General features: G+C 62.3%; 105 protein-coding genes (2 of these 105 cut by a window edge). 57 read left to right on the top strand and 48 right to left on the bottom strand.

The window, feature by feature from the left end:
- From astD to acs, 10 genes are all read right to left on the bottom strand, one after another.
- Window positions 1–148 carry the start of a succinylglutamate-semialdehyde dehydrogenase gene (gene astD / locus ACI2JX_RS09325; RefSeq protein ID WP_404689949.1) on the bottom strand. The gene continues 1316 nt to the left of window position 1, outside the view, so the window shows 148 of its 1464 coding nt (coding positions 1–148); it begins with the start codon at window positions 146–148; the stop codon falls past the left edge of the window.
- On the bottom strand, window positions 148–1176 hold the full coding sequence (gene astA, locus ACI2JX_RS09320) for an arginine N-succinyltransferase (protein ID WP_186557425.1): 1029 nt from the start codon (window positions 1174–1176) through the stop codon (window positions 148–150). Before astA ends, astD begins: the two co-directional genes overlap by 1 nt.
- 80 nt (window positions 1177–1256) lie before the next feature.
- The gene (gene aruF / locus ACI2JX_RS09315; protein WP_404689948.1) at window positions 1257–2276 is read right to left on the bottom strand and encodes an arginine/ornithine succinyltransferase subunit alpha; all 1020 of its coding nucleotides are present in this window, start codon (window positions 2274–2276) and stop codon (window positions 1257–1259) included.
- Between the two features lie 141 nt (window positions 2277–2417).
- On the bottom strand, window positions 2418–3626 hold the full coding sequence (locus tag ACI2JX_RS09310; RefSeq protein ID WP_264235102.1) for an aspartate aminotransferase family protein: 1209 nt from the start codon (window positions 3624–3626) through the stop codon (window positions 2418–2420).
- A 351-nt stretch (window positions 3627–3977) separates the two neighbouring features.
- The gene (gene argR / locus ACI2JX_RS09305) at window positions 3978–4958 is read right to left on the bottom strand and encodes a transcriptional regulator ArgR (RefSeq protein ID WP_264235103.1); all 981 of its coding nucleotides are present in this window, start codon (window positions 4956–4958) and stop codon (window positions 3978–3980) included.
- A gap of 99 nt (window positions 4959–5057) precedes the next feature.
- On the bottom strand, window positions 5058–5822 hold the full coding sequence (locus ACI2JX_RS09300) for an ABC transporter ATP-binding protein (RefSeq protein WP_186557421.1): 765 nt from the start codon (window positions 5820–5822) through the stop codon (window positions 5058–5060).
- Between the two features lie 22 nt (window positions 5823–5844).
- A complete protein-coding gene (locus ACI2JX_RS09295; RefSeq protein WP_264235104.1) occupies window positions 5845–6543 on the bottom strand; it encodes an ABC transporter permease in 699 nt (232 codons plus the stop codon).
- Window positions 6540–7229 carry an ABC transporter permease gene (locus ACI2JX_RS09290; protein ID WP_186557419.1) on the bottom strand — a complete coding sequence of 230 codons (690 nt, stop codon included), beginning with the start codon at window positions 7227–7229 and terminating at the stop codon, window positions 6540–6542. Before ACI2JX_RS09290 ends, ACI2JX_RS09295 begins: the two co-directional genes overlap by 4 nt.
- Window positions 7230–7321: 92 nt before the next feature.
- Window positions 7322–8107 (bottom strand): ABC transporter substrate-binding protein, encoded by a 786-nt coding sequence (locus ACI2JX_RS09285; protein WP_404689947.1) that lies wholly within the window; start codon window positions 8105–8107, stop codon window positions 7322–7324.
- Between the two features lie 483 nt (window positions 8108–8590).
- On the bottom strand, window positions 8591–10552 hold the full coding sequence (acs, locus tag ACI2JX_RS09280; RefSeq protein ID WP_186557417.1) for an acetate--CoA ligase: 1962 nt from the start codon (window positions 10550–10552) through the stop codon (window positions 8591–8593).
- Between the two features lie 409 nt (window positions 10553–10961).
- Here acs and ACI2JX_RS09275 point away from each other — a divergent pair, with 409 nt between their 5' ends.
- A complete protein-coding gene (locus tag ACI2JX_RS09275) occupies window positions 10962–11219 on the top strand; it encodes a DUF2790 domain-containing protein (RefSeq protein ID WP_264235106.1) in 258 nt (85 codons plus the stop codon).
- Between the two features lie 39 nt (window positions 11220–11258).
- Here the strand turns inward: ACI2JX_RS09275 and ACI2JX_RS09270 are convergent, their stop codons facing one another.
- Entirely contained in the window at window positions 11259–12818 is a 1560-nt protein-coding gene (locus tag ACI2JX_RS09270) for a sigma-54-dependent transcriptional regulator (RefSeq protein ID WP_186557415.1), read from the bottom strand.
- A 260-nt stretch (window positions 12819–13078) separates the two neighbouring features.
- Between ACI2JX_RS09270 and phhA the strand changes: the two genes are divergently transcribed.
- The 4 genes from phhA (at window position 13079) to ACI2JX_RS09250 (ending at window position 15932) form a co-directional block, all read left to right on the top strand.
- Window positions 13079–13867: a phenylalanine 4-monooxygenase gene (gene phhA / locus ACI2JX_RS09265; protein ID WP_404689946.1), complete on the top strand. Its 789-nt coding sequence runs from the start codon at window positions 13079–13081 to the stop codon at window positions 13865–13867.
- 38 nt (window positions 13868–13905) lie between these two features.
- Entirely contained in the window at window positions 13906–14262 is a 357-nt protein-coding gene (locus ACI2JX_RS09260; protein WP_019472967.1) for a 4a-hydroxytetrahydrobiopterin dehydratase, read from the top strand.
- Window positions 14263–14522: 260 nt separating this feature from the next.
- Window positions 14523–14651, top strand: coding sequence for a hypothetical protein (locus ACI2JX_RS09255; protein WP_264082843.1), 129 nt, complete (start codon window positions 14523–14525; stop codon window positions 14649–14651).
- Between the two features lie 93 nt (window positions 14652–14744).
- Complete coding sequence (locus tag ACI2JX_RS09250) at window positions 14745–15932, top strand: MFS transporter (protein WP_404689945.1); 1188 nt, start codon at window positions 14745–14747, stop codon at window positions 15930–15932.
- A gap of 71 nt (window positions 15933–16003) precedes the next feature.
- Here the strand turns inward: ACI2JX_RS09250 and ACI2JX_RS09245 are convergent, their stop codons facing one another.
- On the bottom strand, window positions 16004–19024 hold the full coding sequence (locus tag ACI2JX_RS09245) for an FAD-binding and (Fe-S)-binding domain-containing protein (protein ID WP_404689944.1): 3021 nt from the start codon (window positions 19022–19024) through the stop codon (window positions 16004–16006).
- 151 nt (window positions 19025–19175) lie between these two features.
- On the opposite strand from ACI2JX_RS09245, the gene ACI2JX_RS09240 reads away from it, so the two are divergent.
- Window positions 19176–20060 carry a LysR substrate-binding domain-containing protein gene (locus ACI2JX_RS09240; protein WP_404689943.1) on the top strand — a complete coding sequence of 295 codons (885 nt, stop codon included), beginning with the start codon at window positions 19176–19178 and terminating at the stop codon, window positions 20058–20060.
- Window positions 20061–20268: 208 nt separating this feature from the next.
- Here the strand turns inward: ACI2JX_RS09240 and ACI2JX_RS09235 are convergent, their stop codons facing one another.
- The 6 genes from ACI2JX_RS09235 to ACI2JX_RS09210 form a co-directional block, all read right to left on the bottom strand.
- Complete coding sequence (locus ACI2JX_RS09235) at window positions 20269–21687, bottom strand: amino acid permease (RefSeq protein ID WP_368972913.1); 1419 nt, start codon at window positions 21685–21687, stop codon at window positions 20269–20271.
- A gap of 772 nt (window positions 21688–22459) precedes the next feature.
- Window positions 22460–23542, bottom strand: a complete 1083-nt coding sequence (rluB, locus tag ACI2JX_RS09230) for a 23S rRNA pseudouridine(2605) synthase RluB (protein ID WP_404689942.1) — start codon at window positions 23540–23542, stop codon at window positions 22460–22462.
- 279 nt (window positions 23543–23821) lie between these two features.
- Window positions 23822–24610, bottom strand: a complete 789-nt coding sequence (gene scpB / locus ACI2JX_RS09225) for an SMC-Scp complex subunit ScpB (protein ID WP_404689941.1) — start codon at window positions 24608–24610, stop codon at window positions 23822–23824.
- 21 nt (window positions 24611–24631) lie between these two features.
- Entirely contained in the window at window positions 24632–25330 is a 699-nt protein-coding gene (locus tag ACI2JX_RS09220; protein WP_186557432.1) for a ScpA family protein, read from the bottom strand.
- 125 nt (window positions 25331–25455) lie between these two features.
- Window positions 25456–26085, bottom strand: coding sequence for an L-threonylcarbamoyladenylate synthase (locus ACI2JX_RS09215; RefSeq protein WP_264235114.1), 630 nt, complete (start codon window positions 26083–26085; stop codon window positions 25456–25458).
- A gap of 13 nt (window positions 26086–26098) precedes the next feature.
- Window positions 26099–26959: a PHP domain-containing protein gene (locus ACI2JX_RS09210; protein ID WP_264235115.1), complete on the bottom strand. Its 861-nt coding sequence runs from the start codon at window positions 26957–26959 to the stop codon at window positions 26099–26101.
- A 67-nt stretch (window positions 26960–27026) separates the two neighbouring features.
- Between ACI2JX_RS09210 and ACI2JX_RS09205 the strand changes: the two genes are divergently transcribed.
- The 6 genes from ACI2JX_RS09205 (at window position 27027) to ACI2JX_RS09180 (ending at window position 31214) form a co-directional block, all read left to right on the top strand.
- A complete protein-coding gene (locus ACI2JX_RS09205; RefSeq protein WP_186557404.1) occupies window positions 27027–27623 on the top strand; it encodes a septation protein A in 597 nt (198 codons plus the stop codon).
- Between the two features lies 1 nt (window position 27624).
- Window positions 27625–27924 carry a YciI family protein gene (locus ACI2JX_RS09200; RefSeq protein WP_186522506.1) on the top strand — a complete coding sequence of 100 codons (300 nt, stop codon included), beginning with the start codon at window positions 27625–27627 and terminating at the stop codon, window positions 27922–27924.
- Between the two features lie 221 nt (window positions 27925–28145).
- A complete protein-coding gene (locus tag ACI2JX_RS09195) occupies window positions 28146–28532 on the top strand; it encodes a translation initiation factor 2 (protein WP_404689940.1) in 387 nt (128 codons plus the stop codon).
- Between the two features lie 7 nt (window positions 28533–28539).
- Window positions 28540–29217, top strand: coding sequence for a response regulator transcription factor (locus ACI2JX_RS09190; protein WP_264235117.1), 678 nt, complete (start codon window positions 28540–28542; stop codon window positions 29215–29217).
- A 176-nt stretch (window positions 29218–29393) separates the two neighbouring features.
- Window positions 29394–29810: a Spy/CpxP family protein refolding chaperone gene (locus ACI2JX_RS09185; RefSeq protein ID WP_312155649.1), complete on the top strand. Its 417-nt coding sequence runs from the start codon at window positions 29394–29396 to the stop codon at window positions 29808–29810.
- 69 nt (window positions 29811–29879) lie between these two features.
- On the top strand, window positions 29880–31214 hold the full coding sequence (locus ACI2JX_RS09180; protein ID WP_404689939.1) for a sensor histidine kinase: 1335 nt from the start codon (window positions 29880–29882) through the stop codon (window positions 31212–31214).
- Between the two features lie 31 nt (window positions 31215–31245).
- Here ACI2JX_RS09180 and ACI2JX_RS09175 read toward each other — a convergent pair whose 3' ends face one another.
- A complete protein-coding gene (locus ACI2JX_RS09175) occupies window positions 31246–31800 on the bottom strand; it encodes a nitroreductase family protein (protein WP_264235121.1) in 555 nt (184 codons plus the stop codon).
- Window positions 31801–31984: 184 nt separating this feature from the next.
- On the opposite strand from ACI2JX_RS09175, the gene ACI2JX_RS09170 reads away from it, so the two are divergent.
- Window positions 31985–33439 carry a TrkH family potassium uptake protein gene (locus tag ACI2JX_RS09170; RefSeq protein ID WP_264235122.1) on the top strand — a complete coding sequence of 485 codons (1455 nt, stop codon included), beginning with the start codon at window positions 31985–31987 and terminating at the stop codon, window positions 33437–33439.
- Here ACI2JX_RS09170 and ACI2JX_RS09165 read toward each other — a convergent pair.
- Window positions 33396–34451, bottom strand: a complete 1056-nt coding sequence (locus ACI2JX_RS09165) for an AraC family transcriptional regulator (RefSeq protein WP_264235123.1) — start codon at window positions 34449–34451, stop codon at window positions 33396–33398. The two genes, ACI2JX_RS09170 and ACI2JX_RS09165, sit on opposite strands and share 44 nt — an antisense overlap.
- 156 nt (window positions 34452–34607) lie before the next feature.
- Between ACI2JX_RS09165 and ACI2JX_RS09160 the strand changes: the two genes are divergently transcribed.
- A complete protein-coding gene (locus ACI2JX_RS09160) occupies window positions 34608–34919 on the top strand; it encodes a DUF962 domain-containing protein (RefSeq protein WP_186557396.1) in 312 nt (103 codons plus the stop codon).
- Between the two features lie 56 nt (window positions 34920–34975).
- On the opposite strand, the gene ACI2JX_RS09155 is transcribed toward ACI2JX_RS09160, so the two are convergent.
- Window positions 34976–35776, bottom strand: coding sequence for a UDP-2,3-diacylglucosamine diphosphatase (locus ACI2JX_RS09155; protein ID WP_404689938.1), 801 nt, complete (start codon window positions 35774–35776; stop codon window positions 34976–34978).
- Between the two features lie 150 nt (window positions 35777–35926).
- Between ACI2JX_RS09155 and ACI2JX_RS09150 the strand changes: the two genes are divergently transcribed.
- Window positions 35927–36691 (top strand): AraC family transcriptional regulator, encoded by a 765-nt coding sequence (locus tag ACI2JX_RS09150; RefSeq protein WP_404689937.1) that lies wholly within the window; start codon window positions 35927–35929, stop codon window positions 36689–36691.
- Window positions 36692–36924: 233 nt separating this feature from the next.
- A complete protein-coding gene (locus ACI2JX_RS09145; protein WP_404689936.1) occupies window positions 36925–37815 on the top strand; it encodes a DMT family transporter in 891 nt (296 codons plus the stop codon).
- Here ACI2JX_RS09145 and ACI2JX_RS09140 read toward each other — a convergent pair whose 3' ends face one another.
- Entirely contained in the window at window positions 37816–38097 is a 282-nt protein-coding gene (locus ACI2JX_RS09140) for a SelT/SelW/SelH family protein (protein WP_264235128.1), read from the bottom strand. It abuts the gene before it with no gap.
- Between the two features lie 67 nt (window positions 38098–38164).
- Between ACI2JX_RS09140 and ACI2JX_RS09135 the strand changes: the two genes are divergently transcribed.
- The gene (locus tag ACI2JX_RS09135) at window positions 38165–40351 is read left to right on the top strand and encodes a patatin-like phospholipase family protein (protein WP_404689935.1); all 2187 of its coding nucleotides are present in this window, start codon (window positions 38165–38167) and stop codon (window positions 40349–40351) included.
- Between the two features lie 1021 nt (window positions 40352–41372).
- Here the strand turns inward: ACI2JX_RS09135 and ACI2JX_RS09130 are convergent.
- On the bottom strand, window positions 41373–41810 hold the full coding sequence (locus tag ACI2JX_RS09130; protein ID WP_264237100.1) for a MarR family transcriptional regulator: 438 nt from the start codon (window positions 41808–41810) through the stop codon (window positions 41373–41375).
- A gap of 128 nt (window positions 41811–41938) precedes the next feature.
- Window positions 41939–44080: a DNA helicase RecQ gene (recQ, locus tag ACI2JX_RS09125; RefSeq protein WP_264237099.1), complete on the bottom strand. Its 2142-nt coding sequence runs from the start codon at window positions 44078–44080 to the stop codon at window positions 41939–41941.
- A gap of 246 nt (window positions 44081–44326) precedes the next feature.
- Here recQ and ACI2JX_RS09120 point away from each other — a divergent pair, with 246 nt between their 5' ends.
- Together ACI2JX_RS09120 and ACI2JX_RS09115 are read left to right on the top strand one after the other, a co-directional pair.
- The gene (locus ACI2JX_RS09120; RefSeq protein ID WP_186557503.1) at window positions 44327–44914 is read left to right on the top strand and encodes a YecA family protein; all 588 of its coding nucleotides are present in this window, start codon (window positions 44327–44329) and stop codon (window positions 44912–44914) included.
- 7 nt (window positions 44915–44921) lie between these two features.
- Window positions 44922–45284, top strand: coding sequence for a YbaN family protein (locus tag ACI2JX_RS09115; RefSeq protein WP_186557502.1), 363 nt, complete (start codon window positions 44922–44924; stop codon window positions 45282–45284).
- Between the two features lie 72 nt (window positions 45285–45356).
- Here the strand turns inward: ACI2JX_RS09115 and ACI2JX_RS09110 are convergent, their stop codons facing one another.
- Window positions 45357–52478, bottom strand: a complete 7122-nt coding sequence (locus ACI2JX_RS09110) for a retention module-containing protein (RefSeq protein ID WP_404689934.1) — start codon at window positions 52476–52478, stop codon at window positions 45357–45359.
- 484 nt (window positions 52479–52962) lie between these two features.
- Between ACI2JX_RS09110 and ACI2JX_RS09105 the strand changes: the two genes are divergently transcribed.
- From ACI2JX_RS09105 to ACI2JX_RS09095, 3 genes are all read left to right on the top strand, one after another.
- Window positions 52963–54336 carry a TolC family outer membrane protein gene (locus tag ACI2JX_RS09105; RefSeq protein ID WP_264237096.1) on the top strand — a complete coding sequence of 458 codons (1374 nt, stop codon included), beginning with the start codon at window positions 52963–52965 and terminating at the stop codon, window positions 54334–54336.
- 73 nt (window positions 54337–54409) lie between these two features.
- The gene (locus tag ACI2JX_RS09100) at window positions 54410–56545 is read left to right on the top strand and encodes a type I secretion system permease/ATPase (RefSeq protein WP_404690012.1); all 2136 of its coding nucleotides are present in this window, start codon (window positions 54410–54412) and stop codon (window positions 56543–56545) included.
- A gap of 21 nt (window positions 56546–56566) precedes the next feature.
- Window positions 56567–57913 (top strand): HlyD family type I secretion periplasmic adaptor subunit, encoded by a 1347-nt coding sequence (locus tag ACI2JX_RS09095; protein ID WP_404689933.1) that lies wholly within the window; start codon window positions 56567–56569, stop codon window positions 57911–57913.
- Window positions 57914–58406: 493 nt separating this feature from the next.
- On the opposite strand, the gene ACI2JX_RS09090 is transcribed toward ACI2JX_RS09095, so the two are convergent.
- From ACI2JX_RS09090 to ACI2JX_RS09080, 3 genes are all read right to left on the bottom strand, one after another.
- Window positions 58407–59009, bottom strand: coding sequence for a tRNA-uridine aminocarboxypropyltransferase (locus ACI2JX_RS09090; RefSeq protein WP_404689932.1), 603 nt, complete (start codon window positions 59007–59009; stop codon window positions 58407–58409).
- 79 nt (window positions 59010–59088) lie between these two features.
- Window positions 59089–60654, bottom strand: coding sequence for a methyl-accepting chemotaxis protein (locus ACI2JX_RS09085; RefSeq protein WP_404689931.1), 1566 nt, complete (start codon window positions 60652–60654; stop codon window positions 59089–59091).
- Window positions 60655–60793: 139 nt separating this feature from the next.
- Window positions 60794–61687 carry a LysR family transcriptional regulator gene (locus tag ACI2JX_RS09080; protein WP_186557496.1) on the bottom strand — a complete coding sequence of 298 codons (894 nt, stop codon included), beginning with the start codon at window positions 61685–61687 and terminating at the stop codon, window positions 60794–60796.
- Between the two features lie 226 nt (window positions 61688–61913).
- On the opposite strand from ACI2JX_RS09080, the gene speB reads away from it, so the two are divergent.
- Both speB and ACI2JX_RS09070 read left to right on the top strand, forming a co-directional pair.
- On the top strand, window positions 61914–62864 hold the full coding sequence (gene speB, locus ACI2JX_RS09075; RefSeq protein ID WP_186557495.1) for an agmatinase: 951 nt from the start codon (window positions 61914–61916) through the stop codon (window positions 62862–62864).
- Between the two features lie 212 nt (window positions 62865–63076).
- Window positions 63077–64456: a sodium:solute symporter gene (locus ACI2JX_RS09070; protein ID WP_264237090.1), complete on the top strand. Its 1380-nt coding sequence runs from the start codon at window positions 63077–63079 to the stop codon at window positions 64454–64456.
- An 81-nt stretch (window positions 64457–64537) separates the two neighbouring features.
- Here ACI2JX_RS09070 and ACI2JX_RS09065 read toward each other — a convergent pair whose 3' ends face one another.
- Both ACI2JX_RS09065 and ACI2JX_RS09060 read right to left on the bottom strand, forming a co-directional pair.
- Window positions 64538–64666 (bottom strand): PA1414 family protein, encoded by a 129-nt coding sequence (locus ACI2JX_RS09065; RefSeq protein ID WP_256214945.1) that lies wholly within the window; start codon window positions 64664–64666, stop codon window positions 64538–64540.
- Window positions 64667–64791: 125 nt separating this feature from the next.
- Complete coding sequence (locus ACI2JX_RS09060; RefSeq protein WP_264237089.1) at window positions 64792–65685, bottom strand: putrescine utilization regulator PtrR; 894 nt, start codon at window positions 65683–65685, stop codon at window positions 64792–64794.
- Window positions 65686–65791: 106 nt separating this feature from the next.
- Between ACI2JX_RS09060 and ACI2JX_RS09055 the strand changes: the two genes are divergently transcribed.
- Window positions 65792–66952: an MFS transporter gene (locus ACI2JX_RS09055; protein WP_404689930.1), complete on the top strand. Its 1161-nt coding sequence runs from the start codon at window positions 65792–65794 to the stop codon at window positions 66950–66952.
- 114 nt (window positions 66953–67066) lie between these two features.
- Here ACI2JX_RS09055 and ACI2JX_RS09050 read toward each other — a convergent pair whose 3' ends face one another.
- The 3 genes from ACI2JX_RS09050 to ACI2JX_RS09040 form a co-directional block, all read right to left on the bottom strand.
- Window positions 67067–67993, bottom strand: coding sequence for a DMT family transporter (locus tag ACI2JX_RS09050; protein WP_368972419.1), 927 nt, complete (start codon window positions 67991–67993; stop codon window positions 67067–67069).
- Between the two features lie 97 nt (window positions 67994–68090).
- Complete coding sequence (locus tag ACI2JX_RS09045; RefSeq protein WP_186557490.1) at window positions 68091–68495, bottom strand: transcriptional regulator; 405 nt, start codon at window positions 68493–68495, stop codon at window positions 68091–68093.
- Between the two features lie 78 nt (window positions 68496–68573).
- Entirely contained in the window at window positions 68574–68798 is a 225-nt protein-coding gene (locus ACI2JX_RS09040; protein ID WP_404689929.1) for a BrnA antitoxin family protein, read from the bottom strand.
- Between the two features lie 188 nt (window positions 68799–68986).
- Between ACI2JX_RS09040 and ACI2JX_RS09035 the strand changes: the two genes are divergently transcribed.
- Window positions 68987–69259 carry a hypothetical protein gene (locus ACI2JX_RS09035; protein WP_404689928.1) on the top strand — a complete coding sequence of 91 codons (273 nt, stop codon included), beginning with the start codon at window positions 68987–68989 and terminating at the stop codon, window positions 69257–69259.
- 78 nt (window positions 69260–69337) lie between these two features.
- Here ACI2JX_RS09035 and ACI2JX_RS09030 read toward each other — a convergent pair whose 3' ends face one another.
- Window positions 69338–70660 carry a DEAD/DEAH box helicase gene (locus tag ACI2JX_RS09030; RefSeq protein ID WP_186557487.1) on the bottom strand — a complete coding sequence of 441 codons (1323 nt, stop codon included), beginning with the start codon at window positions 70658–70660 and terminating at the stop codon, window positions 69338–69340.
- Window positions 70661–70803: 143 nt separating this feature from the next.
- Between ACI2JX_RS09030 and ACI2JX_RS09025 the strand changes: the two genes are divergently transcribed.
- On the top strand, window positions 70804–72105 hold the full coding sequence (locus tag ACI2JX_RS09025) for a mechanosensitive ion channel family protein (protein WP_404689927.1): 1302 nt from the start codon (window positions 70804–70806) through the stop codon (window positions 72103–72105).
- A 48-nt stretch (window positions 72106–72153) separates the two neighbouring features.
- Here ACI2JX_RS09025 and ACI2JX_RS09020 read toward each other — a convergent pair whose 3' ends face one another.
- From ACI2JX_RS09020 to ACI2JX_RS09010, 3 genes are all read right to left on the bottom strand, one after another.
- The gene (locus ACI2JX_RS09020) at window positions 72154–73032 is read right to left on the bottom strand and encodes a carboxylate/amino acid/amine transporter (RefSeq protein ID WP_264237084.1); all 879 of its coding nucleotides are present in this window, start codon (window positions 73030–73032) and stop codon (window positions 72154–72156) included.
- A gap of 259 nt (window positions 73033–73291) precedes the next feature.
- Window positions 73292–73891, bottom strand: a complete 600-nt coding sequence (locus ACI2JX_RS09015; protein WP_368972424.1) for an FMN-dependent NADH-azoreductase — start codon at window positions 73889–73891, stop codon at window positions 73292–73294.
- A gap of 108 nt (window positions 73892–73999) precedes the next feature.
- Window positions 74000–74314 carry a 3-phosphoglycerate kinase gene (locus tag ACI2JX_RS09010; protein WP_264237082.1) on the bottom strand — a complete coding sequence of 105 codons (315 nt, stop codon included), beginning with the start codon at window positions 74312–74314 and terminating at the stop codon, window positions 74000–74002.
- Between the two features lie 48 nt (window positions 74315–74362).
- Here ACI2JX_RS09010 and ACI2JX_RS09005 point away from each other — a divergent pair, with 48 nt between their 5' ends.
- From ACI2JX_RS09005 to ACI2JX_RS08990, 4 genes are all read left to right on the top strand, one after another.
- Window positions 74363–75286: a LysR family transcriptional regulator gene (locus ACI2JX_RS09005; protein WP_186557482.1), complete on the top strand. Its 924-nt coding sequence runs from the start codon at window positions 74363–74365 to the stop codon at window positions 75284–75286.
- An 11-nt stretch (window positions 75287–75297) separates the two neighbouring features.
- Window positions 75298–76110, top strand: coding sequence for an alpha/beta fold hydrolase (locus tag ACI2JX_RS09000; RefSeq protein WP_404689926.1), 813 nt, complete (start codon window positions 75298–75300; stop codon window positions 76108–76110).
- Complete coding sequence (locus ACI2JX_RS08995; RefSeq protein ID WP_404689925.1) at window positions 76104–76661, top strand: peptidylprolyl isomerase; 558 nt, start codon at window positions 76104–76106, stop codon at window positions 76659–76661. The genes ACI2JX_RS09000 and ACI2JX_RS08995 overlap by 7 nt, the downstream gene beginning before the upstream one ends.
- Before the next feature lie 62 nt (window positions 76662–76723).
- Window positions 76724–78556 (top strand): ABC transporter ATP-binding protein, encoded by a 1833-nt coding sequence (locus ACI2JX_RS08990; RefSeq protein WP_186557479.1) that lies wholly within the window; start codon window positions 76724–76726, stop codon window positions 78554–78556.
- A gap of 128 nt (window positions 78557–78684) precedes the next feature.
- Here the strand turns inward: ACI2JX_RS08990 and ACI2JX_RS08985 are convergent, their stop codons facing one another.
- Window positions 78685–79812 carry a GNAT family N-acetyltransferase gene (locus ACI2JX_RS08985; RefSeq protein WP_404689924.1) on the bottom strand — a complete coding sequence of 376 codons (1128 nt, stop codon included), beginning with the start codon at window positions 79810–79812 and terminating at the stop codon, window positions 78685–78687.
- A 253-nt stretch (window positions 79813–80065) separates the two neighbouring features.
- On the opposite strand from ACI2JX_RS08985, the gene ACI2JX_RS08980 reads away from it, so the two are divergent.
- From ACI2JX_RS08980 to ACI2JX_RS08970, 3 genes are all read left to right on the top strand, one after another.
- Window positions 80066–81310 (top strand): putative porin, encoded by a 1245-nt coding sequence (locus tag ACI2JX_RS08980; RefSeq protein WP_186557477.1) that lies wholly within the window; start codon window positions 80066–80068, stop codon window positions 81308–81310.
- 704 nt (window positions 81311–82014) lie between these two features.
- The gene (locus tag ACI2JX_RS08975) at window positions 82015–82329 is read left to right on the top strand and encodes a hypothetical protein (RefSeq protein ID WP_404689923.1); all 315 of its coding nucleotides are present in this window, start codon (window positions 82015–82017) and stop codon (window positions 82327–82329) included.
- A 355-nt stretch (window positions 82330–82684) separates the two neighbouring features.
- Window positions 82685–83476 (top strand): helix-turn-helix domain-containing protein, encoded by a 792-nt coding sequence (locus ACI2JX_RS08970; protein ID WP_404689922.1) that lies wholly within the window; start codon window positions 82685–82687, stop codon window positions 83474–83476.
- On the opposite strand, the gene ACI2JX_RS08965 is transcribed toward ACI2JX_RS08970, so the two are convergent.
- Together ACI2JX_RS08965 and ACI2JX_RS08960 are read right to left on the bottom strand one after the other, a co-directional pair.
- The gene (locus ACI2JX_RS08965) at window positions 83446–84084 is read right to left on the bottom strand and encodes a LysE family translocator (RefSeq protein WP_404689921.1); all 639 of its coding nucleotides are present in this window, start codon (window positions 84082–84084) and stop codon (window positions 83446–83448) included. The genes ACI2JX_RS08970 and ACI2JX_RS08965 overlap by 31 nt on opposite strands.
- A 119-nt stretch (window positions 84085–84203) precedes the next feature.
- On the bottom strand, window positions 84204–85157 hold the full coding sequence (locus ACI2JX_RS08960) for a threonine dehydratase (RefSeq protein ID WP_404689920.1): 954 nt from the start codon (window positions 85155–85157) through the stop codon (window positions 84204–84206).
- A gap of 77 nt (window positions 85158–85234) precedes the next feature.
- Between ACI2JX_RS08960 and ACI2JX_RS08955 the strand changes: the two genes are divergently transcribed.
- Window positions 85235–86596, top strand: a complete 1362-nt coding sequence (locus ACI2JX_RS08955; RefSeq protein WP_404689919.1) for a PLP-dependent aminotransferase family protein — start codon at window positions 85235–85237, stop codon at window positions 86594–86596.
- Here the strand turns inward: ACI2JX_RS08955 and ACI2JX_RS08950 are convergent, their stop codons facing one another.
- Window positions 86597–86854: a DUF2790 domain-containing protein gene (locus tag ACI2JX_RS08950; RefSeq protein ID WP_186557437.1), complete on the bottom strand. Its 258-nt coding sequence runs from the start codon at window positions 86852–86854 to the stop codon at window positions 86597–86599.
- A gap of 399 nt (window positions 86855–87253) precedes the next feature.
- On the opposite strand from ACI2JX_RS08950, the gene ACI2JX_RS08945 reads away from it, so the two are divergent.
- Window positions 87254–87622, top strand: a complete 369-nt coding sequence (locus ACI2JX_RS08945) for a GNAT family N-acetyltransferase (RefSeq protein WP_404690011.1) — start codon at window positions 87254–87256, stop codon at window positions 87620–87622.
- Here the strand turns inward: ACI2JX_RS08945 and def are convergent.
- From def to ACI2JX_RS08930, 3 genes are all read right to left on the bottom strand, one after another.
- Window positions 87577–88113 carry a peptide deformylase gene (def, locus tag ACI2JX_RS08940; protein WP_264237271.1) on the bottom strand — a complete coding sequence of 179 codons (537 nt, stop codon included), beginning with the start codon at window positions 88111–88113 and terminating at the stop codon, window positions 87577–87579. The genes ACI2JX_RS08945 and def overlap by 46 nt on opposite strands.
- On the bottom strand, window positions 88113–89069 hold the full coding sequence (locus ACI2JX_RS08935; protein WP_404689918.1) for a YihY/virulence factor BrkB family protein: 957 nt from the start codon (window positions 89067–89069) through the stop codon (window positions 88113–88115). The genes def and ACI2JX_RS08935 overlap by 1 nt, the downstream gene beginning before the upstream one ends.
- Before the next feature lie 165 nt (window positions 89070–89234).
- Complete coding sequence (locus tag ACI2JX_RS08930) at window positions 89235–89414, bottom strand: CsbD family protein (protein ID WP_264237268.1); 180 nt, start codon at window positions 89412–89414, stop codon at window positions 89235–89237.
- Between the two features lie 242 nt (window positions 89415–89656).
- On the opposite strand from ACI2JX_RS08930, the gene ACI2JX_RS08925 reads away from it, so the two are divergent.
- Entirely contained in the window at window positions 89657–91129 is a 1473-nt protein-coding gene (locus tag ACI2JX_RS08925) for a nitrous oxide reductase family maturation protein NosD (RefSeq protein WP_404689917.1), read from the top strand.
- Window positions 91130–91315: 186 nt separating this feature from the next.
- Window positions 91316–91696, top strand: coding sequence for a hypothetical protein (locus ACI2JX_RS08920; protein ID WP_186557442.1), 381 nt, complete (start codon window positions 91316–91318; stop codon window positions 91694–91696).
- On the opposite strand, the gene ACI2JX_RS08915 is transcribed toward ACI2JX_RS08920, so the two are convergent.
- The 3 genes from ACI2JX_RS08915 to ACI2JX_RS08905 all read right to left on the bottom strand — a co-directional run bounded on the left by ACI2JX_RS08915 (window position 91697) and on the right by ACI2JX_RS08905 (window position 93951).
- Window positions 91697–92533 carry a S1 RNA-binding domain-containing protein gene (locus ACI2JX_RS08915; RefSeq protein ID WP_186557443.1) on the bottom strand — a complete coding sequence of 279 codons (837 nt, stop codon included), beginning with the start codon at window positions 92531–92533 and terminating at the stop codon, window positions 91697–91699. It abuts the gene before it with no gap.
- 126 nt (window positions 92534–92659) lie between these two features.
- On the bottom strand, window positions 92660–93694 hold the full coding sequence (locus ACI2JX_RS08910) for a hypothetical protein (RefSeq protein WP_404689916.1): 1035 nt from the start codon (window positions 93692–93694) through the stop codon (window positions 92660–92662).
- A 107-nt stretch (window positions 93695–93801) separates the two neighbouring features.
- Window positions 93802–93951 carry a hypothetical protein gene (locus tag ACI2JX_RS08905; protein ID WP_264236226.1) on the bottom strand — a complete coding sequence of 50 codons (150 nt, stop codon included), beginning with the start codon at window positions 93949–93951 and terminating at the stop codon, window positions 93802–93804.
- On the opposite strand from ACI2JX_RS08905, the gene ACI2JX_RS08900 reads away from it, so the two are divergent.
- Complete coding sequence (locus ACI2JX_RS08900) at window positions 93950–94819, top strand: DUF6279 family lipoprotein (RefSeq protein ID WP_404689915.1); 870 nt, start codon at window positions 93950–93952, stop codon at window positions 94817–94819. The genes ACI2JX_RS08905 and ACI2JX_RS08900 overlap by 2 nt on opposite strands.
- A gap of 15 nt (window positions 94820–94834) precedes the next feature.
- Here the strand turns inward: ACI2JX_RS08900 and aceK are convergent, their stop codons facing one another.
- The gene (gene aceK, locus ACI2JX_RS08895; protein WP_404689914.1) at window positions 94835–96553 is read right to left on the bottom strand and encodes a bifunctional isocitrate dehydrogenase kinase/phosphatase; all 1719 of its coding nucleotides are present in this window, start codon (window positions 96551–96553) and stop codon (window positions 94835–94837) included.
- A gap of 291 nt (window positions 96554–96844) precedes the next feature.
- Here aceK and ACI2JX_RS08890 point away from each other — a divergent pair, with 291 nt between their 5' ends.
- The 18 genes from ACI2JX_RS08890 to ACI2JX_RS08805 all read left to right on the top strand — a co-directional run.
- The gene (locus ACI2JX_RS08890) at window positions 96845–97729 is read left to right on the top strand and encodes a DMT family transporter (protein ID WP_368973127.1); all 885 of its coding nucleotides are present in this window, start codon (window positions 96845–96847) and stop codon (window positions 97727–97729) included.
- 395 nt (window positions 97730–98124) lie between these two features.
- Entirely contained in the window at window positions 98125–98961 is an 837-nt protein-coding gene (locus ACI2JX_RS08885) for an ABC transporter ATP-binding protein (protein WP_264236233.1), read from the top strand.
- 31 nt (window positions 98962–98992) lie between these two features.
- Window positions 98993–99994, top strand: a complete 1002-nt coding sequence (locus ACI2JX_RS08880) for an ABC transporter substrate-binding protein (RefSeq protein ID WP_368973126.1) — start codon at window positions 98993–98995, stop codon at window positions 99992–99994.
- 30 nt (window positions 99995–100024) lie between these two features.
- Complete coding sequence (locus tag ACI2JX_RS08875) at window positions 100025–100801, top strand: ABC transporter permease (protein ID WP_404689913.1); 777 nt, start codon at window positions 100025–100027, stop codon at window positions 100799–100801.
- The gene (locus ACI2JX_RS08870) at window positions 100798–101565 is read left to right on the top strand and encodes an SDR family oxidoreductase (protein ID WP_264236220.1); all 768 of its coding nucleotides are present in this window, start codon (window positions 100798–100800) and stop codon (window positions 101563–101565) included. The genes ACI2JX_RS08875 and ACI2JX_RS08870 overlap by 4 nt, the downstream gene beginning before the upstream one ends.
- A 15-nt stretch (window positions 101566–101580) precedes the next feature.
- Complete coding sequence (locus ACI2JX_RS08865) at window positions 101581–102120, top strand: cupin domain-containing protein (protein WP_264236219.1); 540 nt, start codon at window positions 101581–101583, stop codon at window positions 102118–102120.
- A 4-nt stretch (window positions 102121–102124) separates the two neighbouring features.
- Complete coding sequence (locus tag ACI2JX_RS08860) at window positions 102125–103096, top strand: alpha/beta fold hydrolase (protein ID WP_404689912.1); 972 nt, start codon at window positions 102125–102127, stop codon at window positions 103094–103096.
- Window positions 103093–103920: an IclR family transcriptional regulator gene (locus ACI2JX_RS08855; RefSeq protein ID WP_264236217.1), complete on the top strand. Its 828-nt coding sequence runs from the start codon at window positions 103093–103095 to the stop codon at window positions 103918–103920. Before ACI2JX_RS08860 ends, ACI2JX_RS08855 begins: the two co-directional genes overlap by 4 nt.
- Before the next feature lies 1 nt (window position 103921).
- On the top strand, window positions 103922–104719 hold the full coding sequence (locus tag ACI2JX_RS08850) for an SDR family oxidoreductase (RefSeq protein WP_404689911.1): 798 nt from the start codon (window positions 103922–103924) through the stop codon (window positions 104717–104719).
- Window positions 104712–106394: a thiamine pyrophosphate-binding protein gene (locus ACI2JX_RS08845; protein WP_404689910.1), complete on the top strand. Its 1683-nt coding sequence runs from the start codon at window positions 104712–104714 to the stop codon at window positions 106392–106394. Before ACI2JX_RS08850 ends, ACI2JX_RS08845 begins: the two co-directional genes overlap by 8 nt.
- A gap of 10 nt (window positions 106395–106404) precedes the next feature.
- Window positions 106405–107208, top strand: coding sequence for an aspartate dehydrogenase (locus ACI2JX_RS08840; RefSeq protein ID WP_264236214.1), 804 nt, complete (start codon window positions 106405–106407; stop codon window positions 107206–107208).
- A gap of 10 nt (window positions 107209–107218) precedes the next feature.
- Window positions 107219–108709, top strand: a complete 1491-nt coding sequence (locus ACI2JX_RS08835; protein WP_404689909.1) for an aldehyde dehydrogenase — start codon at window positions 107219–107221, stop codon at window positions 108707–108709.
- Entirely contained in the window at window positions 108706–109674 is a 969-nt protein-coding gene (locus ACI2JX_RS08830) for a VOC family protein (protein ID WP_186557460.1), read from the top strand. Before ACI2JX_RS08835 ends, ACI2JX_RS08830 begins: the two co-directional genes overlap by 4 nt.
- Window positions 109675–109684: 10 nt before the next feature.
- The gene (locus ACI2JX_RS08825) at window positions 109685–109912 is read left to right on the top strand and encodes a recombinase-like helix-turn-helix domain-containing protein (protein ID WP_404689908.1); all 228 of its coding nucleotides are present in this window, start codon (window positions 109685–109687) and stop codon (window positions 109910–109912) included.
- Between the two features lie 20 nt (window positions 109913–109932).
- Window positions 109933–110967: a Rieske 2Fe-2S domain-containing protein gene (locus ACI2JX_RS08820; RefSeq protein ID WP_404689907.1), complete on the top strand. Its 1035-nt coding sequence runs from the start codon at window positions 109933–109935 to the stop codon at window positions 110965–110967.
- A gap of 22 nt (window positions 110968–110989) precedes the next feature.
- Window positions 110990–111949 (top strand): PDR/VanB family oxidoreductase, encoded by a 960-nt coding sequence (locus ACI2JX_RS08815; protein WP_404689906.1) that lies wholly within the window; start codon window positions 110990–110992, stop codon window positions 111947–111949.
- Between the two features lie 467 nt (window positions 111950–112416).
- Window positions 112417–113646 (top strand): hypothetical protein, encoded by a 1230-nt coding sequence (locus tag ACI2JX_RS08810; RefSeq protein ID WP_368973597.1) that lies wholly within the window; start codon window positions 112417–112419, stop codon window positions 113644–113646.
- A gap of 144 nt (window positions 113647–113790) precedes the next feature.
- Window positions 113791–113837, top strand: the 5' end (the start) of a protein-coding gene (locus ACI2JX_RS08805; protein ID WP_368973208.1) for a DUF4265 domain-containing protein. It continues 424 nt past the right edge of the window; only the first 47 of its 471 coding nucleotides appear in the window; it begins with the start codon at window positions 113791–113793; its stop codon lies beyond the right edge, outside the window.

Here is a 113837-nt window from a genome sequence, read left to right as displayed (position 1 = left end):
CCTGCCGCGCGGCTGTCACCGCCGCCTGGACTTGAGCGGCAGTGGCGCCCTGACCTTGCCAAACGACTGCCTGAGTGACCGGATTGAGCGATTGCAGTGGCTCGCCCTGCCCCGCTTGCCAGTGTCCCGCGATGAAATGAGTCGTCATTACTGAGCCTCCCGCGCGGCCGACAGCGGCACCGCCCGCACATGATCGCCCGCGCCCAAGCGCAGGCGCTTGGCGGTCTGCGGATCGACCACCAAGGTGCCCGCCGCCAGGCGAGCGGGCGCGGCGGTGATGCGGCAGTCTTCGCGCTTGCGGTTGTGAATCAGATAAGGCGTAGCGTCGTCGCCTGGCGTACCCACCGCCAACACCAGGTTCTGGCTCTCGCGCACGGCACGGATCTTGGCGGTCTCGCACTCGATCGCCGGGCCTGCGTCGAAGATGTCGACATAGCCTTGATAGTTGAAGCCTTCGCGCTCGAGCATGGCCAGTGCAGGCTCGGTGTCGGTATGCACCCGGCCAATGACCTCGCGCGCCGCTTCAGACAGGAAGCAGGTATACAACGGGAACTTGGGCATCAGTTCGGCGATGAACGACTTGTTGCCCACGCCAGTGAGATAGTCCGCCTGGCTGAACTCCATCTTGAAGAAATGCCGCCCCAGGCATTCCCAGAACGGCGAGCGACCGGCCGCGTCGGAGATACCGCGCATTTCAGCGATCACCTTCTTGCCGAACAGCTCGGGGAACTCAGCAATGAACAGCATCCGCGCCTTGGACAACAGGCGGCCATTGAGGCCATTGCGATAGTCGCTACGCAAGAACAGCGAGCACAGCTCGGAATTGCCGGTCAGGTCGTTGGCCAAAAACAGCGTGGGGATTTCACGATAGATGTTCAGCTCCTGCGAGGCGCTGACCGTCAGCCCGACACGGTAGTTGTACCAAGGCTCACGCAAGCCGACCGCACCGGCGATGGCACTGATACCCACGACCAGGCCTTCGTCGTTCTCCAGCACGAACAGGTAATCGGTGTCACCGCGCCCGGCTTCGCCGTTAAAGCTCTTCTCGGCCCAGCGCACCCGCTGGCCAAGGCGCTCCTCGTTGGCCGGCAAGGTGGTGAGCCCGGTCGTGCCGGTGCTGCGGGCCAATTCGATCAGCGCGGGTAAATCGCTGCTGCGTACAGGACGAACGATCATGCTATCTCCTTGTGCGGCGGTCTGTGCCTGCCGCGAAACTCTGCTGCCGGTCGCGCCCCGTGGCTATCCGGCCACGGCCATCAAACGGCGACCAGACGCACGCTTGCCCCTTCACCGACACCCAGGGCCTCGGCGGCGTCGCTACTGAGGCTGACCGGCTTGCCCGGCACCCAATCGAGCTCCAGCAACACAGCGCGGTAATCCTGCAACTGGCCGTTGCACACCAGGTACGGGCGACCACCCTTGGCCGGCACCGGCTCAAGCTTGACTGGCACCACGCGGCTTTGCGCGATGGTGCGGATCCCCGAAGCCCGCGCATGCAGGGTGGGGCCGCCGTCGAAGATGTCGATGTAGTGCTCGGTCTCGAAGCCTTCGCGCATGAGGATGTCGAAGGTGATCTGCGCGCGCGGGTGCACTTGGCCCATGGCCTCTTGGGCCAGGTCCGGCAGCAACGGCACGTAGATTGGGTAGTGCGGCATCAGCTCGGCGAGGAAGGTGCGGCTCTTCAGCCCGCACAGGCGTTCGGCATCGGAATAATTGAGGTCGAAGAAGTTGCGCCCAATCGCATCCCAGAACGGCGACTCGCCGTGCTCGTCGCTGTAGCCGACGATCTCGGTGACCACCGAATCGGCAAAACGCTCGGGGTGAGCGGCCATGAACAGCAAGCGACCCCGCGAATTGAGCTCGGCCAAGCCAGTGCCGACCAACTCGGGCAGCACATAGAAGCTGGTCAGCAGGCTGTTGCCCGTGAGGTCATGGCACAGCGACAGCACGTGGATCTTGTTATGGATCTTCAGCTCGCGCGACGCATGCACGAATGTCTCGTTGCGAAAGCTGTAGAACGGTTCGGAGTAGCCTGCCGAAGCGACGATCGCCGAGCAGCCGGCCAACTTGCCGGTTTCGCTGTCTTCGAGGACGAAGAAATAGCTTTCCTCACCGTTGAAGCTGACTTCAGCGGCGAACGATGTCTCGGACGCGGCGATCTTGTCGCCCAGGCGACCGGCATCATCCGGCAGCGAAGTGACACCAACGGGGCTGTCCGCAGCCATGCGCTGCACTTCATTGAGGTCAGCCATTTGCGCGGGGCGCATTACCAGCATGGTGTCACTCCTTTGGAATACGGGCCGAGTGGCTCGGCACGGAAAAACGGCGGGCGCCGTGATTATTGGCTTGGCAGGCACCCGCACTGGAATTCAGCGATCGCCGGCCCGCGTTACGGACCGGGCCGGCGACAAGGGCGGTCAGCCCTGGGTCAGCTTGGCGATGGCGCGCTCGAAGCGATCCAGGCCTTCATCGATGTCGGCATCTTCGACCACCAGGCTTGGCGCGAAACGCACCACGTCCGGGCCTGCCTGCAGGACCATCAGGCCTTCCTTCTCGGCCGCGTTGAGCACATCCTTGGCCTTGCCTTTCCAGGCATCGACCAGTACGCAGCCGATCAGCAGGCCAACGCCGCGCACCTGGCTGAACAGCTCGATTTTCTCCAAGCGCGCCTTGAAGCGCGCGTGCTTGGCGGTGATAGCCGCCAAGGTCTCGGGAGTATTGACCACATCCAGCACCGCGCAGGCGACGGCGCAGGCCAGCGGGTTGCCGCCGTAGGTGGTGCCGTGGGTGCCAACGGCAAGGTGCTTGGCCAGGTCTTCGGTGGTCAGCATGGCGCCAATCGGGAAACCGCCGCCCAGGCTCTTGGCGCTGGTGAGGATATCTGGGGTGACGCCGTAGTGCTGGTAAGCGTACAGCGAGCCAGTACGGCCAACACCGGTTTGCACTTCATCGAAGATCAGCAAGGCATTGTGCTCGTCGCACAGTTTGCGTGCGCCTTCCAGGTAGGCCTTATCGGCCGGCACTACGCCGCTTTCACCCTGGATCGGCTCGATCACTACCGCGCAGGTCTTGTCGGAAATTTGCGCTTTGAGCGCTTCCAGGTCGTTGTACGGCACGTGGCTGATGCCGGTGATCTTCGGACCGAATCCGTCGGAGTACTTCGGCTGGCCACCGACGCTGACGGTGAACAGGGTGCGCCCGTGGAAGCTGTTGACGGTGGCGATGATCTCGTGCTTTTCAGGGCCGAAACGGTCGTGGGCGACGCGACGGGCCAGCTTGAAAGCCGCCTCGTTGGATTCGGCGCCAGAGTTGCAGAAGAACGCTTTGTCGGCAAAGGTCGCATCCACCAGTTTATGCGCCAGGCGCAGGGCCGGCTCGTTGGTGAACACGTTGGAGACGTGCCAGAGGGTATTGGCCTGTTCAGTCAGGGCCTTGACCAGTGCCGGATGGCAATGACCCAAGGCATTTACCGCGATGCCGCCCGCGAAGTCGATCAGCTCGCGACCCGACTGGTCCCAGACTCGGGAACCCTCGCCTCGCACAGGAATGAAGGCCGCCGGGGCGTAGTTGGGAACCATGACCTGGTCAAAATCGGCACGTTGCACCGGGGCTTGCTCAACGGACATCTGAGTCTCCTGAAGAGGAACGCTGGCCTGAAAGTGGCGAGCGATGGGGGGATTGTAAGGACTGATCAGCGCCTGTCCTTGCGGCCAAGCGACAACTTGTTACAGCGCAAAACCCTGTTTTAGCCAGGCTTTCGGCAATGCGACAAACAGTGTCGCAATCGCGCAGTGTAAAGGAGGCAGGGTGTGTCGGGGAGATGTCAGCCGCAAATGGGTGAACGGTTGTTCACAGCCAATTGCGACAGCTTGGCAGCGAGCGTGACAAGCGAGCGTTTCTCAGTTGGGAGCGGTGTAGGCTCTGCTGACGCAATCGCGGGGCAAGCCCACTCCCACGCAATCTACCCGGGGCAGATTTCAGCCGCGTTCAGCAGGGGCCGAGCTGAGCTCGAACGGGCTGTTGCTACGGCGCTGGTTGCGATCTTCGCGCGGGGTGGCGCCAAAGAAGTTGCGATAGGCGCTGGAGAAATGCGGCCCGGAGGAGAACCCGCACGACAAGCCAATCTGGATGATCGACTTGCTGGTCTGCATCAACATCTGCCGCGCCTTGTTCAAGCGCAACTCCAGGTAATACTGGCTCGGCACCCGATTGAGGTACTGCTTGAAGATCCGCTCCAGCTGTCGGCGAGACACGCACACATGCTGGGCGATCTCGTCAGTGGTCAGCGGCTCTTCGATGTTGGCCTCCATCAGCAGCACTGCCTGGGTCAGCTTCGGATGGCTGGAACCCAAGCGGTTTTGCAATGGAATCCGCTGACGCTCGCCACCCTCTCGGATGCGCTCGACCACCAACTCCTCCGACACCGCTCCGGCAAGTTCGGCACCATGATCACGGGCCAGCACCGCCAGCAGCAGGTCAGCCACGGCCATGCCGCCACAGGCGGTCAGGCGGTCGCGATCCCAGTCGAACAGATGGCTGGTGGCGATCACCTTGGGGAAGCGCTCACCGAAATCGTCCTGCCAACGCCAATGCACCGCAGCCCGATAGCCGTCGAGCAAACCTAACAGCGCCAGCGGATACACGCCTGCGGAAAGCCCACCGATCATGCAACCACTGCGCGCCAGCTGCTTGAGTGCGGTAGACAACGCGGCATTGACCGCCGTGGGCGGCTCATCGGCCAGCAGCAACAGCTTGTGCAAACCTTCCAGACGCCCATTCCACGGCTCACCGGGCAGACGCCAGCCCTGTTGCTCGGACGGCTCGGCCTGGAGGAACACCAGCTCATAGACGACATCTGGATGCACCCGCTGGGCCACCAGCAATGCCTCCTCGGCCAACGCCAAGGTCAACGGCTTGGTGCTGGGCCAGATGAGAAAACCGATTCGCTGGGTGGTCATAGGGCGTGGTCCGAAACCTTGGGAAGTTCGAGTCAGTGGCGCCGGGTCAGGCTGCGCTCGCTGCGCAGCATGCCCTATTATGGTGCAAAGGTGCAGCCTTTACTTCAGGCTGCCAGAGAGAAACTGCTTGAGCCGCTCCGATTGCGGATTGACCAGCACCTCGCGCGGATTCCCCGCCTCCTCCACTACACCCTTGTGCAGGAACACCAGCTGATTGGACACCTCGCGAGCAAAGCCCATCTCGTGGGTGACCACCACCATGGTCCGGCCTTCCTGGGCCAGCGACTGCATGACCTTGAGCACATCGCCCACCAGCTCTGGGTCCAGCGCCGAGGTCGGCTCATCGAACAGCATCACTTCCGGCTCCATCGCCAGCGCCCGGGCAATCGCCACACGCTGCTGCTCGCCACCGGACATATGCCCGGGGTAGGCGTCCTTGCGGTGCGATACGCCAACCTTGGCCAGGTAATGCTCAGCTTTTTCCAGCGCGTCTTTCTTACTCATGCCCAGCACATGCACCGGTGCTTCGATGATGTTTTCCAGCGCCGTCATGTGCGCCCACAAGTTGAAGTGCTGGAACACCATCGACAGGCGCGAGCGCATGCGCTGCAGCTGCTTGGGGTCGGCAGCCTTGAGTGCGCCATCCTTGCCAGCGACCAGCTTGAGTTCTTCGTTGTTGAGCAGGATCTTGCCGGCATGCGGCTGCTCGAGCAGGTTGATGCAGCGCAGGAAGGTCGACTTGCCCGAACCGCTGGAGCCGATGATGCTGATCACATCGCCTGCCTTGGCGGCCAGGGACACGCCCTTGAGCACTTCATGGCTGCCATAGCGCTTGTGCAGGTCTTGGACTTCGAGTTTGTACATGCTGTCGGTTCTCACAGAGCGTTCAGTGCTTGCGCGGCGCCAGGTAGCCGAGCCAGCGGCGTTCGGCCATCTTGAACAGGCGCACCAGAATGAAGGTCAGGCACAGGTAGAACACGCCCGCCGTGATATAGGCCTCGAAAGGCAGGTAGTACTGGGCATTGACGGTGCGCGCCGCGCCGGTGATGTCGATCAGGGTGACGATCGAGGCCAGGCTGGTGGTCTGCAACATCATGATCACTTCGTTGCTGTACTGCGGCAGCGCCCGGCGCATGGCCGACGGCAGCAGGATGCGCCGGTACATCTTGAAGCGTGACATGCCCATGGCCTTGGCCGCTTCGATCTCACCATGCGGGGTGGCCTTGAGGCTGCCGGCGATGATTTCTGCAGTGTAGGCACTGGTGTTGACGGCGAAGGCCAGGCAGGCACAGAACGTCGCGCTCGACAGCCACGGCCAGAAGATGCTCTCGCGCACCGCCTCGAACTGGGCCAGCCCATAGTAGATCAGGAACAGCTGCACCAGCATCGGCGTGCCGCGGATCACATAGGTGTACAGCCAGGCGGTCATGTTCACCAGCGGCTGCTTGGAAACGCGCATCAGGCCCAGCGGTACCGCCGCCAGCAGACCGAACAACAGCGACAGCGCCAGCAGCTTGAGGGTGGTCAGCAGGCCGCCAAGATAAAGCGGCAGCGCCTCCCAGATGACGTTGTAGTCGAAGATCATAGTTCTGCCGCCTTAACGCCCACCGAGTAGCGCCTCTCGAGGTACTTCAGCGCCAGCAGCGAGACACTGGTGATCACCAGGTACAGGGCTGCCACCGCCAGGAAGAAGGTGAAGGGTTCGCGGGTGGCATCAGCCGCCTGCTTGGCCTTGAACATCATGTCCTGCAGACCCACCACCGAGATCAGCGCGGTAGCCTTGGTCAATACCAGCCAGTTGTTGGTAAAGCCTGGGATCGCCAGGCGAATCATCTGCGGCACCATGATGCGGAAGAACACCTGGCGACTGCTCATGCCATACGCCACGCCTGCCTCGGCCTGCCCCTTGGGAATGCCCAGGAAGGCACCGCGGAAGGTTTCCGACAAATAAGCACCAAAGATGAAACCCAGGGTGCCGATACCGGCCACCAGCGGGTTGAGATCGATATAGTCTTCGTAGCCGAGCAGCGGCGCCACCCGGTTGAGAATGTCCTGGCCGCCATAGAAGATCAGCAGGATCAGCACCAGATCCGGAATGCCGCGAATGACCGTGGCATACATATCGCCCAGCCAGGCCAGCCAGCGCACTGGCGACAACCTTAGCGCCACGCCGATCAGGCCAAGCACGATGGCCAGGGCCATCGACGACAGGGCGAGCTGCAGCGTCAGCCACGCCCCGTCGAGGATGACTGCCCCGTAGCCTTTCAACATGATTGGGATTCCTCTAGACCCAGGGAATGAAAAATGGTGCAAACCTCAGAGTCTCTGCTGTTTGCACCATTGCACAGGTGAAACTCGATGTCTTACTGAGCGTCAGGCCCGTAGATGTCGAAGTTGAAGTACTTGTCCTGGATCGCCTTGTACTTGCCGTTGGCGCGAATGGCGTCGATGGCGGCGTTGATCCGCTCAGCGTTGGCCTTGTCGCCTTTGCGCACGGCAATGCCGATGCCGTCGCCGAAGTACTTGGCGTCGGTGAAGGCCGGGCCTACGAAGGCAAAACCCTTGCCGGCGTCGGTCTTGAGGAAACCATCTTCGAGCAGGGTAGCGTCAGCCACGGTGCCGTCGAGGCGACCGGCAGCCACGTCCAGGTAGATTTCGTTCTGGGTGCCGTAAGGCACGACGGTTGCACCTTTAGGCGCCAGGACTTCCTTGGCGAAACGGTCGTGGATCGAGCCGCGCTGCACGCCGATCTTCTTGCCACTGAGCTCAGCCAGGCTGTCACTGACGGTGACGCTCTGCTTCATGACCAGGCGGGCCGGGGTCAGGTAGTAGCGCTTGGTGAAATCGACTGACTTCTTGCGATCGTCAGTGATCGACATCGACGACAGGATGGCGTCGATCTTGCGCACTTTCAGTGCTGGGATCAGGCCGTCGAACTCTTGCTCGACCCAGGTGCATTTGGCCTTCATCTCTTCGCACAGGGCGTTGCCGATGTCGTAGTCGAAGCCGGCGATGCTGCCATCGGGCTGTTTGAAGGCGAAGGGTGGGTAGGCGGCCTCGATACCGATCTTCAACGGTTTCTCATCGGCGTGCGATACCAGGGACAACACGGACAGCGCCAGGGCGCCAAGCAGTGCGAGCTTCTTCATCAGGTAACTCCATCGGTACGGGGCAATACAAGGCAGGGGTAACAGCTGCCCGAATGCGAATGGGTACAACGCGAGCCGCGAGGGGTATCGACCAAGGTCGCAGACCACGAGCGAGTGAGTGGCATTTTAACGACAGCCCGGTAGTCGATATTTCTTCAAAGCGACAACTAGTTACAGAAGCGCTTGAAACCGCGGCGGGCGATATTGACAGCTCTCACTCATTATGCAAGAGCAAAAAGAAAACAACCTGTAAACGAAGCAATAAGTGCGCCTATTATTGGCAAACCCTTGTATTCCGGCAAGTGTAGCGTGCAAACCTGCACGAAATGTCTGCAGGATTGCCCCACAATGGCACAGGAATGTTTCTGACGGCCCCGTTATCGTGCGACCAAGGTGACAGAAAACGGTTACCGATGAATGTCGAGGTAACAGAATGCAAAAACCCCGCCGTTGCTGGCGGGGTTCTGTGCAGACTGGCCGCTATCAAGCCGAAGCGCGGCTCATTTCCTTGTGGGTATCGATCAGGTGCTGCACCACACCCGGGTCGGCCAAGGTCGAGATATCACCCAGCGCGTCGTATTCGGCCGTGGCGATCTTGCGCAGGATCCGCCGCATGATCTTGCCCGAGCGAGTCTTGGGCAGGCCTGGCGCCCACTGGATGACATCCGGCGAAGCAATCGGACCAATCTCCTTGCGCACCCAGTTTTTCAGTTCCAGGCGCAATTGCTCGCTCGACTCGACCCCGGCATTGAGGGTCACATACACATAGATGCCCTGCCCTTTGATGTCATGCGGCACGCCGACCACCGCCGCCTCAGCGACTTTCGGGTGGGCAACCATCGCACTCTCGATCTCGGCGGTACCCATCCGGTGACCGGAAACGTTGAGCACGTCATCCACGCGACCGGTGATCCAGTAGTAGCCATCCTCGTCACGGCGCGCACCGTCACCGGTGAAGTACATGCCGCGGAAGGTCTTGAAGTAGGTGTCGACGAAGCGGTCATGATCGCCATACAGCGAACGCGACTGACCCGGCCAGGAGTCGAGGATCACCAGGTTACCCTCGGCGGCGCCTTCGATCAGGTTACCCAGGTTATCCACCAGGGCCGGCACCACGCCAAAGAACGGACGGGTTGCCGAACCCGGTTTCAAGCCAGTCGCCCCTGGCAGCGGGCTGATCAGGATGCCGCCGGTTTCGGTCTGCCACCAGGTGTCGACGATCGGGCAACGCTCCTTGCCGACAGTCTGGTAGTACCAGTTCCAGGCCTCAGGGTTGATCGGCTCACCCACCGAACCGAGCAAGCGTAGGCTGGAGCCATCTGCGCCGGCAACGGCGGCCTGACCTTCGGCCATCATCGCGCGAATCGCGGTCGGTGCGGTGTAGAGGATATTGACCTTGTGCTTGTCGATGATCTTCGACACGCGGGTGATGTCCGGGTAGTTCGGCACACCTTCGAACAGCACGGTGGTGGCGCCATTGGCCAGCGGGCCATAGACGATGTAGCTGTGACCGGTGACCCAGCCAACGTCGGCGGTGCACCAGTAGACTTCGCCCGGGCGGTAGTCGAACACCCGCTCATGGGTCAGCGAGGCGTAGACCATGTAGCCACCAGTGGTGTGCAGGACACCCTTGGGCTTGCCAGTCGAGCCAGAGGTATAAAGGATGAACAGCGCTTCTTCGGCGCCCATCTCTTTCGGTGCGCAGTGGCTGGAGGCGACCTTCATCAGGTCTTCGTACCAGATATCGCGGTGCTGGTGCCAGGCGATGTCGCCACCGGTGCGCTTGCACACGATGATCTTCTGCACGCTGCTGGTTTCAGGGTTGGTCAGGGCCAGGTCGACGTTGCCCTTGAGCGGCGTATGCCGACCGCCACGCACGCCTTCGTCGGCAGTGATGACGATCTTCGATTTGCAGTCGATGATTCGACCGGCCAGGGCCTCAGGCGAGAAGCCACCGAACACCACCGAATGGATCGCGCCAATTCGGGCGCAAGCCAGCATGGCTACCACCGCCTCGGGGATCATCGGCATATAGATGGTCACCACATCGCCCCGGTGCACATCCTGGCCACGCAGGGCGTTGGCAAATTTGCACACCTGCTCGTGCAGCTCGCGGTAGGTAATGTTGCGGCTTTCGGAAGGATCGTCGCCTTCCCAGATGATCGCTACCTGGTCGCCGCGCTCTTCGAGATGACGGTCCAGGCAGTTGTAGGAAACGTTCAGAGTGCCGTCAGCAAACCATTTGATATCGACATGGTGATCGTCGAACGAGGTCTGCTTGACCTTGGTGAACGGCTTGATCCAGTCCAGGCGCTGGGCCTGTTCGCGCCAGAAACCGTCGGGGTTGATCACCGACTGCTGGTACATGGCCTTGTAGGTGGCCTCGTCGGTCAGGGTAGTAGCCGCAACCTCGGGACGAACGGGATACAGTGGAGCCGCACTCATCTGTGTTACCTCGGTGTAATAGTTGTTTTTGTATGGAACCGTTTGTAACTGTACCAGAGCGGCAAAGGCCATTCGACGTTGGTAGTAGCACGCCCCTCCTTCGCCGCAGAGATTTCGCACAACCGCTCTAGCCCGCACAACACCGGCATTCGACCAGTAATCAAAAGCTGTTTTCCGGGCGATTGTTACAGATTCTGTCAACAGTCTTTATCAAAACCCCCACTGTTTCAGCTGTAGGCCGGGCCATAAAATTCACCTCGCCAGCAACGGCAAGGCGATTAACTTCTGGTAACAGCCCCCACGAAGGCAACGTTAATCCCCTCTTCATCCCGATAGTTAAACACTCGTTGTACTCGCGGCGTCACAAGCGCCGCGTGCCCCCTCACGACCTTAGACAGGTAAATTGAAAATGAAAGCGTTACTGGTATTGGCACTTGGCGGTCTTTGCAGCGCGGCGATGGCCGACGAAGTTGCAAACGATGTCGAGCAGATTCCGGTTGAACAGTACAGTTACTCGCAGCACTTGGACATTGCCCGTGTTCTGTCCATGAGCGAAGTCCCTAACGTCTGTGAAGTAGTGCCCGCCCGCATGACCTACGAGGACTCCAAGGGCCAGAAGCACATTCTCGAATACCGCGTGATGGGTAACGGTTGCTCCAACGGTTGATCCCTGTGAATGGGGCCGCCTAGCGGCCCCTTCAACTGTTTACTCGGACGATTTGCCCAGGGCGTATTCACGCAACTTGTTGGCAATGGTTGTATGCGAAACCCCTAGTCTTTTGCCTAATGCCCGACTACTTGGGTATTCACCAAGCAAACTTTCCAGTACCGCTTTTTCAAAGCGTCCGACAATCTGCGAAAGTTCCCCTTCCAAGGAAAACTCCCCCAACGGTTGGCGCACGCCATAATCCGGCAGACGGATATGTTCGCTCTTCACCAGTCCGCCCTCACATAATGAAACGGCCTGGAATAAAACGTTTTCCAATTGCCGCACATTGCCCGGCCAATGGTAGTGGCTGAGTTTTTCCATGGCGGCGGGCGCCAGCCGCGGCATCGGGCAGCCAATCTGCCGGCTGGCTTGATCGAGAAAGTGCTGCACCAGGCCTTCGAGACCATCCATGCACTCTCGTAGCGGCGGGATGTGTAGCGACAGCACATTCAAGCGGTGGTACAGGTCCTGGCGGAATTCGCCCCGCGCGCAGAGCTCGGACAGGTCGACCTGGGTGGCGCAAATGACCCGCACATCCAGATACACCTCCTCATCGCTGCCCACCCGGCGAAAGCAACCATCCTGCAAGAAACGCAGCAACTTGACCTGTAGGCGCGGGCTCATTTCGGCCACCCCATCAAGAAACAGCGTGCCTCCTGCGGTCAGTTCCAGCAGACCCAGCTTGCCCTCCGCGCGTGCGCCCTCGAAAGCGCCCGGACCATAGCCAAACAGCTCGGTTTCGGCCATCGACTCCGGCAACCCCGCGCAGTTGAGCGCCATCAGCGGCGCCTGCCCACGCGGGCTGGCCAAGTGGCAGGCACGCGCCAGCAATTCCTTGCCAGTACCTGTTTCGCCCTCGATCAACAACGGCGCATCCAACGGCGCCATGCGCCGCGCTTCGCGCACCACGGCGGCCATCACCCGCGAGCTCTGGAAAATACTGTCGAATCCGCGCAGCTCCTGCTTGCGCACGTTATAGATGCGCTCGCCAATGCGGTCGGCGCGATGCAAGGTCAGCACTGCCCCGGCCAACGCCTCGCTTTCGTCATGCTCGGACTGCAACGGGGCGATGTCGGCGAGAAACACATCTCCCTTGACCTTGATGCGCAGGCCATTGATGCGCGACTTGTTCGCCCGCACCAGCTCGGGCAGGTCGAAGTCCTCGACGTAGCGCGCCAGCGGCAGGCCTGGTACCTCATCGACCCGCACCCCAAGCAACTGCGCCGCCGCACGGTTGGCCGCCACGATACTGCCGCCCATGTCGATCGACAGCACCGGGAACTCTAACGCGCCCAATAACGCATTGAGCTCCATATGCCGACGCTCGCTGGGCATCAGGCCGACGCGCTTGACGCCGAACACCCCGGCGATCGCTTCGAATTTCGGCCGCAAGGCTTGGAACTGCAGGTTCACCAGGTTCGGACAATGCAGGTAGATGGCATTGCCGTGGTCGCCGCCAACCTCGCCGCGCAGCACGTTGATGCCGTACTCGACCAACAGGTTGAGGATGTCTCGCAAAATGCCGATGCGGTTCTGGCAATGCACTTTGATACGCATGGAAATGTCCCGAAGCCGCCGATTTTTTCATCGGCACGCGTAAAAGTCGTAAAGATAAGCTGACAAATTTACATAATAGGTCAGCCGGATCTCCGTGATTTTCCGGGATAAGCGGTTTTTTGTAAAATTTACGTTACGAAATCACCCGCTTCACCTGATCAGCAAACACCCCACACCCGGTGCAAAGGCTGCGCTGAAGGGCTATTCCTAGGGCATGTCGCATCCATAACAAGAAAGACCGCCCTCACCAGGAGAGCCACATGAAACAGACGCAGTACGTGGCACGCGAGCCCGACGCGCACGGCTTTATCGACTACCCGCAGCAAGAGCATGCGGTATGGAACACCCTGATCACCCGTCAATTGAAGGTGATCGAAGGCCGGGCCTGCCAGGAATACCTGGACGGCATCGAGCAGCTCAAGCTGCCCCATGACCGCATCCCGCAGCTGGGCGAAATCAACAAGGTGCTGGGCGCCACCACGGGCTGGCAGGTCGCCCGGGTGCCAGCGCTGATCCCGTTCCAGACCTTCTTCGAACTGCTCGCCAGCAAGCGCTTCCCGGTGGCTACCTTCATCCGCACCCCGGAAGAGCTCGACTACCTGCAAGAGCCGGACATCTTCCATGAGATCTTTGGCCACTGCCCGCTGCTGACCAACCCTTGGTTCGCCGAATTCACCCACACTTATGGCAAGCTCGGCCTGGCCGCGACCAAGGAAGAGCGGGTGTACCTGGCGCGTCTGTACTGGATGACCATCGAGTTCGGCCTGATGGACACCCCGCAAGGTCGCAAGATCTATGGCGGTGGCATCCTCTCCTCGCCCAAGGAGACCGTCTACAGCCTGTCGAACGAGCCGGAACACCAGGCGTTCGACCCGATCGAAGCCATGCGTACGCCGTATCGGATCGACATCCTGCAGCCGCTGTATTTCGTTCTGCCGAACCTCAAGCGTCTGTTCGACCTGGCCCACGAAGACATCATGGGCATGGTCCACAAGGGCATGCAGCTGGGCCTGCACGCGCCGAAGTTTCCACCCAAGGTCGCTGCCTGAGCCGCCTTGACGATAACAACTCAAACCGGAATGAACCCATGAATGCCTTGAACCAAGCCCACTGCGAAGCCTGCCGCGCCGATGCGCCGAAAGTCAGCGATGAAGAACTGGCGGAGCTGATCCGCGAGATCCCGGACTGGAACATCGAAGTGCGTGACGGCCACATGGAGCTTGAGCGGGTTTTCCTGTTCAAGAACTTCAAGCACGCGCTGGCGTTCACCAATGCCGTTGGCGAAATTGCCGAAGCCGAAGGTCACCACCCAGGCCTGCTGACCGAGTGGGGCAAAGTCACCGTGACCTGGTGGAGCCACTCGATCAAGGGCCTGCATCGCAACGACTTCATCATGTGCGCGCGCACTGACAAAGTTGCCGAGACGGCTGAAGGCCGCAAGTAACTCGCTACAGCTCTGATCGCGGGGCAAGCCCGCTCCTACGCCCTCTGCAATGAAGCAAGCGCGTGGGAGCGGGCGTGCCCCGCGATTGCATTTAGAAGGGCCAAACGGCCTGTTGCCGTCCGGTATCCGCCCGCAAAACCGACAACTGACAGGCAAAAAGTTCAAACTGTCATGCAGACTGCTGTATCCTGCCCCAGCTTTCCAAAGCCATAAACGCGCCTGGCGCAGCCTTTTCACTCACACTTGCGAGGAACGTCGAGATGCATGAAATCCCGAATCTTCCCTTCCCAAGCCTGAACCCCGAAGAGCAAACCGTTGCCGCCCACTCCGAGCCGACGCCTGCCGTCGAGCAGGATGGCGACGATACATCCAGCGCTGATCAGGAATAACCGCGCACGACAGTGTGAAAACGGCTGACCTTCGGGAACTCCCACGTCATCACGTTTTCACACCGTCCAGATCCCCTGCCACGAAGACCCTCCATGCCCGATTCACCGCGCCCCCTTGCGGTCACCCTGCAAGTCGTCTCGATCGTCATCTTCACCTTCATCGGCTACCTGAATATCGGCATCCCCTTGGCCGTACTGCCAGGCTACGTGCATAACCAACTGGGCTTTAGCGCAGTAGTCGCGGGCCTGGTGATCAGCGTGCAGTACCTCGCCACCTTGCTCAGCCGCCCCACGGCCAGCCGCATCATCGACAACCTGGGCAGCAAAAAAGCGGTCATGTATGGCCTGTTCGGCTGCGGCCTGAGTGGCGTGTTCATGCTCGCCTGCAGTTTTCTCAACCACATGCCATGGCTCAGCCTGACCTGCCTGTTGATTGGCCGACTGGTATTGGGCAGCGCAGAAAGCCTGGTCGGCTCCGGCTCGATCGGCTGGGGGATCGGCCGAGTGGGCGCGCAGAATACCGCCAAGGTAATCTCCTGGAACGGTATCGCCAGCTACGGCGCGCTGGCCGTCGGCGCCCCGCTGGGAGTGCTGATGGTCAAGCAGTGGGGGCTGTGGAGCATGGGCGTGAGCATCATCCTGCTGGCAGTGACGGGCCTGCTGCTGGCATGGCCCAAGCGCGCCGCGCCCATTGTCAGCGGTGTGCGCCTGCCGTTTTTGCAAGTGCTGGGCAAGGTGTTCCCGCACGGCTCGGGGCTGGCCCTGGGCTCGATCGGTTTCGGCACCATCGCCACCTTCATCACCCTGTACTACGCCAGCCGCGACTGGCCCAATGCCGCATTGACCCTGAGCCTGTTTGGCGCCAGCTTCATCAGTGCTCGACTGTTGTTCGGCAACCTGATCAACCGCATCGGCGGCTTCCGGGTGGCAATTGCCTGCCTGTCGGTGGAAACCCTGGGGTTGCTGATGCTGTGGCAGGCGCCGAGTGCCGAGATTGCCTTGGCGGGCGCGGCGTTGAGTGGGTTTGGCTTCTCGCTGGTCTTCCCAGCACTGGGGGTCGAGGCGGTGAATCAGGTATCAGCAGCCAACCGCGGCGCCGCGGTGGGGGCGTATTCGCTGTTCATCGATCTGTCGCTGGGCATTACCGGGCCGCTGGTGGGCGCAGTGGCATCTGGGTTTGGCTTTGCCTCGATGTTTCTGTTTGCCGCAGCGGCGTCGGCTTGCGGACTGGTGCTGAGCCTGTATCTGTATCGCCAGGCGCGGCGGTTGCGCCAAGCCTGAATGACCATCGCGGGGCAAGCCCGCTCCCACAGATCTGTGGGAGTGTGCTTGCCCCGCTCTGCGCTTGAGGGTCAGCGCAGGGCGTACTGCAACACCACCTCCAGCGGATGGCGCATCTGCTTGTCGGCCATGCGCTTGACCTGGCTACGGCACGAATAGCCAGTCGCCAACGGCTCCCCTTGTTTATCCAGCTTGGTCGCCCACGACTGCTCGAAGATGGTCCGCGACGTCTGCTGATTACGCGCCTCATGCCCATAAGTGCCGGACATCCCGCAGCAGCCGGTCGCCTCGGTCACCAGCTTCAGCCCCATGCGGGCAAACACCTGCTCCCACTGCTTGGTACTGGCCGGCACGTTGGTCTTCTCGGTGCAATGAGCCATCAAGCGGAAGTGGCCAGCCTCCGCCACCGCCTGTTCAGGCAGCACATCGATCAACCACTCCTGCGGTAGCAACACCTTCGGGCAATCTTCCAGGCCAGGCACCTTCTGATACTCCTGGCGATAGACCAGCGTCATCGCCGGATCCAGGCCCACCAAAGGCACGCCGCAGTCGGCCAGCGCCTTCAACTGGCTACCATTGCGGATCGCCGCCTTGGCGAACGCACCGAGAAAGCCCTGCACGTGCAGCGGCTTGCCGTTGGCGCTGTAGGGCGCCAGGAACACACGATGCCCCAGACGATGGGCAAGCTCGATGAACGCGGCCAGCAGCGGCGTCTCGAAGTAACGGGTAAAGGCATCCTGGACCAGCACGATGCTGCGCTCACGCTGGGCCGGGGTCAGCTCGCGCAGCGCCGGCACGCTGGCAACACCGACCCGGCAACGGCTCAGGGTGGCCTGGAAGTTGAAACGGCTGATCAGTGGGCTGTCGACCATGCCGATCTTGTCCGCCAGCAGTTTGCTCACCCACGTCGAGCCCATCACCGCGTTGTACAGGCCCGGCGCATGGGCAAGATAGGGAATGCTGAACTCCAGCGAGCCGATCAGGTAATCGCGCAGCGGGCGCTGGTAGCGGCCGTGGTACAGCTCAAGGAAGCGCGAACGGAAATCCGGGACATTGACCTTGATCGGGCATTGCCCTGCGCACGACTTACAGGCCAAGCAACCGGCCATGGCCTCGTACACCTCGTGGGAAAAGTCCGCTTGGCCCTGCTGCTGCGCACGGTTATTGCGCAGGCGGGTCGGCAGCCCTTTGAGCCAGGACACTTTGCTGCGCGCCGCCGCCAACACATCGATATCCGCCGCACCTTGCAGGCGCAGCCACTCTCGGATCAGCGAAGCGCGACCTTTGGGCGAATGTTGCCGTTCACGGGTGGCCTTCCACGACGGGCACATGGCGTCGTTGGGGTCGTAGTTGTAGCAGGCGCCATTACCGTTGCAGTGCACAGCACTGCCGAAACTCTGCCAGACGCGCTCATCGATGGTTCGATCAAGATCACCGCGCAGGGTCACGCCATCGACCTTGGTCAGGCCCTCCGAGCTGTTCGGTGGCGTGCAGATCTTGCCCGGGTTGAGCTGGTTATACGGGTCGAACGCGCCCTTCAGGCGTTGCAGCGACGGGTACAGCTCGCCGAAGTAATCCGGCACGTATTCCGAACGCAGGCCCTTGCCATGCTCGCCCCACAGCAGACCGCCGTAACGCTGGGTCAGCGCCGCCACCGCATCCGAGATTGGCTTGACCAGCGCCGCCTGGGCCGGGTCCTTCATGTCCAGGGCCGGACGCACGTGCAACACCCCGGCATCGACGTGGCCAAACATGCCATAGGCCAGGCCGTAGCTGTCGAGCAGCGCGCGGAAGTCAGCGATATAGTCAGCCAGCTGCTCGGGCGGCACTGCGGTGTCTTCGACAAACGGCTGCGGCCGCACCTCGCCCTCGACGTTGCCCAGCAAGCCCACCGAGCGTTTGCGCATGGTGTAGACCCGCGTCACGGCCTCGGCCCCCTCGGCCAGGGTATGACCCAAGCGCTCGACCCCCTTGTCGCTCTGCAGATGCGCGATGAACGCCTGCACCCGCGCGTTGACCTCGCCCGGCTCGTCGCCGCAGAACTCGATCAGGTTGATACCCAGGGTCGGCCGCTCAGGGTCAGCCGGGAAGTACTCGGCAACGCTGTGCCAGACGATATCTTTCATCGCCAGCATGAGCACCTTGGAGTCGACGGTTTCGATCGACAGTGGCTTGTGCGCCATCAGCGCATTGGCGTCTCGCAGGGCATCCATGAAGCTGGTGTAGCGCACATTGACCAGCACTGCGTACTTGGGGATCGGCAGCACATTGAGCTTGGCCTCGACCACGTAGCCCAGCGAGCCCTCGGCGCCGCACAGTACGCTATTGAGGTTGAAGCGGCCCTGCTCGTCGCGCAGGTGCGCCAGGTCGTAGCCGGTCAGGCAGCGATTGAGCTTGGGGAAGGTGCTTTCGATCAGCTCGGCCTGGTTCTGCTGGATGTCGCGGGCAACCCGATAGACCTCGCCAGCACGGCCCGGCGCGGCGCAAGCCTGCTCCAGCGCCGCATCGTCGATCGGCAGGCTATGCAGGCGCTCGCCACCGAGCAACACGCTGTGCAGTTCAAGCACGTGGTCGCGGGTCTTGCCGTAGGTGCAACTGCCCTGGCCGCTGGCGTCGGTATTGATCATGCCGCCCACGGTAGCGCGGTTGGAGGTGGACAGCTCCGGGGCAAAGAACAAGCCGTGTGGCTTGAGCGCCGCATTGAGCTGATCCTTGACCACCCCGGCCTGGACGCGCACCCAGCGCTGCTCGACGTTGATCTCCAGGATCTGGTTCATATGCCGCGACAGGTCGACGACGATGCCGTCAGTCAGCGACTGGCCGTTGGTGCCGGTACCACCGCCACGCGGGGTCAGCTTGATCTGCTGGAAACGCGACTCGCCCATCAGTGCGGCCACCTTGGCCACATCGTCGGCATCCAGGGGGAACACCGCCGCCTGCGGCAGGCGCTGATAGATCGAGTTATCGGTGGCAAGCACCGTACGGGTGGCGTAGTCGGCACTGATCTGGCCGCGGAAACCGCTGCTGCGCAGGGCTTCGAGAAATTCCGGGTAGTTGACGGCAGGGGCGCTGGTCGACAGCTGGGCGATCATCGTTGGATGGCCTCTTGATATGGGCTGATTCACGGTAAACCTGTCTTCCCGGCATAGGTTACACAGCCAGGGATGACGAATATGCCAATGTTCCTGTACTTTCCGGCCAGGGGCAAACGGATATTCCTGCCGCTATTGATGAGCTTTATGAATGAATTACCGCCACCTGACCCCATCGATGTCGCTGCTGCTGGCGTTCGAGGCCGCCGCTCGGCATGAAAGCTATACCCGCGCCGCTGCCGAACTGTCGCTGACCCAGAGCGCGGTTAGCCGCCAGGTGCAGGCACTGGAGCAGCAGTTAGGCCTGACCTTGTTCCGCCGCGAAGGGCGCCAGGTGCAGTTGACCGACGTCGGGCGCCTGTACCAGCGCGAGCTCAGCGAAGCCCTCGGGCGGATCCGCAGTGCCACCTTGCAGGCACTGGCCTACCAGACAGGCGTCGGCACTTTGCGCCTGGCCACCCTGCCGACGTTCGGCTCGAAATGGCTACTGCCGCGCCTGCACGCTTTCTACGCAGCCCATCCTGGGATGCTGGTACATATTCATTCACGCATTGAAGCGATCAACTTCGACACCAGCGAGATCGACGCCGCCATCGGCGTGGCCAGCCATGACCTGCCAGGGCTGATCTGCCACCGCCTGCATGCCGAAGAGCTGGTGGTGATTCTGCCGCAGGAGGCCGCCAGTGAGGCGCAGGGTTGGAGCCCGGCGCGAATCAGCGAACAGGTACTGCTGAATGTGGCCAACAACCCGCACGCCTGGGGCGAGTGGTTCTCCCACCATGACCTGCCACACCGAGCGATGCGCCTGGGGCCGAGCTTCGAGTTGACCTCGCACCTGATCCAGGCTGTACGAGCAGGCATTGGCATTGGCCTGGTGCCGCGGGTTCTGGTCGAGGGAGAACTGGCCAAGGGCGAGCTGTTCAGCCCGGGCGTCGCGTTCGCCAGTCAGCGCAGTTACTACCTGATTTATCCGCCGCGTAATGAGGCATTGCCGTCGTTGCGGGCATTTCGTGGCTGGCTGCTGGAGCAGATTTAAAGCCCAGTGGGCGCTATCGCGGGGCAAGCCCGCTCCCACTCAGTCATGCCTGCCGTCATGCCTAGCCGTCATGCCTGGCCGTCATGCCTGGCACGCATGCTTGGCGGCCTGCGTGGGAGCGGGCTTGCCCCGCGATAGCGCCCGTACAGACAACAAAAAACCCGATGCCAGTCACCGGTCATCGGGTTTCAAGTAAAACGCTCAGCGCTTACTTGGCTACAGAGCTTGCCGCCCGGTTAGCCTGCGTCCCACGTCTGCCCTTGAGCATGTAGGCCACGAACATCGCGAACAACCATACCGGGATCGCATACACCGATACCTGAATCCCCGGGATCATGAGCATGATGCCCAGGATCAGCACCACGAAGGCCAGTACCACATAGTTGCCATAGGGGTACCACAGTGCCTTGAACAATGGCTTCTGCCCGGTACGGTCAAGGTGCTGACGGAATTTCAGGTGCGAGTAGCTGATCATCGCCCAGTTGATCACCAGCGCCGCTACCACCAGCGACATCAGCAGCTCCAGGGCATGCTGCGGCATGAAGTAGTTGAGCAGCACGGCAACCAGGGTGACCACTGCCGAAGCCAGAATCGAACGCACCGGCACGCCGCGCTTGTCGATCTTGGCCAGCGCAGCCGGGGCATCGCCCTGCTCGGCCATGCCATAGAGCATCCGCGCATTGCAGTAGGTACCGCTGTTGTACACCGACAGCGCCGCAGTCAACACCACGAAGTTCAGCAAGTGCGCAGCCACGTCGCTACCGAGCAGCGAGAACACCTGCACGAACGGGCTGCTGCCATAGCTGCCACCGGAGGCATCGATGCTGGCGACCAGGCTGTCCCATGGGGTCAACGACAGCAGAATCACCAGGGCGCCGATGTAGAAAATCAGGATCCGGTAGATGACCTGGTTGATCGCCTTGGGAATCACGGTCTTTGGCTTGTCGGCCTCGGCTGCGGTGAAACCGAGCATTTCCAGGCCACCGAAAGAGAACATGATGATCGCCAGCGCCATGACCAGGCCGCTCACGCCATTAGGGAAGAAGCCGCCATGCGCCCACAGGTTGGTCACCGAGGCTTCAGGGCCACCGCTACCGCTGGTCAGCAGGTAGGCGCCCAGGCCGATCATGCCGACGATTGCTGCGACCTTGATGATCGCGAACCAGAATTCGGCCTCGCCGAAGACTTTCACGTTCATCAGGTTGATGGCGTTGATCAGCAGGAAGAACGCCGCGGCGGTGACCCAGGTGGGGATCTCCGGCCACCAGTAATGGACGTACTTGCCGACTGCCGAAAGCTCCGACATGCCGACCAGGATATACAGCACCCAGCAGTTCCAGCCCGACAGGAAGCCGGCGAAACCGCCCCAATATTTGTGCGCGAAATGGCTGAAGGAGCCGGCAACCGGCTCTTCGACGATCATCTCGCCGAGCTGGCGCATGATCATGAAAGCGATGAAGCCGCAGATGGCATAGCCAAGGATCATCGACGGACCGGCAGACTTCATCACACCGGCCGAGCCCAGGAACAATCCGGTACCGATCGCGCCACCCAGGGCGATCAGCTGGATATGGCGGTTTTTCAGGCCCCGCTTGAGCTCGCCTGACTGCATGTTTTGTCCACTCATGAACGAAGTCACCTGCTTGTTTTTATCTGTGACGGAATCGGACCCACCGCGCTCGTGGCGCAGCGGAATGGGCAAGGTGATTACCTTGGATTTTTCTTGGACTCGGGCGACACGATAGGCACTGGGCCAGGACGGTCAACCGGGAGTCAGCAAGAGTGCGCGGTACGCAAAGGGGTCACAGGTAAAACGCGGCGCATTGTATACCCCTGCAAACGCGCAGGCGTCAACGCGTTGCGTCATTTCCTGATGAAAAAACGCAGCGGTCCTGGGGCGAAGGCCTGAAAAGGCGCAGTGATCGGCGTACATGGCGCCTCCATTTGTTGTTTTGATGCCCGGCGCTGTGGCCAGGCTGTGCACACGGCATGGCGCTATATCAGCGTGCTGCGGGGGGTTGGGCAAGAGGGGGTGGGGCTGAGGGGCAGGCTCAAGCGCGTAGGACTTGGCAAGTTTTATTTACAACGAAGAGAAAGGGCAGTTGAAACGGGTAATGTCGTAAACCTTTCTTTACGAAGCGGTTCAAAATATTGCCATTTGGTGAAAATTTCTGATGAATCAGTACGTTGGAACGTACACATAGTTTGAGGGGGTGTCTAACGGACACAAAAAAGCCAGCCGGAAGGCTTAACTCTGTTCACTTAGGGCCCTTGTCGCCTGCTTTGGGGCCGCTTTGCGCCCCTTCGCGGGCAAGCCCGCGAAGGGGCGCAAAGCGGCCCCAAAATCTCAAGTGAACAGCATTAAGCCCGAGGGCTGGCTTTCTGAGCTACAGACTTGATCAGCCGCGAGGCTTACCGCGACCGGTGCCGGCAGGCTTGCCACCCGCAGGCTTACCGCCTTCTGGCTTGCTGGTGCGCTTGCGCATATCGCTCGGACGCTCGGCAACGGTACTGCTGCTACGGCCACCCTTGCGCGCAGCACCGTCTTCACGGGCCGCCCGCGCCGGGCGCTCAGCTTGACCTTCCTGCGCCGGACGCAAGGTACGCACGCGCTCGCCACGGCCCAGCGGACGGGTCGATTTGCGCTGCATACGCTCCATCTTGTCCTTGGCCTTGAGGTTCATGGTCGGCAGCGCTACCGGCTGCAGGCCCACTTCAGCGGCAAGGATATCGATCTCGCCCTGGCTCATTTCGCGCCAGCGGCCCATCGGCAGGTCGGAGTTGAGGAACACCGGGCCGAAACGCACGCGTTTCAGACGGCTGACGATCATACCCTGGGACTCCCACAGGCGACGAACCTCACGGTTACGCCCTTCCATCACCACGCAGTGATACCAGTGGTTGAAGCCTTCGCCACCAGGCGCTTTCTGGATGTCGGTGAACTTCGCCGGGCCATCTTCGAGGACCACGCCAGCCTTGAGCCGGTCGACCATCTCGTCGTCGACTTCGCCACGCACACGCACGGCGTACTCGCGGTCCATCTCGTAGGACGGGTGCATCAGGCGATTGGCCAGTTCACCATCGGTGGTGAACAGCAGCAGGCCCGTGGTGTTGATGTCCAGACGGCCGATGTTGATCCAGCGGCCTTCTTTCGGACGCGGCAGGCGGTCGAACACAGTCGGGCGCCCTTCTGGGTCGTCACGGGTGCAGATCTCGCCATCAGGCTTGTTGTACATGATCACCCGGCGGGTGGCCTCGGCAGCCTCCACGCGCTTGATCAGCTTGCCATCGACGGCAATTGCGTCGTGCAGGTCGACGCGCTGACCGAGGGTGGCGGCGACGCCGTTGACCTTGATCCTGCCTTGGCTGATCCAGGCCTCGACGTCACGCCGCGAGCCCACGCCAATGCGCGCGAGAACTTTTTGCAGTTTCTCGCCGGATGGGGGGATGGCTTGGGTTTCTTGCAGGTCTTGCTCACTCATCTGGGCACCTCCCGGTGTAGGAATGAAATTGGCTATTGGCGACGAATGCGCCAAAGGGGCGCGCATCATACGCGGTTCGCAGGGCGAACGCACTGCAGAGTAGCGGGTTTTGTGCAGGGGGCTGGGGTTTGCGCTGAACGGTCAGCCTGTGCTGTGTCAATTATGGCCTCATCGCGGGGCAAGCCCGCTCCCACGCAGCCCGAGCCACCCAGCCAAATGAGCCGCATCAACGTGGGAGCGGGCTTGCCCCGCGATGAGGCCAGCACTGACACTGCTAAATCAGGACTTCACCCCAGGCTCATCTTCAACCGAGGACTCTGCTTGATCGTCCGGCGTCTCATCGCGCAGATCATCGAAATCAGTCTTCAACCCCTCTTCCATGGCATCCAGCTCCACCAGCAAGGTGCGGAAGCTGGTCTCTTCCCGTGGCTCCCCCCCTTCGCCCAGCTCTTCATCGCCAAGACTGGCATCGGCCAGCGCCTGCAAATGCGCCGGCACTGGAGCGTCATCGGGGTCAACCAGCGGCTCCGGCTCCATCTCGCGCAGCTCGGCCAACGCCGGCAATTGATCGAGACTGTGCAAGTTGAAGTGATCGAGAAACGCCTTGGTGGTGGCAAACATCGCCGGCCGCCCGGGTACTTCGCGGTAGCCGACGATGCGAATCCACTCGCGCTCCATCAAGGTCTTGATGATATTGGTGTTGACCGCCACGCCACGCACATCTTCGATCTCGCCGCGGGTGATCGGTTGGCGATAGGCGATCAATGCCATGGTCTCGAGCAGTGCCCGCGAGTAGCGCTGTGGCCGCTCCTCCCACAGCCGCCCGACCCACGGCGCGAAGTTTTCGCGGATTTGCAGGCGGTAGCCGCTGGCCACTTCCTTGAGTTCGAAAGCCCGGCCATTACACGACTTGGCCAGCACCTCGAGGGCTTTCTTGAACACGGCAGGCGCCGGCCGCTCGGCTTCTTCGAGCAGCTCATACAGGCGTTCAAGCGATTGCGGTTTGCCCGAGGCCAGCAGAAATGCCTCGATCAGCGACGCCAGGTCGCGCGGTTCATTCAGGTTCATGGGTCTTCAGGTCTGCTTGTTTCACTCGGTCCGGGCGCGGACATGGATCGGGGCGAACGGCTCATTCTGCACCAGTTCGATGAGCGATTCCTTCACCAGTTCGAGAATCGCCATGAAGGTGACCACCACACCCAGCTTGCCTTCCTCGGCGCTGAACAGCTCGACGAAGGGCACGAAGGCACCACCCTTGAGGCGTTCGAGCACTTCGCTCATGCGCTCGCGGGTCGACAGGGTCTCGCGGGTGATCTGGTGACTTTCGAACAAGTCATTGCGGCGCATGACTTCGGCCATCGACAGCAGGATCTCCTCCAGGCTGACCTGCGGCAACAGCTTGCGTACCTTGGCCTGCGGGGCTTCCAGGCGCGGGATAAGCACATCGCGGCCAACTCGCGGCAGTTCGTCGATGCCCTCGGCGGCAGCCTTGAAGCGCTCGTACTCCTGCAAGCGGCGGATCAACTCGGCACGCGGGTCGCCCTCTTCTTCCTCGACCTCGGTGGAGCGCGGCAGCAGCATGCGCGACTTGATCTCGGCAAGCATCGCGGCCATCACCAGGTATTCCGCCGCCAGCTCCAGGCGCACCGACTTCATCAGCTCGACGTAGGACATGTACTGGCGAGTGATCTCCGCCACCGGGATGTCGAGGATGTCGATGTTCTGTTTGCGGATCAGGTACAGCAGCAGGTCAAGCGGCCCCTCGAAGGCTTCGAGGATCACTTCCAAAGCGTCTGGAGGGATGTACAAGTCAAGCGGCAGCTCGGTAACTGCCTCGCCATACACCAGCGCCAGTTGCAACTGCAGGGGGACGTCGCTGTCGCTCGGCGGCGCTGCTACTTCGATCACCTGATTCACGCAGGGGCCAGGAATGGCGCGGGATCACCACAACCGACGCGGATCACTTCCGGCTCGTCGCCGGCCAGGTTGATCACTGTCGAAGCTTTGAGGTCGCCAAAACCGCCATCGATGATCAGGTCGACGTGGTGCTCCAACGCCTGGCGGATCTCGTAGGGGTCGGTCATCGGTTGTTCTTCGCCAGGCATGATCAGACTGACGCTCATCAGCGGCTCGCCCAGCTCTTCCAGCAAGGCCAGCACGATGGGGTTGGAAGGCACTCGCAGGCCGATGGTGCGGCGTTTTTCATGCAGCAGCAGGCGCGGCACTTCGCGGGTGGCGTTGAGGATGAAGGTATACGGCCCTGGGATATGCGCCTTGAGCAAGCGGAAGGTGGCGGTGTCGATCTTGGCGAACAGCCCCATCTGCGACAGGTCGCAGCACAGCAGGGTGAAGTTGTGATGCTTGTCCAGTTGACGCAGCCGGCGCACCCGCTCGACTGCGTTCTTGTCGCCGATCTGGCAGCCCATCGCGTAGGCCGAATCGGTCGGGTACACCACCACCCCGCCCTTGCGGATGATTTCGACGGCCTGTTTTATCAGGCGCGCCTGCGGGTTTTCCGCATGAATCTGGAAAAATTGGCTCACGAAGTCGTCCTGTTCATATCGCCATAGGCTGTTCATGCTTGAATCGGCGCCACAGAGGTGGCAGGTCCTCGGGCAATGGCCGGTAAGCACCGATTTCGCCCCAGGTGCCAGGGCCGTGGAAATCACTGCCAGCGCTTGCCAGCAGGCCGAACTCACGGGTGAGGATGGACATAGTGCCCACCTGCTCGGCCGGCATCATCCCATTGACCACTTCAAGTGCCTGCCCGCCTGCCTGAATATAGTCGGCAATCAGCCGTCTGCGCTTGCTGCGGGTCAGTTCGTAGTGCATGGGATGGGCCAGGCTCACCCAGGCATTCGACCGGCGCAGGGTCGCGACAGTTTCCTCAAGGGTTGGCCAATGCAGCTTGACGTCGCCCAGCTTGCCCGCCCCCAGCCACTTGCGAAAGGCTTCGCCACGGTCCTTGACGTGCCCGGCGCGCACCAGGTAGTCGGCAAAGTGCGGCCGCGCCGGGGCGTTGCCGCTATCGCCCAGCGCTTGTTGCAGCGCACGGGCGCCGTCAAGCGTGCCCGGCATGCCCTTGGCCGCCAGACGGCGGTCGATTTCCTCGGCGCGCAACCAGCGCCCCCGGTGCAGGGCCTCGATAGCCTCCAGTAGCGGCGGTGCATCGAGGGGAAAATCGTAACCCAATATGTGAATGGTCGCGCCGCCCCAGGTGCACGAAAGCTCCACCCCGCTGACCCAATGCATACCCTTGGCAAGGCAGGCCTGGCGGGCTTCGGCCAGCCCTTCAAGGGTGTCGTGGTCGGTCAGGGCCAATGTCTGCACACCGTGCTCGTGGGCGCGGGCGACCAGGACCGAGGGCGACAGGGCGCCATCGGAGGCCGTGCTGTGACAGTGCAGATCAACATTCATGGAGGAGCGCTACCGCTGGAATCGATGTTTGATATTATGCCGTCACATCCCGCTTCTGGCTGCCATTGTGAAACAATTCATCGATTTCATCCCGCTGCTGCTGTTCTTCATCGTCTACAAGCTCGACCCGCGCCCCCTGGAATTCGCTGGCCACAGCTTCGAACTGGGCGGTATCTACAGTGCCACGGCGGTATTGATCGCAAGCTCGCTGGTGGTCTACGGCGCGCTATTCATCCGTCAACGCAAGCTGGAAAAAGGCCAGTGGCTGACCCTGGTCGCGTGCCTGGTGTTTGGCGGCCTGACCCTGGCATTCCATAGCGAGACTTTCCTCAAATGGAAGGCGCCGGTGGTCAACTGGCTGTTCGCCCTGGCCTTCGCCGGTAGCCATATCATCGGCGACCGGGTGTTGATCAAGCGCATCATGGGCCACGCGCTGAGCTTGCCCGATGCCATCTGGACGCGGTTGAATCTGGCCTGGATCGGCTTCTTCCTGATCTGCGGCGCGGCCAACCTGTTCGTCGCCTTCACCTTCCAGGACTTCTGGGTCGACTTCAAAGTGTTCGGCAGCCTTGGCATGACAGTGTTGTTCCTGGTCGCCCAAGGTGTTTACCTGTCGCGCCACCTGCACGACAGCGACCCTACCACCCCCAAGACCGAGGATTGACATGCTCTACGCCATCATCGCCAGCGACGTCGCCAACTCCCTGGAAAAACGCCTGGCCGCCCGCCCTGCGCACATCGAGCGCCTGCAGCAACTCAAGGCTGAAGGCCGCGTGGTGCTGGCCGGCCCACACCCGGCCATCGACAGCAACGACCCGGGCGAAGCAGGTTTCAGCGGCAGCCTGATCGTTGCCGAGTTCGACTCGCTGGGCGCCGCGCAAGCCTGGGCCGATGCTGACCCGTACATTGCCGCGGGCGTGTACGACAAAGTGGTTGTGAAGCCGTTCAAGCAAGTCCTGCCTTGATCTGACACCGCGTTGCACTTTTCGCGGGCAAGCCCGCTCCCACAGGTTTGTGCATACTTCGTTCGTGGGGTTGACCCAGCGCTTTGTGGGAGCCTGCGATTGGGCTGCCAAGCAGCCCCAATTACAGGCCCTGGGTCTTACTGAATGGCATTGGCCCCCACCCTCATTAATTCCGACCAGCGGCCGACAACCTCCTGAATCGATATCAATCAGGAGTTCCAATGCGCCAAGGTCCGTTGTTCCTGCTGCTTTGCCTACTGTTGCTGAGCCCGTTGGCCTGTGCCGAACAAGCGCTGTCGCTGGAAGCCGGCGCCCGGATCACCGAGCTGCAACAGCGCCTTGAAGAGAGTGAAAAGCAGCGTGCAGCCCTCACCGAGCAATTGCACAACGCCGACAGCGAGCGAGAAAGCGCCCAGCTCACGCGCCTGCGCCAGGATAACCAGCGCCTGAAGCTGTCGATCAAGCAAATGCAGGCCGATACCGCGCAATCGCCACTGAGCGATCAACAATTATGGTTCCTGATTGGCTCAGGCGTTGCACTGTTCTCGGTACTCTGCGGTATCTTTGCCAGTGGCGGACACAGAAGACGCCGTCAATGGTTGAATTGAGTGAGTCATGAGCGAGCTGTTACTGATTGATGATGACCAGGAACTCTGCGAGCTGCTCGGCAGCTGGCTGACCCAGGAAGGTTTTGCAGTGCGCGCCTGCCACGATGGCCTGAGCGCGCGCCAAGCCCTGGCTGCCCACGCCCCGGCAGCCGTGGTGCTGGATGTAATGCTGCCCGACGGCAGCGGTCTGGAGCTGCTCAAGCAATTGCGCAGCGAACATGCTGAACTGCCGGTGCTGATGCTCTCAGCGCGCGGCGAGCCGCTGGACCGGATTCTTGGCCTTGAACTGGGCGCCGACGATTACCTGGCCAAACCGTGCGACCCGCGTGAGCTGACCGCCCGCCTGCGCGCGGTGCTGCGCCGCAGCCATCCGGCTGCGACCACCACCCAAGTCGAAATTGGCGACCTGGCGTTCAGCCCGGCCCGCGGCGTGGTCAGCATCGAGGGCCGCGAGATGACCCTGACCCTTTCGGAAAGCCGCATCCTTGAAGCCCTGCTGCGCCAACCTGGCGAGCCGCTGGATAAACAGGAACTGGCGCAGATCGCCCTGGGCCGCAAGCTGACCCTGTACGACCGCAGCCTGGACATGCATGTCAGCAACCTGCGCAAGAAGGTTGGGCCACACCCCGATGGCCGCCCGCGCATCGTCGCCCTGCGCAGCCGCGGCTATTACTACAGCCTCTGAGCAGCGACCAGCCGCAAGCGACAAGAGCATGCAATCGGTGTGTTCTTGACGCTTGAAGCTTACAACTTGCAGCCAAGGTCTTTACCCAGCCTTTACCCTCACCTGACCGCGCTTGACCTTGATCTCCCTAAACTGGGCTCATCCGGTAAACACCGGCCCATGAAAGGAGAAACACCATGCGCAAGACCCTTATCGCCCTGATGTTCGCCGCCGCCCTGCCGACCGTTGCCATGGCCATGCCTGAAGGCGGCCCGCGCCACGACGGCCCGCATCACCGCGGTGACGCGCCTTTCGCCCAACTGGATTTGTCCCGCGACCAGCGCCAGCAGATCGGCAAGCTGATGGGCGAGCAGATGAAACAACGCCGCGATATCACCGAGCGCTACATCGCCAAGCTGCCGGCCGCCGAGCAAAAGGCCATGAAGGACGAGATCAAGGCCAGCCGCGACAAGGCCGATGGCCAAGTGCGCGCCCTGCTCAAGCCTGAGCAGCAGAAGAAGTTCGACGAACTGAAGAAGGAGCGCGAAGCGCGCAAGGCTGAATGGAAGGAGTTCCAAGCCTGGAAAGCTGAAAAAGCCGGCAAGGCCCAGTAAGCTGACCGCCCCATGCCCGGCCCGCTCTTGAGCGGGCCGGGCTTTTCCCGCTTGTAGGAGGTGCGTGTCTTGCGTTCACTGTTCTGGCGCATCCTGGCTAGTTTCTGGCTCGCCATCACCCTGGTCGCCGGCCTGTCGATCCTGCTCGGCCATATGCTCAACCAGGACAACTGGATACTCAGCCGCCACCCGGGCCTGAACACCCTGGCCAGCCGCTGGGCCCAGCATTACGAGCAAGAGGGCATTGGCTCGGCCCAGCGCTTCCTGGAACGACGCAAGCAACGCTTCAAGGTCGATGTGCAGGTGCTCAACGATGCCGGCGATGCCGTGGTGCCAGGCACCTTCCCGCGTCGCGCGGCCGACTTCGAAGCCCGCCAGCACAATGACCAACGCCGCCTGCCATGGCGCCGGCTGACCGAGGAATACACCAGCCCGACCACCGGCGAGACCTACTTGCTGATCTATCGCATTCCCCATCCCGAGCTCGACGCCTGGCACCGCGAGAGCCTGCTCTGGCCACTCAGTGCGCTGGGGATTGCCCTGGTCGTGCTGACCCTGTTCAGCCTGTTGGTAACGCTGTCGATCACTCGCCCGCTCAGCCGTTTGCGCGGCGCGGTGCACGACCTCGGCCAGACCAGCTACCAGCAGAACAGCCTGGCCCGCCTGGCGGCCCGGCGTGACGAATTTGGCGTGCTGGCCAACGACTTCAACAAGATGGGCGCGCGCCTGCAAAGCCTGATCGGCAGTCAGCGCCAACTGTTGCGCGATGTCTCCCACGAACTGCGCTCGCCGCTGGCACGCCTGCGTATCGCCCTGGCCCTGGCCGAACGTGCCGAGCCCGAGCAGCGCCAGGCGCTGTGGCCGCGCTTGACCCGTGAGTGCGATCGGCTAGAGGACTTGATCAGTGAAATCCTCGCCCTGGCGCGCGTCGACGCCGAGCAGGCGCTGGCCGAACCGGTCGACCTCAATGCGCTACTGGGCAGTGTGCGCAAGGATGCCCAGCTCAGTGCCCCGGATCAGGAGATTCGCCTGGAGGCGGCGCCAGGGCTGACCTTGCAAGGCTGGCCGACGCTGGTCGAGCGTGCCGTCGACAACCTGGTACGCAATGCACTGCGCTTTAATCCGGCTGGGCAACCCATCGAGATCAGTGCCAGCGTTGATCAGGACCGAGTGCTGGTGACTGTGCGCGATCATGGCAAGGGCGTGGCGCCGGAGTACCTGGGCCAGCTGGGCGAGCCGTTCTTCCGCGCACCGGGGCAGGAAGCAGCGGGGCATGGCCTGGGCCTGGCGATCGCCCGGCGGGCGGCGGAGCGCCATGGCGGCAGCTTGAGCCTGGGCAATCATCCGCAGGGGGGATTTGTTGCGCGCTTGGCGTTTCCGGTGACGGCGGTGGTGGGCAGTTGATCTTGGGGGCCGCGTTGCGGCCCCACAGCACTTATTCCCAGGCGCTAACGAACTCGGCAGTGGCCAAAATCGGCGCCGTACGCGGCTCATTTACCGGCGTCCCCACATACAGATAGCCAATCAACTCCTCATTGGCCTGCAACCCCAAGCCCTGATGCACATGGGCATCGAATGCCATGTCCCCGGTCCGCCACACCGCGCCAATGCCCTGGGCATGGGCAGCAATCAAAATCCCGTGGGCGGCACACCCCGCCGCCAGTCGCTGCTCGGACTTGGGCACCTTGAAGTGATCCTGCAACCGGGCAATCACCACGATCAGCAGCGGCGCACGCAGCGGCATGGCGCGGGCTTTGTCCAGTGCCGCCTGGCTTGCGTCGCCTTTTTTCGCTACAGCGCTTGCAAACAGCTCACCGAGCTTTTCCCGCGCCTGACCCTCGATGGTCAGGAAGCGCCAGGGGCGCAGCTGACCGTGATCCGGGGCGCGCAACGCCGCCTGGAACAGCGCCTCGCGTTGAGCTGCATTGGGCGCAGGGTCAGTCAGGCGAGGAACGGATACACGGTTGAGCAATGCGTCGAGAGCCTCCATCGGCTACCCTCCTGGCAGATAAAATGTGTGCCCATTCTCAAGTTGCCGGCCGCAAGCTGCAAGCGCCAAGAAATCTCGGACGCATGCCGAGCCCCTGTTTCTTGCAGCTAGGCGCTAGAAGCTTGCAGCTCGCCGACCCACAGGTAGAATGGCGCCCTTTCCGTTGCGAGTCAGAGCAGATCACATGGCGTTGCCGACCTTAAGGATCATTGGTTTCATCATCGGCATCTTCCTGATCACCCTGGCGGTCAGCATGGTCGTTCCCATGACCACCCTGGTGATCTTCGAACGCACCGGCGACATGCCGTCGTTCCTCTGGTCGAGCCTGATCACCTTTATCGCGGGCCTGGCCTTGGTCGTTCCCGGCCGCCCCGAACATGTGCACCTACGCCCGCGCGACATGTACCTGCTGACGGTCAGCAGCTGGCTGGTAGTGTGTGTGTTCGCCGCCCTGCCGTTCCTGCTGACCCAGCACATCAGCTACACCGATGCCTTCTTCGAAAGCATGTCGGGCATCACCGCCACCGGCGCCACGGTGCTCAGCGGGCTGGATAACATGTCTCCGGGGATCCTGATGTGGCGCTCGATGCTGCACTGGCTCGGCGGCATCGGCTTCATCGCCATGGCGGTGGCGATCCTGCCGCTGCTGCGCATCGGTGGCATGCGCCTGTTCCAGACCGAATCCTCGGACCGCTCCGAGAAGGTCATGCCGCGCTCGCACATGGTCGCCAAATCGATCGTGCTGGTGTACATCGGCATCACGTTCATCGGCAGCCTGGCCTTCTGGTGGGCGGGAATGAAGCCGTTCGATGCGGTCAACCATGCCATGTCGGCGATTTCCACCGGCGGCTTCTCCACCTCCGACCAATCGCTGGCCAAGTGGGACATCCCCGCCGTGCACTGGGTCGCGGTGGTGGTGATGATCCTCGGCAGTGTGCCATTCACCCTGTACGTGGCCACCCTGCGCGGCAATCGCCGTGCCCTGATCAAGGATCAACAGGTGCAAGGCCTGCTCGGCCTGTTGGTGGCCACGTGGCTGGTGCTGGGCACCTGGTACTGGGCCACCACCGATCTGCACTGGTTGGATGCCCTGCGCCACGTCGCACTGAACGTGACCTCGGTAGTCACCACCACCGGCTTCGCCCTGGGTGACTACAGCCTGTGGGGCAACTTCTCGCTGATGCTGTTCTTCTACCTCGGGTTCATTGGGGGTTGCTCGGGCTCCACCGCAGGCGGGATCAAGATCTTCCGCTTCCAGGTCGCCTACATCCTGCTCAAGGCCAGCCTTAACCAGTTGATCCACCCACGCGCGGTGATCAAGCAGAAGTACAACGGTCACCGCCTCGACGAAGAGATCGTGCGCTCGATTCTGACCTTCTCGTTCTTCTTCGCCATCACCATCTGCGTCATCGCCCTGCTGCTGTCGCTGCTCGGCGTGGACTGGATGACAGCACTGACCGGCGCCGCCGGTACTGTCTCGGGGGTCGGCCCAGGCCTGGGCGAGGTGATCGGCCCGGCGGGTAACTACGCGACCCTGCCGGATGCCGCCAAGTGGATCCTGGCCGGCGGCATGCTGCTCGGCCGGCTGGAGATCATTACGGTGCTGGTGCTGTGTATGCCGGCGTTCTGGCGTCACTGACCGGCTCGCCACCCAGTCGCGCGCGATATTCGCTGGGCGTAGCATCGAACCAGCGGCGAAACGCCCGGTAGAAGTTGCTGGGGTCGGCGAAGCCCAGCAGGTAGGCGGTTTCCAGCAAGGTCATGCCCGGCTGGGCCAAGTACTGCTCGGCGAGCTCCCGACGGGTATCGTCGAGCAGGGTCTGAAAGCTGGTGCCCTCCTCCTGTAGCCGGCGCTGCAAGGTACGCTGCGACAAGTGCAGGGCCTGGGCCACGGTTTCCCGCTTGGGCTCGCCCTGCGGCAGGATGCGGCACAGCACCTGGCGCACCCGATGGGTTACCCGGCTTTCGGAGAAACGCGCCAGGTATTCACCGGCAAATCGGTCATGCAGAATCGCCATCGCCTCGTTGGCGGTGGGTAGCGGCGCCTCCATGTCGGCGCGTTCGAACACCAGCGCGTCATGCGGTGCGTCAAACACCAGGGGCGAATGGAAGGCCACTTTATAAGGTTCGACGTTTTTCGGCTGTGGCCCCTGGATTAGCACCCGGCGCGGCTGGATCGGCCGCCCGCTGAGCCAGGTACACAACGACAACGCGCATGCCAGCGACGCCTCGGCGCTATGCCGGGTCGGCGGTAAGTGGTCGCCATGCACGGTCAGCACCAACGCGTAGCCTTCAGGCCCGAGACGAAAACTCAGGTCGGAGCTCTCGGCGATGATCCGTTGATAACGCACCAGGCGCTCGAAACCCTCAGCCAAGGTGCGGCTGGACATCAGCGCATAGCCCACGACATGAAACGACGCCGGGCGCACCACCCTGGCCATGTTCAGACCGATCGCTTCGTTGCCCGACAGCTCGACTGCCAGCTGCCACAGCCGGGTCATCGAGTCCTGCGGGAAGCGCGCATCGGGGTCATCGAGGGCAGCGAAGTCCAGCCCTAGCTGTTTGAACATGGCACGGCAATCGAGCCCTTCCAGCTCGAGTGCCTTGACGATCCCTGATGCCCAGCTCGCTGACGTGGTTCTTTCGCTCATGACAGGCTTCTTGTGCTGACCGCTCCTGCGGTGAATGCCAAGGATACTCAAATGGCGCTTATTGTCACTGGCCCGCTGTGCTAATCACTCTAGACTCGATTCAGGCTCCACGCCGTGTATCCTTCATAAATGACAGGCAGCTCCGGGAGCACAGCCATGAACCGCACAGCGCAGTTTCGCAGTTTTGCCGAGTTCTATCCCTACTATCTCGGGGAGCACAGCAACCCCACCTGCCGGCGCTTGCACTTCGTTGGCACCAGCCTGGTGATTGCGCTGTTGGCTTATACCATTGCCAGTGGCAAGTGGCTGTTGCTGTTGGTCGTGCCATTTGCCGGCTATGGGTTTGCCTGGGTTGGGCACTTTTTCTTCGAGAAAAACCGGCCGGCTACGTTCAAGCACCCTTGGTATAGCCTGATCGGGGATTTTGCGATGTTTCGGGATATCTTGCGGGGCAAGGTCAGCCTTTAGGGTTTGCGGCATCTGGTCGGTCTTGGGGCCGCACAGCGGCCCCAAGATCCCCCGTCCTAGGCGGCCGCTAAACGCTCACTTTCCCGCGCCTGGGCCTCTGCCAGCCGATACAACTCGATGCTGCCATCCCAGTGCTCGATCAACGCGCTGCATGATTCCACCCAATCCCCACAGTTAAGGTACTCAACCTCGCCCACCTGACGAATCTCGGCATGGTGGATGTGCCCGCATACCACCCCATGAAACCCGCGACGGGTGCATTCGTGGGCAATGGCATCCTCGAAGTCGCTGATGAAGTTCACCGCCCCTTTGACCTTGTGCTTGAGATAGGCCGACAACGACCAATAGCCGTACCCATAGCGGGCACGCCAGTGGTTGAGCCAGCGATTGAGCACCAGGGTGAACTCATAGGCGCGGTCCCCGAGAAACGCCAGCCAGCGGTGATAGCGGGTAATCACGTCGAACTGGTCGCCATGGATCACCAGCAAGCGCCGACCATCGGCGGTCAGGTGCTCGGCCTCGTCGACCAACTGGATATTGCCCAGGATCAGCTTGGAATAGCGGCGCAGGAACTCGTCGTGATTGCCGGTGACATAAATCACCTCGGTGCCGCGCTTGCTCATGGTCAGCAGGCGGCGAATGACGTTGGTGTGTGCCTGCGACCAATAGATGCCACCGCGTAGCTTCCAGCCATCGATGATGTCGCCAACCAGGTAGATGCGGTCAGCCTGAAAGCCCTTGAGAAACTGCGACAAGTGCTCAGCCTGGCAATCACGCGTGCCCAGGTGCACGTCGGAAATCCACAGGGTGCGCACGCGCTGCTTGCGTGACGGGCGGGCGAGTTCGGCGTGGGTCATGGCAGGCTCCGGCGCTGTTTGCTGGAGACTGGCAGTTGCAAGTGACAGGTTGGTGGCAGCGCCGTGACGACTGATCGCAGGGCGATGGAGCGCACAACCGCAGCGAGCAACGATGTGTACAATGCCCCTCTGCCCCGCGAGGAAGCCCCTATGAGCGCCGGCCCAGTCCTTTCTCTGCGCCACTACCGCGATGACCTGATCGCCCACAGTCACGACCACCCTCAGTTGGTGTTCGGCCTGCATGGGCGCCTGGATTTTGAAGTGCAAGGCCACGGTGCGCGGGTCGACCGCCAGCAACTGATGGTGGTTCCGGCCGGCGCTCATCACACCTGTGGCAGCGCAGCCGGTAGCCACTGCCTGGTGCTGGACGTCCCCGGCGAGCATTGGCTGCGCGAGCAGCTGGGTGAACACGCCGAGGCCAGCCGCCGCCTGCTCGATCGTCCCGGGGCCGTGGGCCTGGACAGTCGCCAGCAGCAACTGGTCGTTTGGCTGGCGGCAAGCCCGGTGGATGATCCGCTGATTGCCCGCCAGGGCGCGAGCCTGTTGCTTGCCAGCCTCAATGCTCAAGCCACACCCCACCAGGTTGACAGGCGCCTGCCCTATTCGGCCTTCGATGCGCACATCGAGCGCTACGCCGCCTACCCGCTGCAGGTGGCTGATCTGGCGCGGCTGGCCGGGTTATCCAGTGCTCGCCTGCATGCACGCTTTGCTGACGAGTGTGGCGTAACGCCGATGGACTATATCCGCCAGCGCCGCTTGCTCAAGGCTCGACAACTGCTCAAGCAGACCTGCTTGCCGATTGGCGAAGTTGCCGCGCAGGTCGGCTACAGTTCGCAGAGCGCTTTTGCGGCCGCGGTGCTGCGCGCCTTCGGGCGCTCACCGATGGCGCTGCGACGCGAGTCTGGCGACAACTGACGCGAGTTCGGCGACAGACAGCCGCGGCGCTAGGCCGTACAGTTGCCGTATCGCGCTTTTGGGTCCGCTGCGCGGCCCTTCGCGGGCAAGCCCGCTCCCACAGGGTATGCGTCGTTCACAAATGGTGTGGTGAGCACAATTCATGTGGGAGCGGGCTTGTCGGAGCGCCGAACCGCCGCGAAGCGCCGCGCAGCGGACCCAAAGCAGGCAACAGAATTTATCAAGGGACACCCATGAACCACCGCACCGCCCTCGGCGCCCTGCACATCGGCGCGCTGTTCTTCGGCCTGACCGGCGTGTTCGGCAAACTCGCCGCCAGCGCCAGCCCCACCATCATCGTATTCGGCCGCGCCGCCTTCGCCGTGCTTGCCCTGGGCCTGTTCGCCAGCCTCGCCCGCCAAGCCTGGCAGCCGCTCAAAGCAGCAGACCTACGCCGCCTGCTACTGGGCGGGGTACTGCTGGCAGGGCACTGGGTGAGCTTTTTCGTCGCAGTGAAAGTGGGTGGCGTGGCCATCGCCACCTTGGGCTTTGCCAGTTTCCCAGCGTTCACGGTAATCCTCGAAGGCCTGTTGTTCCGCGAACGCATCCGTCGTAACGAGGCAATCTTGGTGGTGCTGGTCAGCATTGGCCTGATCCTGGTCACCCCCGAATTCGACCTGGCCAGCGAAGCCACCACCGGGCTGCTCTGGGCACTGCTTTCAGGCCTGCTGTTCTCGCTGCTGTCGCTGATCAACCGCGCCGGCTCCGGGCGCCTGCCCGCGGTACAGGCAGCGCTGTGGCAGAACCTGGTGGTTGGCCTGTGCCTGTTGCCATTTGCTGCGCCAGGCCTTAGCGGCGTGACACCGATGGATTGGCTATGGATTGCCCTGCTCGGCATTTTCTGCACCGGCATCGCACACAGCCTGTTCGTCGCCGCCCTGGCAGTGATCAAGGCGCGCACGGCTGCGGTCGTGTTCGGCATGGAGCCGGTATATGGCATCGCCGTGGCCTGGGTGGTGTTCGCCGAAACGCCCACCTTGCGCATGCTCGCCGGCGGCGCACTGATCATCTTTGCCATCGTCTTGTCCAGCCGTTTGGCCGCCGAGCAGCCAGCCAAGCAACGGCCTGTGGCAGAGGGCGCCTGATCAGCGATCGTTGTGGCCCAGGTCGCGCTGCGGGTCGATCTGGTCGCGCAGGCGCTGCTTGAGCACCTTGGCCTCGGGGAAGCCACCATCAGCCTTGCGTTCCCAGATCTGCACGCCATCGCAGGTGATGCGAAAGATCCCGCCGGTGCCCGGTTCCAGGGCGACGCGGCCAAGATCGTCGGAGAAGGTGCTGAGCAGCTCCTGGGCCAGCCAGGCTGCGCGCAGCAGCCACTGACATTGCGTGCAATAGGTGATGACAATTTCCGGCTTGGCGTTGGACATGATCAAGCAACTCCTGGTAGGTGGCCGCTTATACTAGCGGCCTTTCTTCCTGGTTTTGAGACTCACGATGCGCCGTTTGCTGTTCTGCTTGTTGCTGACGCTTACCACCTTTGGCGCGCTTGCCACCGAACACGCTCGGCCCAAAGTCGGCCTGGTACTGTCCGGCGGTGCTGCCCGTGGCCTAGCGCACATTGGCGTGCTCAAGGCGCTTGAAGAACAAGGCGTGCGCATCGACGCCATTGCGGGCACCAGTATGGGCGCGGTGGTCGGCGGCCTGTATGCCTCAGGCTACAGCGTCGAAGAGCTGGAAAAGCTCGCCACCACCCTCGACTGGCAGCAGGCGCTGTCCGATGCCCCGCCACGCAAGGACGTGCCGTTTCGGCGCAAGCAGGATGACCGCGATTTCCTGGTCAAGCAGAAGCTCAGTTTTCGCGACGACGGCAGCCTCGGCTTGCCACTGGGTGTGATCCAAGGGCAGAACCTCGCCTTGCTTTTGGAAAGCAAACTGGCCCACACCGCCGACACCCGCGACTTCGACAAGCTGCCAATCCCCTTCCGCGCCGTGGCCACCGACATCGCCAGCGGTGAAAAAGTGGTGTTCCGCCGCGGCCACCTGCCCCAGGTGATCCGCGCCAGTATGTCGATCCCGGCGGTGTTCGCCCCGGTCGAAGTCGACGGCCGATTACTGGTGGACGGTGGCATGGTTGACAACATTCCGCTGGATGTCGCCCGCGAAATGGGCGTAGACCTGGCCATCGTGGTCGATATCGGCACCCCGTTGCGCGACCGCAAGCAACTGAACACGGTGGTCGATGTGCTCAATCAGTCGATCACCCTGATGACCCGGCGCAACTCCGAAGAACAGCTGGCCAGCCTGCGCAGCGAAGACGTGCTCATCCAACCGCCGCTGGCCGCCTTTGGCGTCACCGATTTTGGCCGTACCAGAGAGATGATTGAAGCCGGCTACCGCGCCACCCGCGCCCTCGATGCGCGCCTTGCCGTCCTGCGCCAGAGCGAAGGTGATGCGGTGCTGGCGGTAGCCCGCTCACCGCGCCAGCGTACCCCGGTGATCACTGCAATCAAGGTCGAGAACGACTCCAAGGTCAGCGACGACGTGATCCGCTATTACATCCGCCAGCCAATCGGCGAGCCGCTGGAGCTGGAGCGGCTGCAAACCGACATGGGCACGTTGTATGGCCTGGACTACTTCGACGGCGTGCAATACCGCGTGGTGCACAAGGGAGACAACAACACCCTGGTGATCAACGCCCGCGGCAAGCGTGGCGGCACCGACTACCTGCGCTTGGGCCTGAACCTGTCGGACGACATGCGCGGCGACAGCGCTTTCAACCTGGGCGCCAGCTACCGAGTCAATGGCATCAACCGCCTGGGTGCGGAGTGGCTGACTCGCGCCCAGATCGGCGATCAGCAGGAGCTGTACAGCGAGTTCTACCAACCCCTGGACGTCGGCTCGCGCTACTTCATCGCGCCCTACCTGGACCTGGGGTCGCAGAACATCGAAGCCACCCTGGACAATGACCCGATCGCCGAGTATCGCCTGGAGCGCTATGGCTTCGGTCTTAACCTGGGGCGCCAGATCGGCACCTACGGTGAAGTTCGCGCGGGGGTGGGCAAGGCCTGGGGGGAGGCCGAGGTACGCATCGGCGACCAGGACCTGCCCAAGGTCAGTTTCAACGAGGGTTTCTATGAGCTGAAGTACTCGTTCGACACCTTGGACAACGTCTACTTCCCCCACAGCGGAGAGGATATCGGCCTGACCTTGCGCAAGTACGACGCTTCGCTGGACTCCGACACCGATTACCGGCAATGGGAAGTGAATGTCGACAAGGCGTTCAGCAGCGGGCCGAATACCTGGGTACTGGGGGGGCGTTACGGGCGCACCCTGGATGAGACGGAGGTGGTGACGTCGAGCTTCGTACTGGGTGGGGCGCGGCAGTTGTCAGGGTTCCGCCAGGATTCGGTGTCGGGGCAGAACGTGAGCCTGATGCGGATGGTGTATTACCGGCGCTTGACGCCGCGGGCGTACTTGCCATTGGACTTCCCGCTGTACATCGGTGGGTCGTTGGAGCGTGGGCGGGCTTGGAACAACGATAACGAATTCGACAGTGGCTATATCAATGCGGCGAGTGTCTTCCTGGGGCTGGAGACGCCGTTGGGGCCTTTGAATTTGAGTTATGGGGCCAATAGTGAGCATCAGAAGGCGGTGTATCTGAATTTGGGGCACACGTTCTGAATTTTGGGGTTGGGGTTGGGGTTGGGGTTGGGGTTGGGGTTGGGGTTGGGCTTGGGCTTGGGCTTGGGCTTTTAGAGGTTTGAGCATATCCATTGGCGTGGGTGGCGCTGAATCACCTTTCCGCCCTTACGGCGGGTCACTTTTTGGCAAACGCCCCAAAAAGTAACCAAAAAAGGCTGCGCTCCACCATCCGGCCCTACGCTGCGCTCCGGGTCCCCTCGCTTCGGTGCCTTCCGGGCCCGCGCGGCCTACGATTTGCTGCGCAAATCTACATCTCGCGCCTTCGGCTACGCCGAAGGGTGCTGCGCACCTGGCCCTACAGTCACCTACGCTCGGCCTCCTGAAGTCGCGAAGTTAGTGGCGGCGACTGGTCTGGCGTTATCTGGCGATAGTGGCAGATGTGGTGGATATACCGGCCTCTTCGCGGGCAAGCCCGCTCCCACAGGTACCGCGTAGTTTAAGTCCAGCGTTGAACCAGCACTGACACCACGCAGATACTGTGAGTCCCACAAACCCTGTGGGAGCGGGCTTGCCCGCGAAGAGGCCGGAACAAACAACACAAAAGAAAAATTCAAACCTTGCCTTTGCCTTTGCCTTTGCCTTTGCCTTTGCCTTTGCCTTTGCCTTTGCCTTTGGCGAGAGCGTAGCGATTCGCTGCTCTTGATCTTCGTGCGCGCAAGTCCAGGCGACGCAGATTCGCGACTTCAGGAGGCTGAGCAGAGGTGCCTGGAGGGCCAGGTGCGCCAGCACCCTTCGGCGTAGCCGAAGGCGCGAGATGTAGATTTGCGCAGCAAATCGTAGGCCGCGCGGGCCCGGAAGGCGCCGGCGCGAAGGGACCCGTAGCGCAGCGCAGGGCCGGATGGTGGAGCGACAGACCTTTTGGTTACTTTTGGGGCGTTTGCCAAAAGTGACCCGCCGTAAGGGCGGAAGGGTGAATCAGCGTCTCCATCGCAAATGGATATACACGCCAATCCCAAAACCATCCCAAAACCACCCCAGAGCCGCAAAAAACTAAGCGCCCTCAGGACTTCTCAAGATTACCCAGAATCCGCGCATGTACCCGCATGCAAATCTCCAGATCCGTCTCATCAACCCCACTAAACAACTCAATCCGCAGCTGGTTGGCAATGGTCTCGATCTGATCGATCAACGGCTTGGCCGGCGGACAGAGCACAATCTTCTTCGCCCGCCGATCCTCCATCACCGCCTGGCGCCGCACCAATCCCTGGCTCTCCAGGCTATCGAGCAAGCGCGCCAGGGTAGGCCCTTCAACGCCGACACTCTGCGCCAGCTCACGCTGGGTCGGAGCCTCTTCGAAACGGGCCAGGTGCAACAGCACCAACCAGCGTGCCTGGGATAGATTGAGCCCGGCCAGGCGCCGGTCCAGCTCGGCGCGCCAGCCGCGGGACATCTGGGCCAGCTGCATGCCGAAGCGATGTTGGTTGTCAGTCAGGGGCATAAACAACTCTATGGATAGAACTAATTATTAGTCAGCTAACCATGCTCCAGCCCTCCAGGCAAGGCTGGCTGAGCCATAAGCGTCCGATAAACGTCAAAAAGCATGACAAAGGTCATCAGTACGGCCCGTTACAGCTCAAACTCCGCAGCCAGCGCCGCACGGATGCAATACAGCACCCCTTCCGGCACCCGCTGGCCGAATTGCGGGGCGATAGCCGACACCGGCGGCAGCTCGCCCTCGCCATCGAGGAAGGCATCCTGCACTTCCATCAGCAAATCCTCAGGCAGGTCCAGGGCCTGATCCAGGCTCAGTTCCTGGCGGCCAATGGCTTCGGCCAGCAGGCTGTAGACGTTCTTTTCACTGCAGTTGAGCTGGCCGGCAATCTGCGCAGGCGTCATACCGGCGCGGGCCAGGCTGACCAACTCGTGACGCAAGTCGAGCACCACCTTCGGTGCCTCGGCGCTCTCGCCGCCGTTGAGCACTTCTAGGAACGCCTGGCCATAACGCTCCAGCTTGCGGGCGCCGACGCCGCTGACCTGGGCCATGTCGCTGAGGCTGGTGGGTTGGCTGCGCAGCATTTCCAGCAGGGTCGAATCGGGGAAGATAACGTACGGCGGTACGCTGTGCTCTTCGGCCAACTTGCGCCGCAGGGTGCGCAAGGCCTCCCACAGCTCGCGCTCTTCGGCACGCACCAGCTGGCTGGCTGGGCTACCGCCGCTGCTGGAGGATTTGGCCGTAGTCTGCGGCTTGAGGTCGCGGCGCAACTGCAGGTTCACTTCGCCTCGCAGCAGCGGCCGGCAACTGTCGGATAAGCGCAGACCGCCATAGCCCTCCAGGTCGATGTCGACCAGGCCACGGGCAACCAGTTGGCGGAACAACGAGCGCCATTCGTTTTCACCGACGGATTTGCCGACACCGAATACCGAAAGCTTTTCGTGGCCAAAATTACGCACCTTCTCGGTGTCCTTGCCCACCAGTACATCGACCAGATGACCCACGCCGTAGCGCTGGCCGGTGCGGAACACCGCCGACAGGGCCTGACGCGCAGGCTCGGTGGCATCCCAGGTCTGCACCTGGTCGACGCAGTTGTCGCAGTGCCCGCAAGGTTGCTCGAGCACCTCGTCGAAATAGGCCAGCAGCGACTGCCGACGGCAGCGGGTTTCTTCGCAAAGCGCCAGCATGGCATCGAGCTTGTGCTGTTCGATGCGCTTGTGGCGCTCATCGCCTTCGGAGTTCTGCAGCATCTGCTTGAGCATCACCATGTCCTGCAGACCGTAGGCCATCCAGGCATCCGAAGGCAGGCCATCACGGCCGGCACGACCGGTTTCCTGGTAGTAGGCCTCAAGCGACTTGGGCAGATCCAGGTGGGCGACGAAGCGCACGTTGGGCTTATCGATGCCCATGCCGAAAGCAATGGTGGCGACCATGATGAGGCCTTCCTCGTTGAGGAAGCGATGCTGGTTGCTCGAACGGGTCTCGGCAGGCAGGCCGGCGTGATAGGGCAAGGCCGGGAAGCCCTGCTCGCAGAGGAAGGCGGCGGTCTCGTCGACCTTCTTGCGCGACAGGCAGTACACGATACCGGCGTTTCCCCGGCGCTCGCCGAGAAACGCCATCAGCTGCTTGCGGGGCGACTCCTTGGGCACGATGCGGTAGAAAATGTTCGGCCGATCGAAGCTCGACAGGAAGCGCTCGGCACCTTGCAGGTGCAGGCGCTGGACGATCTCCTCGCGGGTGCGCATGTCGGCCGTGGCGGTCAGGGCAATACGCGGTACATGCGGGAACAGCTCGGCCAGTTGGCCCAGTTGCAGATACTCAGGACGAAAATCGTGGCCCCATTGCGAGACGCAGTGGGCCTCATCGATGGCGAACAAGGAGATATCCAGGTCGCGCAAGAAATCCAGCATGCGCGGCTGCACCAGGCGCTCGGGGGCAAGGTAAAGCATCTTCACTTCGCCCCGGCGCAAGCGCCCGGCCAGCTCGCGTTGCTGCTCGGCGCTGAGCGTCGAGTTCAAGGCAGCCGCTGCCACGCCCAGCTCGTCGAGCGTGGCAACCTGGTCGTCCATCAGAGCGATCAGCGGCGAGACCACCACGGTAAGACCTGGTCGCAGCAGCCCGGGGACCTGGAAACACAGCGACTTGCCGCCACCAGTGGGCATCAGTACCAGCGCATCGCCGCCGTTGGCTACGCATTCGATGATCGCTGCCTGGCGCCCGCGGAAACTGTCGTAGCCGAAGATGTCCTTGAGGACGCGCTGAGCCTGTTCGAGCATTGCTAACTCCGAAATCGCCGTACCATCCTGGACACAGGCTGGACGATAAACCCGCCCTGCACACGTGCGAATGCGTAAGCAGCTTTTGCCAAAGGCCCCGCAAAAGGCTGCTCTGGCTGAAAAATCGCGGATTATACCCCACTGGCTGCTGCGAAAGGACGCTGTGCTGACAGACGTTCCCTTTGCCCCGTCGCGCCAGCAAGGTGCTAGAATTCCATATCGATTATTCCCCAAGGTAGCCCCGTAATGTCCTTCGCCGAGCAACTGACCCGCCTGCAAGCCTTCCTCGACGCCGACGAGCTGCACGAAGAAGCGCTGGACTACGTCGCCGCCCACGGCTACCTGACCGCGCTGTCGATCACTGCCGAAGACGTCCCAGAGCGTGAATGGATCGATGCGCTGTTCGCCGAGGAACCTCATTACACCAGCGATGCCCAGCGCGTCGAAATCGAAGCCACCCTGGTCGCCCTGAAAGCCCATATCGGCCGTCAGCTGGCCAGCGACGATGAATTCGAGCTGCCATGCGATCTGGACCTGACCGAAGAGCCGGACGATTCCGACCTGCGCGGCTGGTGCATCGGCTTCATGGAAGGGGTGTTCCTGCGCGAAGAAGCCTGGTTCGAGAACGCCGAGGAAGAAGTCAGCGAGATGCTGCTGCCGATCATGGTCGGTTCCGGTCTGTTCGACGAGCAGCCAGAGTTTGCCGACATTGCCAGCGATGCCAACCTGCAGGACGACATGATCGTGCAGATTCCCGAAGCACTGACTGCGCTGTTCCTGCTGCTGCACGCTCCGGACGAGAAGCCAGCCCTGCTAAAACCGCGTCATCACTGATACAGCCGTGCGCTACCTGCTGCTGGCCATCGGCTGGCTCAGCGTCGCGCTGGGAGTGCTGGGGATCTTCCTGCCGGTGTTGCCCACCACTCCCTTTCTGTTGCTGGCAGCGGCCTGTTTCGCCCGCAGCTCGCCGCGTTTTCATGATTGGTTGATCAACCATCCCACGCTCGGTCCATGGATCCGCGACTACCTCAGCGGTGAAGGGATCCCACTCAAGGGCAAGGTCTACGCCATCGGCCTGATGTGGGCCAGCATAGGCCTGTCGTGCTACCTGGTGCCGCTGTTCTGGGCCAGGGCCTTCATGCTCAGCAGTGCGGTGCTGGTGAGCCTGTACATCCTCAAGCAGAAGACCTTGCGCCGGTCCTGATACTCATCCGTTTCAGTACCGGCCTCATCGCTGCGCGTTTGTCCTGCGATGAGGCCAGCCCTGCCAATCCGCCTACACGTTATCCACCTTCAACGAGTGATCATTGAGCATGCCGTGGATGATGGTCGCGGTGTCATGCCCCGAGGCGATCAACCCACCCGCCCCCGCCGAGACGCCATAGTGCTGGGCCAGATCGACCCCGGCCAGGTCAATGGTCTGGGTAGGCGTAGCCCCCGCCACACTGCTGACCTCGATGGTCGAGACCACGTTGCTGCCGGTACCACTGACCTTGAAGTGCAGGTAATCATCCAGCGATGCCGCCGTGGCGTTCTCGCCTTGCAGCAACTGCGACAGGTCGAGGTGATCGCTGCCTGGGGTAAAGTCGGTGACCCGATCATGGCCGCTGTCGCCCTTCTGCCAGACGAACGTGTCGTTGCCGCTGCCGCCAGTGAGGGTGTCGTCGCCCGGGCCACCAATCAGGATGTCATTGCCCGCCCCACCCTTGAGCACATCATTGCCCAGCCCAGCGCTGAGCAGGTTGTCCGCACCATTGCCGATCAGCGTATCGTGGTAGTCCGAACCGATCAGGTTTTCGATACTGACCAAGCTATCCAGGCCGCCCCCTCCGGTGCTCTGCTGACCCGCAACGGTCAGATCGACAGTCACCGCACTTGGCGCCGAGGCATAACTGGCCGTGTCGTTACCCGCCCCCCCATTGAGCAGGTCATTGCCTGCCCCGCCAATCAACAGGTCGTCGCCATCACCGCCGTATAGGCTGTCGTTGCCCGCCCCCCCTACTAGCACATCGTGTCCATCACCACCGTTAAGGGTGTCGTCGCCGGCGCCCGCCAACAGCACATCATCGCCTGCGGTGCCGTTGACGACACTGCCCGCCTGGTAGGTGATATCCAGCGCAGCCGCGGTCGTGCCCCCGTGGTTGTCGCTGGCCGTGTAGCTGCCGTGATAGACCTCATTCTGGGCATTGGCGTAGTCGATCACCATGCTCAGTTTGTACAGCTCGGCCGCCTTGCTATTGCCATAGGCGTTCTCGGTATTGACCACGTGGATGCTGTACAGCCCATCGTGGTCGGCGGTGAAGCTACTGCCATTGGCGACGGCCTGATAACTGCCGCCGGCTTCTTTCCACTCCAGCAGCAGGTTGCCTTGCGGCCGATCGTGATCGAGCTTGAGCGTCTCGCCTTTGCGCAGGCTAACGCTGATCACATCCTCATCGTTGGCGTTGCCGTTACTGATCGAGCCGAGGTAGCCAGCAATCACCAGCGCAGCGGTCATCGAAGCCGAGTTGGCGACGAAGGCGCTGCGCTCGAGCGTCTTGAGCTGATTGGCAGACTTGTTGTCGCTTCCGTCGAACTTGATCGGCTGGCCGCTACCACTGGCAGCGAAACCTGCCCCCTTGTCGGCGAAGCCTGTGTTGAAGGTGATCGGCGCGGCGCTCAAGCGGTCATGATCAGGGTCGCTGTCATTGGCCAGCAGGGCCTCGGCTGGAACGCTGAGGCTAGCACCGGCGATATTGGTGATGATGTGATCATCGCCCGCCACGGGGGCATGGTTGCTATTGATCTTGACCACCAGGTTGGCGCTGCTGGTATCGCCATCGTTGTCGCTGACGGTGAAGCCGAACTTCTCGACCTGGCTGCTACCGCTGTCCTTGGGCGGCTTGTAGGTGAACTCGCCAGTGTCCATGTCGACCATTAGCACGCCACCCAGGGCGGTCTTGATACCGAGGGTATGGGTGGCAGGATCGAACGCCGCCTTGTCCACGCCGCCCACGGCGCTATAACCGCCCTGCCCGGCATTGGCTTTCGGGTCGAAGGTGTAGGTCACGCCATCGACCAACAGCGCCTTGATGAAGCCCCCATCGGCACCGAAATGACCGCCACTGAGCAAGCTGCCGGTGATCGGCGAGCCCTGCACTGTACCCGTAAGCACTGCACCGAGCTGACTGAGGTCGGTAACCACCACCGAGTTGGTGTCGGTGTGGCTGGTGCCATCGTAGGCCAGTGGGTTGAGGTTGGTTTCATTGACTCCCGTGCCCATGCCAATGGCGTAGGACTTGATGCCATTGCTATCGAGGAAGTTTTCCCAGCTGGTTTCCCGTACCGGGGTCATCGCATGCCCTGTGGTGGGCTCGCCATCGGAGAAGAAGTAGCTGATGTTCTGCGCACCCAGCAACTTGCCCTCTTTGCCGAACGCCGTCTGCGCGCTGCTGGCGGCGGAGTCGTAATAGGTCGAGCCGTCCGCCTTGAGACCGGCGACGATGGCCTTGGCCTGGTCGATCGAGACCCAGACATCGGACTTGACCGAAGCACCGGTAGCGAAGGTGACGATCTGCACCTTGATATCGCCCATGTCATCGTACTTGTCGAGCAAGGCGTTGATCGCTTCCTTGGCCAGATCCAGACGGCTCAGGCCTGGTACACCGGATCTTAAGGTCATGCTGCCGGATACATCGATCACCAGCAGGATGTTGGAGTCCACCTGGCCTGGTGTGATCGAGCGTTCGGCGCAGACGGCCTTGGGCACGTCATCGACGATGTTGATGGCAATGGTGCTGGTGATGCTGTTGCCCAAAGCGTCGGTGGCTTTGTAGGTGAAGGTTTCGCTGATCCGGTTGGCGCCGTCGTCGGCCCCTCCCGGTGTCTTCGGTGCCGAGGTCAGGGTATAGGTGTAGGAGCCATCGGCCTTGAGCAACAATTGCCCGAATTGGCCGGCAGCGTCGCCGACCAGGCTGTAGGTCAGCGGGCCGACACCGCCGCCGACCGAACCGACCAATGTGCCCGATGCCGTCTCGGCGGTGGAGCCTGGATTACTGCCGGTGACGTTGCCGGCCGCCAGGTCGTTGCCGTCCTTGTTCAGGTCCAGGGCTTTCTCGTACACCGTGACGTCGTTGTCGGCACACGCGACCAGTTTGCTGTCATGCACCTTGATGCTGATGGTGGTGGTGCTCTGGTCTCCATCGGCATCACGAATGGTGTAGACGAAGGTGTCGGTGGCCCCCGCAGGTGCCACGCTATTGGGGTTGGCGTGATAGACCGCATTGCCCTTGGCATCCAGGGTCAGGTAGCCATAGTCGCCCTGCACCTGGGTGGCCAGCTGGCCGACCGCCGAGGTCGAAGTGTCGGAGCCGGCACGCACGCCGACCACGTACTTGCCATCCGCCGCAACGTCCGCCCCAATCACATCGTTGTCCAGCACGTTGCCAGTGACCGTACCGCCCTCGATCACGGTTGCCGTGTCGCAATGGGCCTTGGGCACATCGTCGACGATGCTGATGACGATGGTGCTGGTGGTGCTGTTGCCGGCCGCGTCTTTCACCTGATAGGTGAAGGTCTCGGTGGTGACATTCGCCCCGTCGTTGGCCGGTACCGGCGACTTGGGCGCCGACGTCAGGGTGTAGGTGTAGGAACCATCGGCGTTGAGCTTGATCTGGCCATACTGGCCTTCGGCATTACCGACCAGGCTATAGGTCAAGGCACCCACGCCCCCGGTGACGGCGCCGAGCAATGTGCCAGAGGCTGTTTCGCCGGTCGACCCTGGCTGGCTGCCGACGACTGTGCCGGGCGCCAGGTCTTGGCCGCCCTGCTTGAGATCGAGGGCTTTTTCGTAGACCTTCACGTCAGTGTCTTCACAGGCAACCAGCTGGCTGTCGTGGACCTTGATGGTGAGGGTGGTGGTGCTTTCATCACCGTCGGCATCACGGATGGTGTAGACGAAGGTGTCGGTGGCACCGGCCGGCGCCACGCTGTTGGGGTTGGCGTGATAGACCGCATTGCCCTTGGCATCCAGGGTCAGGTAGCCATAGTCGCCCTGCACCTGGGTCGCCAGTTGGCCGACTGCCGAGGTCGAGGTATCGGAGCCGGCGCGTACGCCGACCACGTATTTGCCATCGCTCGGTACATCGGCGCCGATCTTGTCGTTGACCAGCACATTGCCTTCGACCACGCCACCCTCGTAGACACTGACGAAATCGCTGTAGGCCTTGGGCACGTCATCGACGATGCTGACGACAATGGTGCTGGTGGTGGTGTTGCCCAGCGAGTCTTTCACCTGGTAGGTAAAGGATTCGCTCAGGGTATTGGGGCCATCGTTGACATGATTGGGCGAGTTGGGCGCCGATGTCAGGGTATAGGTGTACGAGCCATCGCCATTGAGCTTGATCTGGCCATACTGGCCGACCGCGCTGCCCACCAAGGTATAGGTCAGGGCGCCAACGCCTCCAGTGACCAGGCCCGCCACCGTGCCAGAGGCGGTTTCCGCCGTGGAGGTGGGGTTGCTGCCTTGGACGTTGCCCGCCGCCAGGTCATTACCATCCTTGCTCAGGTCCAGCGCATTTTCGTACACCGTGACCCCACCCTCACCGCCCACCACCCACGAACAGTCGTGCACCTTGATGGTGACAGTGGTGGTGCTTACGTCACCGTCCGCATCGCGAATGGTGTAGACGAAGGTGTCGGTCGCACCGGCTGGCGCCACGCTGTTGGGGTTGGCGTGGTAGACCGCATTGCCCTTGGCATCCAAAGTCAGGTAGCCATAGTCGCCCTGCACCTTGGTTTCCAGCTGGCCAATCGCCGAGGTCGAGGTATCGGAACCGGCGCGCACGCCCACCACATACTTGCCCTCGCCTGGCACGTCGGCACCGATCTTGTCGTTGATCAGCACATTGCCTTCGACCGTACCGCCTTCGTAGACACTGGCAAAATCACTTTGGGCCTTAGGGATGTCATCGACGATGTTCACATCCAGGCTGCCCGTTGCGGTGCTGCCGTCGCTGTCCTTGGCGATCACCGTGAAGCTTTCCTGCAGGCTGTTGGTGCCATCGCCAGGGGCATGGGTCTCGTTGTCGAGCAGGGTGTAGCTGTAGCTCACCACCCCGGTGCTGGGGTTGTAGCCGGTAATGGTCAGGGTGTTGCCAAGGGGGGTGGTGAGCGACTGTGGGAAGCTCACCGGCACACCGCCGCTGACCAAGGTGATGCCGCCAACGCTCAACGTCTGCAGACCGTCCGGCGCGCTCACGGTGAAGCTGCCGCTTTGGGTCAGCGCACCCTGGTTCGGCGCGCTACCGTCGGCCAGGTTCTTCTCGAACACGGTCAGTTCGCCGCCATTGACCTGCAGCCCACCCAAGGTCACCGGGTCGTTGAAGTTGCTCACGTTCAGGGTCAGGGTGGCGCTGCTGGTATCGCCATCGGCGTCTTTGATGGTGTAGGTGAAAGTCTCCACCCCACTGGCGCCACCTTTGAGGCCTTTGAAGTCCGGATCGTTAGTGTTGAGCGTGTAGGTATAGCTGCCGTCTGCCGCCAGCACCAGGGTGCCGTAGGTGCCGGTGAAGGTGCCGCCGATGATCGGACCACCCGCCACCCGATCAGCGCCTTGCTGGTCATTGACCAGCACATTACCAGTCAGCTCGGTGTGCTGCTCGGTCGCGGTAACGGCGTTGGTGTCGTGCTCGGCCTTGGGCACGTCATCGACGATGTTCACGTCCAGCTTGCCGGTGGCGCTGCTGCCGTCGCTGTCCTGGGCGGTGACCGTGAAGCGCTCATGCAGGCTGTTGTTGCCCTGGCCGTTGGCGTGGGCCTCGTTGTCGAGCAAGGTGTAGCTGTAGCTGACGACCCCAGTGCTGGGGTTGTAGCCAGTGATGGTCAGGGTGTTGCCCAGCGCCGTGGTGACTGACTGCGGGAAGCCCACTGCGACCCCACCGCTGACCACCGTGATGCCGCCGACACTCAGGTTCTGCAGGCCATCGGGCGCGGTCACGGTGAAGCTGCCGCTCTGGGTCAAGGCGCTCTGATTCGGCGCGCTGCCATCGCCGAGGTTTTTCTCGAAGACGGTCAGTTCAGCGCCCTGCACATCCAGCCCAGCCAAGGTCACTGGATCGTTGAGGTTGCTGACGTTCAACGTCAGCGTGGCGCTGCTGGTGTCGCCGTCTGCATCCTTGATGGTGTAGGTGAAGGTTTCCTGGCCATTGCCACCGCCCTTTAGACCTTTGAAGTCCGGGTCGTTGGTGTTGAGCGTGTAGGTGTAGCTGCCATCTGCTGCCAGCACCAGGGTGCCGTAGGTGCCGGTGAAGGTGCCAGCGATTACCGGACCACCGGCGACACGGTCGGCGCCCTGCTGGTCGTTGGTCAGGACATTGCCGGTCAGCTCAACATGCTGCTCGGTGGCCGTCACCGCATTGCCGTCGTTGACAGCCTTGGGTACATCGTCACGAATCACCACATCCAGGCTGCCGCTGGCGACGTCACCATCGGTGTCGCTGACCAGCACCGGGAAGTGCTCACCGAGACTGTTGTTGCCAGCGCCGTTGGCGTGTTGCTCGGCACCGCTGAGGGTGTAGCTGTAGCTCACGACGCCGGTTGCCGGGTTGTAGCCGGTGATAGTCAGGGTATTGCCCAGAGGCGTAGTTATCGACTGACCGACACCCGTGACCGCCCCTGCCGTGACCACGTTGATCCCGCCGACGCTGAGATTGAACACACCGTCAGGCGCCACCACGGTAAAGGTGCCCTGCTGAGTCAGCGCTGCCGGATCGCTGTGCGAGCCCTGGGGCAAGTTGGCTTCATCCAGGATCAGTTCACCGGGGCTGAGGTCCAGCCCTCCCAGGCTGACCGGATGATCTGGCTGGTCGACTGGCGGTGTGGGCGGCAGCGGGCGAGCGATCGAGGTATCGATGTCCAGGTCCCCCAGCTCACGGCTGGCCAACTCCGGAATGCCATTGAAGCCTGCGGTGGGGAAGCCGATCTGGGGGTCGACCTGCCCAGCCACTTCACTGAGCATGACGAAACTGTGCCCGCCCCCCAACGCGCCCGGAGCGCCGCCGGGGTTCTGACCCGCCGCTGGCGCCTCGCCTTCTTCGGTTGGGTCGGCACCCGCTGCGATGGCTTGTTGCAAGCGCTCGACATCAGTCAGCTGTGCCTGGCTCGGTGCTGCATCCTGGCTATGCACTTGAGGCGCGTGGTTGGCCAGCAAATCTGCGCTCATCGTAAGGCTGCTGCCACGGCCCAGGGTCAGCTCTGCACCGTTGTGCAAACGCACGGCGACGGCACCGGCACTGCCGGTCTCCAGCTGCTCACCGGCGAACAAGCGATCGCCCTCCACCAGCAGGCGACGGCTGCCATCACCGTCGACCGCGAATACCTGACCGACCACCTTGCTGACCACACCGATTAATTTAGCCATGCGCGCACGCCTCCCCTGCTGATCGGATTTCGCAGCCAACTGGCGTACCGCAGATCAGGAGAAGCGATGGATGCCGAGCACCCCGTTCGCGTCTGTCTCAACCATGAGATTGGAGCTCTCAGGTGACACGCGAGGCGATAGCAATGATGAACCTTTGCCATCATTGCGCGACAATTTTTTGTCGCCAAATACCGCCTTGATCCCCTTTTCCATTTCGCTTAGCTGCAAAAATTCTGGAACCTTTCACGATGGCCCAAATCTGCTGTTTTCAGCGCGTATTCCGGACCATCTGATAAGAACAATGTCCCGTAATCCTTAGACCGCATAAGTTTTTTTTCGCATATCCATTATGAAAAAATCTTCTTAGCTCGCCCGCTAAATGTTCTTAGCTCTGTTGTAACAAACCTGAGACGGTTTGCTCACTATATTTCGTCATTTTATTGACGAACGCAGGACACATTTAGAGACCAGGGAGATGTACCCCATGCGCGTTCTTACCCCCATCACCAGTGCAATCCTGTTGGCTGCGGCGTGCGCCAACGTTCAGGCGATGTCGCTTAACGAAGCTGTTCAGAACGCCGTGGACCATCACCCGGAAATCAGCTCTTATCGCAACAGTCGCCTGTCTGCCGATGAAGATGTGAAATTTGCCCGTGGGGGGTTTTACCCAAGCGTTGACCTGGTCGCCGGCTACGGCCGCCAGCGCTCCGACAACCTCAACACCCGCGGGCTCAATCCTGACGGTACGCGTAACCACAACAAGGAGACGCTGAACTACACCCAGTCGGAGCTGCGCCTGCGCCAGATGATCTTCGACGGCTTCAACACCGCCAACGAAGTTGGACGCACTGAGGCGGTGGCCAATTCGCGCGCCTACTACACCCAGGCAGTCGCCCAGGACATCGCCTTGCGCACCATCGAGGTGTACCTGGAAGTGCTCAAGCGTCGCGAGCTGGTGACGCTGGCCAAGAACAACCTGCAAGCCCACCTGCGCGTCAACGACCAGATCGGTCTGCGCAGCGAGCGTGGCGTCGGCAGCACCGCTGACCTCGATCAGTCCCGCGCCCGTCGTGCCCTGGCAGAAAACAACCTGGATACCGCCGAAGTCGATCTGGCCGACGCCGAGGCCAACTTCTACAGCGTGGTCGGCCGCGTTCCCGACGAGCTGGAAACGCCCTCCACGATCAAGGTGGAAATGCCTGCCAACCTGGAGGACGCACGCCGCGGCATGCAAGAGAACAACCCCTACCTGCGTTCTGCCCAGGCCGACGTGAATGCTGCCGAGCAACAGTACGAAGTGGCCAAGTCCCCCTTCTATCCACGCCTGGACGCAGTGCTGGCCACCGGCGCCAACAACAACCTGGGCGGTGAGCGCGGCCACAGCAACAATGACTGGCAGGCTGGCGTCGAGCTGAGCTACAACCTGTTCCGTGGCGGCAGCGACAAGGCTCGCCTGCAGTCCGACGCGCACAAGATCAACCAGGCCCTGGACATCCGCAACAATGCCCTGCGCGAGCTGAACGAAAACCTCAGCCTGTCGTGGAACGCCATGAACAATGCGCGCAAGCAAACCCCTACCGCCCGCGAATACGCCGAGACCACCCAGCGCGTGCGGGCGGCCTACCAGGACCAATTCGGCCTGGGCCAACGCACCCTGCTCGATGTGCTGGACAGCGAGAACGAGCTGTACAACGCCAACCGGCGCTACACCGAAGTGCGCTACACCGAGGAGTATTCGATGTACCGGGTGCTGGCGACCATGGGTGAACTGCTGAGCAAGCAGCGCATCTCGCTGCCCCCCGAAGCCATTGCCAAGAGCGAAGTACGCAGTGAGGCCAGGTTGCCCGAGATGCGTTAGGCGTACAGGGAGCTACGTTCGGACGGAGCCGTACCCCCTCCAAATGCGGCAGGAGTAGGCCATCGTGACCAGTATGCAAACACCCCAGCCGCGTCTGGACGTTGATGATCCGCTGCTCGATGGCCTGCTGATCCTGTGCAAACTGCATGGCTGCCCGGCCAGCCGCGCCAGCCTGTGCAGCGGCCTGCCCCTGGCCGAGCAGCGCCTGGGCCAGGAGCTGCTACCACGGGCCGCCGCCCGCGCCGGCTTGCAGGCGCGCGTGCTGACGCGCGAACTGTCGGCGATCTCGGCGCTGAACTTGCCCGTCCTGCTGTTGCTCAACGATGGCCGCAGCGCTGTGCTGCAGCGCTGGGGCGAGGATGGCCGAGCGCTGATCCTGCCCTGTGAAGCTGAAGGCGGCGAGCAATGGGTCGAGCGCCAGGTGCTGGAGCAGGTCTACTGCGGCCAGGCCCTGTTTGCCCGGCCGCGGCATACCTTGGAAAACCTACGCACGCCGCTGATGCCACGAGTCGATGCCTGGTTCCGCGACACCTTGCGCCATTCACGCTGGTTGTACAGTGATGCGTTGCTAGCCAGCCTGCTGATCAACCTGCTGGGCCTGATGGTACCGCTGTTCGTCATGCAGACGTACGATCGGGTGGTACCCAACCAGGCTATCTCGACCCTCTGGGTGCTGGTCGCCGGCTTGTTCATCGGCACTGCATTTGAAATGGTCCTGCGCATGGTCCGCGCCCACCTGCTCGACCAGGCCGGCAAGAAGACCGACCTAATCCTCTCCGCCACTCTGTTCGAACGCATCACCGGCATGTCGATGAAAGCCCGCCCAGCGACCATCGGCGGCTTTGCCCAGAGCATTCACGACTTCCAGGGCCTGCGTGAATTCCTCACGGCGGTGACCCTGACCAGCATCATCGACCTGCCGTTCGTGGCGCTGATGCTAGTGGTGATCGGCCTGCTCGGTGGCTGGCTGGTAGTGATTCCGTTGGTGGCGTTTCCGCTGGCAGTGGGCTTTGCCCTGTTCATCCAGATCCGCCTGCGCGACACGGTGGAGAAAAGCCTGAGCCTGGGCGCGGTACGCCAGGCCCTGCTGATCGAGACCCTCGGCGGCCTGGAAACCCTCAAGGCCTGCGGCGCCGAGAGCGAGCGCCAGTACCACTGGGAGCACACCAACGGCGCCATCGCCCGGCTCGATGCACACGCGCGCAACCTGTCTTCGCTGGCCAGTAACGGCACCCTGTTCATCCAGCAGTTCTGCGGCATGGCGACCATCGTTGCGGGGGTCTACAGCATCATTGCCGGCAATCTCAGCGTCGGCGCCCTGGTCGCCAGCTATATGCTCGGCAGCCGGGTGTTGGCGCCGCTGGGGCAGATCGCCGGGCTGATCACTCGCTATCAGCAAGCCCAGCTGACCATGCGCAGCACCGACGCGCTGATGGCCCTGCCGCAGGAACGCCAGCTGGACCAGCAGGCGTTGGAACACACCACGCTCCAGGGCGGCATCGCCGTCAGCCATGTGACCTTCCGCTACCCCGGGCAAACCGCCGCCGCCCTCAACGACGTCAACCTGACCGTGCAACCGGGCGAGCGCATCGGCATCATCGGCCGCAGCGGCTCGGGCAAGAGCACCCTGGGGCGATTGTTGATGGGCTTTCATCACCCGGACGAAGGCCAGGTATTACTGGACAACCTCGACCTGCGTCAGCTGGACATCGCCGACCTGCGCAGCCAGATTGGCTATGTCGCCCACGACCTGCCGCTGCTGGCTGGCAGCCTGCGCGATAACCTGACCCTCGGCGCGCGGCATGTCAGCGACGCGCGCATGCTGGAAGTCGCCGAGCTGACGGGCGTCAGCGAACTGGCCCGGCAACATCCGCAAGGGTTCGACCGGCCAGTGGGTGAGCGCGGCCAACTGCTCTCTGGCGGCCAACGCCAGGCGGTACTGCTGGCCAGGGCTCTGCTGCTGGAGCCGCCGATCCTGATCCTCGACGAGCCGACCAGCCACATGGACAACAGCGGCGAAGAGCAACTGCGCCAGCGCCTGCTGCAATGGGTGCCGGGCAAAACCGTGCTGCTGGTCACCCACCGCACCTCGATGCTCAGCCTGGTGGACCGGCTACTGGTGTTGGACAACGGCAAGATCGTCGCCGACGGACCGAAGGATGCGGTCATCGACGCCCTGCGCAAAGGTCGCATCGGCGCGGCCCTGTAGACGTCTTCGAGGAGTAGGTCCATGTCCATCATGCGCAGCTATTTGCAGGGCACCGGCAAGAGCGCCGAGCGCGACTACATGCCGGAGCTTGCCGGCGCCACCTTGCAGGACGCGCCGCGCCTGTCACGCCTGACCGTATGGCTGGCCGCCGCGCTGCTATTGGTGGCGCTGACCTGGGCCAGCTTCGCCGTGCTCGATGAGGTCACAGTCGGCGAAGGCAAGGCCATTCCCTCGAGCAAGGTGCAGGTGATCCAGAACCTGGAAGGCGGCATCGTCACCGAGATCTTCGTCCGCGAGGGCCAGATGGTCGATAAAGGCGCGACGCTGCTGCGCCTGGACGACACCCGTTTTCGCTCCAACAAGGGTGAAAGCGAGGCCGATCGCTATGCATTGACGGCGCAGGTCGAGCGCTTGTCGGCGGAGGCTGAAGGCCGCCCGTTCGGGCTGTCGGACGAAGTGCGCGCCAAAGCGCCACAAGTCGCCGAGGATGAAACCGCCTTGTATCAATCGCGCCAGCGGCGCCTGGCCAGCGAGAAGCAGACGCTCAATGAGCAACTGCGGCAGAAGACCCAGGAGCTTGCCGAGTTCCGCTCCAAGGTCGACCAGTACCGCTCTGCCCTGGGCTTGCTCCAGCAGGAGCTGAACATGTCCTCGCCGCTGGTGGGCACTGGGGCGATTTCCCCGGTGGAAATCCTGCGCCTTAAACAGCGCACAGTCGAAGCCCGCGGCCAGCTCAATGCCACCAGCTTGGCCATCCCACGTGCCGAGGCAGCGGTGGCGGAGATCAAGAGCAAGATCCAGGAGGCGGATGCGACCTTCCGCTCCGAGGCGGCCAAGGAGCTCAATGATAAACGCACGGAGCTGTCGAAGATTGCTGCGACCAGCATCGCCATCGATGACCGGGTCAACCGCACAACGGTGGTGTCGCCGGTACGCGGGATCGTCAAGCTCCTGAAGGTCAATACCATAGGTGGCGTGGTGCAGCCGGGCAGCGATCTGGTGGAGGTCGTGCCGATCGAGGATAACCTGCTGATCGAAGCCAAGGTGCGCCCGCAGGATGTCGCGTTCCTGCATCCGGGGCAGACGGCGATGGTCAAATTCAGTGCCTATGACTACACCATCTATGGCGGGCTGAAGGCCAAGCTTGAGCTGATTGGCGCGGACACGGTTACCGATGACAAGGGCAATGCGTTTTATCTGATCCAGGTGCGTACGGACAAGAATCATCTGGGCGGGGACAACAAGCCGTTGCTGATCATCCCCGGGATGGTGGCGACGGTGGACATCATCACTGGGCAGAAGAGTGTGTTGGATTATCTGTTGAAGCCGGTGCTCAAGGCGCGGACTGAGGCTATGAGGGAGCGTTGAAGGGTTCTGAAGTCGCGAAGTGGGTGTGAGTGGCGGCGCCTGGGTTGGCTTTATCGGCCGATAGTGGTGTGTTGGATAGTCGGACGCCATCGCGGGGCAAGCCCGCTCCCACGGAGTCAGCGCCAGCCGCAAGAGCGGTGCGGTGTCTTTGGCAGGTGTGGTGGATATTCCGGCCTCTTCGCGGGCAAGCCCGCTTCTACAGGCTCACCGCCAGCAGGAAGAACGACGCGGTACCTGTGGGAGCGGGCTTGCCCGCGAAGAGGCCGGAACAAACAATACAAAAGGACAATTCAAACCTTGGCCTTGGCTTCGGCGAGAGCGCAGCGATTAGCCTGCTCTTGATCTTGATCTTGATGCGCGCAGGGTCAGGCGACGTAGATTCGCGACTTCAGGAGGCTGAGCTGAGGTGCCTAAAGGGCCAGGTGCGCAGCACCCTTCGGCGAAGCCGAAGGCGCGAGATGCGCAAAACTCAGAAATCAAGAAATCCAGAACCTCACCGCCCTCCATGATTACGCTCGAACGTCTCCCGCCCCATAGCCCTGATCTGCCCCTCGATCAACGCCTCAAACGGCCGCAACACCTGATCAAAACACAGTGGCGCCTCCAACACATTCAGCCCCTGCACCACCGCCTCCAACGTAGACAGAGCCCCTGCCTCGGGCGCCTTGCGCAAACGATACCGCGAAGGCAAAACCTGCCCCAGCGTCACCCGCGGCAATTCCCCTAACAACGGATTGAGGTACAAAAGCTTACGCGCCTTACGCCACGTCCCATCCGGCACAATCAGCATAAAGGGCAATTCACATCCCTCCTGCGCATACCCCACCAAGGCCTGTGCCTGCTCCCCCGGAAACAACAGCACCGGCCGATACCCGGGCGTCGCCAATAACTGATCAAGATCGGCAAACACTTCGCCCACCCGCAACTCGGCATTGACTAACCCCAGGGTTGCCAAACGGGCGGTATTGAGGGCATGCAAACGCTCACTCGGGTGCTGCAACACCACCACGCGAGTACGGCTCTGAAGATGGGGAATCAACGGGCAAAGACAATGATCTTGCGCACGCAGGCAGCGTTCGCAGCGGGGTCTGGACATCGGGTTCTCCTGGCTCAGGCAATTTTGCCACAGCCACCCGAAAAAAAGCCCACATCCCTGTGGGAGAGACGATCACGCGCTATCGGTTGAAACGTTCAGCCAGGCTGTGCAGATATTCGGCCATGCGCTCAAGGTCCTGGCTGATTTCAGCCCCCTGCTTGGCCTGCCCCGCACTCTGGTCGCACAAGTGCGCGATGCGGGTTATCTGCTGATTGATGTCCTCGGCCACATGGCTTTGCTGCTCCGAAGCTGTCGCCATCTGCTGGCTCATGCCGGTGATACGGCTGACCGCCTGGGCAATGCCCGACAATGCCTCACGCACCGCCTCGACACTGTGCACGCTGTCGCGCGAGATCTGCTCGCCGCGATTGGCAGTGGACACCGCGCGCTCAGCCCCCGCGCGCAGGCTGGCAATGATGTGGTGGATCTCATCGGTGGAGGCCCGGGTGCGCTGCGCCAACGAGCGCACCTCATCGGCGACCACGGCAAACCCGCGACCCTGCTCGCCCGCCCGCGCCGCCTCGATCGCGGCATTGAGCGCCAGCAGGTTGGTCTGCTCGGCAATCGAGGTGATCACATCGACCACGCTGCCAATCGACTGGGTCTGCTCGGCCAAGGCATTCACGGCCTGGCCGATGTCGTTGACCGCCTCGCTCATGCTGCCCATCGCCTGCAAGCTCTGCTGCGCCAGGTCGCTGCCTTGCTGAGCCAGCTGATCGGCGTCGCTGGCCGCATGGGCGGTGCTTTGCACGTTGTGAGTGACTTGCTGGATGGTCGCGGCCATTTGCGCAATGGCGGTGGCCGACTGATCGGTCTCGCTGCGCTGGCGATCGAGCATCTGCGCCTGGGCATCCGACAGGTCCGCCGACTGCGCAGCGCGCGACTTGACCCCGACGCCGGCATCGACCAGGCGAGTCAGCGCTGTCTGCAAACGCGCTTCTTCGCTGATGATGGCCAGGTCCAACTGGCCATGCAAACCGGGATTATCACTGTAGGTCAAGGCCACGAGAGGGCTGGTGAAGGCCTTGGAATGCTCATCGAGGGTGCGCTGGATGGCCCGATTGTGCCGATGCTCGATCAAATACCAAGCGCACAATTGGCTGGCCATCAGCACCGCCAGCGCGGCATAGGGCTGCAGCCACAGGTAGCCGGCCGCCGACACCAGCCCCGCGCCGATCAGCGGCCAGCCCTGGCCCAACCCATGGCCTAATCGCGCCGCCCAGGAAACTGCACTGCGACCGTTACGCAGGCGTGCATAAAGCGCCTCGGCACGGTGGATCTGCTCACGACTAGGCACCGAGCGCACCGATTCGTAGCCGCTGATCCGGCCGTTTTCATAGATCGCCGTGACATAGGCGCTAACCCAATAGAAGTCGCCGTTCTTGGAGCGGTTCTTGACCACTCCCATCCACGGTTTGCCCTGTTTGATGGTTTCCCACATATGACCGAAAACTGACGGCGGCATGTCCGGGTGACGCACCAGGTTGTGGGTCTGCCCGACCAATTCGTCGTAGGTGAAACCGCTGATCGCCACGAATGCGTCATTGCAATAGGTAATGCGGCTGTTGAGGTCGGTGGTGGAAATCAGCCGCTGCTCGCTGGAGAAGGTTCTTTCATGCTCGGTGACGGGCAAATTCATGCGCATCGGGGCAGTCCTTGCTTGTGTAGATGATGGGAATTTTCATCAAAGCAAGTAGAGGTTTAGCAGAGCGCCAGCATGGAAGCGGTCAACTTTTTGTAGGAAATTATCCCTGTCAGACGGAATGTCCTAAATGCGGTATTGTCTAGCCAACATTGAGCTGGCTTTTGAGCAGGTCACGGAAGGTCTGGATCAATGGCTCACGGCTGCGCCCCCGGCGGATGATCAGCGAGAAGGGTGCCTGATAACCGAAGGTAGCCGGCGATAGTACCCGGAGATCCCCTTTATCGACCCAGGCCTGGGCGTAATGCTCAGGTAAATAGCCGATGTAGGCGCCGGAGAGAATCAGGATCAGCTGCGCTTCCATGCTTTCAACGGTTGCCGCGCTGTGCTTGAAGCCATGCCGGGCCAGCTCGGCCTGGCTCCAGTAACCCCGGCCGACCATGCGCTGTTGGGTCACCACCGGTTCGGGAATGCGCCGTTCAACGAACAATGGGTGCCGGCTACTGCAATACAGCCAGTGCTGTTCGCGATACAACGGCTGATAGACCAGGCCACTCATGCGCGAAGAGAAGGCACCGATGGCCAGGTCCAGACGGTTGTCCTGCACGCCCAGTTGCAGTTCGTAGGGGCTGGAGACCGACAAGTGCAGATGCACCGCCGGATGCTCCTGGCTATAGGCGCCAATGGCCTCGGCCAGGGGCAAGGCGCGATCGCCGACAGTTGAGTCGATCACCCCCAGGTTGAGGGTCCCGCGCAGCTCGCCTTTGAGCGCTGCCGCGTATTGCTCGAAACCGTCCATTTCCGCGAGCAGACGCAAGGTCTCCTGATGAAACAGCTCACCCTTGCTGGTCAGGCTGAAGCCTCCGCGCCCGCGGTGGCAAAGGACGATGCCCAAGGAACTCTCGAGCTGGCTCATGTAGGTGCTGATCGCCGAGGTCGACAGGTTCAGCTCGCGCTGGGCATTGGCGAACCCCTGGTGGCGTACCACGCTGACGAAGATGCGTAGCAGTTTCAGATCGGGCAGGGTCGAGGCCATGGTGCAGCGGTTCCGCAGGCTGGAAATGGCCAAAGTCTAACCCGAGCCAGGGTTATTAGTTCAGAAATTCCTGAACTAAGTATTTGCCGGTAGCGATTCTTTCCGCGCACTACCTTGCGCAGACTTGGCCGAAATGTCCCTGCCCGCCGGCACGCTCGCGCCAGCCAGGCGCGCCGCGGAACAGGTTCGAACAAACATAACAATCGACCGACTGATGAGGCCCACCGTGGACAAGACTCTTCACCAACCACTGGGCGGCAACGAAATGCCGCGTTTCGGCGGCATCGCCACCATGCTTCGCCTGCCCCACCTGCAAAGCGCCGAAGGCCTGGATGCCGCGTTCGTCGGCGTGCCCCTGGATATCGGCACCTCGCTGCGCTCGGGCACCCGCTTCGGCCCCCGGCAGATCCGCGCCGAGTCGGTCATGATCCGCCCCTACAACATGGCCACCGGTGCCGCGCCCTTCGACTCGCTGTCGATCGCCGATATTGGCGATGTGGCGATCAATACCTTCAACCTGCTCGACGCCGTGCGCATCATCGAAGAAGCCTACGACAACATTGTCGAGCATAATGTCATCCCGCTGACCCTCGGTGGCGACCACACCATCACCCTGCCGATCCTGCGCGCCCTGCATAAAAAGCACGGCAAGATCGGCCTGGTGCACATCGATGCCCACGCTGACGTCAACGATCACATGTTCGGCGAGAAGATCGCCCACGGCACCACCTTCCGCCGCGCAGTGGAAGAAGGCCTGCTCGATTGCGATCGCGTGGTGCAGATCGGCCTGCGCGCCCAGGGCTATACCGCCGACGACTTCAACTGGAGCCGTCGCCAGGGTTTCCGTGTGGTTCAGGCCGAAGAGTGCTGGCACAAGTCGCTGGAGCCATTGATGGCTGAAGTGCGCGAGAAAGTAGGTGGTGGCCCGGTGTACCTGTCGTTCGACATCGACGGCATCGACCCGGCCTGGGCCCCTGGCACTGGCACCCCGGAAATCGGTGGCCTGACCACCATCCAGGCGATGGAGATCATCCGTGGCTGCCATGGCCTGGACCTGATTGGCTGCGACCTGGTCGAGGTTTCGCCGCCATATGACACCACCGGCAACACCTCGTTGCTCGGCGCCAACCTGCTGTTCGAGATGCTCTGCGTACTGCCAGGTGTCGTACGTCGCTGACGTGTCAGCGACTGGAGCAAGATGAGCGGTTTACCCGGGAGCGGGCTTGCCCCGCGATCGCTATCGCGAAACAAGCCCGCTTGCGCGTGACCCAGGCAGGAGCCATGAAGAGGGGCCGGTGAGGCCCGCCAATACAAGACAAGACCGCCGGGCGCCGTGCACCTGCCCGGACGGTCGATCTCGCCATAATAAAGATAATCGGGAGACCCCCAATGGCCTTGGACATCATCGTAGTACTGATCTATGCCGCCGGCATGCTCGCGCTTGGCTGGTACGGCATGCGGCGGGCAAAAACCCACGAAGACTACCTGGTAGCCGGACGCAATCTCGGCCCGACCCTGTACATGGGCACCATGGCCACCACGGTGCTGGGTGGTGCTTCGACCGTCGGCACCGTGCGCCTGGGCTATGTCCATGGTATCTCCGGTTTCTGGCTGTGCGCGGCACTGGGCCTGGGAATCATCGCGCTGAACCTATTCCTCGCCAAACCCTTGCTGCGCCTGCGTATCTTCACCGTCACCCAGGTGCTTGAGCGGCGCTACAACCCCATGGCGCGCCAAGCCAGTGCGGTCATCATGCTGGCCTACGCGCTGATGATCGGCGTCACCTCGACCCTGGCCATGGGCACGGTATTGCAGGTCCTGCTCGACCTGCCGTTCTGGCTGTCGCTGCTGCTCGGTGGCGGCGTGGTGGTGGTGTACTCGACCATTGGCGGCATGTGGTCGCTGACCCTCACCGATATCGTCCAGTTCGTGATCAAGACCGTCGGCCTGATGTTCATCCTGCTGCCGGTGTGCCTGTACAAGGTCGGTGGCTGGGATCAACTGGTGGCACAGCTGCCGGCGGCCAGCTTCAGCTGGACCACCATCGGCTGGGACACCATCATCACCTACTTCCTGATCTACTTCTTCGGCATCCTCATCGGCCAGGACATCTGGCAGCGGGTGTTCACCGCCCGTGACGAAAAGGTCTGCCAGCGCGCCGGTACCACCGCCGGTATCTACTGCGTGCTGTACGGTTTGGCCTGCGCCCTGATCGGCATGGCCGCCCACGTGCTGATGCCGGACCTGGCCAACCCGAACAACGCCTTCGCGGCGATGATCAAGACCACCCTGCCCGATGGCATCCGTGGCCTGCTGATGGCGGCCGCCCTGGCGGCGATGATGTCGACGGCCAGCGCCGGCTTGCTGGCGGCCTCCACCACCATCACCGAAGACCTGCTGCCCAAGTTGCGTGGCGGCAAGCAGTCGAGCCTGGGGGTCAGCCGCCTGTTCACCTTGCTCACCGGCCTGGTAGTGCTGGGCATCGCCTTGGCAGTGAACGATGTGATCAGCGCGCTGACCCTGGCTTACAACCTGCTGGTCGGCGGTATGCTGGTGCCGCTGATCGGGGCGATCTTCTGGAAGCGTGCGACCACCGCAGGGGCGATCGCCAGCATGTCGCTGGGCTTTGCCACCGCGCTGCTGTTCATGTTCAAGGATGGTTTGGATGCCAATACGCCGATCTACTACAGCCTGGCGATTGGTCTGCTGAGCTTTGTGCTGGTCAGCCTGCTGTCGCGTCGCCCGATGGCCGCGGTGAACCTAGCCTGATCATTATTGGGCTGCCCGGCAGCCCAATCGGCTGAAACGAAAAGGCCGCTGCATCTGATCGATGCCGCGGCCTTTGTCATGTCAACGGCGACGAGGTTGGCGCTTGCGCTGCTCTTCGTCGGTGGGAATCGGCACCGGCTGCAGCGGTGGCGGAATCAGGCCCAAGGCGACAGCCAGGTCGTGGAGCCAGTTGAACAGTGGTTTTTTCATAGAGCCCCCTTCACGGGTCAGCCTCACGGCAAAATCGATTCTGCGATGTTTCATACAGATCATAGTCCGATGTCCTGCATTACGCATTCGCCTAATCGTATAGATAGGGACGATTTTGACCCGGATCAAGCGGTCGCGGGGCGTTCCGACGGTCGGTCAACTGTTTCGCCTTGTTGCAGATCGATCCACGCCTGCAAATTTGCCCCACACATACCCTGGCGCCACATCAACCAGGTTACGGCCTGATCGAAGGGTGCTTGCAGCCGGTGGACGCGAATCTGCTCACGTCCTGGCAGGCTGTCGAGCATCGATTGCGCCATCAACGCCACCCCTGCCCCGGCAATGACACAGGCCAGCATGCTCTGGTAGGACTCGATTTCCATGACCCGGCCCATCGGCGTGTGGGCGTGGGCGTACCAGGCTTCCAGGCGCATCCGGTAGGAGCAGCCCTGGCGGAAGGTGAACACCGCCCGTCCCGCCACATCCCGGGCGCTGTGCACCGGGGGGTGCTCTGGGCTGGTGATCAGTACCAAGACTTCTTCGCACAGTGGCACGCCATCAAGCCCTGCCAGGTTGGGCGGCCCATCGACCAAGGCGGCATCCAAGCGGTGGCTCATCAGCCCTTCCAGCAGATCGCCGCTAGGGGCGGCCTGTACCTGCAGGTTTACCGCTGGGTAAGTCTGGTGATAGCGGGCCAGCAACGGCGGCAGATGCGTCGCCGCCGTGCTGTACATCGTGCCCAGGACGAAGTCCCCTGCGGGTTGACCGCCCTGCACTGCCGCCACCGCTTGGTCGTGCAGGGTCGACAAACGGTTGGCGTAGTCGAGCAGCACCTTTCCGGCTGGCGACAACTGCAAGCGCTGGCGCTCACGCAAGAACAGCTCGACACCCAACTGCTCCTCCAGCTGTCGCAGCCGCGTCGACAGGTTCGACGGCACGCGGTGCAAGCGCTCGGCGGCACGAGTAAGCGAACCTTCTTCGGCCACAGCCTGGAAGATGCGCAGTTGACTGAACTCCATGACATTCTCCATAACAGAACAACTTCATCATCATTATTCAATTTTATTGAAAGTCAATCGGCCTTACCCTGCCACTCATCGACTCACACCTGGCAGGAGCATCCTCATGTCGCCGCTCGTACAACTACTGGCCAGTGCCGTGGCCCTGATGATGGCCATGGGCATCGGCCGCTTCGCCCTGACCCCACAACTGCCCAGCCTGATCGCTGAAGGGCAATTCGACCTGACTGCCGCTGGCCTTGTCGCCGCCGCCAACTACCTGGGCTATTTCCTCGGCGCGGTGGACGCCATGTTCGCTCGCCAGCCTGGCCAAGTACGCCTACGGCTGCATGCTGGCCTGTGGCTGTGCGTGGTGTTGACCCTCGCCTCGTGGATAGCCAATGGTTTCTGGAGCCATCTGCTGCTGCGCTTTGGCACTGGCGTTGCCAGCGCCTGGGTGCTGGTGATGATTACCAGCCTCACGCAACAGCTGGCAGCCGCTCATGGCACACCGCGACTGGGCGCCCTGGTGTTCGCGGGGCCTGGTGTGGGCATTGCGCTGACCGGGCTGCTGGCGCTGGGGGCACACCTGCTGGGGATGGACTCGGCAGGCTTGTGGCTGGTCTATGCAGTGGCCGCGCTGGTCATGTTGCTTACAGTGCGGCCGTGGTTGCCAAGGGCGCTGGCGCCTGCACCAGCAGCGGTCGCACGTTCGGTGCCGAGCCCTGGCATCGCCCGCCTGGGGCTGGTGTATGGGCTTTATGGGGTGGGGTATATCTTGCCGGCCACATTTCTCTCGCAGATGGCCAACCAGCGTTTTCACGGGCATTGGCTGGCCGACCTGTTCTGGCCAGCGTTTGGCCTGGCTGCCGCGTTGGGCGTGGTACTGGTGAGTGTGCGCCGACCTGGGCGGACTACCGGCTGGCTGGCCGCAACCCTTTGGCTGCAAGGCCTAGGCGTGCTGGCCTGCCTGCTGGGTGATGGGTTTGGCCTGGCCCTGGGGGTGGTGCTGTGTGGAGGGCCGTTCCTGGCCTGCATGCAATTGGTCATGCAGCGCTCGCGGGAGCTGGCCCCGCATGCCACGCAGCGCAATGCCGGACTATTGACCGCGTGCTTCGCGCTGGGCCAATTGAGTGGGCCGCTGCTGGCAGCGCTGAGCAATCACTACAGTGGTAGCCTGCAACCTGCGCTGGTGTTGGCCGCCAGCGGACTTGGACTGGCCGGCGCCCTGGTAGTGACCAGCCGCAGCGCACCGCGGGTTTGTCAGACGAGCACTAGCACGGCCTGAACGTGCCTGGGCGTTTTTGCCGGCCTCGTCGCGGGGCAAGCCCGCTCCCACGCAACCCGGTGTTGGCCAACGTGGGAGCGGGCTTGCCCCGCGATCAGCAGCTCAGATGACTACTTAGCCAACCACCTTGCGCAACTGCTTACGCACCCAGGGCTCAGCACTGACCAGGATCACCCCGCACAACACCATCACCGCCCCGAGGACAAAGTTCACACTCAGCGGCTCCCCCAACAGCAGCACGCCAAAGGTCACCCCAAACAACGGCGTGATGAAGGAGAACACCGCCAGGTTCGAAGCCAGATACTTGCGTAGCAACCAGAACCAGGTCAGGTAGCTGACGAACGAGACCACAATCCCCTGGAACAACACGCTGCCCATCGCCAGTGGGGTCAACGTGACCCTACCGATCTGCCCGCTCACCAGCGCAATCAGCAACAGCCCGACAAAGCCCACCATCAGCTGATAAAACAGGGTCAAGGTCGCCGGCGCTTCCGACAGCCGCGAGCCGCGCACCACCACCGTAGTCGCGCCCCAGGCCAAACCCGCCAGCACCCCAAAGGCATCGCCTAGAAGCGTGCGACCATCGATTTGATCGAGCTGCAAGCCGCCAGCGAAGGCTGTAGCGATCCCGGCAAACGACAGCAAGATACCCAACCACTGCAAAAGCCGCAGCCGCTCGCTGGGCAGCATGAAATGCAGGCCGAGTGCGGTGAACACCGGGGCGGTGTAGAGAAACACCGACATGTGCGCAGCCGAGGTCAACTTCAGCCCCTCGGCAATGAATAGAAATTCCAGGCCAAACAGTGCGCCAGCCAGCAACCCCGCCCGCCAGGTACTGCCCACCTGGCCCCAGCCACCACGCCAGCAGATCAAGATACCGACCAACAGCGCAGCGATACCGGAACGGAAAGCCGCCTGCATCACCGGGGCGATATCAACGGCGGCCCATTTGATCATCACCTGCTGGCTGCCCCAGATCAGGCACAGACCAAGCATCAGTTGCAGGGCGAAAGCGTCGGGGTTCTTGCGGGCCGCACTCATGGGCGGGCCCCTTGTACATTCGATGGCATGGGCAAGGCTCGGCAGAGAAAATGGATCCAGTGCCGATTATCGGGTTCGCCACGCAGCCGTTACCAGCCTAAATTGCGCCGCCAGCAATCTGCGCCTTGGCCGAGACGTGCTCGAAGGTGTTTTCGTCCAGCGGATCTTCCTGCTCATCCAGCACCTGACGCGGGTGCTCGAAGCCAGGAATGCTGCTGTCGATCAAACTGAGCAAGCGCGAGCCACGCTCGGTGAGCACGAAGTTCTCGCCATTGCCGCCATCCTCTGCCGGTCGAGATTCAATGAAGCCGCGCTCGAAGAGGATCTTCTCGTACTCGCACGCGCGGGTCTTCAGATGATCCAGATCGCCCACCGGCTGGCCTTGGGCGGCCAGCGCCGCGGCGTGTTGCTCGGCGTAGGGGCGTGGCGTAAAGCTGTGATCAGCGCCATTTTGCACTTCGTGCAGCAAGCGTTGGATCAGGTCCCAGTCGTAGCTGCTCATGGAGGTTGGCTCCTGCTGTGAACGGATGGGGTACACAGCTTGGGACCGGCATGGGGCTGCAAGCGTTCCGATCGAAATTCAACGATGGCGCTGCTGAGCCTGCATATACTGGCGCAACAACTGATTTATACGCGTCTGGTAGCCCGTGCCCTGCTCCTTGAACCAGGCCAATACATCGGCATCAAGACGGATCGTCACGGCCTGTTTGGCTGGAACCCGCAGCTCAGCCTGGCGAAAAAAATCATCACCTAGCTCGGCAATGTCTGAAGTGTCGATCTGCTGATCGTCCTTACTTTTATACATACACAATACTCCCTATAAGCCAGCGAGCCTAGAAGAAGCATCAGCAGATCAACAGAGGTTAAGTGCAGCAAACAGGGCATTTAGGAAGCGGATTACAAGCAAAAGAGATTCGACCAGGCACTTTCCCCAGGTGAACTTTCCTCCCCGTCATAGCCTCAACCGATTACTTGCTGACCGAGGCTCATCTTATGAAGACCCTGCACCGAGTCACCCTGCTTGCCAGCCTGTGCTTCGCCCTGCCCAGCTGGGCCTGCACACTGGAGGAGGCAACCGCAAAACGCGAAGAACTGGCCAAGTTGGTGTCGCAACTGACCGAGCAGAACCCGCAAAAGGCCAAGGAGATCAACGACGAGCTTCAGGGCATGGACATGGCGACAGAAAGCAAAGATCTACCTGACAAGTGCCAGTTGATCGACCGCAGGCTACAGGAGCTCAAGGTCGCGGAGAAAAAAGCGGAGTGAGGTGATCGCGGCGAGGGGCAAGGCGCCGGTCCATCCTAGGCAAAGCCAGGGCAGACCGGTAGTTGCCTGGAGAACGCCTTACTCAGCCTTCGGCGCGCGCTTTTTCAGCGGCGCCATGCCATCGGAGCTGGTCAGCGGTGCGTTTGGCCGTGGCTTGGCGGTGGGCTTGCGCTTGGCAGCGGCCTTCTTGTCGCCGGTTTTCTTGTCGACTTTCTTTTTCTTGACGCCGGCAGCCTTGCCGGAAGCCTTGACCTTCTTCGGCCCGCTGTAGGTGCCTTTGACCTCCTTGATCACTCGGCGCTCGAACTGCTGCTTGAGGTAGCGTTCGATGCTCGACATCAAGTTCCAGTCGTTGTGGGTGATCAGCGAGATCGCCAGACCTTCGCCACCAGCCCGGCCAGTACGGCCAATGCGGTGCACATATTCGTCGCCACTACGCGGCATGTCGAAGTTGATCACCAGGTCCAGGCCGTCGATGTCCAGGCCACGTGCCGCCACGTCAGTGGCGACCAGCACCTTGGAGCCACCCTGCTTGAAGCGCTCGATGGCCAGCTTGCGGTCTTTCTGGTCCTTCTCGCCGTGCAGCACGAAGGCTTTGACGTCCTTGGCCACCAGGTGACCATAGACGCGGTCAGCCAGGGCGCGGGTATTGGTGAAAATGATCGCCTTCTGGAAGGTCTCGTTGTCCAGCAGCCACTGGACGATCTTCTCTTTGTGCTGGTCGTGGTCGGCGGTGATGATCTGCTGACGAGTGCCTTCGGCCAACTGCGAGACGCTGTTGAGCATCAGGTGCTCAGGGTTTTTCAGCACTTTGCCAATGATGTCGCGCAGCGCTGCGCCGCCGGTGGTGGCGGAGAACAGCAGGGTCTGCTCGCGGTTCTCGCACTCTTTGCACAGGCGCTCCATGTCTTCGGCAAAGCCCATGTCGAGCATGCGGTCAGCCTCATCCAGCACCATGACCTGAACGTGGGAGAGGTCGAGGTTGCCCGCGTTCAGATGCTCGAGCAGGCGGCCTGGGGTGCCAATCAGCACGTCCGGCACCTTGCGCAGCAGCGCAGCCTGTTCCTTGAAGTCTTCGCCGCCAGTGACCAGGCCCGACTTGATGTAGGTGAACTGGGAGAACAGCTGCACCTGTTTCAAGGTCTGCTGGGCCAGTTCGCGGGTCGGCAGCAGGATCAACGCACGGATTTCAACGCGCGGGCCACCCAGGTCAGCCAGGCGGTTGAGCATCGGCAGGACGAAAGCTGCGGTCTTGCCGCTGCCGGTCTGCGCCGTCACCCGCAGGTCACGCCCTTGCAACGCCAGGGGGATGGCCGCCGCCTGCACCGGAGTCGGCTCGACAAAGTTCAGCTCGGCCACGGCTTTGAGCAGGCGTTCATGCAGGGCGAATTGGGAAAACACGGGGACAACCTCGGGCAAGTACGTAAATTCAGTTGCATAGGGTAACGTTTTCCGCCGCCATAACCGAATTTTCTTTTAGCAACTTTTGGCCGATCCGCGCTCTAATCGTGCCTCGTTCCGCAACATAGACCGCTGTAACGCTCATGGACATTCAACGACTCTGGCACGACACCCTCGACCTCTGGGGCACCCTAGACCAACATCCGCTGCTGCATTCTGCCCTGGGCCTGGCGGTACTGCTGCTGATCTCCCTAGTACTCGGTCGCCTGGCGCGCTTCCTGGTGCTGCACACCAGCCGTCTGCTGGCCCGTCAACAAGCGCTGAAGTGGCTCGACGACCTGCGCCACAACAAGGTGTTTCATCGCCTGGCGCAGACCACCCCTTCGCTGATCATCCAGTTCGGCCTGAAGCTGGTCCCGGAACTTGGCAACACCGCCCAGCACTTTCTCGGCAATGTTGCCCTGGCGTTCACCCTGCTGTTCATGACCCTGGCGGTTTCATGCCTGCTCGATGCCCTGCTGGACATCTACGCCCGCACCGAGCATGCCCGCACCCGCTCGATCAAGGGCTACGTGCAGTTGGCCAAGATGGTCCTGTGGGTGCTCAGCGTCATCGTCATCATCGCCACTCTGATCGACCGCTCGCCGCTGTTACTGCTATCGGGCCTGGGCGCCATGTCGGCGGTGCTGCTGTTGGTGTACAAGGACACCTTGCTGTCATTCGTGGCCAGCGTACAGCTGACCAGCAATGACATGCTCCACGTCGGCGACTGGATCGAAATGCCTCAAGTCGGCGCTGACGGCGATGTGGTGGACATCACCCTGCACACGGTCAAGGTGCAGAACTTCGACAAGACCATCGTTTCCATCCCGACCTGGCGCCTGATGAGCGAGTCGTTCCGCAACTGGCGCGGCATGCAGCAGTCTGGTGGGCGACGGATCAAGCGCAGCCTGTTCATCGATGCTGCCGGTGTCCGCTTCTTGACCCGCGAGGAAGAACAGCGCCTGACCCAGGTACGCTTGCTCGGTGATTACCTGGCCAGCAAGCGCCAGGAACTGCAGAACTGGAACGAAGCGCTGGGACCCGTAGCCGAGTTGTCGGCTAACCGGCGGCGGCTGACCAACATCGGTACTTTCCGTGCGTTTGCCCTGGCCTATTTGCAGAACCATCCTGACGTGCAGCAAAGCATGACCTGCATGGTGCGGCAGATGCAGACCACCGCTGAGGGCGTGCCCTTGGAGATCTACTGCTTCACCCGCACCACGGCCTGGGCTGATTACGAGCGCATCCAGGGTGATATCTTCGATTATCTGCTGGCCGTGCTGCCGGAGTTTGGCCTGAGTCTGTACCAGCAGCCGAGCGGCAATGACATGCGTGCAGGGCTCGCCGCCCGAGCGCCAGTTGAAACGCAGGCGCAGCGCCTTACAGAAACAGCAGAGGCCTGAAGAACCAAAGGCGCCGAACAGGCGCCTTTTTTACAGGCAGTGTCTTAATCAGGTGGAGGTCTGCTGCGAGCGAGCAGTCCGATTGCCGCCCAAGCGACTGAGCCACACCGAGGCCAGAATTACCGCGCCGCCAATGAACAATCGCCCCAGCGGCTCGTGCTGATTCCAGATCAGCAAATTGAGCAGCAGCCCGACCGGCACATGCAGGTTGTTCATCACCGCCAAAGTCGCGCCAGAAACCAGGCAGGCGCCCTTGTTCCACCAGTACAAGCCCAGCGCAGTCGGACACAGGCCCAGGAACAGCAACACCAGCCACTGCACATCGGTGCTCGGCAGGTGCTGGGCATTGCCAAACAGCAGGAACGCCGGCAACACCACGATCAACGCGCCCAGGTAGAAATAGCCAAACCGCTTGTAATGCGGCAGATCGCTTGGGTGACGGGCAACCAGGTGACGGTACAGCACCTGGCCGGCGGCATAGGTGAAGTTGGCCAATTGCAGCAACAGGAAGCCGATGAAGAAGTCGCCGCTGATGCTGTCCATACGGATCACCGCGGCACCCGCGACCGCGACCAGTGCAGCGAGCAGCGCCCAAGGGTTGAAGCGGCGGTTCAGCGCATCTTCGATAAGGGTCACGTGCAGCGGCGTGAGAATGGTGAACAGCAGCACTTCCGGCACGGTCAGCACGCGGAAACTCAAGTACAGGCAGACGTAGGTGATGCCGTACTGCAATGCGCCGATCAGCAACATCGAGCGCATGAAGCGCGGTTCGACCTGACGCCAGCGGGTGAGCGGCAGGAACACCAGGCCGGCCAACACCACCCGCGCCAAGACCGCGAAATAGCTGTCGACATGCCCGGCCAGGTATTCGCCGATCAGGCTGAAGGAAAACGCCTGGATCAGCGCGACGATAATCAGGTAGCCCATGGTGCTCTCTCGTAAATCAAGGCGGCGACCTTAGCCGGTTGGCAAAAACCGATCAACTTGGCGTAGCGCCCTGATCGCGGGGCAAGCCCGCTCCCACGGGTATGGCTGACGGCGCAATACACGTGGGAGCGGGCTTGCCCCGCGATCAGGCCGGACCAGGCGCTAGAAAAACTTCAGGCATAAAAAAGCCCGGCCATCATATGGCCGGGCAGGCACACCCAAGGAGCAACAGGTGTCAGGGTTGGGAATTGGTCGGTACTCAGGCCACCGCAGCCAGCTTGGCCTTGGCCTGATTCAGCCCTTTCTCGTGGAAGTCGCCGCTCATGTTCAGGCCTTCGGCATGAATGAAAGTCACGTCATGGATACCAATGAAGGCCATGACCTGGCGCAGGTACGGTTCCTGATGGTCGCTGGTGGCGCCGGCATGGATACCACCGCGGGCAGTCAGGACAATGGCACGCTTGCCCGTCAGCAGCCCCTGTGGACCGGTCGGGGTGTACTTGAAGGTGATACCGGCGCGCAGTACATGATCGAGCCAAGCCTTGAGCGTGCTCGGGATGGTGAAGTTGTACATCGGGGCAGCCATCACCAGTACATCGGCGGCCAGCAGTTCATCGGTCAATTCGTTGGAACGCTCCAGGGCTTCGCGCTCGATCTGTGAGCGTTGATCCTCAGGCTTCATCCAGCCACCCAGCAGGTTGGCGTCCAGGTGCGGCACTGGAGTCACCGCCAAGTCACGCACATTGATGTCGTCGGCCGGATGCGCCGCTTGCCATTGGGCAATGAAATCTCGGGTCAATTGACGCGAAACGGAGTCCTGCTGGCGGGCGCTGCTTTCGATGATCAATACGCGGGACATGGGTGCCTCCATCGGCAAATAGGGTGCGATTCGATGGAGGAAAGATTAAGGGTTGACCTATCGATAAAAAAGCGTAAAAAGTGGGTTCAATCTATCGACTAATCCGTTTTATTCCGGTTTACAGCTCAAACCGATCCGCAGCTTGATGATCTGCCGGTTGAACTTGGCGGTAACGTCCACGCTTTGCTTGGCCGGCACATTGACCCGACGCACCCGTGGCGCTTCCGGGCCATTGCGGAAAGTGACCTTGCACGACGCCGCAACCTCTCCATAGTTGTTCAGCGAGATGCTGCCGATGTCGTAGGCCGTGTCGTAGGCGGTGTAGTCGACCTTGACCCCGGTCACCTGCTTGTCGACATCGATGGGATATGCCATGGCGGTAAGGGGCAGGCACAGCAGTAATGCCACACAACTTTTCTTCATAGAGCGCTCTCCTTGAAAGAGCGCAGCTTAGGACAACAGGAGCTGAAGATGAAAGCGCCGCGCGTAACCCTGGATCAGTGGCGAACCCTGCAGGCAGTGGTCGATCACGGAGGGTTTGCCCAGGCCGCCGAGGCCCTGCACCGCTCACAATCGTCGGTCAGCTACACAGTGGCACGCATGCAGGAGCAACTTGGCGTGCCGTTGCTGCGCATCGACGGGCGCAAAGCCGTGCTGACCGAAGCTGGAAACGTGCTGCTGCGCCGCTCGCGCCACCTGGTCAAGCAGGCCAGCCAGCTCGAAGACCTGGCCCATCACATGGAACAAGGCTGGGAGGCCGAGGTGCGCGTGGTGGTCGATGCCGCCTACCCCAGCGCCCGCCTGGTGCGCGCCCTGAGCGCGTTCATGCCGCAGAGCCGAGGCTGCCGCGTGCGGCTGCGCGAAGAGGTGCTGTCTGGGGTCGAGGAAGTCCTGCATGAAGGCATCGCCGACCTTGCGATCAGCAGCTTCAGCATCGGTGGCTACCTGGGCACCGAACTGAGCTCGGTGGAGTTCGTCGCCGTCGCCCACCCCGAACACAGCCTGCACCGCCTGGGCCGGGAGATTACCTTCCAGGACCTGGAGAGCCAGTTGCAGGTGGTAATCCGTGACTCTGGCCGCGCGCAACCCAAGGATGTCGGCTGGCTGGGCGCCGAACAACGCTGGACGGTAGGTAGCCTGGGCACTGCGGCCACCTTCGTCAGCAGCGGCCTGGGCTTTGCCTGGCTGCCCCGGCACATGATCGAGCGCGAGCTGCGCGACGGCGTGCTCAAGCCATTGCCGCTGGATCAGGGTGGCAGTCGCCATCCACTGTTCTACCTTTACTCCAGCAAGGAAAAGACCCTGGGCCCGGCCACGCAGATCCTCATCGACCTGCTGCGCAATTTCGACACTGCGCCCCTGGACGTGCCCTTCGCAGCCCCGCCGCAAGCCTGAGGACCGCGCCCATGGCCTATTTCGAACACGAAGAATGCACGCTGCATTACGAGGAATACGGCCAGGGCGAGCCCCTGGTGCTGTTGCATGGGTTGGGCTCCAGTTGCCAGGACTGGGAGCTGCAGGTGCCCGAACTAAGCCGGCACTACCGGGTGATCCTGATGGATATCCGCGGCCACGGCCGCTCTGACAAACCCCGCGACGGCTATCAAATCGCCACCTTCAGCGAAGACCTGCTGGCCCTGCTCGAACACCTGCGCACCGGTCCGGTGCACTTCGTTGGCCTGTCGATGGGCGGCATGATCGGCTTTCAGTTCGCCGTCGACCACCCGCAGTGGCTACGCAGCCTGTGCATCGTCAACAGCGCCCCCGAGGTCAAGCGACGCACCCGCAGCGACTGGATCTGGTGGGCGAAACGCTGGGGCCTGGCGCGTCTGCTCAGCGTCGAAACCGTCGGCAAGGGCCTGGCCGAGCGGCTGTTCCCCAAACCCGAACAAGCCGATCTTCGCCAGAAGATGGCCCAGCGCTGGGCACGCAACGACAAGCGCGCGTACCTGAAGAGCTTCGACGCCATCGTCGATTGGGGCGTGGCGGAACGCATCGGCCAGATCGGCTGTCCCACCCTGGTAATCGCCGCCGACCACGATTACACCCCGATACAACTGAAACAGCGCTACGTCGCCTTGATACCCCAGGCTAGACTGGCAGTCATAGAAGATTCCCGGCACGCTACACCCCTCGATCAACCCGAGGTCTTCAACCAGACCCTGCTGCACTTTCTAGCAGCCGCCTCCACCTCTCAAGGATCTTTGAGCCCATGCTGAAAAAACTCCTGCTCGCCGCCTGCTCGGTTGCCTTCGCCACCAGCGTCATGGCCTCGGACAAGACCCCGCACGTTCTGCTCGACACCAGCTTCGGCCAGGTCGAAATCGAGCTGAACGCGGAAAAAGCGCCGATCAGTACCAAGAACTTCCTTGAGTACGTCGACAGTGGCTTCTACAACAACACCATCTTCCACCGTGTGATCCCAGGCTTCATGGTCCAGGGCGGCGGCTTCACCGAGCAGATGGTGCAGAAGAAAACCAACGACCCGATCCGCAACGAAGCCAGCAATGGCCTGCACAACGCCCGCGGCACCCTGTCCATGGCCCGCACCTCCAACCCGAACTCGGCCACCAGCCAGTTCTTCATCAACGTTGCCGACAACGCCTTCCTCGACCCAGGTCGCGATGCCGGATATGCCGTGTTCGGCAAGGTCACCAAAGGCATGGACGTGGTTGACCAGATCGTCAATTCGCCGACCACTATCAAAAAAGGCATGCGTGATGTACCGGCCGATCCGGTGTTCATCAAGTCTGCCAAACGCATCGACTGAGTGCAGGCCTCACAGGGATGTGAACCGCCTGCAGGTCGGGTAGAACAGGAGTTGTAACCCCCATGCTGTACCGCCGTTTCGAGCAATTGATCGACATCTTCCGCGAAGCGCCGAGCGAGGCGCCTCCGAGTACGGTGTGGCCGTTCTACCTCTACTACCTGCGTCAGGTGTGGCCGAGCTTCTTGGCCCTGCTGATCGTTGGCCTGGTCGCCTCGTTGATCGAGGTGGCCATGTTCAGCTACCTGAGCCGGATCATCGATCTGGCCCAAGGCACGCCCAACGCCAACTTCTTCAGCGAGCACAGCGGCGAGCTGATCTGGATGCTGGTGGTGGTCCTGCTGCTGCGTCCGGTGTTTTTCGGCCTGCACGACCTGCTGGTGCACCAGACCATCAACCCGGGGATGACCAGCCTGATCCGCTGGCAGAACCACACCTATGTGCTCAAGCAGAGCCTGAACTTCTTCCAGAGCGACTTCGCCGGGCGCATTGCCCAGCGCATCATGCAAACCGGCAACTCCCTGCGCGACTCAGCGGTACAAGCGGTTGACGCGCTGTGGCACGTGTTGATCTATGCGATCAGCTCGCTGGTGCTGTTCGCCGAGGCTGACTGGCGGCTGATGCTGCCGCTGCTGGTGTGGATTGCCTGCTACATCGCCGCGTTGCTGTACTTCGTGCCGCGGGTCAAGGAGCGCTCGGTAATTTCCTCCGATGCGCGCTCCAAGCTGATGGGGCGCATTGTCGATGGCTACACCAACATCGCCACCCTCAAGCTGTTCGCCCACACCGACTACGAGCAGCAATACGCTCGCGAGGCGATCCGCGAGCAGACTGAGAAAACCCAGCTGGCCGCTCGCGTGGTGACCAGCATGGACGTGGTGATCACCACCCTCAACGGCTTGCTGGTCGTCACCACCACAGGGCTTGCGCTGTGGCTGTGGACCCAGTCACTGATCACGGTAGGCGCCATCGCCTTAGCCACCGGATTGGTGATTCGTATCGTCAACATGTCCGGCTGGATCATGTGGGTGGTCAACGGCATCTTCGAGAACATCGGCATGGTCCAGGATGGCCTGCAAACCATCGCCCAGCCGGTGACGGTCACCGACAGCCCCAACGCCCCGGTGCTCAAGGTCACCCGCGGCGCAGTGCGCTTCGACAACGTGGGTTTCCATTACGGCAAAGGTGGCAAGGTCATCGACGGCCTCAACCTGGACATTCGCCCTGGTGAGAAGATCGGCCTGATCGGCCCTTCTGGGGCAGGCAAATCGACCTTGGTCAATCTGCTGCTACGCCTGTACGACCTGGAAAGCGGGCGCATCCTGATCGATGGACAGGACATCGCCGAAGTGAACCAGGCCAGCCTGCGCGCGCAAATCGGCATGATCACCCAGGACACCTCGCTGTTGCACCGCTCGATCCGCGACAACCTGCTGTACGGCCGCCCCGATGCCAGCGAACAGGCGTTGTGGGAAGCCGTGCGCGGGGCCAGGGCCGACGAGTTCATCCCGCAGCTGTCCGATGCCCAGGGGCGCACTGGCTTCGATGCGCATGTGGGTGAGCGCGGGGTCAAGCTGTCTGGCGGACAGCGTCAGCGTATCGCCATTGCCCGGGTGCTGTTGAAGAACGCACCGATCCTGATCATGGATGAGGCCACCTCGGCGCTGGATTCAGAGGTGGAAGCGGCGATTCAGGAAAGCCTGGAGACCCTGATGCAGGGCAAGACGGTGATCGCCATTGCCCACCGGCTGTCGACCATCGCCCGGATGGACCGGCTGGTGGTGCTGGACAAAGGGCATATCGTCGAAAGCGGAACCCATGCCGAACTGCTGGCGCACCAAGGGCTGTATGCGCGCTTGTGGCATCACCAGACCGGCGGTTTTGTCGGCGTCGATTGAGTTTCAGGCTGGCGCGCCCCCATCGCGGGGCAAGCCCGCTCCCACGCTAACCAGATGCAGCTATGCAGCTATGCAGCCATTGCGTGGGAGCGGGCTTGCCCCGCGATGAGGCTGCAACAGTCCACCCATCAATCCCGCCGATAAGGCAGCATCCCCCGCGCCTCTTCGGCATAAGCCCTGACCCCCTCGCGCTCCTGCCCAAGAAAATCCTCCACCGCCCGCCTCAACCCCGGATGCAACAGGTAGTGCCACGACCGCGTAATCACCGGCTCAAATCCGCGAATCAGCTTGTGTTCGCCCTGCGCCCCCGCATCGAAGCGCTGCAAGCCTTGGGCAATGGCAAAGTCCATGCCTTGGTAGAAGCACGTCTCGAAGTGCAACCGATCGAACTCGGCCAGGCACCCCCAATAGCGCCCATACAAGCTATCGCCGCCCATCAGGCTCAGCGCCATGGCCACATCCCGCCCCGCCTGGCGCGCCACCACGACGCGGATCGCCTCGGGCATGCGCTCGGCCAGCAGGCTGAAAAACGCCCGCGTGAGGTACGGCGTTCGCCTACGTACGGCATAGGTGTTGGCGTAACACAGATAAACGAAATCCCACTGCGCTTGGCTCAGCTCATCGCCGCGATACCACTGGAAGTCGATACCCTGCCCCAGCACCTGCTCACGCTCCTTGCGCATCTGCTTGCGCTTGCGCGAGCTGAGGGTATCGAGAAAATCCTGGAAATCGCGATAGCCCTGATTGCGCCAATGAAACTGGCAACCCAGGCGCTCCATCCAGCCCGGCAGACCGGCAATCGACTGGTCCAGGGCGCTGTCGGTGAAGTTGATGTGGGCGCCCGACAAGCCACCCTTGCCCAGATACTCAGGCAGCGCCTGCAACAACAGCAGGCCATCGGCAGGATCGTCGGTTAGCAATCGCGGGCCACTGACCGGGCTGAACGGCACGGCGCCCAGTAACTTGGGGTAGTAGGCAATCCCGGCGCGCTCACAGGCATCGGCCCAGCCGTGATCGAACACGTACTCGCCGAACGAATGCCATTTGCGATAGGCCGGCAGCACCGCGCGCACCTGCCCGTCACGCTCCAGGATCAAGTGCTCGGCAGCCCAGCCGGTGGCGGGCACGACGCTGCCGCTGTCCTCCATCGCTGTGAGAAACGCATGCCGTAGAAACGGCTGGCCGGCGGGCACCAGCGCATCCCAGGTCGCCACTGGCAGGTCGCGCAAATGAGCAAGGCTGTACAGGCTGATCACGGTTTCAACTCTCCAAGAGGCGCCTGCCAGTATCCCGGATGCAGGGCGCGACTGACAAACCTCAAGCGCACTGACAGCGGTTTTCTTAACGGCAGTGCCACTAAATAGACATTATTCTGTCATCCCCCCTCGCAATACTTGCGCCTGTTTTCCGGAACCCCAGCGACCTGTCTATTCAGGCCTTTTCCGAAGACTTGCCAACTCGGGGGCGGGCGCACAAGCCTCCCCATACTTTTCCAACAGGGAGAACCTTATGCGTCTTGTTTCTACACTTACTGGAGTGAGCCTCACCGGCCTGATGCTGGCTCTGAGTACTCCAGCCAGTGCTGCAGTCGACGCCAAGCTGCTCGAAATGCTCCGCGCCAACGGCTCGATCAACCAGGCGCAGTACAACGAACTGCAGGCCGACCTGTCGAAGGAAACCAAGGAAAAGGCAGACATGAAGGCTCAATCCGAGCGGATGAGCTCCTTTGAACAGAAAGTCGCCTGGGCCGCCAAGACCCAGATCAAGGGCGATGTGCGCTTGCGCTACGAAGACGTCAACGTCGACGAACCGAACAGCTCCAGCGGCAACCAGGACCGTCAGCGCGTGCGTGCCCGCGTTGGCTTCTACAGCGAGATCAACCCGCAGGTCGACGCCGGCATCCGTGTCGCCACCGGCAGCAGCGCTGACCGTCGCTCGACCAACCAGAGCCTGGACAACTACTTCGACAAGAAGTCGCTGTGGGTTGACCTGGCCTACCTCGACTGGCACCCGACCGCCCTGCCCGGCCTGCACCTGATCGGCGGCAAGATGGCCCAGCCTTGGGTCAGCATGGGCGACATCATCTGGGACAGCGACATCAACCCGGAAGGTGTGGCTGCTACCTACAAGACCGACCTGGGCGGCGCCGAAGTGTTCGCCAGCGCGGGCCAATACACCCTCAAGGACAACGTCGACGGCGACGGCGTGCAGTACAAGCACGACGCCCAGGTCTACCACGGCCAGCTGGGGGCGAAGTTCGCGCCGATGGATGCCCTCAAGGTCACCGTGGGTGCGAGCATCTATGGCTATGACAACGACAAGGAAGCCACCATCCTGCAGTCGTTCGGCAACACCACCAACGAGTTCAACCTGGTGGAAGGCTTCGGTCAGATCGACCTGACTGGCCTGGCTGTACCGCTGTCGGCCTATGGTCAGTACGTGAAGAACACCGAGAGCACCGATGGCGAAGACCAGGCTTGGCTGGCGGGCCTGAAGACCAAGCTCGGTGCCTGGAGCCTGGACTACAACTACCGCGATGTGCAGCGTAACGCTGTGGTCAGCCTGTTCACCGACTCTGACTTCGGTAACGGCTTCACGGGTTCGCGCGGTCACAAGTTCAAGGTGGGCTACGAGATCGACAAGAACTTCTCGGTGGGTGCTGCTTATCTGATGGCCAAGACCGATTTGTCTCAGTTGCCTAACAGCAATGCTGATGTCGATACGTTGCAGGTGGATCTGGAAGCTAAGTTCTAAGGGTGTAGTTGCTCTGCGTTAGTGAAAGCGGGAAGTGCCGAACCCCATCCGGCGCTTTTCGCTTTTTTTCGTTGGGGTTGGGGTTGGGCTTGGGCTTGGGCTTGGGGTTGGGGTTGGGGTTGGGGTTGGGGTTTTAGAGTTTTGAGCATATCCATTGGCGAAGGTGGCGCTGAGTCACCTTTCCGCCCTTACGGCGGGTCACTTTTGGTCGTGGCCAAAAGTAACCAAAAGCCGTGCGCTCCGCCATCCGGCCCTACGCTGCGCTCCGGGTCTCCTCGCTTCGGTGCCTTCCGGGCCCGCGCGGCCTACGATTTGCTACGCAAATCTACATCTCGCGCCTTCGGCTACGCCGAAGGGTGCTGCGCACCTGGCCCTACAGACACCTACGCTCGGCCTCCTGAAGTCGCGAAGTTAGTGGCGGCGACTGGGCTGGCGTTATCTGGCGATAGTGGCAGATGTGGTGGATAGTCGGACGCCATCGCGGGGCAAGCCCGCTCCCACGGGTACCGCCAGCCGCAAGAGCGGCGCGGTACTTGTGGCAGGTGTGGTGAATGCTCTGGCCTCTTCGCGGGCAAGCCCGCTCCCACACGCTCACCGCCAGCCAGAAGAACGGCGCCGTGCCTGTGGCAGGTGTGTGGATGCTCTGGCCTCTTCGCGGGCAAGCCCGCTCCCACACGCTCACCGCCAGCCAGAAGAACGGCGCCGTGCCTGTGGTTGGTGTGGTGGATATTCTGGCCTCTTCGCGGGCAAGCCCGCTCCCACAGGCTCACCGCCAGCCGGAAGAACAGCGCGGTACCTGTGGGAGCGGGCTTGCCCGCGAAGAGGCCGGAACAAACAACACAGCAGAAAAATCAAAATTTGGCTTTGGCTTTGGCTTTGGCTTTGGCTTTGGCTTTGGCTTTGGCTTTGGCTTTGGCTTTGGCGAGAGCGTAGCGATTCGCCTGCTCTTGATCTTCGTGCGCGTAATTGCAGGCGCCGCAGATTCGCGACTTCAGGAGGCTGAGCAGAGGTGCCTGTAGGGCCAGGTGCGTCAGCACCCTTCGGCGCAGCCGAAGGCGCGAGATGTAGATTTGCGCAGCAAATCGTAGGCCGCGCGGGCCCGGAAGGCGCCGGCGCGAAGGGACCCGTAGCGCAGCGGAGGGCCGGATGGTGGAGCGCAGACCTTTTTGGTTACTTTTGGCTGGGCCGGCACACCGGGCGTTTGCCAAAAAGTGACCCGCCGTAAGGGCGGAAGGGGCCAGTAGCAGCACCCCAAAAAACGGATAAGCCCCCAACACCAGAACACCAGAACACCAGAACACCAGAACACCAAATCCAGCATTGCCCCCCAACCCCAGCTCCGCTAGCGTTACACCACCCACCAAGGAAGCCCCCATGCCATTGACCTGCGAACCCCTGCACGCCTCCCCACAGCTCGATCTCTCATGGGTACGAGCCCACGGCAGCGCACGCTTCGCAAGGCACACCCATGACGAATACGTACTGGGCGCCAACCTAAGCGGCCACGAACAGATCTGGCTCGACGGCCACGAACTAGAAGTCCCCCCAGGCCAGGTCACGCTCTACAACCCACTGGCCGTACAGGCCTCGGAATTCGCTGAAGGAGGCGTCGAGTACATCAGCCTGCACCTGAGCACCGACGCCATGAGCCAGGTCATCGGCGACAACAACCTACGCTCGACCACCCAGCCTCCCAGCTTCGAGCAAGGCATCCTGCACCACCCTGCCCTGTTCAGCGCCTTGCTCGAACTGGCCCAGGCGCCTGATGATCAGCGCGAACAAGCACTGTTACTGGTACTCGCCCAACTGCTGGAGCAACCGTCGAAATCACCAGGAGAACACTCTGTTGCCATCGCCAACAGCTTGGCCCTGATGCGCGCGCATCTGGACCTGCGCCTGGAGCTCGATCAACTGGCGCAAGCGGCTGGCCTGAGCAAGTACCATTTCGTACGCTGCTTCAAGAAGGCCACCGGCCTGGCGCCTTTGCAATACCACATGCAACTGCGCCTGATCGAAGCCCGGCGCCGTTTGCGCATCGGCCTACACCCGCGAGACGTCGCGCTGGACCTGGGCTTTTATGACCAAAGCCACTTCATCACCGCCTATCGCCGCGTACACGGCGTTACCCCGCAGTGCTATGCCGCGACCAGAATGAATTCCCGATAACCCGAGACAATCACATACACCGCGAAGTAGCAGAAGATCGCCGCCGACAGCAGGTATGACCAAGTCAGCAAGCGATCCCCCAGCAAGCGTCCGCCATGGCTGGCAACGCCGCACAGACTCACGCACCAGAGCAACCCAGCGGCAAAGAAGCCACTGAGAAACAACCCCGCATCCAGCACACTGCCGGCCCCTGAACGGGAGATCAGCACCCCACCCACTGCGGCGAACCAGAGAATCGCACTGGGCGATGACATGGCCAGGAAGATCCCGCGCAAAAACTCGCGCCAGCCCGACTCCACCACCACCTCGGCCCGGCCATCCACGTGCCCACCGCGCCAGGCCGCCAGCAGCATCTTTACGGCAAACCACACCAGCAAAACCGAGCCGCCCAGCCACAAGACCCAGCGCACAGTCTCGAACTGCAGCAACACCGTCATCCCCGCCAGCGCCGCAACGGCATAGACCAAATCACCCACGCAGGTGCCCAGCCCCAACCAGAAACCCTGAACAAAGCCGCGCTGCATGGCCAGGGTGATCATGGCGATATTGGCAATGCCGATGTCCAGGCACAGGGACAGGCTGAGGAGAAAACCATTGGAAAAAGGCATGGGGACTCGACTACGAAAGGGCAAGCAGCTATCTAACGGAAGAGACGGCAACGTGTATTGGAACAAATTGCTGATGCCAAAACCCAACACGCTAACGCGCAGCGCCACTCCCTGCCGGCTTAATCCAGCAGCACTTGTGCATAACGCTGGCGATCGATATTCGCCCCACTGAGCACCACCGCCACCCGCTTGCCCTGCTGGCTGTCACGCTCCTGGAGCAACGCTGCCAGTGCGGCCGCACCTGCGCCTTCAGCGGTGTTATGAGTGGTCTCGTGGTAGATGCGCATGGCCTGGGCGATCTCCTCGTCGCTGACCCGCACGATCCGCGCCGCATGTTCGCCGATCATGGCGAAGGCATCCGGGTGAGGGACCCGGCAGGCCATGCCATCGGCAAAGGTGTCGGCCGTCGCGGTGGTGACGATCCGGCCCCGCTCGAAACTCTGCGCATAGGCATCGGCAGCGCTGGACACCACGCCAACGATCTGCGTCTTCAACCCCAGCAGATTGCGCGCCTGGATCAGGCCACAGATCCCTGAGCCCATGCCGATCGGCACGTAGACGCAATCGAGCTCCGCCACGGCTTCGAACAACTCAAGCGCGTACGTCGCCACGCCGCGCACCAGTTCAGCGTGGAACGACGGCACCATCTCATAGCCAAGCTCGGCGGCCAGCCTGGCAGCCTCCTCGCGGGCCACGTCAAAGTCCACCCCATGCTCGATCAGCTCGGCGCCCAGCGCGCGCATGGCAGCGTTTTTCTCCCGCGAGTTGCCCTCAGGCACCACGATCACCAATGGGATACCCGCCTGGCCCGCGGCCAGCGCCATGCTCTGGCCATGGTTGCCACGGGTAGCCGTGACCAGCCCGCGTGGCGGCTTGCCGCTGGCCAGCAGCGAGCGCACATAGACCAACCCGCCACGCACTTTGAATGCACCGGTAGGGGCATGGTTCTCGTGCTTGACCCACACCTTGCAGCCCACCCGCTCGGCTAGCAAAGGCCACGCGTGCTGAGCGGTGGCGGGAACATGCTGGTGCACGAAAGCGGCGGCTTCACGCAGGGCAGGCAGGTCGAACATGGCGATCATCCTTCATCGGGGCTGAGGTTGATCCGATCCTAGGCGCAGGGCATTGTATGGGTAAATCGATATATTGCATGGGTAGCAATTTCGTGTGGATTCCCAACCTTGCTGAGAACGGCCAGCCGCGCTATCTGGCGCTGGTCGAGGCGATTGCCGAGGCGATCGAGCGCGGCGAATTGAAAGTCGGTGAGCGCCTGCCACCGCAGCGGCGCCTGGCCTGGAAACTGGGGCTCAACCCCAGCACCACCCAGCAAGCCTATCGCGAAGCTGCCGCGCGCCATCTGGTCGCAGGCGCAGTGGGCCGAGGCACCTATGTCCTGGCGGGGAGCAAGGAGGCGACGCTGTTTCGCCTCAAGAGGCATGACGCACAGCAGCAGGTGATCGACCTGTCGACCAATGTGCCGGTGGTCGACCCGCACAGCCACGATCTGCAACACAGTCTGCGCGCCCTGCTCGATCAGGGTGCCAGTGAACTACTCGACCATTACCTGGACGCCGAGCAATTGCTCCTGGGCCGCCTGCACGGCGCGCGCTGGCTGGCTAATCGCGGGCTGACGCTGGCAATCGATGAACTGCTGCTGTGTGGGGGCGCGCAGCAGGCGCTGGGCTGCGTGCTGCAATCGCTGTGTGCCGATGGCGCGCCGGTGATGGTCGAGGCGTTGACCGCCCCCGGCATCAAGGCCGCCTGTCGCCAGTTGCGCCTGCCGGTGCACGGGGTGGCCCTGGATGAGCACGGCCTGCGTCCGGATGAGCTGGACCGCGTGGCGCGCGCCAGTGGGTCGCGGCTATTGGTGATCACCCCGACCCTGCACAATCCCACCGGCAGTTGCATGGACGCCGCCAGGCGCCAGGCCATCGCCGAGGTGGTCAAGCGCCACAAGTTGCTGGTGGTCGAGGATGATGTCTATGGCGCGCTGACCGATCAACCGCCCTTGTACCCCTTGCTCGATGGCCAGGGCATCCTCATCAGCAGCCTGTCGAAAACCGTCGCCGCCGGGCTGCGCCTGGGTTGGATCGTAGGCCGTCCAGCGCTGCTGGCGCAGATCGATCCGCACAGCCAAGCCACCCATTGGCCGGTTTCACCCTTGAACTTGCGCATCGCCGGTCAGTGGATAGAAGACGGCACTGCAGCACGCCGCCTGGCCTGCAATCGCACAGAAATTCAAGCGCGTTGGCGCTTGGCGCACAGTCTGCTGGGCGAGGCACTGGTCAAAGGCCGTATACCTTCACCGCATATCTGGGTCGCCACTGGCGAAAGCGCAGAAGCGGTAGTGCGCAAGTGCCGTGAGCGCGCCGTAGAGGTGGTGCCCGCGAGTGTCTTCGCAATTGGCGTCGACCAAGTTCAGGCCGTGCGCATCAGCCTGTCGGCGGCCACCAGCCGGGCACAACTCAAACAAGGGCTGGAAGCCGTGCGACAGGCCTTGGGGCTGGGCTGATCAGCCCTGGCTGCAGCCTTCACCCATGGCCCGGTATTGGATGGTGTGGACGTGGCCCTGATGGTCTTCGTAAGTCATGGTGGCAGGCACCACCTCGCAGACATTGGGGATGGTCGACAGGCTGATCACGCGTTTGATGTCAAGGTTGGTTGAGTAGTCGTACTGCTCAACCACAGACTGGCTGGAAACAGGCTGGACCTCATCGGCGAGGGCGAACGAGGACATACCGACCAATGCAAGAATCAGTAATGCTTTCATGGAGTGTGGCCTTCAAGGCAATCAAGCTGCGATTGACTTCAATATGCCGTCAATGGCGCGGAGAAGTTGTCATCAACTGCGAAGATGACACGAAGTACCGATCCCGCTACGTCGTACTGCTGGGGGGATGATTGAATTTTACGCCTGGTCTGCAATAGTTGAAGCCCGCAGTCGGACATTCACCCTTGCGCGATTTGCAACAATCTGCGACAAAATACTCCGACCTGAAAGGCTGAAAACCGCGTTTTAGAGCAGCTCCAATTGTATTCATTGCCGGCCTCGTCCCGCGATCACGCCAGCATTGACCCCAGGAAAACCATGCCACCCTTCCAATTCACCCCCTTGATCGGCCTACAGCGCCGCTTGCTCGACCATTTCTATAAGCAACACGGCACCCGCATGCGCGCAGCCGCCGACGGCCAGCTGTGGGTAGCCCGAGCGCAGGCAATCATCGCGGGCCTGAGCCTGACCCCAGTTGCTCAAGGCCATTGGCTGACCGGGCTGTTGGTCGACCCGCAATGGCGCGGCCGTGGGGTAGCAGGCCAACTGATCGATGCAGCCCTGGCGCAGACCGGTGGCCCCACCTGGCTGTTCTGTCACCCTGATCTGCTGCCGTTCTACCTGCGGCTGGGTTTCAGCCCTTGCCAGAGCCTGCCAGAGGCCCTGGCCATGCGTCTGGCGCGCTACCAGCGCAGCAAGAACCTGCTGGCAATGGTGCGCAATCAGTCGTCGGCGACGTCAAGCCCTGGGAACAACACCTCGGTATAACCGAACTTGGAAAAATCCTGGATCCGCGACGGATACAGCCGGCCAATCAGGTGGTCGCACTCATGCTGAACCACGCGGGCGTGAAAGCCATCGGCAAAGCGGTCGATCGGAGTGCCCTGGGGATCGACCCCGGAATAACTGATGTGCTTGTAGCGTGGCACCACCCCGCGCAGGCCTGGCACCGACAGGCAACCTTCCCACCCCTCTTCAATCTCGGTCCCCAACGGGGTGATCAGCGGGTTGATCAAAATGGTCTGGGGCACCGGCTCGGCATCCGGATAACGCTCGCTGCGCTCGAAGCCAAAGATCACCAGTTGCAGATCGATACCGATTTGCGGCGCCGCCAGGCCGACCCCGCCAACATGGCGCATGGTTTCGAACATGTCGTCGATCAGTTGCTTCAACTCGGCACTACCAAGCATGTGCTCAGGCACCGGTGGGGCAATGCGCAGCAGGCGTTCATCGCCCATCTTGAGGATGTCACGGATCATCAGGGGTTCGGCTCACGGGTCTGGGGTTCGGCTGCGGCAGGATGCTCATGGCCGAGCACGGTGATGGTTTCCTGCGGCTTGCTGGCGTCGAAATCCTTCTCGCCAGGATCCTTGCCTTCGGCAGACATGTGCTCGATCACCGCATTCATCTCGGCACCGAGCAAGAGTACGGCGGCAGAAATATAGAAGTACAGCAGCAGCACGATGATCGCCCCGATGCTGCCATACATGGCGTTGTAGTCGGCGAATGTCTTGACGTAGTAGCCAAAACCCAGCGAGGCGATGATCCACACCACCACGGCCAACACCGAACCTGGGGTAATGAAGCGGAATTTTTGTTTCACGTCCGGCATGACGTAGTAGATCAGCGCCACCGCCACCATCATCAGAACGATGATCGCCGGCCAGCGCAGGATGGTCCACAGGGTGACGATGAACTCCTGCATGCCGATCTGCGCGGCGATCCACTCCATCACCTGCGGCCCCAGGACCATCAAGGCGGCGGCGGCCAGGAGCATGCCGGCGATGCCGACGGTATAGAAGATCGACAGCGGAATGCGCTTCCAAACCGGCCGCCCTTCTGGCACGTCGTAGGCGGCGTTCATTGCGCTCATCATCAGCCGCACACCGGCCGAAGCGGTCCACAGGGCAATCACGATACCGACTGAAAGCAGGCCGCCCTTGGACTGCTGCAACTGATCGATCACCGGATTGACTTGCTCCAGCGCCTGCGGCGGCAGCACCAGCTCGGACTGCAAGCGCAGCCAGGAGAAAAAGTCTGGCAGGTGCAGGAAACCGATCAGGGCGATCAGGAACAACAGGAACGGGAACAGCGAAAACAGCATCTGGTAAGCCAGCGCGGAGGCATAGGTGGACATCTCGTCATCGAGAAACTCGCTGACGGTGCGCACCAACACACGGTGCAAGGGCAGGCCTTGCAGGGCAGGGAAAATCATAGCGTCTCCTTTCGCCGCTTGATCATCATGGGGCAGGCCGACTACCCGGGCAGGCCTTGTTGATTGCATGCAAGTCTAATAGACCACGCGCGCGCCGTTGCTGCTCATTGCCGTACAAAAGAAAACGGCCACCAAAAGGCAGCCGCTTTCCTACACGGCAGACGGTCAAGGCTTCTTCACAGCATCCTTTACTTCGCCAACCTTTTGCTGAACCTCACCCTTGACCTCTTGGGCTTTGCCTTCGCCCTTGAGCCTTTCGTTACCGGTGACCTTGCCAACGCCCTGTTTGATATTGCCCACCGCTTCGTTGGCCAAACCTTTAGCTTTGTCTTTGGTACCACTCATGGGGAAATCTCCTTGAGGCAAAGACACGAGAAACGTGTCGACATAGGATCGACTCATGCCCCGTGGCCAGAGTTTCAATTGATTTGCTGATCGCCCACCCAACGGCAATCAGCGGGCGAATACCGCACCGATTCAGCCGCACTGCCTGCGCAAGCGGGTACAGCTTCCCTAGAATCCCTGCAAACGGCCGCCCACCGCAGGTGGCCCATTGATAACAACAACAGTTTTGGAATCCTGCACCCATGCGTTTCATGCCTGTGCTGACAGCCTTGCTGCCGCTGCTCCCCCTACCGGCCCTGGCCACGCCCCAGATTACCCCGCAAACCTTGCAGGTCGACCGCTACGCCGATGACGGCAAGCCCGGCAGCTTGCGCTGGGCGATCGAGACCAACAATGAAAACCCTGGCCGCTACCAGATCGACATCGCGGCGGTCGGTCAGCCGCCCTATGTCATCAAGCCCAACAGCGCCCTGCCAGAAATCAAGGGCCCGGTGCGCATCACCGGCCTCTCCTGGGCACGCGACGGCCAGTACATTGCCATCGATGGCTCCGGCTACATCAAGGACCAAGGCGTACGCACCTGCCCTGGCGCCCTGCCCGGCCAGTTCGGCACCAACGTGCGCACCACCACCCACCCTGGGCTGGTCCTGCGCGACACGCAAGGGGTGCAGATCAGCGGGCTGGAGGTGCGTAACTTCTGCATTGGCATCCTGGTCAACCGCGCCAGCGGCAACGTCATCCAAGACAACCGCATCGTTGCCAACAAAGGCGGCGCCGGGATCATGCTCACCGGCGATGACGGCGCCGGTAACCCCACCGCCACAACCACGAACAACAACAAGGTCTTGCGCAACCAGCTGATCGACAACGGCGACGGCCTCGAGCTGACCCGCGGTGCCGCGTTCAACCTGGTGGCCGACAACCTGTTCCGTTCGACCGCGGCCAATCCTGAACCCTCGCAAGGCATCGAAATCTTGTTGGGTAACGACAACAGCGTGGTGCGCAACCGCTTCGAGAACTACTCCGACGGCCTGCAGATCAATTGGGGCAAGCGCAATTACCTGGGTGCCAACACCTTCAGCGGCAACTCCATCGGCGTCAGCGTGACCGGCGAGGGCAATATCCTCGATGGCAACCTGATCCACGGTAACCGCATCGGCGTGGCCCTGCGCCCGGAACCAGACACCACTCGCACCCGCCTGACCGCCAACCGCATCTGGGCCAACAGCCAGGACATTCGCCGCTGCGAGGCGGGCGGCTCGTGTGTCGCCGATCAGCGCACCGGTGCGATCATCTTCGGTGTGCCGGCCCAGGCCCATGCACTGTATGTCGGTTCGCGCGGCGTCGGGGCGGATTTGCCCAAGGCCGAGCAAGCGATCATCTGTGACGCCAAGGGTGAGCCCAAGCCTTGCCAGCCGCTGCCTAATCACAACCAGCAGCCACCGAGGCTGACCGCCTTGCGTAATGAGGTTGTACGAGGTGAGGTACAGGGGCCTGCGTCGAGCCTGTTGCGTATCGAGCTGTTCGGCAATGCCAATGCCCAAGCCACCGAAGCGGAGCAGTACCTGGGGGAAGTGCTGGTCAACAGCGATGCACATGGGCGGGCGCAGTTTGCCCAGTCGCTGCAGAATGCCGCGGGGTTGCACAGTTTTACCGCGACTGTGACCACTGCTGATGGGGCCACTTCGGAGTTGAGTCAGCCGTTAAAGCGCTAAGGCAGATGAGTCGGCGTGCGGCCCATTCGCGGGCAAGCCCGCTCCCACAGGTACCCCGCTGACTCTGGATTCAGCGGGGTACCTGTGGGAGCGGGCTTGCCCGCGAAGAGGCCGGTATGCCTTGCTCGGTTTCCTGCCACCCCGCACAATGTCAGGTCACCCAAGCGTCAACCCGCAGGAACCTGCATGAAACTCGACAAACCCACCGCCATCGCCCGGCGCAACCAAGCGTTGGCCCGGCCGGTGCTCAACAGCGACAACTCCCTGTTCGCCATTCTCGACACCAAGCGCAACCTGTGGTGGTTCGAAGTGCCGATGGCGCTGCTGCGCAAAGGCCAGCCCGACTGGGTCAACCTGCTGCTGCACACCCCCGAATCCGATGAGTTGCAGCACCTGAAGGTGCCGATCAACTTCTTGCGCGCCCATCAAGAACAGATGGAAGTGCGCAAGCCCGGCAAGCGTCGCTCGACCATCAGCCTGGCGCTGAGCGCCGACCGCGACTCACTGCTGCGCGACACTCGCCCGGGCGGCGAGCAACTGGACTTCCGCCCGTTCGTGCAGGTCTGATCAGACCCGTTCGATGCGATCGTCATGGATGACGATCCGGCCCGCCTTGAACAACGCGCCAATGGCCTTCTTGAAGTTGCCCTTGCTGACGTTGAACAGCTTGCTGATCAGCTGCGGATCGCTCTTGTCACACACCGCCAGGGTGCCGCCTTCTGCTTCCAGGCGCGCCATGATCTGCTCTTGCAGGGTATCGGCCAGGGCTTGGCCGACCGGCTGCAGGCTCAGGGCGATCTTGCCGTCGTGACGCACTTCCTTGATGAAGCCCTTCTCGTGCATGCCCGAGCGCAGGAACTTGAACACCTCGTTCTTGTGGATCAGGCCCCAATGGCGGTTGTTGATGATCGCCTTGAAGCCCATCGGCGTCTCGCCCGCTACCAGCAGCTCGACCGGCTGGCCCACCGCATACTCGGCCGGGGTGCGGTCCAGGTAACGGTCCAGCCGCGCCGTGGCGGTGATGCGCCGGGTGCGTTTGTCCAGGTAAGCGTGGATCACGCAGTAATCGCCAATCTTCAGCGGCTGCTGCTCTTCGGAATAAGGCATCAGCAGGTCTTTGCTCAGCCCCCAATCGAGGAAGATACCGGCGCCGTTGATGTCCTTGACCTTGAGGCTGGCGAATTCGCCAACCTGCACCTTGGGTTTCTCGGTGGTGGCGATCAGTTGGTCTTCGCTGTCCAGGTAGATGAACACGTTGAGCCAGTCGTCGAGCTCGGTCGGCGTATCCTTGGGGATGTAGCGCCGCGGCAGGAGGATCTCGCCATCCGCGCCGCCATCCAGGTAAAGGCCGAATTCGACATGTTTGACGATTTGCAGACTGTTGTAGCGCCCAAGTAGAGCCATGTGTGAAAAACCCTCATCACAAGGCACCCAGTCAGTGGACGCCTTGTCGATTGATGCCCGGGCCACGAGGCCAGGGCTGATATGCGTGGTGAAAGGTACAGGCTGAGCGCGTGTTCGCCAGTGCAATCAGCCAGCCAGTGTGGCCCGACGCTCGGCAAATGCACGAAAATCCCGGTCCTGCCCCCATAGTTTGTCCAATTGAGCCCGCTTCCTTTGACTCGGCTGCTGCTTGTCGAGTGCAGCCAGGGCCTTGCCCCACCACACTTCACGACAAGCGTTCAAATAAGCGCCAGGGCGAGGTGTGCGGCCCAGCAGGTAATACCTGCCGATCCTGCGCAGGTCTGGGTGCAACCGCCAAAGCTTGCACTTGTTGGTTACCCTGTCGACCAGGCTCAGGGGCGGTATATGGCTTGGCACCTCGCCTGACGCCTCGACCAGAGCCTGACTGAAGTGCTCCCCATGCGTCTGGAAAAACAGCTTCAGCATCGCGTGGTGGTAGTCCTTCTGCGAATAGTAGTGGTGCACACAGTCGCGTGCCTCAGCCACCTGCTTGTCCGCCAGCACGAATGAAACGGCAATCTGTTCCAACGTATGCAACTGAGTGTGCAGGTGCGCCCACTGGTCGATCAGGCCTATGGCTTGATTCATTTGTGCCACACCCTGCGCGGTCATCCCGCAGATGCCACTGTTATACAACCGCAGGCTGGCGGGCGGAGTCCCACCGCTGGCCGCTAGTTGGCTGACCAGCCCAGTGTAATCCTTGCGCTTGGATGCTTCGCGCCAGTGGAACTCAAACTGATCCATCACACACTGATCATCGCTCACACGCTCGAACAGCGCGGCCGGATCGCTGAGGAAGATGGTGTCGGTATCAACGAAAATAGTCTTGCGCGCAAGCTCCAGACCCAGGCGAATGGCACAGGCCTTGCGTCGATGAACATAGCCTGCAGTGCCCATCCAGTCGGCGAGCGTCGCCTCATCCAATGCCACAACGCGAACCGGCCAGCCAGCCAATGCCTGTGGCTGATCAGTAAGCACAGTAATGCTGAAGCTCTCGCGATTGGCCTGATGACGCAGGGCGGACAGGATGCTGAACTGCGCTTCATGCCGGTAAATACTTTTTTTACCGTACAAGAAGTACAACAAGTGATTCGGTTGCATAAAACCTAGGTACCAGTGCTTTGCGTTGGCTACACGCCAAACCTCGGCATGATGCCATATCCGGCCCAGAGCCTCCAGACGAGCGCTTGGATAGGGGCCTACGCCGGTCAGAAATCCCTGCACTGATCAATCACTGCGCCAATCACGGTGGCCGGATCTATAGTGACAGCAACGACCACCGGGGATTGATCCAGCGGAACCGCCACGAGCACCGGCGCGTCTACACCCTGGCCAGTCTTCAGCAAGGATTCGCTCATGCTCAAGCGCCTGACCAAAGCCCTGCGCCCTATCTTGATCGGCCTCGGTGTTGTCGTGGCCGTCGTCGCCTGCAGCCGCATCGACCTGGCCTATCGCAACCTCGACACCTTGGTGCCGTGGTCGCTGGGCGACTATCTGAACATGAACCGCGAGCAAAAAGCCTGGCTCGACCAGCGCTTGCAGCAGCACCTGGCCTGGCACTGCAAGACCCAACTACCAGGCTATCTGGACTGGTTGGACAAGATGCGCGAGATGGTCGCCCGTGACCAAGTCACCGATCAAGCCCTGCAGCAGCGCACTGCCGAGGCGCGCCAGGCGATTGCTCGGGTCACCGAGGCGATCACCCCATCGGCCACCGAGCTGCTGCGCGGCATGAACGATGCGCAAGTCGAAGAGATGCGTCAGGCGTTCAGGGAGGATATCCGCGAACGTCAACGCAAATACGTCGAAACGCCACTACCGAAGCAGATCCAGAACCGCGCAACCCGCATGGAAAAACGCCTGACCCCCTGGTTAGGAGAGCTCAACGCGGCCCAACGCCAGCGCGTCATGAGTTGGGCGCAAGCCCTGGGCGACCAGAACCGCCAGTGGATCGCCAACCGCGCCCACTGGCAGCAGCAGTTGGTGCTCGCCATGGATCAGCGTGCCACGCCCAACTTCGAGCCGCGCCTGGCGCAGTTGCTGCAACGTAAGGAAAGTCTGTGGACGCCGGAGTATCGCGCCGCGTTTCAGAACTCCGAGCTACAGGCGCGTAGCTTGTTGGTCGACTTGATGCGCGAAAGCAGCCCTGCCCAGCGCCAGTACTTGCAAGAGCAGTTGATCAAAGTGCGCACCAGCTTCAGTGAGCTCAAGTGTTTGAAAGGTTAATGGACTGTCAGCTAATTACCTTTGCTTACGCCGATATGGAAACACATCGATCACCTTGCCGCCCTCGATCGCCGCCTGCAGCCCCTTCCAGTAATCGGCGTCATACAACTCGCCATGCAAACGGCTGAACAACCTGCGCTGGCCGATATCGGCAAACAGAAACGGCGGAAACTCTTCAGGGAAAACATCGTGCGGACCAATCGAATACCACGGCTCTCCTGACATCTCATCTTCCGGGTAGCGCGGCGGCGGGATATGGCGAAAATTCACTTCGCTCAGATAGCAGATCTCGTCATAGTCATAGAACACCACCCGGCCATGCCGGGTAACGCCAAAGTTCTTCAGCAGCATGTCACCGGGAAAGATATTGGCCGCAGCCAGCTGCTTGATCGCCAACCCATAATCTTCCAGCGCCTCCAGCACCTGGGCTTCGCTGGCCTGCTCCAGATACAAGTTGAGCGGGGTCATGCGCCGTTCGGTCCAGCAGTGGCGGATCAGTACCGTATCGCCTTCCAACACCACGGTGGAGGGCGCCACCTCGAGCAACTCCGCCAGGCACTCAGGCTCGAACTTGCCCCGCGGAAATCGAAAATCCGCGAACTCCTGGGTATCGGCCATGCGTCCGACCCGGTCGACGCTCTTCACCAGGCGATACTTGTCGATCACTGTGGCGCGGTCGACCGTTTTCGATGGCGAGAAGCGGTCCTTGATCAGCTTGAATACCGTATTGAAGCCCGGCAGGGTAAACACCGTCATCACCATGCCCCGCACCCCTGGCGCCATGATGAAGCGGTCGTCGGTACTGGCCAGGTGGTTGATCAATGCCCGGTAGAATTCCGACTTGCCATGCTTGTAGAACCCGATCGAGGTGTACAGCTCGGCAATGTGCTTACCGGGCAAGATGCGCTTCAAGAAGTTGACGAACTCCGCTGGTACCGGCACATCGACCATGAAGTACGAGCGGGTGAACGAGAAGATGATCGACACCTCGGCTTCATCAGTGATCAAGCCATCGGCCTCGATGCCATGCTCCTCGCGGTGCAGCAGCGGGACGACCAGTGGCCACTGCTCATCCTGGGTATACAGGCGCCCGACCAGATAGGCACCTTTGTTGCGATAGAGCACCGGTGAAAACAGCTCGATGGCCAGCGCCGGATCTTTGCACACCCAATCCGGCAGGCAATCGCGCAACTGCTCCTCCAGCCGTACCAAATCACCTTCCAGATCGCCATAGCCGACGCTGAACGGGTAATCCGCGAACAGCGCCCGCAGCAGCCCCTTGAGGCCGCCGTCGCCGAGTCGATAGGTACGGGTTTGCGCCGCACGCTCGTGGCTGCGCATCGCCGGCCGGGTGGTGTGGATGAACATACAGCCATCGCTGATCTGGTCGTGACTGAACAGGCTGCAGAACAGCGAGTTGTACCAGGTTTCGGACAGCTCATCGTCCAAACGCGGATCGATCAGGCGGATGTAGGCGCTCTTGACCAACGGCCACTGCTCGACGTCCAGCAACACGTCTTCATCGAAGGCATCGCGCAACCAGCCATTGACCTCGCCAACCTTCGACTCATACAGATTGATACGCGCAGCGGCAGCGCGCTGGATCTGCTGCCACTGCGCCTGCTCGAAGCGCTCGCGGGCCCCCAGGGTGATGCGGCGAAAGTGCTCGCGGTAGTTGTCGAAGCCATCGAGGATCATTCGGGCGATCTCGCTGGCCGGCCAGTGCTGGGTCATACAAGAGCCTCCGCGTGGGGTTCAGCGCTGAGCTTAGCCACTGTGCGCCTGTTTGGTGAACTCCAGGCCACTATCGCGGGGCAAGCCCGCTCCCACGTATGCGCTGTGCAGGCTGGGATGTGGCGTGGAAACTGGCACCACGCTCTTCGCCGCGCAGAATGGATGTGGCGTGGGAGCGGGCTTGCCCCGCGATAGCGCCCTCAAAGTCACAGATATACATAGCAAGAAAGCACAAGAACCGCTCAGCCCCGTGCCGTACACTGCCGCCCTGCCCTGTTGCCGGAGACCGTTGTGAGCCCCATCGCCCTTGCCCGCCTGTTGACCCTTGCCGCCGTCTGGGGCGCGAGCTTTCTGTTCATGCGCATCATCGCCCCCGAACTTGGTACCGTGCCGACCGCGTTCTTTCGGGTGTCGATCGCCTGCCTGGGGCTGATCGCGATCCTCGCCGTGGCGCGGGTGCGCTGGGACTTCAACGGCAAACTCGGCGCCTGCCTGGTGCTGGGGATGATCAACTCAGGGATCCCAGCCACCTTCTATTCAGTAGCAGCACAAGTGCTACCGGCGGGCTACTCGGCAATCTTCAACGCCACCACGCCGCTGATGGGCGTGCTGATTGGCGCCTTGTTCTTCCGCGAGCCGATGACCGTGATCAAGCTGTGCGGGATCTTCCTCGGCCTGTTCGGCGTCGGCATTCTCAGTGGTGCCGGCCCAGTGGCGTTGGATCTGGCCCTGCTGCAAGGGGCACTGGCCTGCTTGGCGGCGACCACCTGCTACGGCTTCGCCGGGTTCCTCGCCCGCCGCTGGATCAGTGGGCTGGACAGCCGCCTGTCGGCGCTGGGCAGCATGCTCGGCGCCACCTTGATGATGACCCCACTGTTCGCCTGGAGCGCCCTGAGCCAACCGCCGGCCAGCTGGGGTGGCTGGCAGGTGTGGCTGTCACTGCTGGGGCTGGGCCTGGTGTGCACGGCGTTTGCCTACATCCTGTACTTCCGCTTGCTGGCCGAGATTGGGCCGGTCAAGGCCAGTACCGTGACCTTCCTGATCCCAGTGTTTGGCGTGCTGTGGGGGGCGTGGCTGTTGGACGAATCGCTGTCCATGGGCCACCTGTATGGTGGGGTGCTGATTGGCTTGGCGTTGTGGTTGGTGCTCAAGCCGGCGCGAAAGACGCTCCAGTGATCATGCCTGGGGCTGCTTCGCAGCCCTGCGCCGGCAAGCCCGCTCAAACAGGGCTAGCGCCGCTGTCAACGTTGGCGCAATAGAGCGGGCTCTGCCCGCGCCATCCCATCCTGTGTTTCATCCATGAAACCAGCCTTTTCCCTCTCGTTACCGCAAATGCCCAACTGCCTCGCATTGATCCATTCGGATGCGCAGTTGCTGTGCATATTTGTGCCACATAAAAAACCATGTTTCATATATAAAACAATACCTAACGTGTTAAATATTCCTAACTTATTAATAAATATAGACTTTTAATAAACATCAGTTTTTTCCTACAACTGGCATTGTTCATGCACTAAACCGCGTATCACCTATAAAACAGACCAGAGAACTCTCCCATGGCTGTGAAAGAGATGTACGCAATCGCCCCGCAGTGGAATACCCCGCGTTCCAAGGAGGATCAAGCGCCGGCGGAAATCGAATTCCGCAACGTTGGCAAAGCCTTCAAGGCCAAGGGCCAGGCCGAGGCGCCGTTTGCCATCCGTGACGTCAACTTCAAGATCCGCCGTGGTGAAGTGGTGTCGATCATCGGCCCATCCGGTTGTGGCAAGAGCACCATTCTCAACATGGGCTCTGGCCTGTACCGCCCCACCGAAGGCGAAGTTCTGGTCAGCGGTGAAGCGGTCAACGGTCCGGTGCCGAAAGTCGCCTTCATGCTGCAAAAAGACCTGCTCATGCCCTGGCGCAGCATTCGTCGCAACGTCGAGCTGGGCCTGGAGATCCAGGGCATGGCCGCTGCCCAACGCAAGTCGATTGCCGAAGATCTGCTCGATCGCTGCCACCTGCAAGGCTTTGCCGACCACTACCCGTTCCAGCTGTCTGGTGGCATGCGCCAGCGCGCAGCCCTGGCGCGCACCCTGGCCATCGACCCACAGGTGTTGTTTCTCGATGAGCCGTTCTCGGCGCTCGACGCGCAGACCAAGATGATCCTCCAGCAGGACCTGGCGCGGATGCTCTTCGAGGAGAAAAAGACCGCGCTGTTCATCACCCACGACCTGGTCGAGGCCATCGCCCTGTCCGACCGCCTGCTGGTGATGAGCGCCCGCCCCGGCACCATCATCGAAGAAATCGAGATCGACCTGCCGTTTCGCGACAACCCGCTCGAGCGCCGCAAGCTGCCGGAAATCGGCCCGCTGGCTGGCCGCCTGATGGATCTGCTGAAGGTCGGCGAAGACCTCGACCTGCACTGATCGACGCCCCACTCATCACTTGGGAGTTAGCATGTTCACCACCTCTATCAAGCGCGTGGCTCACACCGCCCTGGCCGCCCTCGCCCTGAGCCTGGCCGTCCAGGCCCAGGCCGCACCGACCAAGGTCACCTATCTGCTACCCGCGCCGCCGAGCCTGCCGGCCTTCGCCCCGTGGATCATCGCCAAGGAAAAGGGCTACTACCAGGCGCAGGATCTGGACCTGACCTTCATCGCCGCCAAGGGCGGTGTCGATGTCGCCAAGCAGATCGGTGCTGGTAATGCGTTGGTCGGCGGCGCCATCGGTGACACGCCGATCATCGTGCGCCCCAATGGCATCCCAGTGCGCGCCGTGGCTGTGCTCGGCGGCGGCGGGGTGACCATGATCGCCACCAACGCCGACGAGAAGATCCGCTCGATCAGCCAGCTCAAGGGCAAGACCCTGACCGTGATGTCGTACTCCGACACCACCTACTACGCACTGCTCGCCTCGCTGCGCAAGGCTGGGCTGAACAAGGACGATGTCGATATCCAGGCCGCTGGCCCCTCGGGCGTGTGGCAGCTGTTCTCGGCCAACAAGGCCCAGGCCATGGCCGGCGTGCCGGACTGGGTGATCAACGCCGAGGACGCCGGCCTGAAGTATGAGTTGATCCCGCGCGAACAAGTGTTCGAGAGCATGGCCCAAGCGATTCTGGCGTCCGACGACGCCATCGAAAACCACCCGCAGATCGTCCGCGGCGTGGTCCAGGCCACCCTGCGCGGCCTGCAGGACATCATCGACGACCCCAAGGCCGCCGCCGCCAGCTTCGCCCGCGCGGTGCCTGCCTACGCCGGCAAAGAAGCCTCGCTGGAGAAAACCCTGCGCCTGTACGTCGAGTACGTCTATGCCGGTCAGCCGGTGCTGGGCCGCATCGACCCGGCGCGGCTGGATGCAGTGCGCAAGTTCTATGTCAGCGAAGGCATCGTGCCGCGCGAGCCCAAGCTCGACGAGCTGTACAGCAACCAGTTCATCGAAACCAGCACTGCGGCCAAGTGACCGCGTGGATAACGACAAGGTAATCGCCCGATGAGAAACCTCAATCCGTCCGTCGCCGGCAGCGTGGCCCTGCTGGTGCTGTTCCTGGTGCTCTGGCAATGGGGCCCGGGGCTGCTCGGCATGCCGGAGTTCGTCATGCCGCAACTAAGCCGCGTGGCCCAGGAAAGCCTGCTGATGTGGCAGTCCGGCAACCTGCTCGAACACACCCTGATCACCGCCTTCGAGATCATCGTCGGCTTCGCCCTGGGCGCCCTGCTGGGGGTGGCCATCGGCGTCTCGCTGGGCCTGTCGCCGTCGGCAGAAGCGATGCTCTCGCCATACATCCTGGCGCTGCAGATCGCGCCCAAGGTGGCCTTCGCCCCGCTGTTCGTGATGTGGCTGGGCTACACCATCTACCCGAAGATCCTCATCGCCATCCTGATCGTGTTCTTCCCGGTGATGATCAACGTGCTCTCGGCGATTCGCACAGTCGACCCGGACATGATCAACCTGGTACGCACCATGAACGCCAGCCGCTGGCAGATCTTCCGCCTGGTCGAGTTCCCTTCGGCGATGGCCGTGCTGTTCTCCGGCTTGCGCATCGCCTCGACCCTGGCGGTGATCGGCGTCACCGTCGGCGAGCTGGTCGGCGGCAACCAGGGCCTGGGCTTCTTGCTGGTCGATGCCGAAGGCCAGGGCAACACCGCTGGGGTGTTCGTCGCCATCGTCATGCTCACCCTGATCGGCGTGCTGGCTTACGGCGCGGTGGTCTGGGCCGAGAAACGCGTTCTGCACTACCTCCCCAAAGCCATGTTGAGTACCCAATGATGAGCTCCTTCAACAACTTGCTCGAAGGCCGCCGCGTATTGGTCACCGGTGGCGCCCGTGGCCTGGGCTATGCCTTCGCCCAAGCGATCGCCCAGGCCGGCGCCCGGGTGGTGATCGCCGACGTGCTCGCCGGTCGTGTGCAACAAGCGGCCTGCGAACTGAACGAACGGGGCCTGGATGTCAGCGGGGTCACCCTGGACCTGGCCAACCCAGACTCCATCGACGCCTGCATGGAACGCACCGTCAAGCGCCTGGGCGGCCTCGATGGCCTGGTCAACAACGCCTCGATCACCAACTCCGGCGGCAAGAGCTGTGAACAGCTGGACATCGAAACCTGGGACCAGGTCATGCAGGTCAATGTGCGTGGCACCTGGCTGATGACCCGCGCGGCCCTGCCGGCACTGCGCGAAAGTGGCCGGGGCGCGGTGATCAACCTGGCCTCCGACACGCCGTTGTGGGGCGCGCCGAACCTGCTCGCCTATGTCGCCAGCAAGGGCGCGGTGATCGCCATGACCCGCAGCCTGGCCCGCGAGCTGGGCAACGCCAACATCACCGTCAACGCCATCGCCCCCGGCCTGGTGCTGGTCGAGGCCACCGCCTACGTGCCCGAGGCCCGACACCGCCTGTACACCGAACAACGCGCGATCCAGCGCCCGCAACTGCCCGATGACGTCAGTGGCGCGGTGCTGTTCGCCCTGTCCGACCTGTCGCGTTTCATCACTGGACAAACCCTGCCGGTCAACGGCGGGTTCGTCATGCCCTGAGCAAGGAGACTGTTCATGACCGACCTTAATCTGCAACACGCCACCCCGAAAACCTGGGAGCGCCCCGCCGGCGCCGACCTGGCCAGCTGGATGCAGACCCGCATCGCCCGCTACCAGACCCGCCGCTACGACTGGGACGCGCTGAAGTTCCAGGCCGACTACGACCCCAAGTTCCGCCGCGCACAGATGCGCTACGTGGGCACCGGCGGCACCGGTGTGAACAGCGATATGAACACCATCCCGTCCGAGCACTTCACCTTCTCCACCATGGTCATCCCGGCGGGCCATGAAGGCCCACCGCACCTGCACACCGACGTGGAAGAGGTGTTCTTCGTGCTGCGCGGCAAGCTCAAGGTGGTCATCGAGAAAGACGGCGAGCGCTTCGAGACCATCCTCACCGACCGCGACCTGATCTCGGTACCGCCAGGGGTATACCGCGAAGAGATCAACATCGGTGACGAAGACGCGCTGATGTGCGTGATGCTCGGCGCCAAGAAGCCGGTCACCCCCACCTACCCGCCAGCCCACCCGCTGGCCTCGATCAAGCGCGGGTAAGCCGATGACAACGGTCACCGACACCCTCCTGGCGCCGCTGCTCGGCCAACTTGAGCAGCATTTCGGCGAACGCCTGCTGCGTCTGCACGACGGTCAGCAAGCGCTGCGCGAAGCCGGCAGCGGCGAGGCCGTGGTGCTGCTGCATGGTATCGGCTCGGGCGCCGCCAGTTGGCTGCAGGTGGCCTTGGGCTTGAGCGAGCGGGCGCGAGTGATTGCCTGGGAGGCCCCCGGCTACGGCCAGTCGGCGCCGTTGCCGACGGCCAAGCCCAATGCTAAGGACTACGCCGGGCGGCTGTTGCAGACGCTGGATGCCCTGGGTATCGAGCGCTGCGTGCTGGTCGGCCACTCGCTCGGCGCACTGACCGCCGCTGCATTTGCCCAGGCTCATCCGCAACGGGTCAGCCGCCTGGTATTGCTCAGCCCCGCACGCGGTTACGGCGCGGCGGAACTGGCCGAGCAGGGCCGAGTGGTGCGCGACAAGCGCTTGCATAGCCTGGAGCTGCTGGGCATCGCGCAGCTGGCCCGCGAACGCAGCGCACACTTGCTGTCGTCCAGCGCCAGCGCAATGGCCCTGGCTTGGGTGCAGTGGAACATGGCGCGGCTGTTGCCCCACGGCTACCGCCAGGCCATCGAGCTGCTGTGTGGCGATCACCTGCTGCGCTATGCGCCTGGCAGTGCTGACGCTATCGCGGGGCAAGCTCGCTCCCACGCAGCCCGCCGTAGCGTTTCGTGGGAACGGGCTTGCCCCGCGATAGCGCTGGAACGGCCAGCAGATACCCCACCCTGCGAAGTGCACTGCGGCAGCGCCGACGGCATCACCCGCCCCGACGACTGCAAGGCCCTGGCGCAAAGCCTGGGCGCCCCTTTCAGCCTCATTGTCGGTGCCGGCCATGCCTGCGCCATCGAACAACCACACACCGTGATCGGGCTACTGGCCCGGGCACTGGACGCCTCTCTCACAGGTAGCGTGCTATGAACGATACGGATTCGTTAAAGGAAAACCAGGACAAGTACATCGTCCCTGGCCTGGAACGCGGCCTGCTCCTGCTGTGCGAATTCAGCCGGCAGAACCGCACCCTGACCGCCCCCGAACTGGCCCGGCGGCTGTCGCTGCCGCGCTCGACCATCTTCCGTCTGCTGACCACCCTGGAAACCATGGGCTTCGTCACCCGCAGCGGCAACGAGTACCGCCTGGGCATGTCGGTGCTGCGCCTGGGCTTCGAATACCTGGCCTCGCTGGAGCTGACCGAATTGGGCCAGCCGCTGCTGGCGCGACTGTGCGATCACCTGAACTACCCAAGCAACCTGGTGGTGCGCGATGGTCGCTCGATCGTCTACGTGGCCAAGGTCTCGCCGCCGTCGGTGTTCTCCAGCGCGGTCACCGTCGGCACTCGCCTGCCGGCCCATGCCACGGTACTGGGGCGTATCCTGCTGGCCGACCTGAGCCTGAACGAGCTGCGCGAGCTGTACCCGGAAGAACATCTGGAACAGTTCTCGCCGTGCACGCCAAAGACCGTGCTGGAGCTGTTCGACCTGGTTCAGGCCGACCGTATGCGCGGTTATGTCAGCGGCGAAGGTTTCTTCGAGTCGACCATCTCCACGGTCGCCGCGCCCGTGCGCGACGCCAGCGGCCAGGTGGTCGCCGCGCTCGGCCTGACCATCCCCACCGTGCAGATCGGTCACGTCAATTTCGCCAACCTGCTCGGCCAGGTACGCGGCAGCGCCGATGAGCTGTCGCGGCTGCTCAACTACACCCCCAACGCAGGCCACGGCCGCGTCACCGCGCTGATGAGGGACTGAGATGAATCCCTACCAACTTCATGAGCGCACGGCGATCGTCACCGGCGGCTCCTCTGGCATCGGCTACGCCTGCGTCGAACTGCTGCTCGAAGCCGGCGCGCGGGTGGCCTTCTGCGGCCGCAATCAAGACCGCCTGGACAGTGCCGAAGCGCGCCTGCGCCAGCGCTTCCCCCAGGCGCAACTGCTGGCCCAGGTGTGCGACGTACTCGACGCCCAATCCGTACGGGCTTTCGCCGCCGCCAGCCTGGCTACCCTTGGCCCGGCCCAGGTGCTGGTCAACAACGCCGGGCAAGGCCGCGTGTCGACCTTTGCCGACACCAGTGACGAGGCCTGGAACGAGGAACTGCAGCTTAAATTCTTCTCGGTGATCAACCCCGTACGCTCATTCATGGCTCAGCTGCAGGGCCAGCCGAACGCCTCGATCGTCTGCGTCAACTCGCTGCTGGCCAGCCAGCCCGAGCCGCACATGGTCGCCACTTCCGCGGCGCGGGCCGGGCTGAAGAGCCTGGTGCGCTCGATGGCGTACGAGTTCGCCGAACACGACATCCGGGTCAACGGCATTCTCATCGGCCTGGTCGAATCCGGCCAATGGCGCCGCCGCTTCGAAGCCCGCGAGGAGCGCGAACTGGACTGGTCGCAATGGACCCAGCAGCTCGCCCAACGCAAACACATTCCCCTGGGCCGCCTGGGCCTGCCGAAAGAAGCGGCGCAGGCGATCTTGTTCCTCGCCTCACCGCTGTCGGCCTACACCACTGGCAGTCATATCGATGTATCCGGAGGCCTGTCCCGCCATGCGTAACGAAAACACTGTCACCGTCGGTGCCGTCATCACGGCGTTCCTTGAGCAATGCGAGGTCAAGGCGGCCTTCGGCGTGATCTCGATCCACAACATGCCGATCCTCGATGCCTTCGCCGTACGCGGCAACATCCGCTTCGTCATGGCCCGCGGCGAAGCCGGCGCGACCAACATGGCCGACGCCTACGCCCGCAGCAGCGGCGGCCTGGGCGTGTGCCTGACCTCCACCGGCACCGCCGCCGGCAACGCCGCCGGGGCGATGGTCGAAGCGCTGACCGCCGGCACCCCGCTGCTGCACATCACCGGGCAGATCGAAACGCCGTATCTGGACCAAGAGCTGGCCTACATCCACGAAGCGCGTGATCAACTGACCATGCTCAAGGCGGTGTCCAAGGCGGCATTTCGCGTGCGCAGCGTCGAGACCGCACTGAGTACCCTGAAGCTGGCCGTGCAGACTGCCCTGACCGCGCCGACCGGGCCGGTCAGCGTGGAGATCCCGATCGACATCCAGTCGACCTACATCCCCATGCCCAGCGACCTCTCGCCGCTGCCGATCCCGGTCGCCGCACCTGCCGCAGAAGCGCTCGACCTGGTCGCCGAACGCCTGGCCAGCGCTACCCGCCCGTTGCTCTGGCTGGGCGGCGGCGCGCGCCATGCCGGCGCGCAGGTCAAGCGCCTGCTGGACATGGGCGTCGGCGTGATCACCTCGACTCAAGGCCGTGGCGTGGTCAACGAAGACGATGAACGCTGCCTGGGCGCGTTCTCCCAGAACAAGCTGGTCGAAGGCTTCATGCAGACCTGCGATGCGCTGGTGGTGGCCGGCTCACGCCTGCGCAGCAACGAAACCTTCAAGTACGCCCTGAAGCTGCCGCGCACCACTCTGCGTATCGACGTCAACCCGGCCATCGAAGGCCGCAGCTACCCCAGCGACCTGTTCATCTGCGGGGATGCGGCACTGGCCCTGGATGGCCTGGCCGACCGCTTGCAAGGGCGGCTGAACATCGACCCCAACTTCCTCGCTGAACTCAAGGCAGTGCGCGAGCAAGCGCGCAAGCAACTGGTCGCCGACCTTGGCCCGTACTCGGCGATGGTCGAGCAGTTGCAGGCGCAGACCGGGCGCAACTTCACCTGGGTGCGCGATGTGACCCTGTCCAACAGCATCTGGGGCAACCGCCTGCTCAACCTGTATCACCCGCTGTCTGGCGTACACGCCCTGGGCGGCGGTATCGGTCAAGGCCTGGCGATGGGCATTGGTGCGGCAGTAGCGGCAGCAGAAACCGCGCCGGGACGCAAGGTGTTCGCCCTGGCTGGCGATGGCGGCTTCATCCTCAACCTCGGCGAGCTGGCGACGCTGGTCCAGGAAAAGGCCAACGTGGTGATCCTGCTGATGAACGACCAGCGCTACGGCGTCATCCGCAACATCCAGGACGCCATCTATGGCGCCCGCCACGCCTACGTCGAACTGCACACCCCGGACTACAGCAAGCTGGCCGAATCGCTCGGCCTGCGCCATGGCCTGGTCAGCGACCTGAAGGATTTCGGCAGCGTGCTCGATGGCGCCCTTGGCGAACAAGGCCCGTTCCTGCTGGAGGTCGACATGCTCAGCGTCGGCGGCTTCGCCACCCAGTTCGCAGGCCCGCCCAACAGCGAAACCAAGGCGCAGAAGGCCACCGCCTGAGGAGGCTGTGATGTTGCATATCACCATGATCGGCTGTGGCGCGATTGGCGTCGGCGTACTCGAACTGCTGGAGCAAGACCCGCAGCTGTGCGTCGACGCGGTGATCGCCTCGGCAGGTTCGGCAGAACTGGTGCGCCAGCGCCTGGCCAGTTTCCGCCAGCCGCCCCAGGTGCTCACCGCGCTGCCGGCCGATGCACGCCCCGACCTGCTGGTCGAGTGCGCCGGCCACAAGGCCATCGAAGAACACGTGCTGCCGGCCCTGGAGCGCGGCATCGCCTGCCTGATCGTCTCGGTCGGTGCGCTGTCCGAGGTCGGCCTGGTCGAACGCCTGGAAGCGGCAGCGGCGCGCGGCAACACCCGCATCGAGCTGCTACCGGGGGCAATCGGCGGCATCGATGCGCTGTCGGCCGCCAAGGTCGGTGGCCTGGACTCGGTCGACTACGTAGGGCGCAAGCCTGCGCGGGCCTGGAAGAACACTCCGGCCGAGCAGCTGTGCGAGCTGGACAGCCTTAGCGAGCCGACCGTGATCTTCGAAGGCAGCGCCCGTGAAGCGGCGCGGCTGTACCCGAAGAACGCCAACGTCGCCGCCACCCTGTCGCTGGCCGGCCTGGGCCTGGACCGCACCCGGGTGACGCTGATCGCCGACCCGCTGAGCGAGGACAACGTCCATCAGTTTCAAGCCCGTGGCGCCTTCGGCCGCTTCGAGATGAGCCTGCGCGGCAAGCCGCTGCCGGCCAATCCGAAGACTTCGGCGCTGACCGTCTACAGCGTGGTTCGCGCCCTTGGCAACCACGCCCATGCCATTTCCATCTAGGGGACTGTCAATGACACTGGAACAGACCTTACCCATCTGCATCGCCGGCACCTGGCGCCTGGGCGCTGGTGAGCGCTACGCCAGCTGCTATCCGGCCACCGGCGAGCCGGTGGCCTGGCTCAATGCCGCCAGCCTGGACGATGTCGAGGCCGCTGTGCAGGGTGCGCACCAGGCCTTCGTGCACAGCGGCTGGGCCCAGCGCAAACCGCACGAACGCGCCGCCGTGCTGTACCGCATCGCCGAGCTGATTCGCCAACGCGCCGAAGAACTGGCCCAGCTGCAGCGCCAGGACAACGGCAAGCCGATCAACGAAACCCGCGCCCTGGTCGCCAGTGCCGCCGGCACCTTCCAGTTCTTCGCCGCAGCGTGCGAAACCCTGGAAGAAACCATCACCCCCTCGCGCGGCGACTTCCTCAGCATGAGCGTCTACGAGCCGATGGGCGTGGTTGCGGCGATCACGCCGTGGAACTCGCCCATTGCCAGCGAAGCGCAGAAGGTCGCCCCGGCCCTGGCCGGCGGCAATGCGGTGGTGATCAAACCGGCGGAAATCACCCCGCTGCTGGCCCTGCAACTGGCCCAGATCTGCGAGGACGCCGGCCTGCCCAAGGGGCTGATCAGCGTGCTACCGGGCAAAGGTTCACTGCTCGGCGATGCCCTCACCCGCCACCCGCTGGTCAAGCGTGTGTCGTTCACCGGCGGCACCCGCACCGGCAAGCACATCGCCCATATCGCCGCCGACAAAATGATGCCGGTGTCGCTGGAACTGGGCGGCAAGTCGCCGACCATCGTCCTTGACGACGCCGACCTCGACCACGCCGTGGCCGGGGTGCTGTATGGCATTTTCAGCTCCTCGGGCGAGGCGTGCATCGCCGGCTCCCGGCTGTTCGTCGCCCGCGCCCTGTACGAGCCTTTCATGACTCGCCTGAGCGCTGCCGCCGCGCAACTGCGCGTGGGTGATCCGGCCGATGAGCGCACGCAGATGGGCCCGCTGATCAGCGCCGCTCACCGCGAGTCGGTGGAGCGCTACGTGGCCCTGGGCCTGGCCGAGGGTGGCCACCTGCGCCTGGGGGGCGAGCGCCTCAGCGGCGGCATGTTCGACCAGGGCTACTTCTACCCGCCGACCATTCTCGAAGGCCTGGGCAATCACCAGCAGGTGTGCCAGGAAGAAATCTTCGGCCCGGTGCTGGTGGCCCTGCCCTTCGACAGCGAAGAGCAACTGATCGAGCAGGCCAACGACAGCTTCTATGCCCTCGCCGCTGGCATCTGGAGCCGCGACTACAAGCGCGCCTGGGCACTGGGGCGCAAGTTGCAGGCCGGCACGGTGTGGATCAACACCTACAAGCAGTTCTCCATCTCGACCCCGTTCGGCGGCTGGCGCGACAGCGGCCTGGGCCGTGAGAAAGGCCGCCTGGGCATCCTGCAATACATGGAACAGAAAAGCCTCTATTGGGGCATGAACCAACAGCCGCTGGCCTGGGCCGGCGTGGAGGCAGGGCAATGAGCGTTCTGGGCATCGACGAAGTCACCTATGGCGTGGAAGACCTCGACAGCTGCGTGCGGTTCTTCGCCGACTGGGGCCTGAGCAAGGTCAGCGAACAACCCGACCAGGTGATCTTCGAAACCCTCAATGGCTGCCGGGTGGTGCTGGCGGCCATCGACAAACCCGGCCTGCCGCCGGCCATCGAGCCCGGTTCGACCGTGCGCGAAGTGGTCTGGGGCGTGGCCAGCCAGGCCGATCTGCAGCTGTACAGCCAGCGCATTGCCAACGACCCAGGCTTTGTCGAAGGTGACGGGCGCATTGGCTGCACCGACCCCAACGGCCTGGCGATCCGCCTGCAAGTCACCCGCAAGCGCGCGCTGGACATCGAATGCAGCGGCCACAACACCTGGCAGAGCAAAGGCCGGATCAACAAGCCGGCGCCGGTCTACGAGCGCGCCACCCCCATCGAAGTGGGCCACGTGGTGTTCTTCGTCAAGGATGTGAATGCCTGCGAGGCCTTCTACCACGAGCGCTTCGGCTTCCAGGCCTCGGACCGCTACCCCAACCGCGGCGCCTTCCTGCGCACCGCCGAGGAAGGCGGCCACCACGACCTGTTCATGCTGCAATTGCCAGCGCCCCGCGCCGGGCTCAATCACGTCGCCTTCACCGTGCGCGACCTGCATGAAGTGTTCGGCGGCGGCATGCACATCTCGCGCTGCGGCTGGGCCACTGAGATCGGCCCGGGCCGCCACCCGGTGTCGTCGGCGTTCTTCTGGTACTTCAAGAACCCAGCCGGCGCCCTGGTCGAGTACTACGCCGATGAAGACCAACTGACCGGCGAATGGCAACCACGCGAATTCGAACCCGGCCCGACCGTGTTCGCCGAGTGGGCGATTGCCGGCGGCATCGATGGCAACACCCGGCGCCAGCAACACGTCGAGGCGCCACAAGGCAAATTCCTCACCGACAAGCCCAAGAACAACTGAGGTCGATCCCATGAGCACACCCGAGGTTTACCTGCAACCGCACCAGGCGCGCAAACGCCCCAACACGCCGTTCGAAGACCTGCTCGGCGACTCCATCGAACGCGCCTTCGGCAATGGCGTGGGCGAGCTGGGCGACTTGCTTGCCCACCTCAACCTGGCCGGCCCGCCCTGCCCGCTGACCAGCGGCGAGTGGACTGCAGAGGCCTACCAAACCCTGATGGCGCGGCTGGGCGCATGACCCACCGGAGGTAAAACAAAATGAATATGCACGTAACCGTCGACCCTGTTGAACAACACCTGGCCAATGGCCTGAAAGACCTGTGGTTCCCGGTCCTGCCGTCGGATCTGCTGAGCGATAAACCGGTGTCGATTCGCCGCCTGGGCTACAAGATCGCCCTGTGGCGCGATAACGACGGCAGCGTCCATGCCCTGGAAGACCATTGCCCGCATCGCGGCGCGCCGCTGTCGCAAGGGCCGGTGCTGGGCGATCGCCTGCAGTGCCCGTACCACGGCGTCGAAGTGCGCTGCGACGGCACCGTGACCAAGGTGCCCGGCAGCCCTGGCTGCAAGCTCGAAGGCAGCCGACCGACGCGGATGTTCCATACCCGCGAAGCGGCAGGCGCGATCTTTTTGTTCAACGCCACCGACCCGCACCTAGAGATGCCACCCGAGCTGGTGCTGCCCGAGCAGCTGACTTCGCCCGAGTGGAGCAGCTTCCTTTGCTACACCGAATGGAAAGGCGACTACCGCTACGTGCTCGACAACGTCATGGACCCGATGCACGGCACCTACCTGCACAAGATGTCGCACTCGATGAGCGAGGGCGAGGCCACCGCCAAGTTCGTCACCCGCGACACCGAGCAGGGTTTCTTCTTCGAAAAAGAAGGCCAGCGCGGCGTCAACTTCGACTGGACTGAGTTCCTCGACAACGGCTGCCATTGGCTGCGCCTGGAAATCCCCTACCCGAAGACCGGCGGCCCAGGCGGCAACTTCACCATCATCGGCAGCTACACCCCAAGCAGCCGCGCCCTGTCGGCGGTATTTCACTGGCGCGCGCGGCCGCTGAGCGGCTGGCAGCGCGACACCTGGCGCTTCCTCTACAAGAACCGCCTGGAAGCGCGCCACTGGGCGGTGCTGGAGCAGGACCGGGTGCTGCTGGAGTTCATGGAGTTCGACGCCAACCAGCGCGAGAACCTCTACCAGCATGACCTGGGCGTAGTGCGCCTGCGCCGCTACCTCAAAGGCAAGGCCAAAGAACAACTGGCCCTGATCGACGCAAAGCAACTGCCTTGAGCTATTGAACCTGAGGTGACCGATGTCCAACTCCTCCACCATCAGCGCGCTGGTGCACACCCTGCGCCATGAAGCCGAAGGGATCATCAGCGTCGAGCTGCGTCCCTGGGGCGATACCGTGTTCGCGCCGTTCGAGGCCGGCTCGCACATCGACCTGCATTTGCCCAACGGCTTGGTGCGCAGCTACTCGCTGCTCAACTCGCCGAGCGACCAAGGCCGTTATGTGGTCGGCATCCTGCGTGATCGCAACAGCCGCGGCGGCTCGCGCTTTGTCCACGAGCAACTGCGCGTGGGCACGGAGCTGAAGATCTCCCAGCCGCGCAACAACTTCGCCCTCGACATCCGCGCCAGCCACAGCGTGCTGGTGGCCGGCGGCATCGGCATCACGCCGATCTACTGCATGTTCCGCCAGTTGCTGGCGCTGGGGCGCTCGGCCGAGCTGATCTACTGCGCCCGCTCGCGTCGCGAGGCGGCGTTGCTGGAACAGATCGCCGGGCTCGGGGCCAAGGTGATCTATCACTTCAACGATGAAAAAGATGCCTTGCCGGATCTGCCCGGGTATCTGGCCGGGCGCCCGGCAGACACCCACTTCTATTGCTGCGGGCCGACGCCGATGCTCGATGCGTTCGAGAGCGCCTGTGAGAACTTGGGCTATGCGCATGCGCACATAGAGCGGTTCACTGCCGCCGAGTTACCGCCAGCGGAGGATGCCCAGGACAGCTACAGCGTCGAGCTGAGCAAGTCGGGCAAGACGCTGCATATCGAGCCAGGGGTGAACCTGCTCGATGTGTTGCTTGAGGCCGGTTGCGATATCGAGTACAGCTGCCGTGAAGGGGTGTGCGGCTCTTGCGAGACACGCGTGCTGGAAGGTGATATCGACCATCGCGATGGCGTGCTGACCAAGGCCGAGCGAGCGGCCAATGGCTCGATGATGGTGTGTGTTTCCGGGTGCAAGAGTCGCCGCCTGGTGCTTGATCTGTGAACTGACCCCATTGCTCGCACGCGCAGTTGACCGGCCCTTGGTGGCCGGTTTTTTTTGGCCGGAAAACCGGCCCTCATCGCGGGGCAAGCCCGCTCCCACGTTAGCCAGTGCACACCGGGTTGCGTGGGAACGGGCTTGCCCCGCGATGAGGCCACGCATCGTGCACTTATGCGCAATCTCTGGGCATTTACGTAACTGCCTTCAGGTGCTGTTTCGAGGGCGATACAAATTGCCGCGTTTCAAATATAAATAATTGTTTTAATTGATAATTTAATTAATTAACAACACTGGCACAGAACCTGCTCTAGCCCTTAGGCATTCACACTTGAAACACCGTATCGCCCCTAAAACAATAAAACCAACTCCACCCGTTATCCGCCGGTAAAACAGGTTGCCTCGCACACATCCCACTGTGGATGACGCCCCCGTTTTGCCCGCAGAAACGCCCCAACCTTGCAGGGCATGGTATGAACAGATATGTGATAAGCCTCGGTCTGATCGTCAGCAGTTGTGCCAGCTTCGCCTCCGAACCCGGCCCCGCCACCCCCGACCAACCGCCTGCGGTGAAAAAGCCGTTCCCGCACATCGCCTGGCGCAGCGATGACGGCCAAAGCAGCCTGGATATCGGCGGCGCCCTGCGTATCAACTACCGCGACGAGCACTGGGACACCACTGAGAACAACGGCCGGTTTCTGTTCGACACTTTTCGCCTGGATGTCCAGGCCAGTCACCGCCAGCTGTTCAGCGATGTCGGCTATTGGTTCCAGGACGACGGCAAGCGCTCCATCGACCGTGGCTACATTGGCTATCGCTTCACCCCCCAGTCCAATCTGCAACTGGGTGCACCGTTCAAGCCGTTCGGCCTTGAGCCTTACCCACAGTTTGGCTGGAGCTACCACATCCCGTTCTTCATGGGTTACGGCGTCAGCGCCGGTACGGGCCTGAAGTACAGCTACAAGGATCGGGACTGGGACCTGCAACTGGGCTATTTCCCCCGCATGCTGCCCTCCAGCCTGCGCTACTCGCCGGAGGTCGGCCGCTATGCCGACCTCAACGACAACGCCGTGCCCTTCACCCAATCGCGCCAGGACAACGAAAAGCGCAACCAGCTCAACGCCCGCGTTGCCCGAACCTTCACCGGCGAGGGCTGGAAGACCGAGATCGGCGCCTCGCTGGCCGCCGCCCAGCTGTACAACGCCACCACTGACGATGATGGCGACTATTGGGCAGGTGGTGTGCACGCCCTGTTCAACCATGGCCCCTGGACCGTGACCGGCCAGGCGATTCGCTATGAGTATGATCCGAGCAACCCCGCAGGGGTCAGCGACGATGCGGTGCTGATGGGCGGCAACGGCCTGACGCCGGCCTACCTGATCGCCTCGAAAGCGACCATTGCCGCGGTCAACCTGGGTTATGACGTGTACACGCCAGGGCTTGGCCAGCTGAAGAAGATCAAGCTGTATACCGACTACAGTCGGATGATGAAAGACAAAAGCGGCTGGGATGATTCGCAGATGTTCACGGTCGGGGCGCAGTTCCTGGCGATGCCGATCATGGCCTGGATCGACCTGACCTGGGCGCGCAACGCCAATCCATTTGGCGGGGCGGAAAATGGCACCGGCTGGACCAGTACTAGTTCCGTCGGCAGCAATGACTGGTACTACCGGACCAACATCAACATCGGCTACTACTTCTAAGTCGCTATCGCGGGGCAAGCCCGCTCCCACGCAGCCCCCGTAGGCTCTGCGTGGGAGCGGGCTTGCCCCGCGATGACGTCGGTACAGACACCCTCGTCAATCCGCCGTAGGATGTCCAGCAGTCCCCCCCCAGCAGCCACAACCATGACCGTCCAACCCCAGCCCCATTTCAAGAAAATCCTATTCCGCCT

The sequence above is a fragment of the Pseudomonas sp. NPDC088890 genome (assembly GCF_044900155.1).
GTDB classification, from domain to species: domain Bacteria; phylum Pseudomonadota; class Gammaproteobacteria; order Pseudomonadales; family Pseudomonadaceae; genus Aquipseudomonas; species Aquipseudomonas urmiensis.
Note: the sequence above shows the minus strand (reverse complement) of the source record. Positions and strands in the feature narration are given on the sequence as shown.

Excerpts from the sequence above, each read along its gene's own strand:
- ACI2JX_RS09025 (WP_404689927.1), top strand. The coding sequence starts at position 70,804 with ATGGACATTCAACGACTCTGGCACGACACCCTCGACCTCTGGGGCACC.
- ACI2JX_RS09250 (WP_404689945.1), top strand. The coding sequence starts at position 14,745 with ATGCCCGATTCACCGCGCCCCCTTGCGGTCACCCTGCAAGTCGTCTCG.
- phhA (WP_404689946.1), top strand. The coding sequence starts at position 13,079 with ATGAAACAGACGCAGTACGTGGCACGCGAGCCCGACGCGCACGGCTTT.
- ACI2JX_RS09240 (WP_404689943.1), top strand. The coding sequence starts at position 19,176 with ATGAATTACCGCCACCTGACCCCATCGATGTCGCTGCTGCTGGCGTTC.
- ACI2JX_RS08990 (WP_186557479.1), top strand. The coding sequence starts at position 76,724 with ATGCTGTACCGCCGTTTCGAGCAATTGATCGACATCTTCCGCGAAGCG.
- ACI2JX_RS09020 (WP_264237084.1), bottom strand. The coding sequence starts at position 73,032 with ATGGGCTACCTGATTATCGTCGCGCTGATCCAGGCGTTTTCCTTCAGC.
- ACI2JX_RS09080 (WP_186557496.1), bottom strand. The coding sequence starts at position 61,687 with ATGGCCTCGACCCTGCCCGATCTGAAACTGCTACGCATCTTCGTCAGC.
- ACI2JX_RS08905 (WP_264236226.1), bottom strand. The coding sequence starts at position 93,951 with ATGAGCGAATCCTTGCTGAAGACTGGCCAGGGTGTAGACGCGCCGGTG.
- ACI2JX_RS08810 (WP_368973597.1), top strand. The coding sequence starts at position 112,417 with ATGAACAGATATGTGATAAGCCTCGGTCTGATCGTCAGCAGTTGTGCC.
- ACI2JX_RS09295 (WP_264235104.1), bottom strand. The coding sequence starts at position 6,543 with ATGATCTTCGACTACAACGTCATCTGGGAGGCGCTGCCGCTTTATCTT.
- ACI2JX_RS09145 (WP_404689936.1), top strand. The coding sequence starts at position 36,925 with ATGAACCACCGCACCGCCCTCGGCGCCCTGCACATCGGCGCGCTGTTC.
- ACI2JX_RS08820 (WP_404689907.1), top strand. The coding sequence starts at position 109,933 with ATGAATATGCACGTAACCGTCGACCCTGTTGAACAACACCTGGCCAAT.
- ACI2JX_RS08945 (WP_404690011.1), top strand. The coding sequence starts at position 87,254 with ATGCGCGCAGCCGCCGACGGCCAGCTGTGGGTAGCCCGAGCGCAGGCA.
- ACI2JX_RS09130 (WP_264237100.1), bottom strand. The coding sequence starts at position 41,810 with ATGCCCCTGACTGACAACCAACATCGCTTCGGCATGCAGCTGGCCCAG.
- def (WP_264237271.1), bottom strand. The coding sequence starts at position 88,113 with ATGATCCGTGACATCCTCAAGATGGGCGATGAACGCCTGCTGCGCATT.
- ACI2JX_RS09290 (WP_186557419.1), bottom strand. The coding sequence starts at position 7,229 with ATGTTGAAAGGCTACGGGGCAGTCATCCTCGACGGGGCGTGGCTGACG.
- ACI2JX_RS09110 (WP_404689934.1), bottom strand. The coding sequence starts at position 52,478 with ATGGCTAAATTAATCGGTGTGGTCAGCAAGGTGGTCGGTCAGGTATTC.
- ACI2JX_RS08860 (WP_404689912.1), top strand. The coding sequence starts at position 102,125 with ATGACAACGGTCACCGACACCCTCCTGGCGCCGCTGCTCGGCCAACTT.
- ACI2JX_RS08815 (WP_404689906.1), top strand. The coding sequence starts at position 110,990 with ATGTCCAACTCCTCCACCATCAGCGCGCTGGTGCACACCCTGCGCCAT.
- argR (WP_264235103.1), bottom strand. The coding sequence starts at position 4,958 with ATGACCACCCAGCGAATCGGTTTTCTCATCTGGCCCAGCACCAAGCCG.
- ACI2JX_RS09255 (WP_264082843.1), top strand. The coding sequence starts at position 14,523 with ATGCATGAAATCCCGAATCTTCCCTTCCCAAGCCTGAACCCCGAAGAG.
- ACI2JX_RS09050 (WP_368972419.1), bottom strand. The coding sequence starts at position 67,993 with ATGAGTGCGGCCCGCAAGAACCCCGACGCTTTCGCCCTGCAACTGATG.
- ACI2JX_RS08900 (WP_404689915.1), top strand. The coding sequence starts at position 93,950 with ATGCTCAAGCGCCTGACCAAAGCCCTGCGCCCTATCTTGATCGGCCTC.
- ACI2JX_RS09010 (WP_264237082.1), bottom strand. The coding sequence starts at position 74,314 with ATGAAGAAAAGTTGTGTGGCATTACTGCTGTGCCTGCCCCTTACCGCC.
- ACI2JX_RS08880 (WP_368973126.1), top strand. The coding sequence starts at position 98,993 with ATGTTCACCACCTCTATCAAGCGCGTGGCTCACACCGCCCTGGCCGCC.
- ACI2JX_RS09285 (WP_404689947.1), bottom strand. The coding sequence starts at position 8,107 with ATGAAGAAGCTCGCACTGCTTGGCGCCCTGGCGCTGTCCGTGTTGTCC.
- ACI2JX_RS09235 (WP_368972913.1), bottom strand. The coding sequence starts at position 21,687 with ATGAGTGGACAAAACATGCAGTCAGGCGAGCTCAAGCGGGGCCTGAAA.
- rluB (WP_404689942.1), bottom strand. The coding sequence starts at position 23,542 with ATGAGTGAGCAAGACCTGCAAGAAACCCAAGCCATCCCCCCATCCGGC.
- aceK (WP_404689914.1), bottom strand. The coding sequence starts at position 96,553 with ATGACCCAGCACTGGCCGGCCAGCGAGATCGCCCGAATGATCCTCGAT.
- ACI2JX_RS08965 (WP_404689921.1), bottom strand. The coding sequence starts at position 84,084 with ATGCCTTTTTCCAATGGTTTTCTCCTCAGCCTGTCCCTGTGCCTGGAC.
- ACI2JX_RS09195 (WP_404689940.1), top strand. The coding sequence starts at position 28,146 with ATGCGCCAAGGTCCGTTGTTCCTGCTGCTTTGCCTACTGTTGCTGAGC.
- ACI2JX_RS08920 (WP_186557442.1), top strand. The coding sequence starts at position 91,316 with ATGAAACTCGACAAACCCACCGCCATCGCCCGGCGCAACCAAGCGTTG.
- ACI2JX_RS09055 (WP_404689930.1), top strand. The coding sequence starts at position 65,792 with ATGTCGCCGCTCGTACAACTACTGGCCAGTGCCGTGGCCCTGATGATG.
- ACI2JX_RS09160 (WP_186557396.1), top strand. The coding sequence starts at position 34,608 with ATGAACCGCACAGCGCAGTTTCGCAGTTTTGCCGAGTTCTATCCCTAC.
- astA (WP_186557425.1), bottom strand. The coding sequence starts at position 1,176 with ATGATCGTTCGTCCTGTACGCAGCAGCGATTTACCCGCGCTGATCGAA.
- ACI2JX_RS09135 (WP_404689935.1), top strand. The coding sequence starts at position 38,165 with ATGCGCCGTTTGCTGTTCTGCTTGTTGCTGACGCTTACCACCTTTGGC.
- ACI2JX_RS09060 (WP_264237089.1), bottom strand. The coding sequence starts at position 65,685 with ATGGAGTTCAGTCAACTGCGCATCTTCCAGGCTGTGGCCGAAGAAGGT.
- ACI2JX_RS09070 (WP_264237090.1), top strand. The coding sequence starts at position 63,077 with ATGGCCTTGGACATCATCGTAGTACTGATCTATGCCGCCGGCATGCTC.
- ACI2JX_RS08950 (WP_186557437.1), bottom strand. The coding sequence starts at position 86,854 with ATGAAAGCATTACTGATTCTTGCATTGGTCGGTATGTCCTCGTTCGCC.
- ACI2JX_RS09150 (WP_404689937.1), top strand. The coding sequence starts at position 35,927 with ATGAGCGCCGGCCCAGTCCTTTCTCTGCGCCACTACCGCGATGACCTG.
- ACI2JX_RS09085 (WP_404689931.1), bottom strand. The coding sequence starts at position 60,654 with ATGCGCATGAATTTGCCCGTCACCGAGCATGAAAGAACCTTCTCCAGC.
- ACI2JX_RS09000 (WP_404689926.1), top strand. The coding sequence starts at position 75,298 with ATGGCCTATTTCGAACACGAAGAATGCACGCTGCATTACGAGGAATAC.
- ACI2JX_RS09040 (WP_404689929.1), bottom strand. The coding sequence starts at position 68,798 with ATGTATAAAAGTAAGGACGATCAGCAGATCGACACTTCAGACATTGCC.
- ACI2JX_RS09245 (WP_404689944.1), bottom strand. The coding sequence starts at position 19,024 with ATGATCGCCCAGCTGTCGACCAGCGCCCCTGCCGTCAACTACCCGGAA.
- ACI2JX_RS09035 (WP_404689928.1), top strand. The coding sequence starts at position 68,987 with ATGAAGACCCTGCACCGAGTCACCCTGCTTGCCAGCCTGTGCTTCGCC.
- ACI2JX_RS09005 (WP_186557482.1), top strand. The coding sequence starts at position 74,363 with ATGAAAGCGCCGCGCGTAACCCTGGATCAGTGGCGAACCCTGCAGGCA.
- ACI2JX_RS08875 (WP_404689913.1), top strand. The coding sequence starts at position 100,025 with ATGAGAAACCTCAATCCGTCCGTCGCCGGCAGCGTGGCCCTGCTGGTG.
- ACI2JX_RS09155 (WP_404689938.1), bottom strand. The coding sequence starts at position 35,776 with ATGACCCACGCCGAACTCGCCCGCCCGTCACGCAAGCAGCGCGTGCGC.
- ACI2JX_RS08955 (WP_404689919.1), top strand. The coding sequence starts at position 85,235 with ATGGGTAGCAATTTCGTGTGGATTCCCAACCTTGCTGAGAACGGCCAG.
- ACI2JX_RS09210 (WP_264235115.1), bottom strand. The coding sequence starts at position 26,959 with ATGAATGTTGATCTGCACTGTCACAGCACGGCCTCCGATGGCGCCCTG.
- ACI2JX_RS08915 (WP_186557443.1), bottom strand. The coding sequence starts at position 92,533 with ATGGCTCTACTTGGGCGCTACAACAGTCTGCAAATCGTCAAACATGTC.
- ACI2JX_RS08885 (WP_264236233.1), top strand. The coding sequence starts at position 98,125 with ATGTACGCAATCGCCCCGCAGTGGAATACCCCGCGTTCCAAGGAGGAT.
- ACI2JX_RS09090 (WP_404689932.1), bottom strand. The coding sequence starts at position 59,009 with ATGTCCAGACCCCGCTGCGAACGCTGCCTGCGTGCGCAAGATCATTGT.
- recQ (WP_264237099.1), bottom strand. The coding sequence starts at position 44,080 with ATGCTCGAACAGGCTCAGCGCGTCCTCAAGGACATCTTCGGCTACGAC.
- ACI2JX_RS09015 (WP_368972424.1), bottom strand. The coding sequence starts at position 73,891 with ATGTCCCGCGTATTGATCATCGAAAGCAGCGCCCGCCAGCAGGACTCC.
- ACI2JX_RS09045 (WP_186557490.1), bottom strand. The coding sequence starts at position 68,495 with ATGAGCAGCTACGACTGGGACCTGATCCAACGCTTGCTGCACGAAGTG.
- ACI2JX_RS09300 (WP_186557421.1), bottom strand. The coding sequence starts at position 5,822 with ATGTACAAACTCGAAGTCCAAGACCTGCACAAGCGCTATGGCAGCCAT.
- ACI2JX_RS09270 (WP_186557415.1), bottom strand. The coding sequence starts at position 12,818 with ATGCGTATCAAAGTGCATTGCCAGAACCGCATCGGCATTTTGCGAGAC.
- ACI2JX_RS09095 (WP_404689933.1), top strand. The coding sequence starts at position 56,567 with ATGTCCATCATGCGCAGCTATTTGCAGGGCACCGGCAAGAGCGCCGAG.
- ACI2JX_RS09190 (WP_264235117.1), top strand. The coding sequence starts at position 28,540 with ATGAGCGAGCTGTTACTGATTGATGATGACCAGGAACTCTGCGAGCTG.
- ACI2JX_RS08845 (WP_404689910.1), top strand. The coding sequence starts at position 104,712 with ATGCGTAACGAAAACACTGTCACCGTCGGTGCCGTCATCACGGCGTTC.
- ACI2JX_RS09140 (WP_264235128.1), bottom strand. The coding sequence starts at position 38,097 with ATGTCCAACGCCAAGCCGGAAATTGTCATCACCTATTGCACGCAATGT.
- ACI2JX_RS09165 (WP_264235123.1), bottom strand. The coding sequence starts at position 34,451 with ATGAGCGAAAGAACCACGTCAGCGAGCTGGGCATCAGGGATCGTCAAG.
- ACI2JX_RS08850 (WP_404689911.1), top strand. The coding sequence starts at position 103,922 with ATGAATCCCTACCAACTTCATGAGCGCACGGCGATCGTCACCGGCGGC.
- ACI2JX_RS08855 (WP_264236217.1), top strand. The coding sequence starts at position 103,093 with ATGAACGATACGGATTCGTTAAAGGAAAACCAGGACAAGTACATCGTC.
- ACI2JX_RS09105 (WP_264237096.1), top strand. The coding sequence starts at position 52,963 with ATGCGCGTTCTTACCCCCATCACCAGTGCAATCCTGTTGGCTGCGGCG.
- ACI2JX_RS08825 (WP_404689908.1), top strand. The coding sequence starts at position 109,685 with ATGAGCACACCCGAGGTTTACCTGCAACCGCACCAGGCGCGCAAACGC.
- ACI2JX_RS09310 (WP_264235102.1), bottom strand. The coding sequence starts at position 3,626 with ATGTCCGTTGAGCAAGCCCCGGTGCAACGTGCCGATTTTGACCAGGTC.
- ACI2JX_RS08835 (WP_404689909.1), top strand. The coding sequence starts at position 107,219 with ATGACACTGGAACAGACCTTACCCATCTGCATCGCCGGCACCTGGCGC.
- ACI2JX_RS09100 (WP_404690012.1), top strand. The coding sequence starts at position 54,410 with ATGCAAACACCCCAGCCGCGTCTGGACGTTGATGATCCGCTGCTCGAT.
- scpB (WP_404689941.1), bottom strand. The coding sequence starts at position 24,610 with ATGAACCTGAATGAACCGCGCGACCTGGCGTCGCTGATCGAGGCATTT.
- ACI2JX_RS09260 (WP_019472967.1), top strand. The coding sequence starts at position 13,906 with ATGAATGCCTTGAACCAAGCCCACTGCGAAGCCTGCCGCGCCGATGCG.
- ACI2JX_RS08925 (WP_404689917.1), top strand. The coding sequence starts at position 89,657 with ATGCGTTTCATGCCTGTGCTGACAGCCTTGCTGCCGCTGCTCCCCCTA.
- acs (WP_186557417.1), bottom strand. The coding sequence starts at position 10,552 with ATGAGTGCGGCTCCACTGTATCCCGTTCGTCCCGAGGTTGCGGCTACT.
- ACI2JX_RS08995 (WP_404689925.1), top strand. The coding sequence starts at position 76,104 with ATGCTGAAAAAACTCCTGCTCGCCGCCTGCTCGGTTGCCTTCGCCACC.
- ACI2JX_RS09185 (WP_312155649.1), top strand. The coding sequence starts at position 29,394 with ATGCGCAAGACCCTTATCGCCCTGATGTTCGCCGCCGCCCTGCCGACC.
- ACI2JX_RS09275 (WP_264235106.1), top strand. The coding sequence starts at position 10,962 with ATGAAAGCGTTACTGGTATTGGCACTTGGCGGTCTTTGCAGCGCGGCG.
- ACI2JX_RS08935 (WP_404689918.1), bottom strand. The coding sequence starts at position 89,069 with ATGATTTTCCCTGCCCTGCAAGGCCTGCCCTTGCACCGTGTGTTGGTG.
- ACI2JX_RS08870 (WP_264236220.1), top strand. The coding sequence starts at position 100,798 with ATGATGAGCTCCTTCAACAACTTGCTCGAAGGCCGCCGCGTATTGGTC.
- ACI2JX_RS08980 (WP_186557477.1), top strand. The coding sequence starts at position 80,066 with ATGCGTCTTGTTTCTACACTTACTGGAGTGAGCCTCACCGGCCTGATG.
- ACI2JX_RS09175 (WP_264235121.1), bottom strand. The coding sequence starts at position 31,800 with ATGGAGGCTCTCGACGCATTGCTCAACCGTGTATCCGTTCCTCGCCTG.
- aruF (WP_404689948.1), bottom strand. The coding sequence starts at position 2,276 with ATGCTGGTAATGCGCCCCGCGCAAATGGCTGACCTCAATGAAGTGCAG.
- ACI2JX_RS08840 (WP_264236214.1), top strand. The coding sequence starts at position 106,405 with ATGTTGCATATCACCATGATCGGCTGTGGCGCGATTGGCGTCGGCGTA.
- ACI2JX_RS09065 (WP_256214945.1), bottom strand. The coding sequence starts at position 64,666 with ATGAAAAAACCACTGTTCAACTGGCTCCACGACCTGGCTGTCGCCTTG.
- ACI2JX_RS08910 (WP_404689916.1), bottom strand. The coding sequence starts at position 93,694 with ATGCAACCGAATCACTTGTTGTACTTCTTGTACGGTAAAAAAAGTATT.
- ACI2JX_RS09120 (WP_186557503.1), top strand. The coding sequence starts at position 44,327 with ATGTCCTTCGCCGAGCAACTGACCCGCCTGCAAGCCTTCCTCGACGCC.
- ACI2JX_RS08865 (WP_264236219.1), top strand. The coding sequence starts at position 101,581 with ATGACCGACCTTAATCTGCAACACGCCACCCCGAAAACCTGGGAGCGC.
- ACI2JX_RS09200 (WP_186522506.1), top strand. The coding sequence starts at position 27,625 with ATGCTCTACGCCATCATCGCCAGCGACGTCGCCAACTCCCTGGAAAAA.
- ACI2JX_RS08960 (WP_404689920.1), bottom strand. The coding sequence starts at position 85,157 with ATGTTCGACCTGCCTGCCCTGCGTGAAGCCGCCGCTTTCGTGCACCAG.
- ACI2JX_RS08930 (WP_264237268.1), bottom strand. The coding sequence starts at position 89,414 with ATGAGTGGTACCAAAGACAAAGCTAAAGGTTTGGCCAACGAAGCGGTG.
- ACI2JX_RS09170 (WP_264235122.1), top strand. The coding sequence starts at position 31,985 with ATGGCGTTGCCGACCTTAAGGATCATTGGTTTCATCATCGGCATCTTC.
- ACI2JX_RS08970 (WP_404689922.1), top strand. The coding sequence starts at position 82,685 with ATGCCATTGACCTGCGAACCCCTGCACGCCTCCCCACAGCTCGATCTC.
- ACI2JX_RS08830 (WP_186557460.1), top strand. The coding sequence starts at position 108,706 with ATGAGCGTTCTGGGCATCGACGAAGTCACCTATGGCGTGGAAGACCTC.